The sequence below is a fragment of the Chromobacterium sp. ATCC 53434 genome (genome assembly GCF_002848345.1).
Taxonomy (GTDB): Bacteria; Pseudomonadota; Gammaproteobacteria; order Burkholderiales; family Chromobacteriaceae; genus Chromobacterium.
Window position 1 is genome coordinate 2638403 of sequence record NZ_CP025429.1, and the last position, 114042, is coordinate 2752444.

106 protein-coding genes and 1 pseudogene (1 of these 107 running past the window's edge) are annotated in these 114042 nt (G+C 65.5%); 35 read left to right on the plus strand and 72 right to left on the minus strand.

The features are described from left to right. Positions 1–751: 751 nt before the first annotated feature. The 28 genes from CXB49_RS11920 to CXB49_RS12055 form a co-directional block, all read right to left on the minus strand. A complete protein-coding gene (locus tag CXB49_RS11920; protein ID WP_101708602.1) occupies positions 752–1624 on the minus strand; it encodes a hypothetical protein in 873 nt (290 codons plus the stop codon). Then, on the minus strand, positions 1624–2571 hold the full coding sequence (locus CXB49_RS11925) for an ATPase, T2SS/T4P/T4SS family (protein WP_158300805.1): 948 nt from the start codon (positions 2569–2571) through the stop codon (positions 1624–1626). The genes CXB49_RS11920 and CXB49_RS11925 overlap by 1 nt, the downstream gene beginning before the upstream one ends. Before the next feature lie 46 nt (positions 2572–2617). After that, entirely contained in the window at positions 2618–3196 is a 579-nt protein-coding gene (locus CXB49_RS11930) for a type 4 pilus major pilin (RefSeq protein ID WP_101708604.1), read from the minus strand. A gap of 79 nt (positions 3197–3275) precedes the next feature. Next, complete coding sequence (locus tag CXB49_RS11935) at positions 3276–4379, minus strand: type II secretion system F family protein (RefSeq protein ID WP_101708605.1); 1104 nt, start codon at positions 4377–4379, stop codon at positions 3276–3278. Beyond that, positions 4379–6250 (minus strand): hypothetical protein, encoded by a 1872-nt coding sequence (locus CXB49_RS11940; RefSeq protein WP_101708606.1) that lies wholly within the window; start codon positions 6248–6250, stop codon positions 4379–4381. Before CXB49_RS11940 ends, CXB49_RS11935 begins: the two co-directional genes overlap by 1 nt. 18 nt (positions 6251–6268) lie before the next feature. Continuing rightward, entirely contained in the window at positions 6269–8005 is a 1737-nt protein-coding gene (locus CXB49_RS11945; RefSeq protein WP_101708607.1) for a GspE/PulE family protein, read from the minus strand. Positions 8006–8032: 27 nt separating this feature from the next. Next, positions 8033–8449 carry a hypothetical protein gene (locus tag CXB49_RS11950; protein WP_101708608.1) on the minus strand — a complete coding sequence of 139 codons (417 nt, stop codon included), beginning with the start codon at positions 8447–8449 and terminating at the stop codon, positions 8033–8035. After that, positions 8439–9725: a type 4b pilus protein PilO2 gene (gene pilO2 / locus CXB49_RS11955; protein ID WP_101708609.1), complete on the minus strand. Its 1287-nt coding sequence runs from the start codon at positions 9723–9725 to the stop codon at positions 8439–8441. Before pilO2 ends, CXB49_RS11950 begins: the two co-directional genes overlap by 11 nt. Position 9726: 1 nt before the next feature. Next, positions 9727–11385 carry a PilN family type IVB pilus formation outer membrane protein gene (locus tag CXB49_RS11960; protein WP_101708610.1) on the minus strand — a complete coding sequence of 553 codons (1659 nt, stop codon included), beginning with the start codon at positions 11383–11385 and terminating at the stop codon, positions 9727–9729. A 10-nt stretch (positions 11386–11395) separates the two neighbouring features. Beyond that, positions 11396–11791, minus strand: a complete 396-nt coding sequence (locus tag CXB49_RS11965) for a toxin co-regulated pilus biosynthesis Q family protein (RefSeq protein ID WP_158300806.1) — start codon at positions 11789–11791, stop codon at positions 11396–11398. Between the two features lie 76 nt (positions 11792–11867). Then, on the minus strand, positions 11868–12803 hold the full coding sequence (locus CXB49_RS11970; RefSeq protein WP_101708612.1) for a hypothetical protein: 936 nt from the start codon (positions 12801–12803) through the stop codon (positions 11868–11870). Continuing rightward, positions 12803–13060, minus strand: coding sequence for a hypothetical protein (locus tag CXB49_RS11975; protein WP_101708613.1), 258 nt, complete (start codon positions 13058–13060; stop codon positions 12803–12805). The genes CXB49_RS11970 and CXB49_RS11975 overlap by 1 nt, the downstream gene beginning before the upstream one ends. A gap of 8 nt (positions 13061–13068) precedes the next feature. Then, the gene (locus CXB49_RS11980; protein WP_101708614.1) at positions 13069–13323 is read right to left on the minus strand and encodes a hypothetical protein; all 255 of its coding nucleotides are present in this window, start codon (positions 13321–13323) and stop codon (positions 13069–13071) included. Positions 13324–13330: 7 nt separating this feature from the next. Next, positions 13331–14449 carry a type IV pilus twitching motility protein PilT gene (locus CXB49_RS11985; RefSeq protein ID WP_158300807.1) on the minus strand — a complete coding sequence of 373 codons (1119 nt, stop codon included), beginning with the start codon at positions 14447–14449 and terminating at the stop codon, positions 13331–13333. Continuing rightward, entirely contained in the window at positions 14449–15270 is an 822-nt protein-coding gene (locus CXB49_RS11990) for a type IV secretory system conjugative DNA transfer family protein (RefSeq protein ID WP_101708616.1), read from the minus strand. Before CXB49_RS11990 ends, CXB49_RS11985 begins: the two co-directional genes overlap by 1 nt. A 7-nt stretch (positions 15271–15277) precedes the next feature. Next, positions 15278–16000 carry a DotD/TraH family lipoprotein gene (locus tag CXB49_RS11995; protein ID WP_158300808.1) on the minus strand — a complete coding sequence of 241 codons (723 nt, stop codon included), beginning with the start codon at positions 15998–16000 and terminating at the stop codon, positions 15278–15280. A gap of 77 nt (positions 16001–16077) precedes the next feature. Then, positions 16078–16479: a hypothetical protein gene (locus CXB49_RS12000; RefSeq protein WP_101708618.1), complete on the minus strand. Its 402-nt coding sequence runs from the start codon at positions 16477–16479 to the stop codon at positions 16078–16080. Continuing rightward, positions 16479–19427: a hypothetical protein gene (locus CXB49_RS12005; RefSeq protein WP_101708619.1), complete on the minus strand. Its 2949-nt coding sequence runs from the start codon at positions 19425–19427 to the stop codon at positions 16479–16481. Before CXB49_RS12005 ends, CXB49_RS12000 begins: the two co-directional genes overlap by 1 nt. 39 nt (positions 19428–19466) lie before the next feature. Continuing rightward, on the minus strand, positions 19467–20069 hold the full coding sequence (locus tag CXB49_RS12010) for a hypothetical protein (protein ID WP_101708620.1): 603 nt from the start codon (positions 20067–20069) through the stop codon (positions 19467–19469). Between the two features lie 107 nt (positions 20070–20176). Further along, positions 20177–20551 (minus strand): hypothetical protein, encoded by a 375-nt coding sequence (locus CXB49_RS12015; RefSeq protein ID WP_101708621.1) that lies wholly within the window; start codon positions 20549–20551, stop codon positions 20177–20179. A 37-nt stretch (positions 20552–20588) separates the two neighbouring features. Next, positions 20589–20849 carry a hypothetical protein gene (locus CXB49_RS12020; RefSeq protein ID WP_101708622.1) on the minus strand — a complete coding sequence of 87 codons (261 nt, stop codon included), beginning with the start codon at positions 20847–20849 and terminating at the stop codon, positions 20589–20591. After that, a complete protein-coding gene (locus CXB49_RS12025) occupies positions 20849–22045 on the minus strand; it encodes a hypothetical protein (RefSeq protein WP_158300809.1) in 1197 nt (398 codons plus the stop codon). Before CXB49_RS12025 ends, CXB49_RS12020 begins: the two co-directional genes overlap by 1 nt. Further along, positions 22035–23081, minus strand: coding sequence for a DotH/IcmK family type IV secretion protein (locus CXB49_RS12030; protein ID WP_233493087.1), 1047 nt, complete (start codon positions 23079–23081; stop codon positions 22035–22037). Before CXB49_RS12030 ends, CXB49_RS12025 begins: the two co-directional genes overlap by 11 nt. A gap of 5 nt (positions 23082–23086) precedes the next feature. Further along, positions 23087–23746 (minus strand): DotI/IcmL family type IV secretion protein, encoded by a 660-nt coding sequence (locus CXB49_RS12035; RefSeq protein ID WP_101708625.1) that lies wholly within the window; start codon positions 23744–23746, stop codon positions 23087–23089. Positions 23747–23880: 134 nt separating this feature from the next. Next, positions 23881–24972, minus strand: coding sequence for a sulfotransferase (locus tag CXB49_RS12040; RefSeq protein ID WP_101708626.1), 1092 nt, complete (start codon positions 24970–24972; stop codon positions 23881–23883). Next, on the minus strand, positions 24956–25615 hold the full coding sequence (gene cysC, locus CXB49_RS12045; RefSeq protein ID WP_101708627.1) for an adenylyl-sulfate kinase: 660 nt from the start codon (positions 25613–25615) through the stop codon (positions 24956–24958). The genes CXB49_RS12040 and cysC overlap by 17 nt, the downstream gene beginning before the upstream one ends. A 206-nt stretch (positions 25616–25821) precedes the next feature. Further along, positions 25822–27639: a DUF1302 domain-containing protein gene (locus tag CXB49_RS12050; RefSeq protein ID WP_101708628.1), complete on the minus strand. Its 1818-nt coding sequence runs from the start codon at positions 27637–27639 to the stop codon at positions 25822–25824. 74 nt (positions 27640–27713) lie between these two features. Next, positions 27714–28892, minus strand: coding sequence for a M20 aminoacylase family protein (locus tag CXB49_RS12055; protein WP_101708629.1), 1179 nt, complete (start codon positions 28890–28892; stop codon positions 27714–27716). 283 nt (positions 28893–29175) lie between these two features. Here CXB49_RS12055 and CXB49_RS12060 point away from each other — a divergent pair, with 283 nt between their 5' ends. Further along, the gene (locus CXB49_RS12060) at positions 29176–30213 is read left to right on the plus strand and encodes a GlxA family transcriptional regulator (RefSeq protein ID WP_101708630.1); all 1038 of its coding nucleotides are present in this window, start codon (positions 29176–29178) and stop codon (positions 30211–30213) included. Positions 30214–30222: 9 nt separating this feature from the next. Here the strand turns inward: CXB49_RS12060 and CXB49_RS12065 are convergent, their stop codons facing one another. From CXB49_RS12065 to CXB49_RS12085, 4 genes are all read right to left on the minus strand, one after another. After that, the gene (locus CXB49_RS12065; RefSeq protein WP_101708631.1) at positions 30223–30732 is read right to left on the minus strand and encodes a hypothetical protein; all 510 of its coding nucleotides are present in this window, start codon (positions 30730–30732) and stop codon (positions 30223–30225) included. Positions 30733–31411: 679 nt separating this feature from the next. After that, positions 31412–32854, minus strand: a complete 1443-nt coding sequence (gene tldD / locus CXB49_RS12075; RefSeq protein WP_101708632.1) for a metalloprotease TldD — start codon at positions 32852–32854, stop codon at positions 31412–31414. Positions 32855–32864: 10 nt separating this feature from the next. Beyond that, positions 32865–33674 carry a carbon-nitrogen hydrolase family protein gene (locus tag CXB49_RS12080; RefSeq protein WP_101708633.1) on the minus strand — a complete coding sequence of 270 codons (810 nt, stop codon included), beginning with the start codon at positions 33672–33674 and terminating at the stop codon, positions 32865–32867. After that, positions 33671–37510, minus strand: a complete 3840-nt coding sequence (locus CXB49_RS12085) for a YhdP family protein (protein ID WP_101708634.1) — start codon at positions 37508–37510, stop codon at positions 33671–33673. The genes CXB49_RS12080 and CXB49_RS12085 overlap by 4 nt, the downstream gene beginning before the upstream one ends. 71 nt (positions 37511–37581) lie before the next feature. Between CXB49_RS12085 and glnE the strand changes: the two genes are divergently transcribed. The 6 genes from glnE to CXB49_RS12115 all read left to right on the plus strand — a co-directional run bounded on the left by glnE (position 37582) and on the right by CXB49_RS12115 (position 44173). Then, positions 37582–40296 (plus strand): bifunctional [glutamate--ammonia ligase]-adenylyl-L-tyrosine phosphorylase/[glutamate--ammonia-ligase] adenylyltransferase, encoded by a 2715-nt coding sequence (gene glnE, locus CXB49_RS12090; protein ID WP_101710692.1) that lies wholly within the window; start codon positions 37582–37584, stop codon positions 40294–40296. 121 nt (positions 40297–40417) lie between these two features. Continuing rightward, a complete protein-coding gene (locus CXB49_RS12095) occupies positions 40418–41341 on the plus strand; it encodes a branched-chain amino acid transaminase (RefSeq protein WP_101708635.1) in 924 nt (307 codons plus the stop codon). A gap of 99 nt (positions 41342–41440) precedes the next feature. After that, a complete protein-coding gene (locus tag CXB49_RS12100) occupies positions 41441–41641 on the plus strand; it encodes a zinc-finger domain-containing protein (protein ID WP_101708636.1) in 201 nt (66 codons plus the stop codon). A gap of 119 nt (positions 41642–41760) precedes the next feature. Next, the gene (gene waaF, locus CXB49_RS12105) at positions 41761–42798 is read left to right on the plus strand and encodes a lipopolysaccharide heptosyltransferase II (RefSeq protein WP_101708637.1); all 1038 of its coding nucleotides are present in this window, start codon (positions 41761–41763) and stop codon (positions 42796–42798) included. A gap of 1 nt (position 42799) precedes the next feature. Continuing rightward, the gene (locus CXB49_RS12110) at positions 42800–43429 is read left to right on the plus strand and encodes a TetR/AcrR family transcriptional regulator (RefSeq protein ID WP_101708638.1); all 630 of its coding nucleotides are present in this window, start codon (positions 42800–42802) and stop codon (positions 43427–43429) included. Between the two features lie 33 nt (positions 43430–43462). Then, positions 43463–44173, plus strand: coding sequence for a hypothetical protein (locus tag CXB49_RS12115; RefSeq protein ID WP_101708639.1), 711 nt, complete (start codon positions 43463–43465; stop codon positions 44171–44173). An 83-nt stretch (positions 44174–44256) separates the two neighbouring features. On the opposite strand, the gene CXB49_RS12120 is transcribed toward CXB49_RS12115, so the two are convergent. From CXB49_RS12120 to CXB49_RS12130, 3 genes are all read right to left on the minus strand, one after another. Then, on the minus strand, positions 44257–46206 hold the full coding sequence (locus CXB49_RS12120; RefSeq protein ID WP_101708640.1) for a helicase-related protein: 1950 nt from the start codon (positions 46204–46206) through the stop codon (positions 44257–44259). 168 nt (positions 46207–46374) lie between these two features. Further along, the gene (locus CXB49_RS12125; protein ID WP_101708641.1) at positions 46375–47553 is read right to left on the minus strand and encodes an acetyl-CoA C-acyltransferase; all 1179 of its coding nucleotides are present in this window, start codon (positions 47551–47553) and stop codon (positions 46375–46377) included. After that, entirely contained in the window at positions 47553–47960 is a 408-nt protein-coding gene (locus tag CXB49_RS12130; protein WP_101708642.1) for a MerR family DNA-binding transcriptional regulator, read from the minus strand. Before CXB49_RS12130 ends, CXB49_RS12125 begins: the two co-directional genes overlap by 1 nt. 135 nt (positions 47961–48095) lie before the next feature. On the opposite strand from CXB49_RS12130, the gene CXB49_RS12135 reads away from it, so the two are divergent. The 7 genes from CXB49_RS12135 (at position 48096) to CXB49_RS12165 (ending at position 57630) form a co-directional block, all read left to right on the plus strand. Then, positions 48096–48944 carry a 3-hydroxybutyryl-CoA dehydrogenase gene (locus CXB49_RS12135; RefSeq protein ID WP_101708643.1) on the plus strand — a complete coding sequence of 283 codons (849 nt, stop codon included), beginning with the start codon at positions 48096–48098 and terminating at the stop codon, positions 48942–48944. A 41-nt stretch (positions 48945–48985) separates the two neighbouring features. Then, the gene (locus CXB49_RS12140; RefSeq protein WP_101708644.1) at positions 48986–50488 is read left to right on the plus strand and encodes a CoA-acylating methylmalonate-semialdehyde dehydrogenase; all 1503 of its coding nucleotides are present in this window, start codon (positions 48986–48988) and stop codon (positions 50486–50488) included. A 55-nt stretch (positions 50489–50543) separates the two neighbouring features. Then, complete coding sequence (locus tag CXB49_RS12145; RefSeq protein ID WP_101708645.1) at positions 50544–51704, plus strand: acyl-CoA dehydrogenase family protein; 1161 nt, start codon at positions 50544–50546, stop codon at positions 51702–51704. Between the two features lie 147 nt (positions 51705–51851). After that, entirely contained in the window at positions 51852–52634 is a 783-nt protein-coding gene (locus CXB49_RS12150) for an enoyl-CoA hydratase (protein WP_101708646.1), read from the plus strand. Positions 52635–52687: 53 nt separating this feature from the next. Then, positions 52688–53806, plus strand: a complete 1119-nt coding sequence (locus CXB49_RS12155) for an enoyl-CoA hydratase/isomerase family protein (RefSeq protein ID WP_101708647.1) — start codon at positions 52688–52690, stop codon at positions 53804–53806. 244 nt (positions 53807–54050) lie between these two features. After that, positions 54051–54941 carry a 3-hydroxyisobutyrate dehydrogenase gene (mmsB, locus tag CXB49_RS12160; protein WP_101708648.1) on the plus strand — a complete coding sequence of 297 codons (891 nt, stop codon included), beginning with the start codon at positions 54051–54053 and terminating at the stop codon, positions 54939–54941. A gap of 166 nt (positions 54942–55107) precedes the next feature. Next, positions 55108–57630, plus strand: coding sequence for a S9 family peptidase (locus tag CXB49_RS12165; RefSeq protein ID WP_101708649.1), 2523 nt, complete (start codon positions 55108–55110; stop codon positions 57628–57630). A 52-nt stretch (positions 57631–57682) separates the two neighbouring features. Here CXB49_RS12165 and CXB49_RS12170 read toward each other — a convergent pair whose 3' ends face one another. Together CXB49_RS12170 and rsgA are read right to left on the minus strand one after the other, a co-directional pair. Continuing rightward, a complete protein-coding gene (locus CXB49_RS12170) occupies positions 57683–58495 on the minus strand; it encodes a DUF817 domain-containing protein (protein ID WP_101710693.1) in 813 nt (270 codons plus the stop codon). A 131-nt stretch (positions 58496–58626) separates the two neighbouring features. Beyond that, positions 58627–59652, minus strand: coding sequence for a ribosome small subunit-dependent GTPase A (gene rsgA, locus CXB49_RS12175; RefSeq protein WP_101708650.1), 1026 nt, complete (start codon positions 59650–59652; stop codon positions 58627–58629). Between the two features lie 431 nt (positions 59653–60083). Here rsgA and CXB49_RS12180 point away from each other — a divergent pair, with 431 nt between their 5' ends. Beyond that, the gene (locus CXB49_RS12180; protein WP_101708651.1) at positions 60084–60449 is read left to right on the plus strand and encodes a hypothetical protein; all 366 of its coding nucleotides are present in this window, start codon (positions 60084–60086) and stop codon (positions 60447–60449) included. Positions 60450–60492: 43 nt separating this feature from the next. On the opposite strand, the gene CXB49_RS12185 is transcribed toward CXB49_RS12180, so the two are convergent. From CXB49_RS12185 to rpoE, 20 genes are all read right to left on the minus strand, one after another. Beyond that, positions 60493–61347, minus strand: coding sequence for a carcinine hydrolase/isopenicillin-N N-acyltransferase family protein (locus CXB49_RS12185; RefSeq protein WP_101708652.1), 855 nt, complete (start codon positions 61345–61347; stop codon positions 60493–60495). Positions 61348–61452: 105 nt separating this feature from the next. Further along, positions 61453–61920, minus strand: coding sequence for a GNAT family N-acetyltransferase (locus CXB49_RS12190; RefSeq protein WP_101708653.1), 468 nt, complete (start codon positions 61918–61920; stop codon positions 61453–61455). 185 nt (positions 61921–62105) lie between these two features. Beyond that, positions 62106–62873: a molybdopterin-binding protein gene (locus CXB49_RS12195; protein WP_101708654.1), complete on the minus strand. Its 768-nt coding sequence runs from the start codon at positions 62871–62873 to the stop codon at positions 62106–62108. 4 nt (positions 62874–62877) lie between these two features. Further along, entirely contained in the window at positions 62878–63351 is a 474-nt protein-coding gene (locus CXB49_RS12200; RefSeq protein ID WP_101708655.1) for a hypothetical protein, read from the minus strand. Position 63352: 1 nt separating this feature from the next. After that, positions 63353–64441, minus strand: a complete 1089-nt coding sequence (gene nagZ / locus CXB49_RS12205; RefSeq protein ID WP_199406679.1) for a beta-N-acetylhexosaminidase — start codon at positions 64439–64441, stop codon at positions 63353–63355. 111 nt (positions 64442–64552) lie between these two features. After that, on the minus strand, positions 64553–64930 hold the full coding sequence (acpS, locus tag CXB49_RS12210) for a holo-ACP synthase (RefSeq protein WP_101708656.1): 378 nt from the start codon (positions 64928–64930) through the stop codon (positions 64553–64555). Further along, on the minus strand, positions 64927–65478 hold the full coding sequence (locus CXB49_RS12215) for a metal-dependent hydrolase (RefSeq protein ID WP_101708657.1): 552 nt from the start codon (positions 65476–65478) through the stop codon (positions 64927–64929). Before CXB49_RS12215 ends, acpS begins: the two co-directional genes overlap by 4 nt. Beyond that, on the minus strand, positions 65478–66206 hold the full coding sequence (pdxJ, locus tag CXB49_RS12220) for a pyridoxine 5'-phosphate synthase (protein WP_101710695.1): 729 nt from the start codon (positions 66204–66206) through the stop codon (positions 65478–65480). Before pdxJ ends, CXB49_RS12215 begins: the two co-directional genes overlap by 1 nt. A gap of 16 nt (positions 66207–66222) precedes the next feature. Further along, positions 66223–66960, minus strand: a complete 738-nt coding sequence (recO, locus tag CXB49_RS12225; protein WP_101708658.1) for a DNA repair protein RecO — start codon at positions 66958–66960, stop codon at positions 66223–66225. Further along, entirely contained in the window at positions 66957–67244 is a 288-nt protein-coding gene (locus tag CXB49_RS12230; protein ID WP_101708659.1) for an antibiotic biosynthesis monooxygenase, read from the minus strand. Before CXB49_RS12230 ends, recO begins: the two co-directional genes overlap by 4 nt. Beyond that, positions 67244–68134, minus strand: a complete 891-nt coding sequence (gene era, locus CXB49_RS12235) for a GTPase Era (RefSeq protein WP_101708660.1) — start codon at positions 68132–68134, stop codon at positions 67244–67246. The genes CXB49_RS12230 and era overlap by 1 nt, the downstream gene beginning before the upstream one ends. After that, positions 68131–68841 carry a ribonuclease III gene (gene rnc / locus CXB49_RS12240; RefSeq protein ID WP_101708661.1) on the minus strand — a complete coding sequence of 237 codons (711 nt, stop codon included), beginning with the start codon at positions 68839–68841 and terminating at the stop codon, positions 68131–68133. The genes era and rnc overlap by 4 nt, the downstream gene beginning before the upstream one ends. 7 nt (positions 68842–68848) lie before the next feature. Continuing rightward, positions 68849–69208: a DUF4845 domain-containing protein gene (locus CXB49_RS12245; protein ID WP_101710696.1), complete on the minus strand. Its 360-nt coding sequence runs from the start codon at positions 69206–69208 to the stop codon at positions 68849–68851. Positions 69209–69254: 46 nt separating this feature from the next. Beyond that, positions 69255–70232: a signal peptidase I gene (gene lepB / locus CXB49_RS12250; RefSeq protein WP_101708662.1), complete on the minus strand. Its 978-nt coding sequence runs from the start codon at positions 70230–70232 to the stop codon at positions 69255–69257. Then, on the minus strand, positions 70233–72026 hold the full coding sequence (lepA, locus tag CXB49_RS12255; RefSeq protein ID WP_101708663.1) for a translation elongation factor 4: 1794 nt from the start codon (positions 72024–72026) through the stop codon (positions 70233–70235). A 156-nt stretch (positions 72027–72182) separates the two neighbouring features. Continuing rightward, a complete protein-coding gene (locus CXB49_RS12260) occupies positions 72183–72422 on the minus strand; it encodes a glutaredoxin family protein (RefSeq protein ID WP_101708664.1) in 240 nt (79 codons plus the stop codon). Next, positions 72419–73831 carry a DegQ family serine endoprotease gene (locus CXB49_RS12265; protein ID WP_101708665.1) on the minus strand — a complete coding sequence of 471 codons (1413 nt, stop codon included), beginning with the start codon at positions 73829–73831 and terminating at the stop codon, positions 72419–72421. Before CXB49_RS12265 ends, CXB49_RS12260 begins: the two co-directional genes overlap by 4 nt. Before the next feature lie 223 nt (positions 73832–74054). Then, positions 74055–74951, minus strand: a complete 897-nt coding sequence (locus tag CXB49_RS12270) for a MucB/RseB C-terminal domain-containing protein (protein WP_233492792.1) — start codon at positions 74949–74951, stop codon at positions 74055–74057. A gap of 68 nt (positions 74952–75019) precedes the next feature. Then, on the minus strand, positions 75020–75499 hold the full coding sequence (locus tag CXB49_RS12275; RefSeq protein WP_101708667.1) for a sigma-E factor negative regulatory protein: 480 nt from the start codon (positions 75497–75499) through the stop codon (positions 75020–75022). Positions 75500–75502: 3 nt separating this feature from the next. Continuing rightward, positions 75503–76102 (minus strand): RNA polymerase sigma factor RpoE, encoded by a 600-nt coding sequence (gene rpoE / locus CXB49_RS12280; RefSeq protein WP_101708668.1) that lies wholly within the window; start codon positions 76100–76102, stop codon positions 75503–75505. Between the two features lie 243 nt (positions 76103–76345). Here rpoE and prpB point away from each other — a divergent pair, with 243 nt between their 5' ends. From prpB to CXB49_RS12320, 8 genes are all read left to right on the plus strand, one after another. Next, positions 76346–77221, plus strand: coding sequence for a methylisocitrate lyase (prpB, locus tag CXB49_RS12285; protein ID WP_101708669.1), 876 nt, complete (start codon positions 76346–76348; stop codon positions 77219–77221). A gap of 1 nt (position 77222) precedes the next feature. Next, the gene (locus tag CXB49_RS12290; RefSeq protein WP_101708670.1) at positions 77223–77549 is read left to right on the plus strand and encodes a cupin domain-containing protein; all 327 of its coding nucleotides are present in this window, start codon (positions 77223–77225) and stop codon (positions 77547–77549) included. 33 nt (positions 77550–77582) lie between these two features. After that, positions 77583–78731, plus strand: coding sequence for a 2-methylcitrate synthase (prpC, locus tag CXB49_RS12295; protein WP_101708671.1), 1149 nt, complete (start codon positions 77583–77585; stop codon positions 78729–78731). A 48-nt stretch (positions 78732–78779) separates the two neighbouring features. Continuing rightward, positions 78780–79355 carry a putative glycolipid-binding domain-containing protein gene (locus tag CXB49_RS12300; RefSeq protein WP_101708672.1) on the plus strand — a complete coding sequence of 192 codons (576 nt, stop codon included), beginning with the start codon at positions 78780–78782 and terminating at the stop codon, positions 79353–79355. Positions 79356–79357: 2 nt separating this feature from the next. After that, positions 79358–81964, plus strand: a complete 2607-nt coding sequence (gene acnD, locus CXB49_RS12305) for a Fe/S-dependent 2-methylisocitrate dehydratase AcnD (protein WP_101708673.1) — start codon at positions 79358–79360, stop codon at positions 81962–81964. Between the two features lie 412 nt (positions 81965–82376). Next, positions 82377–82715: an endonuclease domain-containing protein gene (locus CXB49_RS12310; RefSeq protein WP_101708674.1), complete on the plus strand. Its 339-nt coding sequence runs from the start codon at positions 82377–82379 to the stop codon at positions 82713–82715. 49 nt (positions 82716–82764) lie between these two features. Next, positions 82765–83955: a 2-methylaconitate cis-trans isomerase PrpF gene (gene prpF, locus CXB49_RS12315; protein WP_101708675.1), complete on the plus strand. Its 1191-nt coding sequence runs from the start codon at positions 82765–82767 to the stop codon at positions 83953–83955. Between the two features lie 199 nt (positions 83956–84154). Next, positions 84155–84505 (plus strand): cupin domain-containing protein, encoded by a 351-nt coding sequence (locus tag CXB49_RS12320; protein WP_158300810.1) that lies wholly within the window; start codon positions 84155–84157, stop codon positions 84503–84505. Between the two features lie 21 nt (positions 84506–84526). Here the strand turns inward: CXB49_RS12320 and CXB49_RS12325 are convergent, their stop codons facing one another. Beyond that, positions 84527–85603: an NAD(P)-dependent alcohol dehydrogenase gene (locus tag CXB49_RS12325; RefSeq protein ID WP_101708677.1), complete on the minus strand. Its 1077-nt coding sequence runs from the start codon at positions 85601–85603 to the stop codon at positions 84527–84529. 269 nt (positions 85604–85872) lie between these two features. Between CXB49_RS12325 and CXB49_RS12330 the strand changes: the two genes are divergently transcribed. After that, a complete protein-coding gene (locus tag CXB49_RS12330) occupies positions 85873–86709 on the plus strand; it encodes a DMT family transporter (protein WP_101708678.1) in 837 nt (278 codons plus the stop codon). Here the strand turns inward: CXB49_RS12330 and CXB49_RS12335 are convergent. Beyond that, positions 86697–87743: an IS630 family transposase gene (locus tag CXB49_RS12335; RefSeq protein ID WP_101706528.1), complete on the minus strand. Its 1047-nt coding sequence runs from the start codon at positions 87741–87743 to the stop codon at positions 86697–86699. The two genes, CXB49_RS12330 and CXB49_RS12335, sit on opposite strands and share 13 nt — an antisense overlap. Before the next feature lie 169 nt (positions 87744–87912). On the opposite strand from CXB49_RS12335, the gene CXB49_RS12340 reads away from it, so the two are divergent. Continuing rightward, on the plus strand, positions 87913–88302 hold the full coding sequence (locus CXB49_RS12340; protein ID WP_101708679.1) for a lysozyme inhibitor LprI family protein: 390 nt from the start codon (positions 87913–87915) through the stop codon (positions 88300–88302). 79 nt (positions 88303–88381) lie between these two features. Then, positions 88382–89284: a 4-hydroxy-tetrahydrodipicolinate synthase gene (gene dapA / locus CXB49_RS12345; RefSeq protein WP_101708680.1), complete on the plus strand. Its 903-nt coding sequence runs from the start codon at positions 88382–88384 to the stop codon at positions 89282–89284. Positions 89285–89364: 80 nt separating this feature from the next. Here the strand turns inward: dapA and CXB49_RS12350 are convergent, their stop codons facing one another. Then, a complete protein-coding gene (locus tag CXB49_RS12350; RefSeq protein WP_101708681.1) occupies positions 89365–89865 on the minus strand; it encodes a YajQ family cyclic di-GMP-binding protein in 501 nt (166 codons plus the stop codon). 129 nt (positions 89866–89994) lie between these two features. Between CXB49_RS12350 and CXB49_RS12355 the strand changes: the two genes are divergently transcribed. Both CXB49_RS12355 and CXB49_RS12360 read left to right on the plus strand, forming a co-directional pair. Then, the gene (locus CXB49_RS12355) at positions 89995–90630 is read left to right on the plus strand and encodes a LysE family translocator (protein WP_101708682.1); all 636 of its coding nucleotides are present in this window, start codon (positions 89995–89997) and stop codon (positions 90628–90630) included. 75 nt (positions 90631–90705) lie between these two features. After that, positions 90706–91224 (plus strand): DUF1993 family protein, encoded by a 519-nt coding sequence (locus tag CXB49_RS12360; RefSeq protein ID WP_101708683.1) that lies wholly within the window; start codon positions 90706–90708, stop codon positions 91222–91224. Between the two features lie 114 nt (positions 91225–91338). Here the strand turns inward: CXB49_RS12360 and CXB49_RS12365 are convergent, their stop codons facing one another. The 5 genes from CXB49_RS12365 to CXB49_RS12385 all read right to left on the minus strand — a co-directional run bounded on the left by CXB49_RS12365 (position 91339) and on the right by CXB49_RS12385 (position 96871). Further along, positions 91339–91542: a DUF2788 domain-containing protein gene (locus tag CXB49_RS12365; protein WP_101708684.1), complete on the minus strand. Its 204-nt coding sequence runs from the start codon at positions 91540–91542 to the stop codon at positions 91339–91341. A gap of 45 nt (positions 91543–91587) precedes the next feature. Further along, a complete protein-coding gene (locus CXB49_RS12370; RefSeq protein ID WP_199406680.1) occupies positions 91588–92457 on the minus strand; it encodes a DMT family transporter in 870 nt (289 codons plus the stop codon). A 64-nt stretch (positions 92458–92521) separates the two neighbouring features. Beyond that, positions 92522–93748, minus strand: a complete 1227-nt coding sequence (locus CXB49_RS12375; RefSeq protein ID WP_101708685.1) for an argininosuccinate synthase — start codon at positions 93746–93748, stop codon at positions 92522–92524. Between the two features lie 50 nt (positions 93749–93798). Beyond that, positions 93799–94722 carry an ornithine carbamoyltransferase gene (gene argF / locus CXB49_RS12380; protein WP_101708686.1) on the minus strand — a complete coding sequence of 308 codons (924 nt, stop codon included), beginning with the start codon at positions 94720–94722 and terminating at the stop codon, positions 93799–93801. 190 nt (positions 94723–94912) lie between these two features. Next, positions 94913–96871: an aminotransferase class I/II-fold pyridoxal phosphate-dependent enzyme gene (locus CXB49_RS12385; protein WP_101708687.1), complete on the minus strand. Its 1959-nt coding sequence runs from the start codon at positions 96869–96871 to the stop codon at positions 94913–94915. Positions 96872–97024: 153 nt separating this feature from the next. On the opposite strand from CXB49_RS12385, the gene dinG reads away from it, so the two are divergent. The 3 genes and pseudogenes from dinG to CXB49_RS12400 all read left to right on the plus strand — a co-directional run bounded on the left by dinG (position 97025) and on the right by CXB49_RS12400 (position 100927). After that, positions 97025–99145: an ATP-dependent DNA helicase DinG gene (gene dinG, locus CXB49_RS12390; protein ID WP_101708688.1), complete on the plus strand. Its 2121-nt coding sequence runs from the start codon at positions 97025–97027 to the stop codon at positions 99143–99145. Positions 99146–99262: 117 nt separating this feature from the next. Continuing rightward, positions 99263–99550, plus strand: a pseudogene (locus CXB49_RS12395) (DUF3579 domain-containing protein); the annotation flags it as partial. Positions 99551–99748: 198 nt separating this feature from the next. Further along, positions 99749–100927 carry a porin gene (locus CXB49_RS12400; protein ID WP_101708690.1) on the plus strand — a complete coding sequence of 393 codons (1179 nt, stop codon included), beginning with the start codon at positions 99749–99751 and terminating at the stop codon, positions 100925–100927. A gap of 71 nt (positions 100928–100998) precedes the next feature. Here CXB49_RS12400 and CXB49_RS12405 read toward each other — a convergent pair whose 3' ends face one another. The 7 genes from CXB49_RS12405 to CXB49_RS12435 form a co-directional block, all read right to left on the minus strand. After that, positions 100999–101769: an endonuclease gene (locus CXB49_RS12405; protein WP_233492796.1), complete on the minus strand. Its 771-nt coding sequence runs from the start codon at positions 101767–101769 to the stop codon at positions 100999–101001. 464 nt (positions 101770–102233) lie between these two features. Further along, the gene (locus CXB49_RS12410; RefSeq protein WP_101710699.1) at positions 102234–104231 is read right to left on the minus strand and encodes a M13 family metallopeptidase; all 1998 of its coding nucleotides are present in this window, start codon (positions 104229–104231) and stop codon (positions 102234–102236) included. A gap of 79 nt (positions 104232–104310) precedes the next feature. Then, positions 104311–104733: a biopolymer transporter ExbD gene (locus CXB49_RS12415; RefSeq protein ID WP_101708691.1), complete on the minus strand. Its 423-nt coding sequence runs from the start codon at positions 104731–104733 to the stop codon at positions 104311–104313. 10 nt (positions 104734–104743) lie between these two features. Continuing rightward, complete coding sequence (locus CXB49_RS12420; protein WP_101708692.1) at positions 104744–105190, minus strand: biopolymer transporter ExbD; 447 nt, start codon at positions 105188–105190, stop codon at positions 104744–104746. 6 nt (positions 105191–105196) lie between these two features. Beyond that, entirely contained in the window at positions 105197–105943 is a 747-nt protein-coding gene (locus tag CXB49_RS12425; RefSeq protein ID WP_101708693.1) for a MotA/TolQ/ExbB proton channel family protein, read from the minus strand. A 35-nt stretch (positions 105944–105978) separates the two neighbouring features. After that, complete coding sequence (locus tag CXB49_RS12430) at positions 105979–106566, minus strand: hypothetical protein (RefSeq protein ID WP_233492797.1); 588 nt, start codon at positions 106564–106566, stop codon at positions 105979–105981. Between the two features lie 258 nt (positions 106567–106824). Continuing rightward, complete coding sequence (locus CXB49_RS12435; RefSeq protein ID WP_101708695.1) at positions 106825–109422, minus strand: TonB-dependent siderophore receptor; 2598 nt, start codon at positions 109420–109422, stop codon at positions 106825–106827. A 1110-nt stretch (positions 109423–110532) separates the two neighbouring features. Here CXB49_RS12435 and CXB49_RS12440 point away from each other — a divergent pair. The 4 genes in view from CXB49_RS12440 to CXB49_RS12455 are tightly spaced (at most 29 nt apart) and all read left to right on the plus strand, a layout consistent with a single transcriptional unit that may run on beyond the window. Next, positions 110533–112353, plus strand: coding sequence for a carbamoyltransferase N-terminal domain-containing protein (locus CXB49_RS12440; protein WP_101708696.1), 1821 nt, complete (start codon positions 110533–110535; stop codon positions 112351–112353). Further along, on the plus strand, positions 112350–112532 hold the full coding sequence (locus CXB49_RS12445) for a hypothetical protein (protein WP_101708697.1): 183 nt from the start codon (positions 112350–112352) through the stop codon (positions 112530–112532). Before CXB49_RS12440 ends, CXB49_RS12445 begins: the two co-directional genes overlap by 4 nt. 29 nt (positions 112533–112561) lie before the next feature. Continuing rightward, the gene (locus CXB49_RS12450) at positions 112562–113665 is read left to right on the plus strand and encodes a hypothetical protein (RefSeq protein WP_158300811.1); all 1104 of its coding nucleotides are present in this window, start codon (positions 112562–112564) and stop codon (positions 113663–113665) included. Beyond that, positions 113652–114042, plus strand: the start of a protein-coding gene (locus tag CXB49_RS12455) for a hypothetical protein (RefSeq protein WP_101708699.1). It continues 647 nt past the right edge of the window; 391 of the gene's 1038 nt are visible here — the first part of the coding sequence; its start codon is at positions 113652–113654; the stop codon falls past the right edge of the window. The genes CXB49_RS12450 and CXB49_RS12455 overlap by 14 nt, the downstream gene beginning before the upstream one ends.

A 114042-nucleotide genomic window follows, 5' to 3' on the forward strand; every position in this document is an offset into this window, starting at 1 on the left:
TTATCTAGATAGCCGATGGATTCTCATATTATCAGTCCAAATAACTAAGCATAATGGTTTTGATACATTAGATAATTTATATATCCATCTATGAATTCCATGGCGGATTGTAGGTCTGCAAAAATGGACTTGATTGAAGTCACTGAAACCATTTAAAATATGAGGCGACTGTAGATATTCACGCTTTAGTTGATGCGTATTCGCTGGAATCTATTGAATTGCGAGAATATTCTCGAATAATCTTTGATATCCACAGGAATGCGTCATGGTAAAATAATGAAACTTGATAGCTTGTAAATAAATACGACAAATCGTTGAAAATATTTGTAAGAATTAAATAATCCATACTGCCAATATTGAATGTTGCCGCGGCAACAGCATGAGTCATTCAATAAACTTGGGCATTAGGTTTGCGATTTCCACAGGTGCCCAGGAACTAATTGTTGCAGCCAATCATTTGTTTCTATTGTAGCATCCGTAATTGATTGGCTACCCAAGGAGATTGAGCGGCCAATCCCAGCAGCAGCTTCCCAAGTTTGGGTGATACCAGCGACCGATTGGCAAGAAAGTATTAATCACTGGCATCTCTGCAATCGTTCCGTCAGGACCACAACCGTTTCCCTCCACGACCTGCTGCATCGGATACAGATACTGTCCCTTCACGAACCCATTATTCGAAGTAACATCGCCGTTTGCCGTCATACCCCACCTGCGGTCACGCTACCGCCGGCACCCACGCTGCCCGCTGCGCTTACATTTCCATTCGCAGCCCACCGTTGTTACTGTAATCCCCCCGAGTGTGCTTCGTGATGCTGCCCCCGCTGGTGATGCTGCCGCCAGACGTCATCGTCCCGCCCATCGTCAAGCTTCCGCCACCTGCGATGTTGGCCGCCGCCGTGATATCTTTTCCGCCCATATTGAGCGTGCCCTGCATCTTCTTGCTGCCATCCAGCCGCAGGAATACATTCATGTCCGAACGGTTGTAGCCGCCTCGTACCGCGACGATGCCGCCAGGCGTGCCGCCGACCGGGTTGGCGATAGGCAACGCGGTGTTGTTGCCGTTCTGGAAAGTGAATAGCGCGGTGTTCGGCGGCATCGACGCGCCGCCGTCGGTGCCGATCTGCTGCACCGCGGCCCCCGCCGCCACATAGTCGACGGCGTTCGCCGCACCTGGGAACGGCGTGCGCAGCGGCGTATCGACATAGGTCAGCGAGATGACGTTGCAGGTGCCGGGCGTGCTGGCGCTGCATTGCCGGCCGGCCTGGGTCGGATCGTCGCCGCTGATCTCTATGCGGTAGCTGGCTCCAGCCAGCGGCGGGACCGTGCCCAGTCCGCGCATGCCGATCGAGGCGGCGATCTCGGCCGCGGTGGGACGCAATGGATTGACGACGTTGGCGATGGTGCTGCCCTGGCCCAGGATGACATTGACCAGTTGGTCATGGTTTTGCACCACATAGCTCTGCACGCCCTTGCCCAGGTCGGACAGCGCATTGCCCAGGATTTGCCCGCGGTTGACCCGCCATTCGTTGACCTGCCGGATACCCAGATAGGCCAGGCCCATGCCTATCATGGCCACCGCGATGGCCAGGCCGATCAACATTTCGCCCGCTTGCTTCCTGCGCATCACGCCCCCCTGCCTTGTATGTTCTTGCGTCGCTGAATATCGATCTCCCCCTCCAGCCGGGCGTATTCGCCCTTGTTCAGGAATTGGGACAGATCCTTGCGGTCGCGCAGGTCCAGCGAGGTCACCTGCGGAATGCCGTTGTCGAGGCGCTGGTGGAACACCATGCGCAGCGAGTCGGCGATGAATTCGTCCGCCTGCGCCTCGCCGCCGGCGCGAGCCAGCGAGGCCAGGCGGCGCAGCGCGGACGGGATGTCTCGCGAATGGATGGTGGACAACACCAGATGACCGTCCACCGCGATGCGCAGCAGTTCGGCGGCGCTGTGCGCGTCGCGCACCTCGCCTATCATCAGCATCGAGCGGTCGCGTGCAGGAAAGGAACGCAACGCGGTGGTGATGGCCTCGGCGTAGCGGCGGTCGAAATTGAATTCCTGTCCCGATGGCGAGTCGGCCACGTCTATCTGCGTGCAGTAGCCGTCGCCATGCCAGCCCTCGATCACGATTTCGACCGGGTCTTCCACCGTCTGCGCGAAACCGCCGAACTTCTCCAGTCGCGACACCACCATCGCGTTCATCGTGGTGGTCTTGCCGGAGCCGGTCAGCCCGGAGAACAACACCAGGCCGCCGCTCTTCTTCAGTTCGTCGGACAGCATCATCGAGGTGTGGAAGTCCAGCAGACGCAGATCGCCGAGCCGCGGCGCCTTATTCATCACCAGACGGCAGGCGTAGCGATACTGCTGCATGCGCTGCACGCGCCAGCGCAAGCCGCCTATGGTGATGGTGAAGCCGGTGCGGCGGCCTACTTCCTGCTGCTCGGTGAGCACCACCTCGGTCAGCTTCATCAGGAAATTCTTGTACTCCTCGCCGGGCTTGACCTGCCCGGGGAAAAGCACGCTGGATTTCCAGTCGCGCACATGCAGCTGGACATCGGTAATGATCTGTTGCGCCATGGACTTTCCACTGCTCCCTTGCATGCCCGTCAAAACCCTGCCCTGCTTAACGGGCGAAAGTGAACTCCAGCTTGGCCGGCGTTGTCGCGGTGGCCGCCGCGCAATTCGTCGCCAGCGCCACCATATTGATGTTGGTCCCGGCAGGCAGGTCTTTCACCGCTACTGTCCCCACTTTGATGCGTCCAAACAGGGCCTGAACGTTCGGCACCAACTTGGCGCAGGCCTCTGCCGTATAACCAGTCGACGTGATCACAATCCCGTCGTTATTGCCGAACAGCGTGCCAGCGGTCCAATCCACCTGCCCGCCGAAGCGGTTCAAGATGGTGGTGCCGTTGATGCGGTCCGGCGGCGACAGCCGCAAATTGATGGCGGTGGCGGTATTCAAGCCCGTCGAGTCCATTCCGGTGCCGAATACGCGCAAGGCGTTGGAAACCGATTGTTGGACATCCGAAGTCTCGGAGTTGACCTTGATATTGGTCATCACTGTCGGCACCACCAAGAAGCCCACCGACAGGATGAAGGCGATGATGCCCACCGCCACCGACAGCTGGATCAGGTCAATACCCGCCTGGCGCTTCAGCGAGCTGCTTCTGCCAGTAGCTACGCGCCGTTTCAAAGCATGCATGGAATCTCCAATGTGCTCATTAATTGTTAAATAGAATAGATACTATATCAAACTTTAAAAAAGCATGGCAAACGATAAATCAAACACCGCCGCCGGTCATCTGCTGGATCTGGTTGCCGGCCTCCAGCGCCGTCATCATCATGCCGGCTATCGTCAGCAGGATGAACAGGCCCACCACCACGATCAGGATGTTCCGCATCACCGCCGATCGCTCGCTGATCTTCTCCGAGATTTCCTCAATCGTCGTCAGGCCGATCTTGCGGATGCCGCTCTCGAAGTTGCTGCGCTCGGCGTATTCGGAAATCCGGTCGAAAATCTCTTCGGAGAACAGGCCGGTGTCTATCGCGTTCAGGATGCTGCGATTGCTGGTCAGCGCCAGACGGATGCGCGCCAGATGCCAGCGCATCCACGGCGTAGCACCCTGTTCCAACAGCACCACGGAGTCATAGATGGCGGTATTGGCCTGCGACAGCGCGGCCAGCGACACCAGAAACTCGCTGGCCTTCAGATCGCGGTACACCGAGTACGGCAGATGCCGGTCCAGACGGTTGCGCAACGGGCTGGCCCAGCGCGGCAAAGACCAGAAATACACCACGGACAGCAAGATGGGAACGCCGTAGATCAGGTACCAGAAGTGGCGTATCGCCTGCGACAGGTAGTACAGCACCTTGCCGATCAGCGGAAACTTATCGGCCGGCATGATCTGCTCCATGATGGGCATCATGCCCAGCGCAACGCCCAGCTGCACGCCGGTCATCAGCAACAGCAGGAAGATGGGCAGCGCGATGGCCATCTTGATCGCCTTGGCGTTGCCCTCGCGGATTTTCACCACCTTGGCCAGGAAGCGCAGCGCCTCCGGCAGGTCGCCGCGCTCGCCGGAGCCGATCACCATCAAGTCGTCGGCCGGCACCGTCCCTTCCCAGGCGCCGCGCAGATTCATCGACGCCGCCCGGTCCCGCCAGTAGGCGAACAGCGGCGCCATCGGATTGCCGCGCTCCCGCGCCAGCATGTATTTGTGCGAGAACAGCTCGTACGGGTTGGCGCCGTCCTCGATGGAGTCGGCCAGGTCGCCATAAAACTTGGTGCGCAATGCCAAAAACTTGCGCCGCGCGCGCGGCAGGCCGGCGTATTTCTGCTGCCCCGCCGACCCAAGGCCGAGAAAACGTTTGAGCAGGTCCAACATCACACGCCCTCCGCGCTGCGGTAATCCACCCGGCCGGCCTGGATTTCCAGCAACAGCCGGGAGCTGATCCGCTGATCCGGCCGCAGGCCCTTGTCCACCAGATCGGCCGGCATCGCCGCGCCGAAGTCGCGCTGGCACAGCTTGCCGTCCCATACCTCGCTGAGCCAGACCTCGCCGGCATAGCCGCTGCCGCAACATGGCTGGCGGACGTTGCGGGTCCGGATGTGGCCGAAGTCGACGTTGCGGAAGTCGCTGACCACCTCGGTCAGCTCGCGGGCCGCCTGATCGGCGTCCACCGGCACGGCGCACAAGGGACACAACCCCGGCACCCGCATCGTGTTGACGCCCATCGTCACCCGCCCCTTGGCCCAGTCCGGCCGGTCACCCAGCATGGCCAGCAGGGCCGATTGGGCCGAGGCGTTCCGTCCCGGATACACCGCCAGCACCGGCGCCAGGCTGGCTTGCAACTGCCGCGCATCGGGCTCCAACAGCCGCCTGGGCAAGCCGGCATCGCCTCCGCCCAGCGCCAGGCCCTGGCTCCAGGCTTCGGCCGCCAGCGCTGCGGCCAGCGGTTCGGCCATTTCGCCGGCGACGAAGACGATGCCCCCCGGCCGAGACAATTCCTTCACCAGCCGGTTGATCGCCACGTGGTCGTCCAGACCGAAGGCGGGCAAGCCGGCCGGCTTGTCTAGCGCCTGGCCGCCGAGGCTGAGCGCGGCGCTCCAGATGCCGGCGTCGTCCGTCGCATCCGGCCGCGCCAACCACTGCGCGGCGGCGTCCGACGGCAGCGGCGCCACCGCCTCCATGCCGAATGCGGTCTCCAGCAGCAGCAGACGCTTGCCGTCCGGCAGCGGCGCCGCGTGCGCGCGGCTGGCGCCGGCGACGTCCAGCGCCCGCTCGACGTCGCCATCGGCGATAATCTCCGCCCACAGGAATCGCCGCAGCGCCCAGCGATAGGCGTAAGCGGGCAGCAAGGCCACCCGGCAAGCCTGGCCGCGGCTTTCCAGTTCGCGATGGCAGGCGACGACGTCGTCCACCGCGCGCGGATCGCTGCCGTCGACAACGATCAGCGCGCGCGCGCCCACGCTGTCGCCCTTCAGGTAGAAATAGCCGCCACGGCCCAGCTCGTCGCGTTCGCGCGTGGCCGGCGGCAGGTCGGCGCGCGCGGCCACCGGCACCCTCGCCAGCTCGTCGAAAGCCATGGCCGCCGCCGCCACCGGCCAATGCGCGGCGGCCTGCGCCACATAGCGATCGTCGTTGACCAGTCCCAATGCGTCCAGGCTGGCCAGCACCTGCTCGGCGCTGTGCCCCAGCATGCCCTGCTCCGCGGCGACCCTGGCCCAGGCCGGCACCGGCAGCGCGTCGTCGACTTCGCGCTCGTGCACCTCGACCGCCGGCTGCCGCACCGACTCCACCAGCGGCGCGTGATAACCCATGTCGAAATCTTCGCCACCTTGCGCGCTCTCGCCGCGCGCTTCCTGCGCCAGGCGTTGCAACAGCGCCAGGCGCTCCTCGCTGAGCCCCTCGCCGCGCCGCGCCGGCGGCGGGCTGGGCGGCAGCGGCGCCAGGATTTCCTCCACTGACGGCTGTGCGAAAAAATCGCGCGGCTCGGCTGCAGCCTCCGGCGCATCGTCCTCGCGCGCCAACGTCCCAGCCTCAGCCGGTTCGGCCACCGCCTGCAGCGGCAAGCCGAAGCCGCCGTCGCGGAACACCGGTTCCGGATGATCCGGCAGCAGGTCCGGGTCCACCGCCAGCGGCAGCACCTCTTCATCGTCGTCCGCCGGCATCGCGGCTGCGCTCTTGTCCCCGCCATGCTTGCCATAGCCGAATCTGCCCAGCAGACTCTTGAAGGCGTCGTCGCCATTGGCCATCTGTTTTCCTCGCATCAATCAACTGGCCAGGTTCAAAGGCCGGTATTTCTTCAGTTTGCGGAACGCCGACTCCACATCGCGCGGATCGAGCAGTCCCAGCGACATCTTGTAGATCGCATGCTCCATCGCGGTCTTTCCCAGCATCCGCGGATCGTGCAGCCTGCCATTGCTCTTGGCGCGCCAGTATTTCTCCGCCTCCCAGAAGCGGCCATCCCGGATGATCGGCAGCATTTCCTCGGTCACCTCGCACACCTCGGCCACCACCGTCTGGCCCTTGGTGCCCAGGTGACGGCACTGCGGGCAGCCCGGCCCCTCCACCTTGATCGCGCCGACGTCCAGGCCCAGCGAGGCGATGGTCATCAGATAGTCGTCGTCCAGCACCTCGGCCGCCGGCAGGCAGCAGGCCGGACACAGCACTGGCACCAGCTTCTGGTAGACCAGCGCGGTCAGAAAATCCGGCGCCGCCAGCGCGTCTATCGGTATGCCAATCTCCTCGTCGGTCAGCCGCGGGATGATGCCGAAGCCGCTGGACGCGTGAACGGTGGACAGCACCTGGTGGCCGGTCTGGGTCATCGCCTTGGCGAAGGAGCCGGTTTCGGCGTCGCGGATCTCGCCGCCCATCACCTTGTCCGGATCGCCGCGCAGCAAGACCTTGGCCGCCGCGCCGAACGGCGTCTCGCCGCCGTCCTTCTTGCCGTCCTCGGCCTTGCGCTGGATGGGCACCTGAGTGACGTGTGGCTGGATGTACTCGACCGGGTCCTCGATCGAATAGAATTTCTTGCCGGATTCCCGCTCGTAGGTCATCAGCGTGCGCAAGGTGGTGGTCTTGCCGGAACCGGTTTCGCCGGCGATGATGGTCAACCCCGGCGAACGGTAGACGGCGTCCTCCAGCACTTCCACCTGGTCGTCGGAATAGCCCAGCTGCGTCAGCGTCAGGATGTCCTTCTCCACCGCCTCGTTCAGCAGCACCCGCAGCACGATGTCGACGCCGCGGTTCTCCTTGACGCTCTGGAAGCGCAACTGGTAGCTGCGGCCGCGGATCGCGAGATTGATCGAGCAGCTCTGATGCTTGTTCTCGTCGAAGTGGTTGTGGCTGCGGCTGCTGGAGTCGGCTCGCGAGTTGTAGGCGGTGGACACCGCGTCCATCATCGCGTTGAAATCGCGCAGCAGACGGTCTTTCGGGTCGCTGTCGCGCAGCTTGCCGTGAATGCGGTAGCGCACCAGCACCTGGCTGCCGTCGCGGAATTCGAAGTGGATGTCGGTGGCCTTCAGATCCACCGCCTTGTCGACCACCAGGTCGAAATTGCGCTGGCCGCCGGTCTTGGCGTCGCCGTCGCGCTGGGCCGATTCCGCGCCGTGCTGCTGCAGTTGCGAGTGCACCAGCAGAATTTCTTCCATGGTGCCGACATAGATGCCGAAGCAACTCCACTTGGTGCGCGAGCGCACGCCGACGTCGAAACGCTGCAGCAGATCGGTGCCGTGCAGTTGGCGATAGGCGACGTCCTCCAGCAGCAGGATGTACTGCCTGGCCTTGGCCGAACCCAGCAACATGGCGCTGTTCTCGTAGCCGGGCAGCGCCAGATCGCCCTCCTGGCGCCAGCCATGGTGGCGTATGGTTTCGGATTTCAGCCCGCCTATCCGTCGCACCGGCAAGCCCTGCGCCGCCGAGCGCGCGCGCGCGTCGGGCCGGACGGCCGCCTGCGCGCCGCCCTTGGCGTCGCCGCGCCCCATCACCTCAGAAAGCCAATTCCGCATGGCTCAACCTGCCTCTCGACTTCGCCTTCAACGCGGTTCCGGAACCGAGGGGACGCCGGCGTCCATCAGCAGGCGCTTGCGCTTGCCGCCGTGGGCGATGTCGACATAGTCGTCGCCGATCGCCAACACCTTCCACGATTGCACCGTATCGCCATTGCGCACCATCTTGCCGTATTTGTTGTCCACCACCAGGTAGGCCTTGCGCAGCTTGCCGTTGCTCTGGATGAACACCACGTCGAACAGTTGCGACGAGCCGTCCTTGCCGGCTATCGGCGTGCCGCTTTGCAATAACGGCGGCGTCGCCGCCTGCGACGGCAGCGGCGGCAGGCCGCCGGCCGGCATGACCGGAGCCGGCGTCAGCGCGTTCTTGGCGAAGCTGTCTATGTTTTCCGCCGAGGCGCACAAAGGCAGCAGCAGCAACAGCGCGATCCACTTATTGGACATAGAAATTACCCTTCGCGGTGAATTCAGGTTTTTTGTCATTGATCGTCACCGCCATTTCGTCGATCGTCATATTGCCCACCCGCCTCATCAGCCCCGGCACCGAGTCGACAAAAGCCAGATGGCCCTGCATCGCCCAACTGCCCTTGATGATCTGCCGCGCCGCGGCGGCCCGGTTTTTCAACGCCGGTGGCAGCGGCACCAGCGGTTCCATCTTGCCCAGCGCCACCGCCATCAGCTTCTCCGCCTTGTCGCCGAGCTGCACCGTTCCCAGATCCTCCAACTCCTGCATCCGCACGCCGGCGGCCAGGTAGAAGTCGCGGGACGGTATCGGCTTCACCTCGCGCGGCGACTTGCCGTTCAGGAAGGACACCCGCTCGATGGCGCTGCCCATGTCCTGGAATTCGATGCGCGGCCGCGCCTCCATCAGCGACTTGAAAGTGCCGCCGTCATGCCGCTTCCAGCTCAACTCGCAGACGCCGTCCTTGCACATCGCCCTGTCCAGCTGCCAACTTCCCGCTTCGCGCGGCAGCTGCGCTATCGTTTGCTGCATCTCCTGCGCGTAGGCCGCGCCATGATCCATCGCGGCGCTTTGCATAGCCTGCTCCTGCCGGCCGCGGAACTCCTGCAGCGGATCCGGCTGGGCCGCCGCCATCTGCGCCAGTTCCTGAGCCTGCCGCTCCTGATCGGCCATCCACCACCAGACGCCTCCGCCCATCGCGCCCATGATCGCCAATATCACCACCGCGCCCAGCAACTGCTTGCCCGGCAGCGGCAGCAAGCGGCAGCCCGCCTTCTCCTCGTCGGTCAGCGAGGTGACGATGTCTTCCAGATTGACGTGGCGGGTTACCGCCAGCAGTTCGTCGTCGATGTCGCCGAGGATGGTGACGCCGGTGCCCACCTCCTGAATGAACTGGCGCGCCGCGTCCAGCGCCGCCTCTCGGGCGATGGCGCGGTCCTGCGCCGGCTTGCCGTCGTGTATCGCGATGAACAGCACGCGGTCGGGATCGTCCGGATCGCTGTGCAGGAACAGCAGATTGGGATCGTCCGACACCACCCGCAGCAGGCCGGCCAGCGCGAACACCTGGCTCTTGCGCGCGTTGGCGGCCAGACTGGCCAGGCCGGCCACCCTGACGCCCAACGCGTTCTGCAGCACCAGATATTGTTTGGCGCCGCGCCTGCCGGCCAGCTCGCGGACCTCGTCGGCCTCCTTGCTCAGCCCCAGCAGCGGTTCCCACTGCAGTTCTACCGCCAGGTTGCCGAACAGCAATCTGGCCATGTCACACTCCCTCGGTCAGTTGCGGCGAGATCACCACGATGATTTCCTCGTCGTCCTGCGACGACGACTTGGTGCCGCCCTCGTAAGCCACCACCCCCTTGCGCGCGGTATTGCTCTTGGCGCGGCGGAAGCCGCTGAGAATCAGCGTCTGTCCGGATTTCAGCGAGGCGCGCTGCATGGTCTGCACCGACGAGGTGTTCGGCGTCTGGATGGTGTTGTCGCCGGAGGTGACCTTGGTGATGTCTATCAGCTCCGACAAGTCGATCTGCACCTGCAGCATCACGCTGCGGTTGTCCAGCAGCGTCGGCATCAGATTCATCACGAAGCCGGTGGTGATCAGGCCCGGCGTCAGGCCGGTGCTCGGCGCCGAGCCGTTGGTGCCGGCCGTCGACGTGATGCTGGCCAGATAACCCTGGTTATTGGTCACCGCCACCGGCGCCGGCTGATTGTTCAGCGTCACCACATTGGTGTTCACCACGGTGCTGACCCGCCCTTGCTGGCTCAAAGCCTGCAACAGGATCTTGCTGCCGCTGAACTGGCCGGAATTCATCGTGATACCGAACACGCCGGCGCCGTCCCCCGCGCCGGCCGGCATCGTGAAGGTGCTGCCCCAGCCGCTGGACGCGGAACGATAGACCAGGCTCCAGTCGACGCCGGAAGCACTGTTTTCATTCAGCTTGATCGAGAACACCTGCACCGACAGATTGACTTGGCGGCCCAATACCGCGTTTTCGCCGTCGATGTAGCGCCGCACCCGGTCCACCACGTCGGCGGAGTCGGTCACGGTGATCGAGCTGGTCATTTCCGACGGCATCGCCTTGCCCAGCGGCGACAGCATGCTGTTGACGGTATCGGCCAGCTTGTCCCAGTAACGCAGCTCCGAGGTCATGCTGACCGAGGAATCGGAACCGAAGCTGAGCGTGGCGCCGCCGCTCGAACCGCCGCCGCTGCCTCCGCCGCTGCCGCCCGAGGTGCTCTGCGAGCTTTTGCCCACCTTGGCCGTGTAGCTGGACACGCCCGGCATGGTCTTGATCTGAAAGGTGCGCGTCATCAGCCGCGAAAACTCCACCACGCCGTTGCGATAGCTCCAGTTGGTGCCGGTGCGGTTGGCCACCGCGTCCAACAGGCCGCGCAGCGTGCCGGAGTAGTTGATCTGGGTGCGAGGCTCGGTCTCCATCGCCGCCGAGGCCAGCGGCGAGTTCATGCCCGGCATCGCGCCGCCCATGCCGCCAGGCAGCGGCGGCATGCCCGTCGGCGGCATCGGCATGCCGCCCGGGCTGGCGTTGCCGCCGGCGCCCTGTTGCTTGGACGGGCTGATGCCGAAGATATCGCGCGCCAGGCGAATGGTGACGCCCTGCTCCTTGGAAACCTGCTCGGCGATCAGCGACAACGGCAAGGCCCGGCCCGAGGAGAAGCCGGCCGGCTGACCAAAGCGCGCCGGCAGCGAGTCGATCTCGTCCATCACCACCGAGCGCTGGGCGAACCAGGCGCCGCTGTCGTGCTCCATCAGTTGCGGCTGGCGATAAGACAGATTCTCCTGCGCGCTGCGCAGCACGGTCTGCGCCGCCGACACCCTGTCGTCGGTCTTCTGCAACATGCCGGGCGTGCCGCAAGCGGACAGCACCGAGACGCCGCACACCGCGGCTACGATCTTCTTCATGCGTCTTTCCTTAGCGCGTCGCGTTGATCACGCGAATGACCTTGTTGGCGTCGTACACCTTGATGCGAACCGGGGTGTCGGAGTTCTGCAGCGATTTGGCCACTTGCTCCATCACCTCCAGAAAAGTGCCGTTGAACGTCGCCGGATAATCGATGGGAAAGTCCCGCTCCAGCTCCCAGGCCAGCTCCCAGCCGTTGGCCTTGGCGTAGTCGCGCAAGGCGGCGGAGATTCGCCCCTGTCCGGGCGTCAGCCGCAGCGGCGCCCGGGACTGGCCGAATTCGATCTGCCGGCCGTCGGCTCCGCCGCCGCCCGCTCCGCCAGCGGCGGCATCCTGCGCGGCCGGGTTGTCCAGGTAGAGGAAACCGGCCTGGGCGTGCAGCGCGCACGCCAGCAAGGCTGCCGCCATCAATGTCTTCTGCTTCATAGCCGAACCTTATAGATTCACTTTAATAGGTATGATATCAAACTTTTTTAAACGCAGGTCAAATAAAACCGCCGCGTCCGCCTTCGGGCAGCGGCATGCCCTTCTGCTGCATGATCTGTTGAATGGTCAGGTTCAGATAGCGGCGCATGATCACCAGGCAGCCATAAAGCCGGATGTCGCGCAGCGGCTTGCGCTCCGCCAGTTCCATATAATAATGGGCCATCACGCCGGCGCCCTCCATGAACACCGTCTTGCGGCCTACGCTGGCCAGCGCCGCCCACAACTCCGGATGCCCGTGGCGGAACAGGATGGGCCGGGCCCAATCGCAACGCACCACGCCGTTCTTCTCGCGGTGATGGTGCAAAAGCCTGACCATCGCGGTGGAACGGTAGGCGTGCTTGTCGCAGGCCAGTTTGACCAGCTTGGCGCTGACGCCGAGCTTGCGGGCGAAGCCGACCAGCAGCGGATCGTCCGGATTGGACGGCACGCCGACCTGCTTCTCCAGCTGGGTCAGGAATTTCTCGTCGAAATCGGCCGCCTCGTGGTCCAGGCCGTTCAGCCTCATCCACTCCGACACCTGATACAGCTGCCTCTCCTTGGGTTCCAACCCGCGCGCCCGTATCACCCGATCGAACATCTTGCGATTGGCCGGCCGGTTCGACCACACCCTGCGCACCGCGCGCTCCCTGCGGATGTGGCGCAGCAGCAAGGGCGCCGCCGGCAAGGCCGCCAGCCAGCCCAGCGCATAATCGAGCGCGATGGTTCTGGCCATCGTCGGCTGCTCGCGCAGCCACTCGGCCCCATGCGCGAACGGCACGCCCAGCAACGGAATCTTCGCCAGCCACAGATAGCGGCCATAGGTGCTCTGCATCCACTTCTGCCATAGATGAGGCGCGAAATATACCGCGGCCGCCGCCAAGGCCAGCGCGCCGACAACCAGAAACAACCTGTCGTCGCCGCCGCCGCTGCCGCCGCCGCCATTGCGCGCCGCCATCAGACCGGTCTCCTATAGCGCGGTCGCGCATGATAGAAGCGGCCGGACAGCTTGGCCCTGCCGTAGCGGAAAGCCTGCTCTATCGGCACGCCCTTGTATTCAAACAGGATCAACACGCCGAAGATCAGCAGCATCGCCAGCACCGTATACCATTTGAACTTGAGGATCAGCACCGGCAGGATGTAAAAGGCCCGCGAATCCAGCCAGGGCGTGAAGCGCGGCGACTGCGCGGCGAATACCCATAATTGACCGTCCATGCCTCACCTCACCACAGCGAATCTTTATTGACGACATAATGCGGGCGGCCGCGCTCGTCCTTGCCCTGGTACATCACCGCGGCGTCGCCGGCCGCCGCCGGAGCGGCGCAGGAGGAAGCCGCCGAGCCGGCGCCCGTGCCGGAGCCGACGGTGACGCCGGCCAGGAAAATCAATATGCCCAGGCCGGCCAGCAGCGCCTCGTACGGCAGGCGCTCGAAGGCGGCTCGCAGCAGCCCCGCCGCCCTGTTGTCTTGTTTGCTCATCGTCGCCTCATCCGGTCATCAGATAGGTAATCACGTCTTCCTGCCGCACCCGCCCCCGCTCGATCAGCTCCAGCGCGCTCTGCCGCATCGGCCGGCCATACAGGTTCACCTTTTCCCGCATCAGCTGGAACACCCGCTCCGAGTTGGAGGCGATCTCCTGCGCCACCGAGCCGGCGCTGCCCAAGCGGGTGAAGTCCAGGCACTCCCGCACCGCGACGCGCTTGCCGTCCACCGTCGGCACCAGATGCTGGCACACCACGTATTTCAGCGTGGTGGCGAGGTTGTAGATCATCACCGCCCGCATCGCCTGCGGGAAAAACTTGGACCAGTAGTCGAACAGCTCCGGAATGGTGTTCGGGTGCATGGTGGCGTACACCAGGTGGCCGGACTGCGCCGCCCAGATCGCCGCCTGCGCCGTCTCGGCGTCGCGGACCTCGCCGACCAGCATATGGGTCGGCGCCATCCGCAGATGGGCGCGGATGCCATCGGAGAAGCTCTCGACCGAGCTGCCCACCTGCATCTGGTCGATGACCGCGGTCGGCGCCGCCACCCTGCCGTAGACGAACTCCACCGGATCCTCGATGGTGCGCAGGATGCAGGACGAGTCCGGCCGCTCGACATGGTCGCGCAACAGCGAGGACAAGGTGGCCGACTTGCCGGAGCCGGTTGGACCGGTCACCAGGATCAGGCCGGACCGCTGGGTGCGGCTGACGTAGACCAGATCCTCCGGCGCGTCGGCCTCGGCCAGCGTCCACGGCTCCGGCTTGATGCGGCGGAAGGTGGCCGACGGCCCGGCGGTCTCGCTCTGCATGTCCCGCGCCACCGCGACCCGGAAGCGCTGGCCGTCCAGGCCCTCGTAGACGAAGTCCAGCGAGCGGGCCTTGCCCATCACCATGTCGTAGCCGTTGACGTTGTCCTTATACGCCGCGGTCAGCAGCTGGCGCATCTCGTTCTGCTGCAGCCGCCGGTTCATCACCAGCCGGTTGCGGCCGAAGACCTTGGCCACCGGATAGGTGTCCTGTTTCAGGAAAATGTCGCTGGCGTCCGCAAAGCGGTTCAACAGGCTTTCCAGATCGCCGCGGCTGACTTTGGAGCCGGCGTCGAAATCATCGTCGCGCGCGGACATCATTTGCCTCCATCGAAAAACTCGGCGGCGCCCAGCTCGTCTATCGCCTTCCAGCGCGGCAGATCCTTGACGAACACCACCGGCTGCGACACCACCTTGCGCACCACCTTGACGTCGATGCCGCCGTCGGCGTCCACCACCCGCAGCTCCTGCCTCACCACCTTGGGCGGGTCCACCATTTTCTTCAGCCACAGCATCTTGTAGAGCAGCATGCCGTTGAAGCTTTCCTTCAGCTGCGCCAGCTTGCTGCCGTAAGCCACCTTGGCCGCCTGCACGCCGGCGACCCAGCCCTGGCGCACGCCGTCGTCCCAGGCCGCCTTCTCCTCCGGCGTCAGCGGCTTCAGCGCGGCGTCCGGCTCGCGCACCTCGGGCACCGGCTGCTGCATGTAATCCCACCAGCTGGGCGGCGCGGTGACGAAGCGCGCGTCCTCGCGCACCCGGTACGAGGCCTCGACCGACACCATGCTGGTCGGGCTTTCCAGCCTGACCGTGTTGCGGGACGAGCTGAGCACCGGCGGCAGCAGCGAATCTGGCAGCAGCAGCCGCGAAAAGTCGAACACCTGCGACAAGGTGGCGTCCTGCGCCTGCAGCATCGCGTTCAGCCGCTCGCACTCGCGCGCCTGGCCCAGCTGGGCGCCATAGGACAGGCCGGCGTTGAACACCGCCTTGACCTTCAACGCCGCCTGCTCGGACAGATAGCTCTTAGGCTGCCAGTTCAGGGCATCCCACAGCGCGGCGCCGTCCTCGCCCGGAATCGGCGCCGCCGCCGCCGCGCCGCCGGCCAGGCCTAGCGACAACACCCACCACCACAAGCGCCTCATCTATGCCTCACTCCACCCGCTGGTGCAGTCCCAGCGTCTCGCGCACCCGGCGCTCGCCGGCGCCGTCGTCGACGAAGGGACCGACCTCGATCTGGAATTTGCGGCCCACCGGCCGGACTTGGGACTCGAAGCCCTTGCTCTTGTAATCGCCGGCCACCCGCACCGCCAGCTTGCGATCGGCGAACAGGCCGCCATTCATCGCGTATTTCTGGATCAGCGGCTTGGACGCCGAGGCCTGGAACGCGGTCTTGGGATCGCGCGCGTCGCCGATGGCACGCGTGTAGTCCAGCACGATGGTCCGCGACTTCTCGTCCACCGCCAGCACATAGGGGAACTGGTCGCCGATGGAGCGCAAGACCGCGATCGCCGGCTGCGACACGCTCTTGATCCGCACGATGCTGTCGACGTCGGCCGAGCCGCGCTCTTCGAAACGCCAGCCTATGGCGTCGGCGATGTTCTTGACGATGCCGTGCGGCACGCCGACGTATTCGGTGGAATACAGCCGGTTCAGGTCGTTGCTGGGCGTGGCGGCCAGGCTGGCCTTCAGCTCCTGCATCGCCTTGTCGCCGCTGTTGACCACCGTCATCCGCGCCAGCAGCTGCTGGCTGCGGGCCGCGTCCTCGGCGGCCTTAGCCAGCATCGCCAGTTCGGGACTGGCCGCCGGATCCCTGGCTGCCGGCACGGCGCAGCCGGCCAGCGCCAGCACGGCGCCGGCCATCACTAAGGACATTGCGGATCTCATCGCTCGATGCTCCATTTGTATATTTTGATAGTAATCATATCAAACTTTTTTATTGCGCAGTTGAATTATTTCCGCTGCGCCGGCGGCAGCAGTTGTTCGACCAACTCCTCATCGCCGAGCGACTCCGCCAACGTTTCGCGGCGGCGGTCGAAATCGGCCTGCCAGCGCGCCACGCCTTGCGGCAGCCGCTCCAGCTTGCGGAACAGCATGCTGCGCGGATTGCGCCGCGCCCATTCGCCCAAGGCCAGCAGGCTGGCGTGCGGCATCGCCGTCAGTCGCTCCATCAGCACCGGAGACGGCAGCAAACCGTGCAAGCGGTACCAGATGCCGTCCGCGGCGTCGTCCGACGGCGCGGCGTAGCCTATTTCGTCGCCATGGGCCAGCGCCCACTCCTCCGGCGCCGACACGTCGCCGTCCTCGTCGGCAAACCAGCGCGCCAGCGCGGCGCGGTCCATTCCGTCTTCCATCAGCGTCCTCCCGCGACTTCCGCCACGATTTCCTTGATGATGTCCGCCTCGCGCTTGGCACCGCCCCAGGCGTCGATGCGCTTGTCCACCTCGGACACCGCGTCGCCGCCCGGAAAGCGGCGCGCCAGCCGGCTCAGCGCCTCGCGATAGCCGACGAATTTCGCCACCTGGCCGCGGATTTCCACATTGGCCGGCGTGGTGGCGTAGGCCCACAACTCGACGCCGCCCGGCTTGAAATACAGCACCCGCTCGACGATGGCGCCCTTGATCTTGCTGTACAGCAGCATCGGCGCGCCCAGCGGCGTCAGGCCCTGGATGCGGTTGGCCAGCGCCTCTTCGGCGTATTCGCTCAGATCCATGCTCTTCTTCAAATCCTCGCGCACCTCCTTGGAGTCGGCGCGCAGCACCCAGATATTGGTGGCCAGGTTCATGATGGACTTGGGGAAATCGGTGTGCTCTTGCGAGGCCAGCGCGATGTGCACCTTGTACTTCCGCCCCACCCGCACCAGGGTCTCGATCAGGCCGAGCACCATCGGCGAACTGATGTTGTGCAGCTCGTCGTAGACAATGCGCTTGACCTCGTTGCGGTTCTTACGCAGCTCGCGGCGGTGGTACTCCATGTACTGGCCGGGGCAATCCATCGTCGGCACCACGTCGTCGTCCATGTAGTAGCCGCGCGCCAGAAAGGCGCTGGTGGCCAGGTACATCACCTCGCCCTGCTTCTGCGAGGCGGCGCCCTGGCCGCCGGTGACGTCGGCCAGGTCCACCGCCACGATCTTGGCGTTGGCGAAGTCCAGCGCGGTCTCGTAGGCCAGCAACGGGAAGCGGCTGCTGATCGAACCCAGCATCCGGTTGCAGAAGTCCAGCATCGACGAACCACCCGGAATCACCGCGTCGGTGTAGTTGTCCTTGATGCTGGGCGTGGCCTGCATCACCTGGCTGAGGTCGGGAATGATGGGGACCGCGTAGCGCTGCGCCACGGTGGCGCAGCGGATCTCGCCGCGCTCGAACAGCATGTCGACGATGCTCCACCAGCTCGCACCCTCGTCCGGATGCAGGTTGTTGCGCTGCAACGCCTCGTCGACTTCCTGGTTGCGCCGCGGCTGGTATTTCTTCGGTTTCTCGATCGAGAAGTAGCGGTAGGCCGCGGCGACCAGCGTGTCCACCAGCTCGGCAATCTCCGGCACCGGCCTGTCCTGGCCGACCGGCGTCAGCAACAGGGTGACGAAGTCGACCAGGAAGGCCTTCTCGTCCGGCACCGCCGCGCGGCAACCCAGCATGGTGTCGAACGGATTCATCGCGTTGCGCTTGTCTATCGACAGCCGGTAGTGCTGGGCCAGGTATTCCCGGTCCGGCGGCAGCGAGGCCTTGACGGTGTCGATCAGGCCCTTGGACGAGTAGCCGACGTCCAGGATGGCCATCCGCGGAATGTCGTCCTTGCCCGGCTGCAGGATGGAGCCCAGGTTCAGCGCCTGCAGCAGCACCGACTTGCCCGAGCCCATGGTGGCGAACATCACGTCGACCCAGGCCTGCTGCAACTGCGAGCCGACTTGATAGACGAAGAGCTTGCCGTCCTCGGTCAGCATCATCATATTGCCGTAGTTCCACGGCGAGGCCGGCCGCTCGATGGGCAGGATGGCCGCCAGCATCTGCGCCGGCAGGATCAGCTCCGGCGCCAGATTGCGAAAGCCCGGCAAGGTGCCTATCGCCACCTCGCAGGGATTGCCGAACTCCTGTATCACCTGGCCGCCGCCCCAGCCGTTCAGGGCCGCCGCCAGCTCGGTGAAGCGGTCGGTGGCCTCCTGCTTGCTGGCGCCCCAGGTCGCCACCGAGATCCGGACGCCGACGAAGGTGGTCACGCCGCTTTTTTCCAGCTCCTTCACCTCGTTGATCGCGTCGACGATTTTGGAGTTCTGCCCGCCGAAAGTGGAGAATTTCAGGAACTGCGCCACCGACTTCTTGGTGGAGAAACGGCCGGACGCGCTGCCGGACAGCAGCTGGAACGCCATCCGGAACGGAATCTCGGCATGGATGCGCGCCGTCGGCAAAATGCGCAGCAGATTGTTGAACCCCTCCGGCTGCGAGATCGGAAATTCGAAATAGCCGCTGGAGTAGTACCGGTTGCCTGTCCGCGCGACGCCCTCTTCCGGCATGTTTTCCGCCTGGCGGCGGAAAATCTGCAAGCCCGGCAGCGGCGGCACGATGTCGTCGCGCTGGCCGGCGATGGCCGGCTCGGCGCGCGCCGGCGGCGCGCCGTTCTGCTTGACCGAGTCCGGTGTGATGGGCCTCAGGCCCTCGCCGCCGCCGTCCCACAGATTGGCGTCCATCACGATGGCCTCTTCCAGCGTCAACGCCCGCGCCTTCAGGCTGAAGATGCTGACCAGTCCCTCGACGTATTCCTTGCACACCCCCTGGTGGCGGTTGCGCATCGCCGGAATGAAGGTTTCGCTTTGCGCCATCTCGCCGCCGGACCAATTAGCGGCCACCTTGCGCATTTCCTTGGGCAGGATGGACGGCGAGGTGGTGACCACGATCAGCGCGATCTCCGACGCCACGGTGCGCGACAGAATGTCCTCGCGCTCGTCCAGGATGAAGTTGACGTCCATGCCGATGCGCGCGGTGGCCGAGCGTATGCTGTTGGCCTGCTTCTTCACTTCCTTGCGCGAGGTTTCCTTATCTCGCTGGAAGACGATGTCCACCACGATGCCGTTGCGGCGCGGCAGGCTGGCCAGCATCGCCGCCAGCTTGGCCAGCCGCTCCCGATAAGCCTCGCCGTCGAAAGACTGCAGCGCGCCGTCGAGCTTGTAGACCGTCATCAGGCCGCCGCCGCGCAGCGTGATCACCGGGCCGGAACCGGTGGTCCAGGCGCACTTGTCCCACAACGCCGCCCCGCGAATCTTGGGCAGCCGCTTCATGAAGTTGTCAAACGCGTCAAATATCGTCGTCACTGCGCATCTCCGAACGCCTCACATCGCCGCCTGGCGCCGTCATTGTTCCGCCTCCGCCCTGTCGTGCCGGCGCAATTCGTCTATGCCGAGCGGCCGGTACGACGGCGGGAAAATCAGCCGCAGGCCGTTGCGGGTCAGCAGCCTGACGGTATCCTCATACGAGTCCTCGCGGCTTTTCGCCAGCACCCTGAGGAAGGTGGCCAGATTGTCCACCGTGCCGCGGCCGCCCATATAGCTCTCCATCAAGCGCGCAGACTGCTGGAAATGCTGCTCGAGGTGACAGTCCGGCCCGCCCGATCCCAGCCAGGGCCAGGCGCGGCACAAGCGGTTCAAGGCTTCTTGCGAACGGCCCTTCTCCACACCCCAGAACGCGCCGGCGCGCAACGCGGCGCCGACATGCTGGGTGGCGCGGCAGTAGTGGCACAACACCAGCCAGTTGTCCGGCGCCTCGTTGCCGTAGTCGTCGTCCAACGGCTCGGCCTCCATGAACTCGCGGCTCCGGTAGCCGCAAAACTTGCAGCAATAGCGGTTGTACTCGAACAGCGAGCTGAGGAAGCCATGCGGCGGATGGCGGCTGACGGCATGCACTCCGTTCACGCCGTCCGGGTAGTCGCGGTTGCGGTAGATCTGCGGCTGTAGCATTTAAATGTTTTATAAAATATATACTATAACAAACATTATACACGGAAGGCCGATGGTGAAAACATAAAAAAACCCGCCGCCGGCGGGTTGGATCCGTGCCGACGGCATCACATCAGGGTCTTGCCGCCCATGCCGATCCAGTCCGGGGCGAAATAGGCGATCACGCCGCCCAGTCCGGCGAACAGCGCGGTCTTCATATGGCCGCGGTCTTCGCGCCCCGGCTTGCCGGACACATAGATGTTCCAGCCGGAGAAGCCCATGCACATCACACCCACCAGTTGCAGGCCCATCGCCAGCACGTCCTTGAAGGTGGTGATCAGGTCCTTTGCCTGGTTGGCGGTGTCGGTCAGGCTCTTGCCCGAGCTGTTGATGGCGGCGGTCGCCGAGCCGCCGGCGCCGCTGGCCGCCAGGGCCGCCTCGGCGGCGAACAGCGCCAGCATGCCCACCATCAGCATCATTCCGCGATTCTTGCTTTTGAACATCGTTCCACTCCCTGATTTTTTTTAAAGACAGACAGATTCAGGACATGCCCGGAAAGGTATTTCTGACCAGATCCCAGACATCTTCCATGTAATAAAGAAATATCCCCGACAGAAACAGCACGAAGATCTTCCAGCCGTCGCCGGCCTGGGTGAAGCGGGCGTCGCCGCTCTTGTACATCGTCCACCCCGCCCGCCCCATCGCCGCCAGGCCGAGCAACTGGCTGAGCGCGTACACCGCTTGCCGTATCGCATTGCCGGCGGTCATCGCATCGCCGGACAACAAAGTCTGGTCAAACATCACGACCCTCCCGCAAACGCATCGTCCAGAAACAGCACGCCCACCAGTTCGCTCCTGTTCAGAATCACCTCCGATTTGTTGAACCGCGCGGCGCCGGCCGCCGCCACCTGGGAAACCGCCTCCACCGTCTTGCCCAGCGCGAACTTGGCCGGCTGGTCTATCCTGGGCACCGTGGTGACGGCGCCGCCGTTGACCACCGTGGTCTCGCCGCCGCTGGTCAGCGCGGTGGCGTAGCTGCCGAGGAAGGCGCCGGCCGCTATCATGCCGAAGCGGTCCAGATAGTGGCCCTTGACCGCGCTGGCCACCGCCTGCGAATTGGTCTGTTTGTCCACCAGCACCGCGTCGACCGGCACCACCCGGCCATCGGCCAGCCGCATCTTGCTCAGTTTCACCACCAGCGCGTCGTAGCCCTCGCTATAGGTGCCGAACAGCTGGGCATCGCGCTTGCCGCCGTCCTCGACGATGCGGACCATCACCGTCGTGCCCTGTTGGTAGGACGAGGTTTCGTTCAGCGTCACCGCCGCGACCCGCTCGCCCATGAAGGCGATCCGGCTGCCCTTGTACTGGCCGCGCCCGCCGTCACCGCCGCCCCCGTCCGAGCCGCGCAAGGCCACCGGCGGGGCCGCGCCGGCGCCATACCAGTTGATCAGCTTTCGATCCTGCGCCGGCGCGTCGCCGCGGCCGTCCAGCCGCTGGAATTTCTGCAGCCAGGCGCCCTGTTTCTGCACCGAGGCGGCGTCCAGCGCCGACGCCAGCGCGCCGCCCTGCGGCACCGGCGGCAGGCCGCCGCCCGAACCCTGCTGCGGCGATGCCGGATCGGGGCCGCGCTCGCTCAAGGCGCCGACCTCGGCGACATAGGCGCCGCCGCTGGCGATGGCGCTCTTCTCGCGCCCGGCCTGCTGCGTGTTCAGCAACGCGTCGGCGGTGCCGTACAACGCCGGCTGATTGTGATTGTCGGCCTGGGCCAGCGTACCGGCGTCCACCGTGCCGGTGTCCTTCATCTTCTCCGGCGTGCTGGCCAGCGCCATCTGATCCTGCGGCGCCTCCTTGGGCGCGGTGACCTTCTTGTAGATCAGCATCGCCGCGAAAAAGGCGATGGCCGCGACGCCGAACACCGCCAGCCGCTTCTTGCTGGCGTCGACGCCGGCGCCCTTGGGCTGCTTGCCGAAATCGACCATATCGGGTTTATTGCTCATAGTTGCCCCAACGGATCACGATCGCGCGGGCGCCGCCGCCCATGCCCGCCACCATCGACGACGGACGGTAGTCGAACTCGTAGGCGGAGCCGCCGTCGTCGTCCCGGGTGCTGGTCCGGAAATTACGCGGCGACAGCAAGGTCACGCCGGGCCTGACCTTGACGAAGACCCGGCTGTCCGACAGCCGGCGCCACACCTTGATCGCGTCGCCGCCGTTGTGCGACACCGTCTGCATCTCCTCGCCGACCGTCTCCTTCAGCACCGCCATCAGCGGGCCGGACAACGGCGACTGGTATTCGTCGCCGCGGTTCAGCGCGTCGCCGCCCATCCAGCTCAGCCTGAGGTCGGCGGCGAAGTCGGCCTTCTCGCCGCCCTTCGGATAGATGGACTTCACCCGCACGACAATGGGACGGAAGGAGCCGGCGGCGAACACCGTCAGCGAGGTGGTGCCGGAGCCGGAGGAATCGATGACGATCGCGTCCTTGCCCTCGCCGACCGAAGGGGTCGCCGCCGGCGCGCCGCCTCCGGCCAAGGCGGCGGCCTGCGGAATCGCGCCGCCGCCGTCGCCGGGGATCGGATGCACCGTCAGGAAAGACATGCCGGGCACGCTGCCCGATATTTTCAACGGCTGGCCGGCGACATCGGTCAGGCGCACCGTCAGCGGATAACCGACCGCCACCGTCAGATCGACGGTACGGCCCGGCCGCACCGGTATCGTCCGCTGCTCGCCGGACACCGACGGCGAATCCTTCAGCCGCTCCACCTTGTCCACCTGGCGGCGGTACATGCGGATCTGGCCCGGATCGAACGGCACCGCCTCCTTCATCACCGAGCCGAACACCGGATCGGCTTCCATCGCCCGCTGCAAGGGATCGCGGGCAGGCGCCCGGATGGCCGCCTGCGGCGCCGCCGACTGCATCGCCAGCCGCGGATCGCCGGCGCTCTCGGTATAGAACTGGCCGCCGGCCTGCCCGGCCGCCGCCGCCGTAAGCCATGCGCCGGCCAGCAGCAAGCCGGCCGCCATGCCTGTCTTCATCGCGTTCACACCCTATCCTTCGACATGTAAAGGGCCAAGATGCGGAAATCCCGGCTACCGCCCGCCTGCACCAGGCCCACGACCACGCGGAACTTCATCTGGTTGTCCGAGCGCTGGGTGCGGTTCAGATAGCTCAAAGTGCCCTTGGCCTCGAACTCCCACGCGTCGACGCCGGCCTGCTGGCCTTTGTGGACCAGGATCGGAGAGCTGGTCAGCTTCATATTGCTGATCAGCTCATTGTTCTGCACCGACTGGAAGGTTCCGGCCTCGTTCAGCTCATTCTTGAAATTGAGCCAGGAGTCCTCGGTGAAATACTTGCTGGCGGCATCGGCGAAATGCGGGTCGAGCTCGGTCCAGTTGTAATTGAGGATCTGCGACAGCGCGTAGCTGAGCCACTGCCCGGCCTGCTGTTCGTTCATCACCGGCGTGCCGCTCGATATCAGCTGGTATTGCCGGCCATCCGGCGTCACCGCGAAGAAGTGCGGCGGCGGCGCCTCCTTGCGCGCCAGCGCCGCCAATGCCACCGCTTCCAGCAGGCAGGCCGCCGCCAGACCAAGAATGATCAGCGTCTTGCGGCGCGAGTCGTAGCGCAAATTGCCCGACTCACCCATGGTGTCGCGCAGCGCGCGGTCCACTTCGTGATCGTTCAGCTTCATCAGTGACATTGGCGAATCTCTGGTTTAATTTAGTTTGATACGATATAAATCTTATCAAACATTTTAACCATGATCTCGCCAGCTTGCCAACAAAAAAAACAGCCACCCCCTCAGGGACGGCTCGGGACGCGGTCAGGCGCAGATCAGCGCCGTTCGCCCGCCAGCGCCGCGCTCGGCTCCTCGGCGCGGACCGGCGCCGCGTCGCGCTGCAGCCGTTGCCGCAGTCCGGCCAGGTAGTCGGCTCGATGCCGGCGCAGGATGTGATCGCGGTAGTTGCGTTGCCGCAGCTCGTCCCACGCCTGCGCCCGCGCCCGTTCCGAGTGCTTCTCGGCCAGCGCCGTCAACTCGTCGCTCAGCGGCAGCTGGGCCGGCGTCAGCAGCGTGTAGCCATAGCGTTGCATATAGTCGCGGCAGGCGGTTTCTATGATCTCGATCTCGCGCAGCGACAGCTGCTGCTTGAATTTGTCGGCATTGGCGACGATGGGCGGAAAGTGGTTGGACGACCACAGCGCCGACAACTGCGAAATCTGCGCCGCCTCCGGCGAGCTGCGGATGTCCAGCATCTGCGGCAGGAAGTCTATGCCGAAGAAATCGCAGATCTGTCGCAGCACGGACTGTTGATCGGCCAGGAAATCCTCGTAGCGTATCGTCAGCACCCTGTCCGGATGATTCGCCAGCAGCCGGTCGGCCGCCTGATAGGCCGCCAGCCAGGTGCGCACATTGAGCACGGTGTCGAAGTCGTGGATGATGGCGCGGTTGATCGACGACACTTGGGCGCGCGGGTCCCGCACCACGTTGAGAAAGCGCATCCGCGGCAACAAGCCCAGCAGCTCTTCGGCGTAGTGGACGCAATCCAGCGACTTGTCCATCGCCACCGCGGCGCCCTGCCGTTCGGCGCCGCGCAACAGCATTTCCCACACCACCCGGTGCGGGCTGCGCGGCTGATCGGCCAGGACCTCGAACAACTCCACCGGATCGAAGGCGAGATCCGGCCACTTCACCATGCTGGCCGCCTGCAAGCCCACCAGGTCCACCACCAGCTGGAAATAATTGCGGTCGTCGGCCAGATCGCCGTACAGCGGCAACAGCGGCATGAAATCGACGATGTGCAGCGGATACGGCGAATAGAACTGCTGGCTGAAATTCAGCCTCAGCCTCAGCGCGTGGCTACCACAGCGGCGCAGCGGAATCATCAGCACCGGCAGCGGCCGGTCGGCGTCAGATGTGATACTCATAATCGTCCCTTTCCGCTGTCGCCGCCGGGCTGCAACAGTGCAACACCATGTGGAACAGCCTGTCGACGGATTCGTCCAGCCGCAGCGCGCCGGTATCCAGCGCCAGCGCCGGATGCTGCGGCGCCTCGTACGGCGCGGAGACGCCGGTGAAATGATTGATCTCGCCGGCCCTGGCCTTGGCGTACAGCCCCTTGCAATCGCGCTGTTCGCACACCGCCAGCGAAGTGCTGACGTAGACTTCGGCGAAACGACGTTCGCCGACGATGTCCCGCGCCATCTCGCGATCGCCGCGCAGCGGCGAAATGCAGGCGCAGACCACGATCAGGCCGGCTTCGTTCATCAGCCGCGCCACTTCGGCGACGCGGCGGATGTTTTCCTGGCGCTCGGCGGCGGAAAAGCCCAGATTGCGGTTCAGGCCGTGGCGCAGATTGTCGCCATCGAGCACCACGGCGGAGAAGCCGCCGCCCACCAGCCGGGACTCCAGCTCATAAGCGATGGTGGACTTGCCGGCTCCGCTCAAACCGGTCAGCCAGACGGTCAGCGCGCCGTGGCCGAACAAGCGTTCGCGGTCTATCAACCGTATCCGGCCGCCGGTCTTGAAGATATTGGCGGGAAGCCCCCCCTGGCCTGGCTCGGTACTCATCGCGGCGCTCCTCCGGTGATTGGATGCCGCCGACCGGAAGGGACAAGCGATTTGCAGCAATCACGCACTAGATATCTTGGTCATAGCGCGTAATGCCGGGTCGATGCCGACCAAAATGGCCAGCCTAGTATTTGTACGGACTATTTGGCGCATATTTAAGATGGAAACGCCATTCCATCGGGCTATCTTGCATATGCCGCCGCCACTCAGAATTTCACTCCGGCGCTGATCATCGCCAGGCTGCGGTCGGCCAGCGTGTTGTAGGCGCCGCCGCGGGTATCCAGATACAGCAACTCGAACACATAGCGCTTGCGGTACTCGCCCTGCAGCCGCCACAACAGGCTGCGCCTGCCCTCCATGAACTGGCCGTCGTGGGAATAGCCCTTGATGTCGTAGCCGAAGGCCAGCGACGGCATCAGGTCCAGCCCCTGCAGCGCCGCCGCGTAGCGCGTCTCCAGCTTGGCCCGCGCGCCCCAGGACAGCGGCGTGATGAAGCCGTCCAGCGCGCAGCTCGGACCGGCGCTGCTACAGGTAGGCGTGGCCTGGCTGGGCGCCGGCCCGTAGCCGACCCGGCCATAGCGCATCTGGTATGGGTCCGGCAGCCCGGCCAGATACTTGGCGCCGACCTCGCCCGACAGCTTGGCGTCGCCGCCTAACAGCCGGCCCAGCTGCCGGGAAGCCCCCAGCGTCAGCTGGCTGCTGTGGAAGGTGTCGTAGCCGCGCGCCAAATAACCGGCCGGCGTATGCGCCAGATAACCCAGCGGCCCGATGCCGGTCAGCACGCCATACAGAAAATCGGCGCCGTTCCAGGCCACCGGCTGATTGGGCCGGTAGCTGAATTCGCTGTAGATGCCGGTGCCGTTCGACAGCCGGGTCCGGAAGTTGACGCCGAACATGTGGATATTGTCCGGATAGCTGCGCCGGAACTGGCCGGCGATGCCGGTAGGCTGCGCCAGGCCCAGATTGGCGGCGGCCGGCAGCAGCACGCCGGGACCGGTGCGCAGCATCTGATTGAAACTCAGCTGGCTGGCCTGATTGGAATAGAAGAAGCCGAACTGGCCGATGTCGTCGAACAGATAGCTGGCGCTGAAACCGAATTCGCCGCCGTGCGGCTTGTCGTCCGGCGCGCGCTGGATGTAGTCGAGCGGGTTGGCGATGGACTGCCCGTCGCCGGTGACGATGTTGTGCCGGGCCAGGATGCTCAGCAGGCTGCCGTTCAGCGTCAGCTTGTCGCAGCCGGGCTGCGCGTAGTCGCTGCCGGAATAGAAGGTGCCGCAGGACGGATAGGCGTTGGGCTCGAACTGGAATTGGTAATAGCCGTCCAGCATCAGCTTCGGCGTGGCCTCCAGCCTGGCGTAGAAGGCCGGCGCCGGCACGCTGGCCATGTCCGGTATCGCGCCGGCGCGGCCCAGCACGTTGAAGTCCATCGCGTTGACCTGCTGGATGCCGCCGAGAATCGTGGTCGGCGTCACCCACGGTATCACCTGCTGCCCCAGCCTCAGCAGCAGCGACGATTGCCCCAGCCGGTAACGGCCGTACAGATAGGCGTCGTCCACCACCGCGCCGCTGAAGCGGTCCAGCCGGGTGAAGCGCGCGTCGTTCAGCGGCGCGCCCGGCGCGTAGCCGTTCGGGGAATGGCCGTGCTCCACCGCGCCGTGGATCAGACCATAGTCGTACCAGGCCTTGGCGCTGACGAAGACGCCGGCGTCGCGGTAGCGGAAATCGCCCTGCAGATAACCCTGCCACGCCTCCGACACCAACGCGCCCCGCCGGTAGTTCAGATCGCCGTCGTTCAGCGTGTCCATCTGATTGGCGTGGCTGGTCAGCGCCGGATCGGGATTGCCGGCCCGGTAGACGCCGCCGACCGCCATCGCCCCCTTGGCGTCCAGCCGCACCGCGCCCAGATCGAACTGGCTGCCCTCGCCCAGACCGGACGGCAGCGTGCCGACCGTGATCTCGCTGGCCTGGCCTTGGCCGGCCAACAATAGCAGCAGCAGCGGCCCGCATGATGGTATCCGCTTCATCGGCATGTCTCCATTGTTCATTGTTTTGGTCGCGGCGCCGCGAACCGCCGCCGTGCGCGCCGTCGATGGGGCGGCTACTTCAGATAGGTCTCGGCCAGTCGCGTCCAGTAGCTGGCGCCGACGCTGAGGATCTCGTCGTTAAAGTCGTAGCCGGGGTTGTGGATCATGCAGCCGCCCTGGCTGCCGACGCCGTTGCCCAGCACCAGATAGCAGCCCGGCACCTTCTCCAGCATCCAGGAGAAATCGTCGCCGCCCATCGCGCCCGCCGGCAGCGACACCATGCCCTGCGGCCCGACCATGGCCTCGGCCACCTCGCGCGCGATCCGCGTCTCCTCCGGCGTGTTGACCAGCACCCGCGACACCGCCTGCCAGTCGATCTCGGCCGTCACGCCGTAGCTTTGCGCCTGCAGGCTCACCAGCTCGCGCAGCCGCCCCTCTATCTGCCGCTGCACCGCCGGACTGTAGGCGCGCACCGTCAACTCCAGCCGCGCGCTGTCCGGGATCACATTGCAGACCTCGCCGGCATGCGCCGCCCCCACCGTCACCACCGCCGGCTGGTCCGGCGACAGATTGCGCGAAACGATGGTCTGCAGCGCCATGATGATGGAAGCCATCGCCACCACCGGGTCGACGCAGGTGTGCGGCATGCCGCCGTGGCCGCCCTTGCCGGTCAGCGTGACGGAAACGGTGTCTACCGAGGCCGCCAGCACGCCGGGCTGCACGACGAAGCTGCCCGCCGGCAGCGTCGGACCGTTGTGCAGCGCGAACACCGCGTCGCAGGGAAAACGCTCGAACAAGCCGTCGGCCATCATGCCCACGGCGCCGCCCTGGCCCTCCTCGGCCGGTTGGAAAATCAGGTTCAGCGTGCCGTCGAACCGTCGGGTCTCGGCCAGGTGGCGCGCCGCCGCCAGCAGGATGGCGGTATGGCCGTCGTGGCCGCAGGCGTGCATCTTGCCCGGCAGGCGGCTGGCGTAAGACAGCCCGGTCTCCTCCTGGATCGGCAGCGCGTCCATGTCGGCGCGTATGCCCAAGCGGCGCGCGCCGTTGCCGCAACGCAGCTGTCCGACCACGCCGGTGCCGCCGATGCCGGTGGCGACGCGATATCCCCAGCCGCCGAGCGATTCGGCCACCAGCCGGCTAGTGGCCTCTTCCTCGAAACCGAGCTCGGGGTGGCTGTGGATGGCGCGGCGGATCGCGATGAACTCCGCCTCGTGCCGTTCGATAGCGGGAATGATGCCTGGCAGCTGGGCCATGTCTGGTCTCCGTTTCCATTTGGATGTTATGGGTGCCGGGATTGGACCGACGGAGTCGGCCCCGCCCTAATCCCAGTCTAGGAACGGACAGTCGCTGCGCAGAGGGGGGAAGATGGCCATTCGGCGGGCCGTTTTCGCCAACGGAATTCCGCCGCGGCCAGACAGCAGTCAAGACAGTCGAATCACTATTGTCATGATATTGAAATACATAAAATGCCATTGAACTTGCTTTTGCCGGCGAATTTCGCCAAGGTTAAAGCGGATATCGCCAAGGCAGACCCCGATGAACGCCTGCATAGACCTGCTTTACCTGCCCGACTGCCTCGGCGGCACGCTGTTTTCCGCCATGGACGTGCTGCGCGCCGCCAACAAACTGTGGCATCTGCGCCACCCCCGGCAAAAAACGCCGCTGTTCGGCTGGCGCCTGCTCGACGCCGACGGCGCGACGCTGCCGCAGCCCCCCTGGCTGCCGCAGCCCGACGGCCGCGACATGCCGGCCGGCCGCTCGGCGCTGCTGGTGCCCGGCCTGGACATGCACAGCGTGCCCCACCTGAAACAGCAGCTGGACCGGCATGCCCAGGCGCAGCGGTTGATCGCCCGCCGCCATGCCGCCGGCGATCTGATCGCCACCAATTACAACGGCGCCGCGCTCTTGGCGCGCGCCGGCGTGCTGGATGGCCGCAACGCCACCATCACCTGGCTGATCGCCGGCTGGTTCTCGCAGAATCATCCGAAGACGCGGTTGCTGATGGACAGGCCGGTGACGGTGGACGGCAATGTGCTCTGCAGCGGGGCGCCGGCCTCGGCCGCCGAGCTGACGCTGGAACTGGTGCGCCATTTCGCCGGAGACGAACTGGCCGACAGCTGCACCAATGGCCTGCTGTATCGGCCGGCGCGCTTCGAGCAGTCGGCCCAGACGCTGGAATTGCTGAGCACGCCGACCCGCGACAGCGCGGTGTTCAAGGCCCGCCGCTGGCTGGAAGGACATGTGACCGAACCGTACAGCCTGGAAAAGGTGGCCGAGGCCGCGGCCGTCAGCACCCGCACGCTGCTGCGCCATTTCCGCGAGGTGACGGAAATGACGCCGCTGGACTACCTGCATCAGTTGCGCATAGAGCGCGCCAAGCTGCTGCTGGAGATCACCACCATGGACCTGCCCGGCATCGTCGAGCAATGCGGCTACGAGGATGCCGGATCGTTCCGCAGGCTGTTCCGCCGCCGGACCGGCCTGACGCCCACCGCCTACCGGCACGCCTATACGCTGCGCGCGTCCCGGCGCTGGTGGCGGGCCGAGGACGAGATCCCGCCCGGCGCCGGCTGACGGCTGCGCTCAGGGCGTCACATGCATATACGGCGTGGTCGTCAGATTGGCCGAGATCGAGCAGCCCCCGGCCAACGGCGCGCCGGCCAGGCCGATGACGGTGGTGTCGACGCCGTTGTCACTGATCGTCCCCGCCACCTGGCTGGCGCCGCACTGTCCGCCGAGAATCGGCGTGTTGACGTTGACGGTCACGCCGGCTATCGCCAGTTGATTCAAAGCGGTCACGCGTCCCACCCACGGCGCCGCCACGGTGGCGCTGGCCTTGATCATCCGGCAAACAGGTATCCCCTTGAACGAGGCGCTGGTGATCCGGATATTGCCGGCGCCGTCGACGGTGCCGCTGAACACCGCGTTGCAGTCGACGTCCACGCCGCCCTTGCTGACCGTGGCCGGCCCCACCGCGGAAAACGGGATGGGCGCGCCGCCGGCGCCCGGCGGCGTGATGGTGGCCGCGCCGGCAAACGAGGTCCAGGCCAGTGCCAGCACGCTGGCGATGCGGATTTTGCTGATCTTGTTCATTTTCAAATTCCAGTCTGTTGTTTTGATGTGTACAGCCCCGGTCCGCCTGCTGCCGGACCAGCGATAAAAGTAAAATGACGCGATCATGCCGGAATTGATCAGGATCAGACTCGGCGGGTGTCTACCCGTCCGGCCTGACTTTAAGAACAGCCGCGGCAACCGGCTTGACAAGCCGGTCGCGCCGAAAATGATGAATGTATGAAAAATATCTTCTTCCATCACCGCCACCATCACGCGCGGCCCAAGGGCGCGGCGTCGGCGCGCGCGGATCGGGGGAAAGGCGATAGCTGACCCGCCCAATGCCGTCAGCCATCACCAAACAGGCGCCGCAAAGCGCCTTTTTTTATTCCCACCCCGCTTGAAATCGTCTTTAAGGAAAACATCATGACCATGGTCAGAGGAGGCGCATCGTCAGTGGCCGGACCCGGCTGCGGCCCTGGAAAAGAGCCTGGCGCTATGCCGCGGATTCGTCGACAGCCTGGGCCTGCGCTCCGAGACGCGCGTGCCGGAACTGGGCGCGCAGAAACAACTGGTAGGCGGCGGCGCCTGCCGCGAGGGCGCGGGCTCCGGCATTGGCCTGGAGCGGCTGGCCCTGGCGCGGGAAGCTCAGGGCATCCCGCGATGACGGCATGAAAAAGGCCGGGTGCATGCCCGGCCTTGGACGAGTGACAGGCTCCGGTCAGCCGCCGGTGCCGCCGACGGTCAGGCCGCCGTCTATCCGCAGCGTGGGCTGGCCGACGCCGACCGGCACGCTCTGCCCTTCCTTGCCACAGACGCCAACGCCCTGATCCAGCGCCAGGTCGTTACCGACCATGGACACATAGTTCAGCACTTCCGGGCCGCTGCCTATCAGCGTGGCGCCCTTGACCGGATAGCTGAGCTTGCCGTTCTCGATGCGCCACGCCTCGGAGGCCGAGAACACGAACTTGCCGCTGGTGATGTCGACCTGGCCGCCGCCGAAATTGACCGCGTACAGGCCGTCCTTGACCGAGGCGATGATTTCCTGCGGATCGCGCTCGCCGGCCAGCATATAGGTGTTGGTCATCCGCGGCATCGGAATGCTGGCGTACGACTCGCGCCGGCCGTTGCCGGTCGGCGCGACACCCATCAGCCGCGAATTCATCGCGTCCTGCATATAGCCCTTGAGAATGCCGTCCTCGATCAGCACCGTGCGCTGCGTCGCATTGCCCTCGTCGTCTATCGCCAGCGCGCCGCGACGGCCGCCCATCACGCCGTCGTCGACGACGGTGACGCCGCTGGCCGCCACCCGCTCGCCGACGCGGCCGGAGAAGGCCGAGGTGCCCTTGCGGTTGAAATCGCCCTCGAGACCGTGGCCTATCGCCTCGTGCAGCAACACGCCGGGCCAGCCCGGCGCCAGCACCACCGTCATCTGACCGGCCGGCGCCGGGCGCGCTTCCAGATTCACCAGCGCCTGCTTCACCGCCTCGCGCACATAGCGCTCCACCACCGCCTCGTCGAAATAGGCGAGGTCGAAGCGGCCGCCGCCGCCGGACGATCCCTGCTCGCGCCGGCCGTTCTGTTCGGCGATCACCATCACCGACATCCGCACCAGCGGCCGCACGTCGGCGGCGCGCACGCCGTCATGGCGCGCCACGTAGACCACGTCGTATTCGGAGGCGAGGCCGGCCATCACCTGGATCACGCGCGGATCCATCGCCTTGGCCAGCTTTTCCACCTTTTCCAGCAGCGCCACCTTGGCGGCCGCCTCCAGGCTGTGGCAAGGGTCTATCGCCGGATACAGCGAATGCGCCTTGCGCCGCTCTACCGCGCCGACGGAGCCGTCTCCGCCCGTCTGGCCTATCGCGCGCACCGCCTCGGCGGCGCGGGTCAGCGCCTCCTGGTTGATGGCGTCGGAATAGGCGAAGGCGGTCTTCTCGCCGGAGACGGCGCGCACGCCGACGCCCTGGTCGATGCTGAAGCTGCCGGACTTGACTATGCCCTCCTCCAGATGCCAGCCCTCGTTGCGGGTGTACTGGAAGTAGAGGTCGGCATAATCGACGGCGTGGCTGCGCATGTGCGCCAGCGTGCGCTCAAGCGCAGCCTCGTCGAGTCCGTAGGGTTTCAGCAACAAATCCTGCGCGGTGGTGAAGGCATCTTGCATCGTGGCTCTTTCAGCGTATGACCCGGTGCGCCAGCGCCGGCAGGCGGTCGCGCACCGAGTGTATCAAGTCGTAATCGATCTCGGCGGTGATCACGCCCTCGCCTTCCGGCAGCTCGGCGAGGATGCGCCCCCACGGGTCAATGATCATCGTGTGGCCGTGGGTGCGGCGGCCATTTTCGTGGGTGCCGCCCTGGGCCGGCGCGATCAGATAACACTGGTTCTCTATCGCCCTTGCCCTCAGCAAGGTCTCCCAGTGCGCCTCGCCGGTGGTGGCGGTGAACGCCGCCGGCAGCACCAGCAGGTCGAACGGCTCCAGCAGCCGGAACAGCTCCGGGAAGCGCAGGTCGTAGCAGATGCCGAAGGCGATGTCGGCCAGCGGCGTCTCGGCCTTCACCGGCGCCTGTCCGGGACGGATGGTGTTGGACTCGCAATAGCTCTCGCCCTGGCCGGTGAAGCCGAACAGGTGGATCTTGTCGTAGCGCGCCGCCACCTCTCCCTGCGGATTGTAGAGCAGGCTGGTGTTCAGCACCTTCTCGGCGTCGCCGCAGGCCAGCGGCACCGTGCCGCCCAGCAGCCACAGGCCGTGGCGGCGCGCCATGTCGGACAGCGCCTGCTGGATGGGGCCGGCGCCGAAGGCCTCCCGCAGCGCCACCTTGTCGGTCTCGTGTCTGCCCATCAGGCAGAAATACTCCGGCAGCGCGGCGAATTGCGCGCCGCGTTCCGCGGCTTCGGCCAGCAGCCGGTCGGCACGGGCCAGGTTGGACTCCCAATCGCAGCCGGACACCATCTGCACCGCTGCGGCGACGAACTTTTGCTTCATGGTTGTTTCCTTTTGAGCTTGACCGGATCGCCGACATTGACCCGCACCACCTGCGGATCCTTCAACGAGCCGCTTACCGAGTAATCGAGAGATAGTATTTTACCTACAGGATCCTGCAACACTTTTTGCGCAGCCAGCGTGGCGATGCCGACCACCGGATTCAGCAGCGCCGCGCCGGCGGCCAGCGCCACGCTCTCCGCCACGTGCGGCACCACGTGCACCTTCAGCGCCTGGGTTTCGCGCGGCAGATCGACGCTGCCGGAAATGCTCACCTCGGCGGCCGGGCTCTTCATTTCCACCCGGTCGGAGCGGAACACGCCGTTGCGCACGCTGGCGTCGCCGCGCAGCGAATCGAAGGCGAAGCCCTCGCTGAACACATCGGTGAAGTCGAGCCGGATGCGGCGCGGCAGCGATTGCAGGCTGAGCACGCCCAGCAGCCTGGCCACGCCCGGGTCCACCTTGGCGAAGCGGCCGTTCTTGAAATCGAGGGCGATGCTGCCGGACAGTTTAGCCGCTTCCAGATCGCCGAGGCCGCCGGGCCAGCTGAGTTGGCCGGAAAGCCGGCCCTCGCCGTTGCGGAACACGTCTCCCTGGCCGAAGCGGGCCAACAGCTTGCCGGCATTGGCGACGTCCAGCGTGAAGCGGCTGTTGACGCTGCCCACCCCTTCGTCGTCGACCTTCATGCTGCCGGTCAGCACCCCGTCCGGCGTCTCCAGGCGCAACGGCTCCATCTGCCAGACGCCGCCGGCGCGCCGCGCCGTCATGTCCAGCTGGCCGAGGCCGCGCCCCTGCAGCGACAAGTCGCCGATATGCACTTTCATCGCCGGCAACTGCCGCTTCAACGCCGACGACTGGGCGCCGGCCGAGTCGGCGCGCAGCGGCCAGTTCAGCGCCAGCCGCTGCAGATTGGCCTGCAACAGCGGCCCGCCGTCCGCCTGCTGGTAGCTGAGTTCGCCGCCGGCTTCGCGCGAGCGCAGCTGGGCCGACCACAGGCCGGACTGGCTGCGATTGGACAGTTTGGCGTTGACCTGGTGCAAGGTGAAGCCGGCGGCAGTCAGCTCCGGCGTGTCCAGCTCCAGCGTCAACGGCGGCGCGGCGGCCGACGCGCCGGCATCCAGCCTGGACAGCTGCGGCCACCAATCATCCAGATTGACGCGCGGCTGCTGCGCCCGCAGCGCCAGGCCGGAGGCCGGCCACTCGCCGGCATTGCGGCCCAGGCCGATCGCGCCGGCCTGCAACTCGCCGCCCTCTCCCAGTCTCAGCTTGCCGTTCAGCGCGTCGCCAAGCCCGAATTCCAGCCGCTGCGACGGACCGAAGCGCGGCGGCGCCGGCTGCAATTGCAACTGCAACGGCATCGTCGCGCCGGCGGCCTTGCCCAGCGGCGCCGGCGCGTCCAGCGCGACGCCTTTCAGATTGGAATCGAGTTGCAGGCTCTCCAGGCCGTCGCGGATGGCGAACTGGCCGTCGAAACGGCCGCGCCCGGACACCAGCGGCGCCAACACCGGCAGATACTGCCGGACCACGGTCTGGGCGTCGGCCTCGCCGCCGAGTTCGAAGCGCATGCGCTTGTCGGCGCCGGTGTGGGCCGCCAGACGGAACGGCCCGCCGAAGGCCTGCAACGCGATGCCGCGGCTGTCCACGCCGCGCTCGGTGAAGGTCAGACGCCCCTGCACCGCGTCCAGGCGGGGCAGCGGCAAGGCGCCCAGCGTCAGCGCGTTGCGCTTGAAATCGAGGTCGCCGCGCACCCGGGTGGCGGCGTCGCCGGCCAGCGGCACTTCCAGGTGCAGCTTCAGCGCGGCCGGCCCGACGGCCCGTATCCGGCCGGTGAAGCCGCCCAGCCAGCCGTCGACCGGACTCTTGGTGGTGAAGGCCAGCATGCGGTCCAGCTTGTCGTCTACGTCGCCGTCTATCTTCAGCCACGGCGTATCGGCTCCCAACTGGTCTATCCCCACCCGGACGTTGCGCAAGGGCACGCCCACGGTGCCGGCGCGCCTGGCCTCGACCAACATCGCCTCGTTGCGGAAGCTCAGCCTGGCGTCGATATCGTCTATCGTCGGCCAGCCGGGCTGATACAACAGCTTCGCTTTTTCGACGTCGGCCTGGACCAGGAACTCGCCGCCCTGGCCGCCGGCGAAGGGGAAGCGGTCCAGATCGCCCTTCAGCCACAACGTGACATTGCGCAGCATGCCGTCCAGCAGCGACTTGCGCAGCCAGGCGGCGGTGCGCTCGCCGACCTGGTGCGGCAGATAGGCCGCGACGCGCGCCGCCTTCACCTGGTCGATCGCGCCGGTCAGATCGATCTTGCCGGCGCCGGTCCCGGCGTAATGGTAGCTGCCGTTCAGCCGGCCGCTCAGATCGGCGTTGGCGAAAGCCAGTTGCTTGAAATCGATATCCAGCTGCGGCCCATGCTGCCGCCACGACACGTCGGCGGCCAGCCGGTCGAACGGCAGGCTCAGCGCGAACAGCGCCGGATAACTGACCTCGGCCTTGCCGGTGTCCAGTTGCAGCCGGCCGCCCTTCTCATCGAATTCGATGCGGCCGGTCACGCCGGACACGCCGGGCAAGTCGGCGAACGATTGCCAGCCCAGCGCCAGGAAACGGGTCTTCACCTTGAAGCTGCGCGGCGCCTCCACCGGCCCCTTCCAGCCCACGGTCAGATCGCGCAGCGCGCCGCTGGGCGAAAAGCGGGCGAACAGCGGATTGGCGTCCACCCCGAGCGCGTGGATGAACGGCCCCAGGTTGCCGACGTCGACATTGTCCAGCGTCAGCTCGCCGCCGCCCTGGTCGCTGGGGCGCCATTCACCCTTGATCGACGACTTGTCGAAGGCCAGGCCGTTGACGCTGGCCAAGGTCAGATCGCTGGCCAGTATCCGGTAGCTGCCGTCGGACTGGCGGTCAAGCTGCAGCTTGCCCTGCAGTTGCGGCAAGACCAGCTCGCGCGCGCTCGGCGGCGTATAGGCCGCGTCGCGCACGCTGACGTCGGCGCGCAAACTGCCGACGCTGCCGTCGGAAAACGACATCTCCAGCGTGCCGTCGCCCTCGCCGCTGCGCAGCACGCCCAGCTCCCGCATATAGCGCGACCAGATGTCGGCGCGCGCGCCGTTCAGCGCCACCCGCACCGAGCCGGACCACTGCTGCCAACGGTCGATGTCGTCTCCGCGCCAGCCGGCGTTCAATTCGAACCCCTTGCCCAGTGTGGCGGCCGGCAGGCCGGACAACTGCAGCCGGTGGCCAAGCAGGCTGCGCTCCAGCAGCAGCCGGCCCTGCTTCAGATCCAGCCGCGGCAGCCCCAACCGCTCGTCCTGCCAGCTGAGGCGGGCATCGCGGATGTCCAGCGACGGCTGGCGCAGCAGCCAGTTGCCCAGCGCGTTGTCGGCGCTCGGGCCGCCGGTCAGATCGAAGCCGTTCAGATAGATGGCGCCGTCGGCGGCGCGGCGCAGCTCCACCGCCGGCCCGCTGATCTGCACCGCCAGCCGCGGCTCCCAGGCCAGCAGCGAAGTCCAGGACGGCTGCACCGTCACCATGCTCAGCGTCAGCGCCTGGCCGGACACCGGATTGGCGATGGAGACGCCGCTGAGCTCGAACTGCGGCGCCAGCCCCTCCCAGCGGCCGGACAGCCGGGCGATGGTCGCGTGATGGCCGAGCGCGGCCGACAGGCTGGCCTCCAGCCGCGGGCGGTATTGATCGAGATTGGGCAGGACCCAGAAAGTGAAGGCCGCGAACGCGCCCGCCACCAACGCACAGGACAGCAGCAGCGAGGCGGCCAGCACCAGCAGGCTGCGCTTCAGCGTGCGCAGCACGCGGATATGGGAAAGCGGCGACGAGGGGTTTTTCAACTATGGCAAACCGTTACAATGGCGTTGTAGAAAAGCGCGGCGCGAAATCGGCCGCAGCCGCCCCCGGCGCGATGAGCCGCGCCAAGCCGTCCGGAGTCATTATGCCAGCAAACACGAGCGCTGCCATTGCCCGCAGTTGCCAGTTTTCCCATTATCTGAGCCGGCTGCTCGCCGCGCGCCCCGAGGAGGGACAGCGGCTGGAGGCGCGGCTGGATTCGCCGTTCGGCCCGGAAGAGATGCGGGACTTCGCCGACTGGCCCGCCCTCGCCGCGCCCGAACAGCTGGCGCCGGCGCTGCGCCGGCTGCGCCAGGCGACGATGGCCCGCCTGATCTGCCGCGACCTGGCCGGCCTGGCGACGCTGGACGAGGTGGTGTCCACCATCAGCGCGCTGGCCGAATTCGCCGTGCGCCAGGCGCTGGCCAGCGCTTGCGCGTCGCTGCCGCAATACGGCCGGCCGCTAGGCGAGGACAGCGGCGAGGCCCAGCAGCTGATCGTCATCGGCATGGGCAAGCTCGGCGGCGGCGAGCTGAACGTCAGCTCCGACATCGACCTGATCTTCATCTACCCGGAAGGCGGAGAAACCGACGGCGCGCGCAAGATCAGCAACCACGAGTATTTCACCCAGGTCGGCAAGCGGCTGATCGCGCTGCTGAACGACATCACCGCCGACGGCCAGGTGTTCCGCGTCGACATGCGGCTGCGCCCCTACGGCGATTCCGGTCCGTTGGTGATGAGTTTCGCCGCGCTGGAGAACTATCTGTTGTCCCAGGGCCGCGAATGGGAACGCTACGCCTGGATCAAGGCCAAGGCCATCACCGGCGACGCCGACGGCCTGGAGCAGCTGGTGCGCCCCTTCGTCTATCGCAAGTATCTGGACTACAACGCCTACGGCGCGATGCGCGAACTGCACGCGCAGATCCGCCGCGAGGTGGCGCGGCGCGACATGGCCGACAATATCAAGCTGGGCCCCGGCGGCATACGCGAAGCCGAATTCATCGCCCAGGTCTTCCAACTGATACGCGGCGGCCGCGACCGCACGCTGCAGCTGCGCGGCACCCGCGCCACGCTGGACAGGCTGGAGGCGCTGCGGCTGCTGGAGCCGGACGCGGTGCGCGAGTTGCAGGACGGCTACGCCTTCCTGCGCAATCTCGAACACCGGCTGCAATACCAGGACGATCAGCAGACGCAGACGCTGCCGGCCTCGCCCGAGGCCCGCGAGCAGATCGCCGCCAGCATGGGCTTCGCCGACTGGGCGGCGTTCGACGAGGCGCTGTCCTCGGTGCGGGCCAGGATCAGCCGCCACTTCGAGCAGGTCTTCCTGCTGCCCAGCGAGGACGGCCCCGGCCATCCGCTGGCCGAGTTGTGGCGCGACGTGGCCGAACAGAGCCCCGAAGAGAAGCTGACCGAGCTCGGCTACGCCGATCCGGCGGCCACCGCGCGCCAGCTGAAGGGCCTGGCGCAAGGCCAGCGCTATCTGCAAATGCCGCTGACCGGCCGCAAGAAGCTGGACGCGCTGATGCCGGCGCTGATCGAAGTGGCCGCCCGCTTCCCCAACGCCGGCGACACGCTGTCCCGCATCATAGGCCTGATGGAGGCCATCAGCCGCCGCGCCGCCTACCTGGCGCTGCTGACCGAATACCCGCAGACCTTGCAGCGGCTGGCCTCGCTGTACTCGTCCAGCGCCTGGGTGTCGGCCTATCTGAGCCGCCACCCGATACTGCTCGACGAATTGCTGGACGCGCGCGTGCTGTACGCCTCCCCGGACTGGCCGCAGCTGGCCGCCCAGCTGGAGGCCGAACTGAAGCAGGCCGGCGGCGACGTCGAGGCTCAGATGGACGCGCTGCGCCACTTCCAGCATGCCCAAACCTTCCGCCTGGTGGCGCAGGACCTGGCCGGCATGTGGACGCTGGAGGCGCTGTCCGACGAATTGTCCCGGCTCGCCGACCTGGTGCTGGACGCGGTGGTCCGCCACGCCTGGCGCGACATCCCGGCGCGCCACCTCGACATCCCGCGCTTCGCCGTCATCGGCTACGGCAAGCTCGGCGGCAAGGAGCTGGGCTACGCCTCCGACCTCGACATCATCTTCCTCTACGACGACGACCATCCGGACGCGCCGGAACTGTACTCGCGGCTGGCGCGCAAGCTGTCCACCTGGCTGACCAGCGCCACCGCCGCCGGCGTGCTGTACGACGTCGACCTCAGGCTGAGGCCGAACGGCGCCAGCGGCCTGTTGGTCAGCTCGATCGCCGCCTTCCGCCAGTACCAGGAGAAGCAGGCCTGGGCCTGGGAGCACCAGGCGCTGACCCGCGCCCGCTTCGTCGCCGGCGACGAGGCCGTCGGCGCCCAGTTCGAGGCGGAACGCCGCGACATCCTGACGCTGGCGCGCGACCCGGCCGCGCTGCGCGGCGACGTGCTGGCGATGCGGCAGCGGATGCTGGACAGCCACCCGGCCCGAGACGACGACGTCAAGAACGCCCGCGGCGGCATCATAGACATCGAGTTCATCGTCCAGTACCTGATCCTCGCCCACGCCAGGGCGCTGCCGGCGCTGACCGGCAACACCGGCAATATCGCGCTGCTGGCGGTGGCCGCCGACGCCGGCCTGATAGACCGCCAGCTGGCCGACGACGCCCGCGCCGCCTACCGGCAATATCGCCGGCTGCAGCACGCCGCCCGCCTGAACGAGCGCGTGGCGGTTGAGGTGGACGAGGCGCTGCGGGCCGCCTATCGCCGCGGCCGGCAGCTCTGGCAACAGGTTTTCGAGCAAGCGCTCGATTTTTCCTGATGCCGGGTTCACAAGCCCGCTCGCGGCGGTATACACTGGCCCATCAACAGCGGCGGCGCACACGCCGCCGCTAGAAGCGGGCACAAGTCCGAACAAGGCAAATAAACAGGAGAAGACCGAGATGTCGATGGCTGATCGTGACGGATATATCTGGTTTGACGGCAAGCTGGTGGAATGGCGCGACGCCACCACCCACGTCCTCACCCACACCCTGCACTACGGCATGGGCGTGTTCGAGGGCGTGCGTGCCTACGAAACCGCCCGGGGTCCGGCCATTTTCCGCCTGCAGGACCATACCGAGCGCCTGTTCCGCTCCGCCAAGATCCTGGGCATGGCGCTCCCGTTCACGCCGGAACAGATCAGCCAGGCCCACCTCGACGTAGTCAAGGCCAACGGCCTGAAGTCCTGCTATTTCCGCCCGATGGCCTTCTACGGCTCCGGCAAGCTGGGCGTGGCCCCCAAGCGGGACGACGTGCAGGTGATCGTCGCCGCCTGGCCGTGGGGCGCCTATCTCGGCGACGAAGGCCTGGAAAAGGGCATCCGCGTCAAGACCAGCTCCTTCACCCGCCACCACGTCAACATCACGATGTGCAAGGCGAAGGCCAACGGCAACTACATGAACTCCATCCTGGCCAATAACGAGGCCACCGCCGACGGCTACGACGAGGCGCTGCTGCTGGACGTCGACGGCTTCGTCGCCGAAGGCTCCGGCGAAAACATCTTCATCGTTCGCAAGGGCAAGCTATATACTCCGGACCTGACCAGCGCGCTGGAAGGCATCACCCGCGACACCGTGGTGCAGATCGCCAAGGAAATGGGGCTGGAACTGATCGAGAAGCGCATCACCCGCGACGAGGTATACAGCGCCGACGAGGCTTTCTTCACCGGCACCGCGGCCGAAGTGACTCCGATCCGCGAACTGGACCGCCGCCCGATAGGCGCCGGCGGCCGCGGCCCGATCACGGCCGAGATCCAGCAGCGTTACTTCAGCATCGTCAAAGGCCAGGACGCCGAACACCAGCACTGGCTCACTTACGTAAAATAAGCGGTAGAATCCGCGACTCGCGCCAGCAGCGCACGGCCCACCGCCGTCCTGCTGGCGGCGTCTTTGTCGGAGACCCGCTTGCCGCAACAAGGAACGACCATGGCAGAACTGAAAGAAAACACCGAACGCTATATCGAAGTCACCCAGCACGACTTGCCGCTGCACTGCCCGATGCCGGACATGAAGGCGTGGAACTCCCACCCGCGCGTCTTCCTGCCGGTGCACAAGACCGGCGAGGCGCTCTGTCCGTACTGCGGCACCCAGTACAAGCTGGTCGGTCCGGTCGGCCATCACCACTGAGGCTTTCAGTTCGCGCCGTCGGCAAAGGGTGTGGCGCGAGCCGCACCTTTTTTGCTTGCCGCCGCCAAGCGCAAGCCGGTTGCCCCAGCCGGCTTGCGCTTGACACCGGAAACACCCGAATGAAGAAGAAGATCCTGGTCATCGGCCCATCCTGGGTCGGTGACAGCGTAATGGCCCAGCCGCTGTATCGCCGCCTGCACCAACTCCACCCCGAGCTGGAGTTGCACGTGTTCGCGCCGGCCTGGACCCTGCCGCTGTTGGCGCGGATGCCGGAAGTGGCCCGATCGCACCTGAATCCGTTCGGCCACGGCGCGCTGCGTCTGGTCGAGCGCTGGAAAGTGGCGCGCCAGCTGGCGAAGGAAGGTTTCGACCAGGTGGTCGTGCTGCCCAACTCGCTGAAATCGGCGCTGATCCCGCTGTTCGCCGGCATACCGCTGCGCACCGGCTTTCTCGGCGAATCCCGTTACGGCCTGCTGAACGACGCCCGCGAACTGGACGAACAGGAATTGCCGATGATGGTGGAGCGTTTCTGCGCGCTGGCCGAACCGCGCAAGGACCCGCTGCCGCGCCCCATCCCCAATCCGCGCCTCAGCGCCGACCCCGCCGCCCAGCGCCAGACCGCCGGCCGGCTGGGGCTGGATCTGTCGCGCCCCGTCGTCGCCTTCTGTCCCGGCGCCGAATACGGTCCGGCCAAGCGCTGGCCGGCCCGCCATTTCGCCGAGCTGGCGCGCCGCTTCGACGCCGCCGGCTACGCGGTCTGGCTGTTCGGCTCCGGCAAGGACAAGGAAATCGGCGACGAGATCGCCCGGCTGGCCGACGGCAGCGCCGTCAATCTGTGCGGCGCCACCGGCCTGGACGAGGCGATAGACCTGATCGGGCTGTGCGCGCTGGCCGTATGCAACGACTCCGGCCTGATGCACGTGGCCGCCGCGCTGGACAAGCCGCTGGTAGCGCTGTACGGCTCGTCCAGCCCGGACTTCACGCCGCCGCTGTCGGAGCGCGCGGCCATCGTGTCGCTGAACCTGGACTGCAGTCCCTGTTTCGAGCGCCTCTGCCCCTACGGCCACACCGACTGCCTGGAAAAAATGCAGCCGGACATGGCATGGCAGGCGGCGCAAAACCTGCTTCCCCCGTCACCCGACCTCAGCCAGGATTGAAATGAGCGCAGCGGAAACCACCCGGCCCCCCGAAGAAAACAGCCGCCGCATGGAATTGGTGCGCGCCGCCGCCGTGCTGTTCCGCGACCAGGGCTACGAGCGCACGACCGTGCGCGATCTGGGCAGCGCCGTCGGCATGCAGTCGGGCAGCCTGTTCTACCATTTCCGCACCAAGGAGGAGATTCTGGTGGCGGTGATGGCGCTGGGCATCACCAGCACCACCGAGCAGCTGGCCGCCGCGCTGGCCGCGGCCGATGGCCTGGCCGACAAGCTGGCCGCGCTGTTCCGCGTCCACCTGCATTCGCTGCTAGGCGACAATCAGGCGGCGCTGGAAGTGATGCTGTACGAATGGCGCAGCGTGTCGGAAGACGCCAAGCCGGGGCTGGTGGTGCTGCGCGACCGCTACGAGGCGTTGTGGCAGCAGGTGCTGGACCAGGCCGCCGCCGCCGGACTGGTCAAGCGCGACACCCGCCTGCTGCGCCGCACGCTGCTGGGCAGCCTGCACTGGACCGTGCAATGGTACCGCCGCGACGGCGAGCTCGACGTTGATGCACTGGCGCAACACATGCTGCAGCTGGTCCTGCTCGAACAGCCAGGAAAAACTTGGACAGAAAACGAAAAAATAGTCTAATATCAGCGATATAGGAACATTGGGACTGTAGCAATGGCAAACATCGCCAGCGTAGGCAACGCTACGACGCAACCGCTCTATGCCGCGCTCAACACGCGGCAGGTGCAGTCGTCGCTGGACAATGCCCAGCCCGCCGTCCAGCAAGCCACCTCACAGCCGCAAACGCAGGCCGCGGTCCGGCAGAATCCGGATTCCGCCCGTGTCGAGCAGCAGCTGCAACAGCAATTGACCAGCAGCCAGAGCCAGCAGGCTCAGCAGCAGCAGGCCGTCGCCGCCCAGCAGCAGCAGACGCAACAGACACAGGCGGCCGCCCCGCAGCAAGCGCCGGCCATCGTCAACAATTCCGCCGCGGTGCTAGCAACCGGTCCGCAACCGTCGGCAGCCGCGGCCGTGGCGCCGGCCGTCAACGGCAACGCCGCGCCGGCTCAGACCGGCAATGGCAATGCCGGCAACGCCGCCAACAATGTGACGGCCCAGGCCGCGAACGCGCCGCAAGCGGCGCAGACGACGGCCAACCAGGCTTCCCAGTCGTCGAATAACGGCAGCCAGCAGCAGCTGAATACGCCGTCGCAGCCGGCCACGCCGGCCCAGAGCGCCACCGCGCCGGCCACCCAGGCGACGCAGGGCGTAGAGCAGGCGCAGCGCCGCAACCGCGGCGGCCAATTGGCGGTATCGCAATACCAGGCCAACCAGTCGCTGCTGCAACCGAGCGTGTCCAGCACCAATCTGTCCACCACCGCCTGAGACGCGGCCGCGACGCCATCATCGAACCCCGCCCGAGGCGGGGTTTCGCTTTTCTAACGACCGCCTCGCGGCGGCCGGCTCCGTCAGCGCCGCCGGCCAGCCGGCGGCTTGCCCCGCCCTCCCCGGTCCGGACGCCCGCTCTTGCGCTTCTGCGCGTTCTGCACCTGCAGCAGCCCGTCTATCCGTTCCGACGTCGACAGCATCAGCATCTGGGCCATTTCACCGTCGGGGAAGGTTTCCGGCATCCGGTAACCCAGCCAGGCGTAGGCGGCGTACAGCTTGCAGCTGTCCTCGAGGTATTGCAGCTCGTTACGGCCGCCGGTGCCCATCATCCTGAGCAGCGGCGCGGTCTTGCCGCGCGCGCGCTGCTCGGCCCAGTCGTGCAGCGCGCTGTCCAGCATCGCGATCTTGGTCGATACCGGGCACAGGCTGAAGGTGAAGCGGTCGGCCAGACTCAGCTGCAGGCTGTCCAGCCATTCGGCCTTCTCCATCTGGTCGGACAGATTGGCCGGCAGGAAGAATTCGTCGTGCACATTGATGTGCTTGGCGAACAGTCCCAGCAACGGCTTCAACTTGCCCTCGCCGGTGGCCTCGGCGATGGCTTCCAGATACTTCAGGCTGGGCGCGACGAAGAAGCCGTTGTTGGGCAGCGGCTCCGCCTTCTGCCTGAGCAGCGCGCCTATGGTCTTGTGGGTGACGCCGTCGAAACCGGCGACATAGCCGGTCTCGTGCTTGCCGAAGCGGCCGGCGCGGCCGGCGATCTGCTTGGCCAGCGGCGCGGCGATGATGCCCTCGGCGTAGCCGTCCCACTTGCTGGCGGTGGTGAAGATGATGCGCCGCGCCGGCGTGTTCAAGCCCATGCCGATGGCGTCGGTCGCCACCACCACCTGGGTCTCGCCGGCGACGAAGCGCTCGGCCTGCGCCTGCCTCACCTCCGGCGACAGATTGCCGTAGATGGCCGACACGCTCAGCCCCTGCTCTATCGCCTTGTCGCGCCAGTTCAGCACCTCGCGCCGCGAGAAGGCGATCAGCACATCGCCCGGCTGCAGATTCTTCAGCGACAGCAGCGGCGCCTTGTCCATCTGCAGCGCGGTCTTGCGTTCCAGCGTGCGCACTTCCAGCGTGCCGCCGACGCGCGCCACCAGCGACTCTATCGCCTCGCGCGCTTCGGGCGCGCCGACCAGGTAGATGGTCTGGGCCGGCACGCCGCAAACGGCGGCGGTCCAGGCCGCGCCGCGGTCAGGATCGTCCAGCAGCTGGATCTCGTCTATCACCGCCACCTCCACCTGCCGCTCCGGGTTCAGCATTTCGACGGTGCTGGCGACGTGGGTGGCGTCCGGGTGCAGCTTGCGCTGCTCGCCGGTGATCAGGCTGACGGCGACGCCGGCCTGTTGCAAACGGGTGTAGTTCTCCAGCGCCAACAGGCGCAACGGCGCCAGATAGACGCCGTTCTTCGCCTTCTGCAGATGCTCCATCGCCGCGTGGGTCTTGCCGGAATTGGTCGGCCCCAGCACCGCGATGAAGTGGCGCTGCATCGCGTAGGCGGTGGCGAACGACTCAGGATAGCGCGACAGATTGACCGCGTCGCGGGTCTTGGCGGCGGCCTTGTCGGCGCTCTGCCGGCTGCGCGCGGCGGCCACCCGGTCCAGCGCGATGGTGCAGCGGACCTTGGCGCGCTCGTACTTGGCCATGAAGGCGCTGAGCGCTCGCAGCGGATCGATGCCGCCGACGGCGAACACCTCGCGCGCGCAGGCGGCCAGCTGGCCCTCCAGCTTCAGCCGCGCGGCCTCGTTCCAGCGCTCCCTGACCAGCGCCAGCTTGGCTTCGGCGTCCAGCTTGCGCCACTTGCCGCTCTTGCCGAGAAAACCTTCGTCCGGCACCAGGTGGTACGGTATCCGGTGGCCGTCCAGCTCCAGCTCTCCATGCACCGACACCGCATGGCTGCCCTCGGTGGTGACGATGGTGGCGTGGTGTTCGGCCAGGTAATCGTCCATCTGGATCTCGGGCGGCAAGGCATCAATGGCGTCGGTCATGGCGGCTTTCGTTTGCGGGGCTAAAGGCGGGCGATGATAAAGCAGCGGGCGGCGATGCGCCAGCGGCGCGCGTCTCTATCAAAATCCGTCATCGCCGCCGACAAGGCAAGCGACAAAAACAAACAGGCCGCCGGACATGCCGGCGGCCCGCGATGCGGTGAAAGACGCTTAGACCAGCTCGACCGCCAGCGCGGTGGCTTCGCCGCCGCCTATGCACAGGCTGGCCACGCCGCGCTTGCCGCCGCGCTGCTTCAGCGCCGACAGCAGCGAGATCACGATGCGGGCGCCCGACGCGCCTATCGGGTGGCCCAGCGCGCAGGCGCCGCCATGGACGTTCACCTTGTCGTGCGGCAGCTTCAAATCGTGCATCGCCGCCATCGTCACCACGGCGAAAGCCTCGTTGATCTCGAACAGATCGACGTCCTCGGTCTTCCAGCCGGTCTTGGCCAGCAGCTTCTGCATCGCGCCGACCGGCGCGGTGGTGAACCAGCCCGGCTCATGGGCGTGGCTGCTGTGGCCGACGATGCGGGCGATAGGCGTCAGGCCGCGGCGGGCCGCCTCGGCCGCCGTCATCAGCACCAGCGCGGCGCCGCCGTCGGAGATCGAGCTGGAGTTGGCCGGCGTGACGGTGCCGTCCTTCTTGAACGCCGGCTTCAAAGTCGGAATCTTGTCCAGATTGGCCTTCAGCGGCTGCTCGTCGATGTCGACCACGGTGTCGCCGCCGCGGCCCGGCACCGTCACCGCGGTGATCTCGTCCTTGAAGCGGCCGCCATGGATGGCCTGCTGGGCGCGGGTCAGCGAGGCGATGGCGAACTCGTCCTGGTCCTGGCGGCTGAAGCCGTATTTCTCGGCGCACTGCTCGGCGAACACGCCCATCAGCGTGCCCTTCTGGTAGGCGTCCTCCAGGCCGTCCAGGAACATGTGGTCCTTGATCTCGCCATGGCCCAGGCGCAGGCCGCCGCGCGCCTTCGGCATCAGATACGGCGCGTTGCTCATGCTCTCCATGCCGCCGGCCACCACCACGCCGCCGTTGCCGGCCAACAGCTGGTCGTGGGCCATCATCAGCGCCTTCATGCCGGAGCCGCACATCTTGTTGATGGTGGTGCACGGCGTGGCCAGCGGCAGGCCGCCGCCGATCGCCGCCTGGCGCGCCGGCGCCTGGCCCTGGCCGGCAGGCAGCACGCAGCCCATGATCACCTCGTCGATGTCGCCGGCGGCGACGCCTGCGCGTTCCACTGCGCCGCGGATGGCCGCCGCGCCCAGCTGGCTGGCGGTCAGACCGGACAGCGCGCCCTGGAAACCGCCCATGGCGGTGCGCGCCATGCCCACAATCACGATATCTTGCATCACAGCTCCTTTGCTTGGTTGTGGCCGTTGGCGCGCCGATCCAGCGATTTCTCGCACTGGCCGCGCAACTGGCCGATTTCGGTCAGCACCACCTTGATGTCCTCCATCTGCGCCAGGAGTTGCAGCTCCTTGCGCGCCAGGATGCGGATGAATTCCTGCAACTGCGGCGCGTCGTCGTGCGTCGCGTCGTACAGCGCGAACAGCTCGCGTATCTCCTGCAAGGACAGGCCGATGCGCTTGCCGCGCAGGATCAGCATCAGCCGCACGCGGTCGCGCCGGCTGTAGATGCGCCGCTGCCCGGCCCGCTCCGGTTCCAGCAATCCCTGGTCTTCATAGAAGCGGATCGCCCGGGTGGTGATGTCGAACTCCTGCGCGAGTTCGGTGATATTGAAAACCTGCTCGCCCATGCGTTTGTCCCTTTATCTGCCGACAGCGGCCACGCGCGCCACAGTCGGATGCTTTTGTGACCATTGTCTGTTGACGTTGACGTAAACGTCAAGTTATCGTGGCCACAATAGAGCAAATAATCCAGGAGAAACGGTATGAGCCAGAAAATCGGCGTGGTCGGCGCGGGCACGATGGGCAACGGCATCGCCCAGGTATTCGCGATGAAGGGCTTCGAGGTGGTGCTGGCCGACGTCAGCGACGCGGCGCTGGTGAAGGGCATGGCCAATATCCAGACCAGCCTGCAGCGGATGGCCAAGAAGGAGCTGATCGCCGAGGGCAATATCGACGGCATCGTCGCCCATATCCGCACGACGACCGCGCTGTCCGACCTGGCCGGCTGCGACGTGGTGATAGAGGCGGCGACCGAAAACGCCGAGATCAAGGAAAAGATCTTCCGCGAGCTGGACGCCGCCGTCGGCGAGCAATGCGTGCTGACCTCCAACACCTCGTCCATTTCTCTCACCCGCATCGCCAGCTGGGTCAGCCATCCTGAGCGCGTCGTCGGCATGCACTTCATGAACCCGGTGCCGGTGATGCAGCTGGTGGAGATCATTCGCGCGCTGCAGACCGGCGACGAGGCCTACAACACCGTGTTCCACCTGTCCGAGGCGCTGGGCAAGACGCCGGTGACGGTGAAGGACAGCGCCGGCTTCGTCTCCAACCGCGTGCTGATGCCGATGATCAACGAGGCCGCCTTCGCGCTGTACGAGAACCTCGCCACGGCAGAAGACATCGACACCGTGATGAAGCTGGGCATGAACCACCCTATCGGTCCGCTGGCGCTGGCCGACCTGATCGGCCTGGACACCTGCCTGTCCGTCATGGACATCCTGTACCGCGAATTCCGCGACAGCAAATATCGCGCCTGCCCGCTGCTGGTCCAGCTGGTGCAGGCCGGCCATCTGGGCCGCAAGAGCGGCAACGGTTTCTACAGCTACAACTGAGCAGCGCCATCAGCCCGCAGACAAATAGAGGAGGCAGTGCCATGAGCCAGGCGGTAAGCAAGATCAAGCTGTTGATAGGCGGCGAATTCGTCGAGTCCAAGACCACGGAATGGCGCGACATCGTCAATCCGGCCACCGGCGAGGTGCTGGCGCGCGTGCCGCTGGCCACCGCCGACGAGGTCGACGCCGCCGTCGCCGCCGCCAAGGAGGCGTTCAAGACCTGGAAGAAGACGCCGATCGGCGCCCGCGCCCGCGTCTTCCTGAAATACCAGCAACTGATCCGCGAGAACATGAAGGAGCTGGCCGCCATCCTGACCGCCGAGCAGGGCAAGACCCTGGCCGACGCCGAGGGCGACATCTTCCGCGGCCTGGAAGTGGTCGAGCACGCCGCCAATATCGGCACGCTGCAGATGGGCGAATACGCCGAGAACGTCGCCGGCGGCGTCGACACCTACACCGTGCAGCAGCCGCTGGGCGTGTGCGCCGGCATCACCCCGTTCAATTTCCCGGCGATGATCCCGCTGTGGATGTTCCCGATGGCCATCGCCACCGGCAACACCTTCGTGCTGAAACCGTCCGAGCAGGACCCGATGGTGACGATGCGCCTGGTGGAGCTGGCGCTGCAGGCCGGCCTGCCGAAAGGCGTGCTCAACGTGGTGCACGGCGCCGCCGACGTGGTCAACGCCATCTGCGACCACGCCGACATCAAGGCGGTGTCCTTCGTCGGCTCCACCCGCGTCGGCACCCACGTCTACCAGCGCGCCACCCTCAGCGGCAAGCGCGCCCAGTGCATGATGGGCGCGAAGAACCACGCCATCGTGCTGGCCGACGCCAACAAGGAACAGGCGCTGAACCAGCTGACCGGCGCGGCCTTCGGCGCCGCCGGCCAGCGCTGCATGGCGCTGTCGGTCGCCGTGCTGGTCGGCGAGGCGCAACAATGGATTCCGGACCTGGTGGCCAAGGCCCGCGGCCTGACCGTCGGCGCCGGCCACAACAATCCGGACCTTGGTCCGCTGATCTCCTGCGCCGCGCGCGAGCGGGTCGAGAGCCTGATCGCCTCCGGCGTCGAGCAAGGCGCGAAGCTGGAGCTGGACGGTCGCGGCGTCAAGGTGCCGGGCCACGAGGCCGGCCACTTCGTCGGCCCGACGATCTTCTCCGGCGTCCAGCCGTCGATGGCGATCTACCAGCAGGAAGTGTTCGGCCCGGTGCTGTGCCTGATGGCCGCCGACACGCTGGACGAAGCCATCGCCATCATCAATGCCAATCCGAACGGCAACGGCACCGCGGTGTTCACGCAAAGCGGCGCGGCGGCGCGCAAGTTCCAGGAGGAGATCGACGTCGGCCAGGTCGGCATCAACGTGCCCATCCCGGTGCCGGTGCCGCTGTTCAGCTTCACCGGCAGCCGCGCGTCCAAGCTCGGCGACCTGGGCCCGTACGGCAAGCAGGTGGTGGCCTTCTACACGCAGACCAAGACCGTCACCAGCCGCTGGTTCGACGACGAGGCCAGCAGCGGCAAGGTGCACACCACGATCTCGCTGCGCTGACTCTCCTCGGGCGGGCGGCGCCGCTGCCCGCTCCGACACCGATTGGGAATGGAATATGAATTTCGAACTGACCGAAGACCAGATCGCCTTCCAGCAGAGCGCGCGCGATTTCGCCGAGCACGCGCTGGCGCCGCATGCCGCCGAATGGGACGCCGAATCCGTCTTCCCGCTGGACGTGATCCGCAACAGCGGCGACATGGGCTTCCTCGGCCTGTACACGCCGGAAGCCTACGGCGGCCTGGGCCTGTCGCGGCTGGACTCCGCCATCGTCTTTGAGGAACTGGCCGCCGGCTGCACCTCCACCGCCGCCTACCTGACGATACACAATATGGTCAGCTGGATGATAGCCAGCTTCGGCAGCCGGGAACTGGCCGAGCAGTGGGTGCCCAAGATGGTCAGCGGCGAAGTGCTGGGCAGCTACTGTCTGACCGAGCCGGGCGCCGGCTCCGACGCCGCCTCGCTGAAGACCCGCGCCGACAAGAAGGGCGAGGTCTACGTGCTCAACGGCGGCAAGATGTTCATCTCCGGCGCCGGCAGCACCGAGGTGCTGGTGGTGATGGCCCGCACCGGCGGCCCCGGCCCGAAAGGCATTTCCGCCTTCGTCGTGCCGGCCGACGCCGCCGGCGTCAGCTACGGCAAGAAGGAGAAGAAGATGGGCTGGAACAGCCAGCCCACCCGCGCGATCACCTTCGACAACGTCGAGATTCCGCTGGCCAACCGCCTCGGCGACGAAGGCCAGGGCTTCGCCTTCGCGATGAAGGGCCTGGACGGCGGCCGCATCAATATCGCCACCTGCGCCGTCGGCACCGCCCAGGCGGCGCTGAACGCCGCGCAGCGCTATGTGCAGGAACGCCAGCAGTTCGGCCAGCCGCTGGCCGAGCTGCAGACCGTGCAGTTCCGCCTGGCCGACATGCTGACCGAGCTGGTCGCCGCGCGCCAGATGGTGCGCCTGGCCGCCTGGAAGCTGGACCAGGGCAGCCCCGACGCCTCCGCCTATTGCGCGATGGCAAAGCGCCTGGCCACCGATCTGAGCTTCAATATCGCCAACAACGCGCTGCAGCTGTTCGGCGGCTACGGCTATCTGCAGGACTTCCCGCTGGAGCGCCATGTGCGCGACCTGCGCGTGCACCAGATACTGGAAGGCACCAACGAGGTGATGCGGATGATCGTGGCGCGCAAGATGCTGCAAGACGGCGCGCTGGAAACGCTGCGCTGAGCAAGGCCGGAAAAATCCCTGAGGCTGCGTTACGCCGGCTTGCCGTACTTATATGTACTGCCTGCGCCGGCGCGCCTTGCCTCAGTCGCTTCGCTGGATTTTTCCAGCCTGGCTAGGTTCGAAATAGAATTCATAAAGGCATCCAATATGAACAGCTACGCCCACCTGAACGTGGAAAAACGCGGCCACACCGCCGTGGTGACGATAGACAACCCGCCGGCCAACACCTGGAACCGCGCCAGCCTGTCCGCGCTGAGACAGCTGGTGGCCGACCTCAACGCCGACCGCGACATCTACGCGCTGGTGATCACCGGCCAGGGCGGCAAGTTCTTCTCCGCCGGCGCCGACCTGAACATGTTCGCCGACGGCGACAAGAAGGTGGCCACCGAGATGAGCATGCTGTTCGGCGAAGCCTTCGAGGCGCTGTCCGGCTTTCGCGGCGTCAGCATCGCCGCCATCAACGGCTACGCGATGGGCGGCGGCCTGGAATGCGCGCTGGCCTGCGACATCCGCATCGCCGAGGAACAGGCGCAGATGGCGCTGCCGGAGGCCGGCGTCGGCCTCTTGCCGTGCGCCGGCGGCACGCAGAACCTGCCGTGGCTGGTCGGCGAAGGCTGGGCCAAGCGGATGATACTGTGCGGCGAGCGCGTCAACGCCGCCACCGCCGAACGCATCGGCCTGGTCGAGCAGGTGGTGGCCGCCGGCCAGGCGCTGGACGCCGCGCTGAAGCTGGCCGAGGGCGCGGCCAAGCAGTCGCCGTCGTCGGTCGGCGTGTGCAAGCAGCTGGTCCAGGCCGCCCGCCTGCAGCCGCCGGCCTGGAATCTGATCAAGGAACGCGAGGCCTTCATCAAGCTGTTCGACACCCGGGACCAGGCCGAAGGCACCCGCGCCTTCCTGGAAAAGCGCGCGCCGAACTGGAAGAACGCCTGATCCCGACCACTCCGGCCGGACCGCGTCCGGCCATCGCCCGCTAGAGGTCCGCCATGCAAGACGTGGTACTGTTTGACGAACTGCCCACCGGCGACGGCCGCCGCATCGCCATCGCCACCCTGAACGCCGAAAAATCGCTGAACGCGCTGACGCTGGACATGATACAGCGGCTGGACGCCCGCCTGACCATCTGGGAACGCGACGCCGGCATCGTCGCCGTGGTGCTGCGCGGCGCCGGCGAACGGGCCTTCTGCGCCGGCGGCGACGTGCGCAGCCTGCGCGAAAAGCTGGTCGGCGAGCCGCACTACCCCCACCCGCACGCGGTGGCCTTCTTCGCCGAGGAATACACGCTGGACTACCGGATACACCGCTATCCGAAACCGCTGATCGTCTGGGGCGGCGGCATCGTCATGGGCGGCGGCCTGGGCCTGATGGCCGGTGCCGGCCACCGCGTGGTGACGCCAGCCACGCGCATCGCGATGCCGGAAATCACCATAGGCCTGTATCCGGACGTCGGCGGCAGCTGGTTCCTGCAACGGATGCCAGCGCACCTGGGCCTCTTCCTCGCGCTGACCGGCGCGCCGCTGAACGCCCACGACGCGCTGATCGCCAACCTGGCCGACCACGTGCTGGCCGCCGACGCCTATCCGACGCTGCTGGAGGCGCTGCAGCAAGCCGACTGGAGCGGCGACGCGCGCCGGCACCCGGCCCAGGTCAGCGCGCTGCTGAACCAGTTGGAAGGCCAGTTGGGCGACGCGCTGCCGGCGTCCAACGTAGAACGCAATCTGCTCGCCGTGCACCGGCTGATGAACCGCGGCGACCTCGCCGCCGTCGCCGCCGCGCTGAACGAAACCGCCTTCGAGGACCCGTGGCTGGCCGATGCCGCCAAGAACTTCCGCCACGGCTGCCCGACCTCGGCCGCCGTCAGCTGGGAAATCCTCAATCGTTCCAAACACATGTCGCTGGCCGAGGCGCTGCGGATGGAACTGGTGCTGTCGGTCAACTTCTGCGCCCGCTCCGACTTCCCGGAAGGCGTGCGCGCGCTCTTGGTCGACAAGGACCGCAATCCGCGCTGGAGCCGGCAGCTGGCTGACATCGACCAGGCCTGGGTGGACGGCCATTTCGATTCGCCGTGGCGCGGCGGCGATCATCCGCTGGCGGGATTGAAATAGCCCCCTCTCCCCGCCCCTCTCCCGCGAAGGGAGAGGGAGGGCACGTCGACAATTTACTAGTTTCTCGCACCCGCGCGGCACCGGCAGCATAAAGACCAACGCCACCACCGTCGCGGGAAATCGTCGATACAACTCGACGCATGGCCGAACGTCAACCACGCCATGGCCCCTCTCCCCTCGCGGGAGAGGGGTTGGGGAGAGGGGGCGAATCCAGCCGCCCCATCAAATGAGAAAAGGAAGAGACATGGAAAACATCGCCTTCATCGGCCTTGGCAATATGGGCGGGCCGATGGCCGTCAATCTGCTGAACAAGGGCTTCAAACTCAGCGCCTTCGACCTGTCGGCCGACGCGCTGGCCAAGGTGGCCGCCGCCGGCGGCCGGGCGGCGGCCAGCGCCGCCGACGCGATAGACAACGCCGGCGTGGTGATCTCGATGCTGCCGGCCGGCAAGCACGTGGCCGGCCTCTACCTCGGCGACGACGGCCTGTTCGCCAAGCTGCCCAAGGGCGCGCTGATCATAGACTGCAGCACGATAGACGCCGGCACCGCCCGCCAAGTGGCCGAAGCCGCGCAAGCGAAGGGCCTGGCCATGCTGGACGCGCCGGTGTCCGGCGGCACCGCCGGCGCCACCGCCGGCACGCTGACCTTCATCGTCGGCGGCGCCGCCGACGCGCTGGCCCGCGCCCGCCCGGTGCTGGAGGCGATGGGCAAGAACATCTTCCACGCCGGCGGCGCCGGCGCCGGCCAGACCGCCAAGATCTGCAACAATATGCTGCTGGGCATCCTGATGGTCGGCACCGCGGAGGCGCTGGCGCTGGGCGTCAAGAACGGCCTGGACCCGAAAGTGCTGTCCGAGATCATCGCCAAGAGCTCGGGCCGCAACTGGGCGACCGAGCTGTACAATCCGTGGCCCGGCGTCATGGACGCCGCGCCGGCCAGCCGCGGCTACGCCGGCGGCTTCATGTCCGAATTGATGCTGAAGGACCTGGGCCTGGCCGAGGAAACCGCGCTGCAAAGCCATGCCGCCAATCCGCTGGGCGCGCTGGCGCGCAATCTGTACGAGGAACATGTGCACCAGGGCAACGGCAAGCTGGACTTCTCCAGCATCGTCAAACACTTCCACCAGCTGGACTGAGCCGGCGCCGGCCAGGCCGACACAGGCGATATGACATGTGCTACATTAATCGTCCATGTCATTGACTTTTCGTGTCACTTCGACGGGAGCCGGCAGCCGCCGGCTCCCGTCGCGCATGCGATGAACGCCGGGCCACGCCCGGAAGAAAAACAGAAACAGGAACACCATGTCTACATCCCGTATTCTGGCCGGCCAGGTGCTGGCCGCGCTGGCGGCCTGCGCGCTGCCGGTCTCGCCGGCGCAGGCCGCCGGCTATCAGCAGCCGCCGGCCAACATCCTGAAGGCGATGCGCGCGCCGGCGCTGCCCGGCCCCAGCGTCAGCCCCACCCGCGACCGCATGCTGCTGGTGGCGTGGCAGGAATACCCGTCCATCGCGCGCGTGGCCGCGCCCTTCCTGCGCCTGGCCGGCACCCGCGTCGAGCCGGCCAACCGCAGCAAGCACGACACGCCGGGCGGCTACGGCATCGCCCCGTGCGCCGAGAGCTTCAAGCTGGTGAGCATTCCCGACGGCCGGGAAACGGCGATCGCGCTGCCGGCCGGCGCCTGCCCGGACGCGCCTATCTGGTCGGCCGACGGCAAGCGCTTCGCCTTCGCCAACACCACCGCCGACGCGGTGGAACTGTGGGTCGGCGACGCCGCCAGCGGCAAGATACGCAAGGTCCCCGGCATCCGGCTGAACCCGATGCTGAACGACGAGCTGCAATGGATGCCGGATCAGAAGACGCTGCTGGTCAAGGCGGTGCCGGCCAAGCTCGGTCCGCCGCCGGCCAAGCAGGGCGGCCCCGACGGCCCGAACGTGCAGGAAGCCGACGGCGAGAAAGGCCAGAGCAGCACCTATGAAACCCGCGACACGCTGTCCAGCCCGCACGACGAGGCGCTGTTCGACTACTACGCCGCCTCGCAGCTGACCCTGGTCGACGCGGCCAGCGGCAAGACGACGCCGCTGGGCCAGCCGGCGCTGTACGACGGCGTCGGCCCGGCGCCGGACGGCAAGCACATCCTGGTTTCCAGCGTGCGCAAACCCTATTCCTACGTCACGACCTACGAGCGCTTCCCGCACCAGGTCGAAGTATGGGATGTCGCGCGGCCTGGCCGCGTCGGCGTCCACACCGTCGCCTCGCTGCCGCTGGCCGACCGCGTGCCGGTGCACGGCGAGCCGCTGGGCCCGCGCGACTTCTTCTGGCGCGCCACCGAGCCGGCCACGCTGCTCTGGGCCGAGGCGCTGGACGGCGGCGACTGGCAGAACACCGTGCCGGCTCGCGACAAGGTGATGATGCAGAAGGCCCCGTTCACCGCGGCGCCGGTCGAGATCCTGCGCACCGCGCAGCGCTTCGCCGGCCTGGACTGGAGCGAGCGCGCCGATACCGCGCTGCTCAGCGAGGTCGATCTGAACAAGCACTGGCGCCAGACCCGCATCGTCAACATCGACGATGCCAAGCAACCGGCCAAGCTGCTGTGGGACCTGTCCTTCGACAATAAATACGCCGATCCGGGCAGCCCGGTGCACCGCACGCTGGCCAGCGGCGAACGAGTGATCCAGCTGGACGGCGACGCCATCTACCTGGCCGGCGGCGGCGCCTCGCCGCAAGGCAACCGTCCCTTCCTCGACAAGCTGGACCTGAAGACGCTGCAAAGCCAGCGGCTGTTCCGCAGCGACAAATCGGCCTACGAGCGCTTCATCGGCCTGTCCGGCGGCAACGGCGGCTTCCTGACCTGGCGCCAGACGCCGACCGAAGCGCCGAACGCCTTCCTGCGCACGCTGGGCCAGCCGGTCGCCGCCGGCCAGGGCGAGGCGGCGTTCTCGTCGACGCAGACGGCCGTCACCCGCATCGTCGATCCGACGCCGGAGCTGCGCCAGATCAAGAAGCGGCTGGTGAAATACAAGCGCGCCGACGGCCTGGACCTGTCGTTCACGCTGTACACGCCGCCGGGCTACCAGGAGGGCACGCGCGTGCCGGCCATCCTCAACGCCTATCCGCTGGACTACGCCGACGCCGCCAGCGCCGGCCAGGTCAGCGGCTCGCAGCAGACCTTCACCCGCCTCTACCAGTACAAATACCTGCTGCTGGCCGGCTACGCCGTCATCGACCAGGCGTCGTTCCCGGTGGTCGGCGACCCGAAGGCCGCCTACGACACCTATCTGGACCAGCTGAAGATGGACGCCGAGGCGGCCGTCGGCGAGGCGGTGAAGCTGGGCGTCGTCGATCCGGACCGCGTCGCCGTCACCGGCCACAGCCACGGCGCGCTGATGACGGCCAATCTGCTGGCCCACACCGACCTGTTCCGCGCCGGCGCGGCCACCAGCGGCTCGTACAACAAGACGCTGACGCCGTTCGGCTTCCAGAGCGAGCGCCGCTCGGTGTGGGAAGCGCCCGACGTCTACCGCAAGGTGTCCACCTTCTTCTACGCCGACAAGCTGAAGACGCCGATTTTGATCGTGCACGGCAGCGACGACGCCAATCCCGGCACCACGCCGCTGCAGGCCAGCAAGTTCTACGAGGCGATACGCGGCAACGGCGGCACCGCCCGCCTGGTGATGCTGCCGCACGAGCCGCACTGGTACGCCGCGCGCGAATCGAACGAGCAGCTGGTCTACGAAATGCTGAGCTGGTTCGACAAATACGTGAAGAACGCGCCGCCGCGCGCGGTGAAGACCGCGCAAAGCCAGCCGGCGCCGGCCCAGCCCTGATCGCCGCTTCCGCCCGATCGAACGCCCCGCCTCGCGGGGCGTTTTCTTGAACTCAGGCCGGCACGCTGATGCCGCGCCGGACATGCTGCAGATGGGCGACGATGGTGAAGCTCATCAGCGCCAGCAGCGACCAGGAGCTCCACTTGCCGACATGCACGGCCGACCAGGCGCCCAGCTGGTTCGGATAGCGCCACACGCCGTACAGGGTGCCGAGGTTTTCCGCCAGCCAGATGAAGAAGCCTATCAGCACGAAGCCCAGCAGCAGCGGCATCCGGCGCTCGCGGTCCAGAGGCTGGAAGATCACGGTGGCGCGCGCGTACAGGCCCAGCGCGCAGGCGGCGAGATACCAGCGGTAGTCGCCGATGTAATGGTGGGTGAAGAAATTGGCGTAGATCAGCGCGGCCATCGCCGCCGCCATCCAGTAAGGCGGGTGGTGCTCCACCCTCAGCCTCAGCAGCCGCCAGGCCTGGACGATGTAGCTGCCGACCGCCGCGTACATGAAACCGGAAAACAGCGGCACGCCGAACAGCTTGCTGTAGGCGAAATCCGGATAGGACCAGGACTGGATGCCGCCGGAGGTCTTGAACGCCTCCAGCGCGAATCCAAGCAGATGGAACAAGGTGATCGCCTTCAGTTCGTCCAGATTCTCCAGCCCGGTCCACAGCATCCAGCCCTGGATGGCCAGCGCGATCAGCAGCAACAGGTCGTAGCGCGGCACGCCGAACAGCCCGCCGCGCGGCGTCAGGAACACCGCGGCGAAGAACAGGCCGGCGAACAGGCAGGCGCGCGCTTCCTTCAGGCCGAAAAACCAGAACTCGCGGACGAAACGCCGCCAGCCGCTCCGTCCGCCGTCGCCGCGCGACATCAAATACGCGTCCAGGTCCCGCAAACGGCGGCGCCCCGCCTCTCCGACAAGCATGAAAACCACCTCTCATTGAACGGCCGGCGGCCGTGCCGCCATTCTCGGGACTCCTCCGGGCCTTGGCAACATCGACGCTAGCGCTGCCTCGCCGCCTTGTTGCGCGCCTTCCATTCCCGCCGTTGCTGCTGCCGCTGCAACGGCGTCCGCTCATGTCGCTCCATCTCGCGCCGCAGCTTGTGGTAGTTGCGCAGCCGGTCGCCATCGACGCCGGCCCTGACCGCGCAACCCGGCTCCTCGCGATGGCCGCAGTCGCGGAACTGGTAATGGCCTGCCAGCGCTTCGATATCGGCGAAGCTGCCGGCCAGCGCGCCGGCGTCCGGCGGCGCCTGCAGCGTGCGCACGCCCGGCGTGTCTATGATGCAGGCGCCGTCCGGGCATGGCAGCAGCGTGCGCGCCGTCGTGGTGTGGCGGCCGCGGCTGTCGTCGCCCCTGACCGCGCCGACCGCCTGCGCGTCGACGCCCAACAGCGTGTTGCTCAGCGTGGACTTGCCGGCGCCGGACGAGCCGAGCAGCACCAGCGTCTGCCCCGCGCCCAACCAGGGCCTCAACGCGTCGCGGCAGGCCGGATCGGTGCCGTTCAGCAACAGTATCGGCGGCAGCGGCCGCAGACGTTGTTCCAGCTCGGCCAGCCTGGCCTCGGCGTCCGGGCACAGATCGGCCTTGCTCAGCACCACCACCGGCGCGACGCCGGCCGCCGCGGCCAGGCCCAGGTAGCGCTCCAGCCGCCGCGGGCTGTAATCGCCGTCCAGCCCCATCACCAGCAAGGCGGTGTCGACATTGCTGGCGTAGGTCTGGCGCGCCCCCTCGTCGTTGACGCGGACCAGCTGGTTGAACGGCTCCAGGCGTTCAAGCAGACGCCATGGCTCATGCTCCCGCGACTGGCACAGCGCCCAGTCGCCCACCGCCAGTTCGGCATGGACATCGGGCAAGGCGCTGGCCTGCTGCTCATGCTCGCCGTCATGCACCCACGCGCGGTCGCGCTGCACGCGGCACACGCGCGCTAGCCGCAGATCGTCTTCGCCGGCCAGCGCCAGCGCCTGTTGCAGCAATACCGGCGTCAGGCCGATGGCGGCCAGACGAGGAAAATCGAAATTCAGCATCAAAGCTCCCGCGAACGCTCGCAAGCCGACGCCGCCGGGCGAAGCCGGACAGGACAAGCATTCGGAAATGAATAGGGGAAACGCGCCTGATGGACAGGCTCAGTCACCGCGCGGATGCGGTGGGAGGGACATGCCGGGGAACGGTCGCCGAGCGGCGCCGCTTATTGCACGAAAACTGTCAGAAAATAATACGACCGGGGCAACGGTTCAGCCGGCACGCCCTTCGAATGAAATATCTCGGCTCATTGGATTCTCCTTTGCGCTGACGGGAAGATTTTCAGATTATGCTGATTGAAAATCTCGCGCGCAAGCGGAATCATCTCGATGCGCCGTCCGGGCTTGGGAAAAAAATCTGTCGGTTCTATAGATAGTAAACACGCTCGGAGAAGCGCGCATGCCGGCGCCCCGCCGTCCACCTGGAGAGTGAAACGATGAAAACCCTGCCGCTATTGATCGCCGCCGCCATCGGCGCCGCCGCCCTGACCGCCTGCGCCAGTCCGGAGGAGATCCGCGCGATGGATCAACGGACCTGCACCGGCTACGGCTTCCAGCCGGGCACCGACAACTACGCCAACTGCATGATGAAGCAGTCCGACAAGCGCGACCAGGAAAGCCGCGACGCGCGCGCGCGGATGGCGCAACCGGCTCAGCCGGCGCCTAACGCGCCGTCCACCACCGTCATCGTCATCCCCACCGACGGCAAGCCCAAGCTGCCGGACTGCCGGATGCAGGATCCCGGCGTGACGCTGAATATGGACGGCATGTGGGCGGGACCGAACTGTACTCCGGCCCACTGACGCCTCCCCCCTTCGCGACAGGCCGGCGCGATGCCGGCCTGTTTCATGGCAGCAGCCTGCCCGCCGGCCGCGCCCAGAACGCCGCGTCCAGCGCGTAGTCTCCTTCCCGCGGCGGCTGTCCCGGATTGGCCAGCAGCAAATGCAGCCTGGGCGCCGCCCCCGCCGGCAGCGCCATCTGCCAGCCGGCCAGCGTGTGCTCGCGGCCGTCGCGCCACAGGCTGTCGTCCGGGCCGTCGTGGCGGTCCCGGCTCAGTTGCTGGAATTCGGCAAGCGTGTGCGCCGGATGCTGATCAAGCAGCCAGCCGATGCGGGCGAGCCGCGCCCGGCTGCTGGCGCCGATTTTCTGCTCGCCGTCCAGCAGCGAGGTGTCGGCGTAATGATTGGTATGCGCCAAGACGCCGTTTTGCTGGCGCGTCAGCCGATAGCGCCCGTGCTGGCCGACCTCCACCTGCATCAGGCCGCCGGCGTCGGCCAGCAGCAGAAACACCGGACGCGCCTGCGGGAACAGCTGGTCGGCGGCGGCGGCCACCTGGTCCAGCGAGCCGTAATCGCGCAACAGCCGCGTCATCACGCCGTGGCGATCGCCATCGGCCTGCCGCAACGCGCGCGGCAGGCTGCTGGCCTCGGCGCTGACCACCGCCAGCTCCTTCTCGTTGACGCCGGCCTTGATGCCCGGCTCGCGGCCATTGTCGGCGTACAGGCCCAGATAGGCGTAGCCGCGCGCCGGGCGGCGCAGGCTCAGCGACTGGACGTGGTCGGGCTTCCAGTCGCGATTCTTGGCCAGCAGCGTGCCGTCCGAACTGGCTGCCCCGGCCGCGCCCCACAGCGTGCAGGCATGGGCCGGAGAAAAAGCCAGCGCGCCGGCGACGCCGGCCACAGCCAACCATGAATAGCGCACGGTCTTCCCCTACTGAGTCGAGAGATGAAACAAATTCTCTCATGCCGCCGGAAACGACGAGCATCCCGCTTGCAAACAAATGTGGGGACGACGCGCTCGGCGGCGTCAGGCCGATAGCGACGAAAACCGGTACTCCAGCACTTCGTCGCCATAGCCGTCCACTTCGCCGGTGGAGGTCCAGCCCAAATGGCGATAGAAGCCGTGGGAGCGCACCGCCGGATCGCTGTTGCAGCCGAGGAACAGACGCGTGTGACCTTGGTCTTGCAGAAGCTGCATGACCCGCGCCAGCAAGGTCTTTCCGACGCCGGCCCCTTCGAACGCCGGCAACAGCGCCAGCACCACGATCTCGCCGCTTTGCGCGTCGCCGAAGCAATAGCCGGCGATGCGGCCGTCGGCCTCCGCCACCACGCCGGGCAGCGCGCCGTCGGCCACGCCCTGCGCCCAGCTCTCCCGCGTGATGCCCAACGCGTTCAGCGTGGCCTCGGCGATGGCGTTCTCGCGGGTCTGGCCGCGGATGACGATGCAGGTCGCCACGTCGTCGGGACGGGCGTGGCGATAGCGGATGATGCGCATGTGTTTTTCTCTTTAAAGAACGATGGATGTCCAAATCGGACCCGGCAAGGCTTGAAATGGTTCGCGCCCAGGCAATCCGGCCGCGCAAAGAAAAACCCGCGGGAACCGGCAGGTTCGCGCGGGCGGTTTCCGGCCGAGGCGGCCAGTATAAGGGCATTGAAATTCAAAATGGATTTCCGCGCCCGCTATCCCGCCGCCGCCGCCGCTTTGTCCCTCACCTCGTACCCCCGCTCCCCCAAGGCCTTCACCCACTCGACGATGGCGATCTCCACCAGGGCCGGCTGGCCGGCGAAGCCGAACTCGATGTGCATCTCCGGAATCGCCTCATTGCCGAAATTGGGCAGGCTGGACAGCCTCAGGGCCGGGTAACGGGCTGTGAAGTCCTGCATCAGGCCGATCAGATCGCCTTCGCGGGCCCGGATCGCGATGCAGGCTTTCTCGATGTCGGGACTGTCGTTGAACAGTTGCCGGTAACACGTGTCCAGCACCCACTCCGCCATCGGCCAAGCCATGCTGGGAAAACCAGGCAGGAAATGGACGTGGCCGTGGAAAAAGCCGGCGATCTGGTTGACCGGATTCGGGATGATGGCGGCGCCTTGCGGGAAGTGGCCCATCTGAATCCGGTGCGGGTAGGCGTCGGCGCCGAAGCGCGCCTCTATCAGCGCGCAGGCGTCCGGGTGCGGCGCCAGCGGCAGGCCCAGCGCGGCGGCGGCGCAGGCGCGGGTGTGGTCGTCCGGCGTCGCGCCTATGCCGCCGAAGCTGAACACCAGATCGTCGCCGGCGAAGGCGCGGCGCAAGGCGGCCTCGATGCGGGCCGGATCGTCGCCGAGATACTCGGCCCAGGCCAGCTTCATCCCGCGCGCGGCCAGGATGCGGATCAGCGTCTGCATATGCTTGTCCTGGCGTTTGCCGGACAACAACTCGTCGCCGATGATCAGCGCGCCTACCTGCATGGTCCTACTCCCTGTCCTCGTCCAGCATGCGCCGGCAGACGGCATAACAATCGTCGATATGGCTGTTGCCGACATAGCGCATCGCGGCGAAGCCCATCGCGGCGTTGACCGCCCAGCCCAGAACCGGCACCAGCTTCAAAGCCTGCTTGCCGGCCCAGCGTCCGGCGGTGCGCCGGACCAGGGTGGTCAGCAGCGCGCGGGTGATCTCCATCCCCAGCAGCGCGCTGCCGGCGCGGCGGATCAGCTGATACAGCATCTGCTTGCGCGCCGCGTCGTAGCGGTCCATCTGTTCCGGCGCCACGCCGAAACGCTGGTTGATCGCCGGAATCAGCTGCAGCAGGATGGCCACGTCGGCGGCGACGTCGACGCCGGGCGCCGGCAAGGCCGACGCGCCGGCCGACAGCGCCGCCCGGCCATTGACCATGGCCCGGCACTGGTCGCGGACGGCGTCGAGCTCGGCCAGGCTGGCGGGCAGCATCTCAGTGCGCCTCGCCCACTTGCGGGCCGGTCAGCGCGTCCTTCGGCATCGCCAGCTGCCGCACCACCGCCTGGGCGGCGGCGAAGTCCGGCGTGGCGATCTGCCGCTGCCAATCGGCGGCGGCGCTCTTGGCGGCCATCCGCTCCAGCCGCTCGGCCAGTTTGGGCTGAGCCGGCGGGACCAGCGCCGCCAGCATCGTGTCGGCCTCCTCCGGCTGGTTGCAGACCAGCACCATGTCGCAGCCGGCGGCCAAGGCCGCGTCGGCTCGCTGCACATAAGTGCCGGCGCCGGCCGCGCCGGCCATGTCCAGCGCGTCGGAGAAGATCACGCCGTCGAAATCCAGCTTGCCGCGCAGAATGTCGGTCAGCCAGACCTTGGAGAAACCGGCCGGCTGGCCATCCACCGCCGGGTACAACACGTGGGCCGGCATCACCGCGCCCATGCCGGCCTCGGCCAGGCGGGCGAACGGCACCAGATCGTCGCGCTCGATCTGGGCCAGGCTGCGGTCGTCCTGCGGCATCAGGTGGTGGCTATCGCCCTCCACGTAGCCGTGGCCGGGGTAGTGCTTGCCGCAGCTCATCATGCCGCCGCGTCCCAGGCCTTGTTGCAAGGCTTCGGCCAGTTCCGCCACCGCTTCCGGATCGCGGTGGAAGGCGCGGTTGCCGATGACGGCGCAACGCTCCCAATCCAGATCCAACACCGGGGTGAACGACAAATCGATGCCGCAGGCGGACAACTCGGCCGCCAGCACATAGCCTACGGTCTCCGCCAGCGTCAACGCCTGATCGCGGTCGGCGTCCCAGGCCTCGCCCAGCACATTCATCGGCGGCAGGCGGGTGAAGCCGTCGAGGAAGCGCTGCACGCGGCCGCCCTCGTGATCGACGGCGATCAACAGATGCGGCGCACGCAAGGCGCGTATCTCGGCGGTCAGCGCGCGCAGCTGTTCGATATTCTGGAAGTTGCGGCGGAACAGAATGATGCCGCCGACCAGCGGATGCGACAGCCTGGCGCGTTCCTGCTCGCTGAGCGTCAGGCCGGCGATGTCGACCATCACCGGACCGCGCGGGAGGTTCAAAGTCGTTTGAGTCATGGTTTCGTCCTCGACCATGGCGGGGCGGGCGTAGCCGACCCGGATATTGCACAGACAATGGCGGAGCGCCGACCGTTCCCGCGCCTGTCGCGCGGACGGGGGCGGCCCGCCCTACGATTCAAGCACGACGAAGGCCAGCGCGTGGCCGCGCTCGTCGCTGATGGACAGATGCATGCGCGTGACGCCGCGCGCGGCGGCGAAGGCGGCCAGCTCGTCGGACAGGACCAGCAGCGGCTTGCCGAGCGCGTCGTGGGCCACGCCTATCGCCGTCAGCAAGGCCGGCGCCACCACGCCGGTGCCCAAGGCCTTGGCGAAGGCCTCCTTGACGGCGAAGCGCTTGGCGAGGAAGCGCGCCGGCTCGCCATGGGCCTCGAATTCGACCAGCTCCGACGGCGTCAGGATGCGGCGGCCGGCCTTGGCGCCCCAGCGCTGGACCAGCTCGTCCATTCGGGCGATCTCGACCAGATCGGTGCCTATGCCGTGGATCATGCAGCCCTCCTCAGCCACCATCCCCTGCCCAGCCACAATGCCGCGCAGGGCAGCCAGACATAGAGAAACTCGGTATCGACCACGCGCCAGCCCTTGGGACCGAACCAGCGTTTCAGACCGAGCGGCGCGCCTTCTATCGGCTTCCAATCGCTCAGATAGCGATGATCCGACCAGGGCATGAACAAGGCCGGACCGAAGCTGGCGTCGCAGATCATGTCCAGCGCCGCGTGCGAGGCCACAGACAGGAACAGCAGCACGGTCGCCATCGCGGCGCTCAGACCCGCTCTTCGCCAGATGGGGCGAGCGAGCCAGGCCAGCAGCGCCGCCAACAGGGCTGCGGCGGCCAGCGAATGGGAAAAGCCCCGGTGTCCCCACGGGCTGGCATAGGGAATGCCCAGCTTGAAGGTGACCACGTCCAGGTCCGGCAGCATCGCCGCCGCGCCGCACAACGCCAGCCACGGCAGCACGCCGGGTTCGGACAATGGTTTGCGGCAGGCGAGGCCGACCAGCGTCGCGCCGGCCAGCGCGTGGGTGACGATGGTGGGCATCAGCGGGCGCGCGCGCTTTCCATCAAGGCCTTCATCTCGCGCACCGCCTGCGGGAAGCCGACGAACAGCGCGTGGGCGACGATGGCGTGGCCGATGTTCAATTCGGCGATCTGCGGGATCGCGGCGATCGGCTTGACGTTGTGGTAGTTCAGGCCGTGGCCGGCGTTGACCACCATGCCCAGGCCGGCGCCGAACTCGGCGGCCTCGCGGATGCGGGCGAGCTCGGCCTCGCGCTCACTGGCGTGCGGCGCGTCGGCATAGGCGCCGGTATGCAGCTCGATCACGCGCGCGCCGGCGTCGAAGGCCCTCTGGATCTGCTCGCGGTCCGGGTCGATGAAGATGGACACGCGAATGCCGGCTTCGGCCAGCTTGCCGGTGTAGTGCTTGACGTCGGCGTAGTGTCCGCGCACGTCCAGACCGCCCTCGGTGGTGACCTCCTCGCGCTTCTCCGGCACCAGGCAGACGTCTTCCGGCGCCACTTCCAGCGCGTGCGCCAGCATTTCCGGCGTCATCGCCATTTCCAGATTCATCCGGGTCTTCAACACCGGGCGCATCGCCTTGACGTCGGCGTCCTGGATGTGGCGGCGGTCTTCGCGCAGATGCAGCGTGATCAGGTCGGCGCCGCTGGATTCGGCCACCAGCGCGGCCTCGACCGGGCTGGGGTAGCGGGTGCCGCGCGCCTGGCGCAGCGTGGCGACGTGATCGATGTTTACGCCCAACAGAATCATTTTCTTCTCCATTGTTTTAATCCGACAACGATTGGATGGCCTGCAACAGTTCGCGCGAAGCCAGCGGCGTGTCGCCCAGCAGCGCGGCCAGCCACACCCGGCTCAGCTGGCGGGCCTGGCCGCGCACCGCCGGATCGCTGTAATCGTCGGCGTCCAGCGCCAGCAAGGCCGCGCCGGACAGCCGCGCCGCGCCGCCGGACGGCGCCAGCTCCGGATATTCGTCCCGCTCCGGCAGCGCCGCGTTGCGGCACAGATAATGCCGCTCGGCGACCACGGCCTCGCCATGGTTGTCGCGCGCCAGCGACGGCGCGTAGCCCAGCACCTGCGCCAGCCGGATCTCGTAGCGGCGCAATACCGGCGCCAGCGGCGGCCGTCTGGCCAGGTCGCGCACCGCCGCGTCGTAAACGGCAAAAGCCCGCGGTTCGGGATCGTCCCGCGCCGTGAGCTTCAGCATCAATTCATTCAGATAAAAACCGCATACCAGCGGCAAGCCAAACAGCGGCCTGACCCCGCCTTCCCAGTCGGCGCCGTGCAGCGTGCGCAACTCGTTCTTGCCGAACCACGACAACGTCAGCGGCTGAAACGGCAACAGCACGCCGCGCAGGTCCGAACGCGGCCGCCGCGCGCCGCGCGCCACCAGGCTGAAACGGCCGTGGTCGCGGGTCAGCACCTCCAGCAGCAGGCTGGTCTCGCGGTAGGGCTGGGTATGCAGAATGTAGGCCGGCTGCTTGTCCACCCGTCCCGGCTGGCTCATGCGCCGACGCTCCCGGGCAGGCTGCGGCGGACTTCGAAGCCGAACTCGCCGGCGCCGCGCCCCAGCCGTTGCTGCACCAGCTGCTCGACGCGACCACGCCAGGCGGCGATGGCGTCCACGCTATCCCAGTAGGTCAGCTGCGCCACCGCGTCGCCGCCCAGACAGCCCGGCTGCGCGGAGGCGAGACGCAGCGCGCAGATGGCCAGGCCGCCCAGCGCCGGCGTCTCGGCCGATAGCCGCACCGCCCAGCACGGCTGGGCCGGCGCCGTCTCCAGCGGCCTCATCAATCCAGACCGAACTCGCGCAGGAAGCGGACGTCGTCGGCCCAGCCGGACTTCACTTTCACCCACACCTGAAGGAAGACCTTGCCGTCGAACAGTTTTTCCATGTCCAGGCGCGCCTCGGTGGAAATTTTCTTCAGCTTCTCGCCGGCCTTGCCGATGACGATGGGCTTCTGATGTTCCTTGTCCACCAGCACCGCGATGTGGATGCGGCGCAGCGCGCCGTCCATCTCGAACATCTCCACTTCGACGTTCATCTCGTACGGCAGCTCTTCGCCCAGGTAGCGGAACAGCTTTTCGCGGACGATTTCGGCGGACAGGAAGCGCTCGTTCTTGTCGGTGATCATGTCCTCGGGGTACAAGGGCATGGACTCCGGCAGATGCGGGCGGACCTGATCCAACAGCTCGGCCAGGCGCTGGCCGTGCTTGGCGCTGACCACCTCTACGCCGGCGAACGCGAACTCGGCCGTCACCTCGTCGATGAAAGCCTGCAAGGTCAGCTTGTCCTTGGCCTTGTCCAACTTGTTCACCACCAGGATGACCGGGGTCTTCTTCGGCAGCAGCGCCATCACCTCGCGGTCGGCGGCGGTGAAGCGCATCGCCTCCAGCAGGAACAGCACGCAATCGACACTGCCCAGCGAGTCCTTGACGCTCTTGTTCAGCGCCTCGTTCAGCGCGCCCTTGTGGTAAGTCTGGAAACCCGGCGTGTCGACGAAGACGAACTGCGCCGCATCCTCGGTATGAATGCCGGTGACGCGGTGGCGGGTAGTCTGCGATTTCTTCGAGGTGATGCTGATCTTCTGGCCGATCAGGTGGTTCATCAACGTGGACTTGCCCACATTGGGACGGCCGACGATGGCGACGAAGCCGCAATGGAATAGAGTATCGGTCATGATTTTTTCTTGATTGCTGCGAGTTTCTGTTCCAGCAGGACGATGGCCGCTTCGGCGGCCTGCTGTTCGGCGGCGCGACGGCTGCCGCCGTCGCCGGTGGCGATCAGGGCCATCTCGCCCAGATCGCACTCCACCTTGAACCACTGTTCGTGGGCTTCGCCGCTCTGCGACAGGATGCGATACCTCGGCAGCGCCAGCTTGCGCGCCTGCAGCGCCTCCTGCAGGCGGGTTTTGGCGTCCTTGGCCTGGCGGGTGGTGTCTATCGTGGCCACGCGCTGGGCGTACAGCTTGCGCACCACCTGCTCGGCGGCGGCGAAGTCGGCGTCGAAACTGACGGCGGCGAACGTCGCCTCCAGCGCGTCGGCCAGAATGGACGGCCGGTTGAAGCCGCCGCTCTTCAGCTCGCCCTCGCCCAGATACAGATAGTCGCCCAGCGTCAGCTCGTGGGCGATCTCGGCCAGCGTGTTCTGGTTGACCAGATTGGCGCGCAAGCGCGACAGCTCGCCCTCGGTCAGTTGCGGGAAGCGGTCGAACAGCATCCGCGCCACGGTGTAATTGAGGATGCTGTCGCCGACGAATTCGAAGCGCTCGTTGTTGGCGCTGCTATGGCTGCGGTGCGTCAGCGCCTGGCGCAGCAATTCCGGTTTCTGAAATGCATAATCCAGCGCCTGGGACAGGCGCCGGAATCGGTTGTCGATTTGAGTCACGATGTGATTATTGGGCGGGCGGCTGGCCCGCCTGGGTGTCGAAATGGAAAAGCAGGCCGATGTTGCCGAACAGCGGCACTTCGCGCTGGTACTGCGCGCGCAGGTAATTGCTGCTGTTGCCGGCCACCACCGTCAGCTGGCCGCCCTTGATGGAAACGATGCCGGCCACCGACGCCTTCTGGTCGAACTCCTGCCGCAGCGTTTGCTCGCCGACATTGGTTTCGCCGGCCAGGGTGCCCAGCGCGGTCTTCACGTCGCCGTATTCGGAGTACACCGGCACCACCTTGAATACCAGCAGCAGGGCGGAGCCTACCAGCAGCAACACCACCAAAACCGCAATTACCGACATGCCTCTCTGCTGTTTCATGCGTTTCTCCCGGTCATGGCCGCCCATGGCCTGACAATGATTTTTTTTACTGCACCTTGGTGCCGATGCGCGACAGGTCGCCGAAGTTCATCCAGATCATGAAGGCCTTGCCGACCATCAGATCGTCTTTGACGAAGCCCCAGTAGCGGCCGTCGGAACTGTTGTCGCGGTTGTCGCCCATCATGAAGTAATGGCCCTGCGGCACCTTGCACGCGAAGCCGTCGTCATCATAACGGCAATTGTCGCGGTACTGGAAATCCTGCACCTGGCTCAGCGCCACCACCGGCGTGCCCGGATTGTTCAGCACCTTGTAGTCCTTGCCGCCCTGACTCTCGCGGAACCGGTTGGCGCTGATCTGCTGCAGGCCCAACTCCTTTTCCAGATAGTCGTAGTTGCCGTCGGCGGCGTCCGGCAACGGCTTGCCGTTGATCGTCAGGCGCTTGTTGCGGTACTCCACCATGTCGCCGGGCAGGCCTATCACCCGCTTGATGTAGTTGATCTTCGGATTCGGCGGATAGTTGAACACCACCACGTCGCCATGCTGCACCTGGCCGACCGGGATCAATACATTATTGAGCACCGGCACGCGAATGCCATAGGCGAACTTGTTGACCAGGATGAAGTCGCCGACCACCAGGCCCGGCCGCATCGAGCTGGACGGAATCTGGAACGGCTCGACCAGGAAGGAGCGCAGCAGGAAAACGACGAAGATCACCGGGAAGAAACCGCGCGAGTAATCGACGAAGTGGCCGGCCTGGGCATCGGCGGCGGCGCGCTTCCTCGCCAGCAGCCACTTGTCCAGCGCCCACACCGCGCCGGTGATCACGACGAATACCAGCATCACCGCGGTGAAGCTCATGTAGTTGGACAGGAAGCCGAAACCGCCTATCACCACCGCCAGGTAGCCCCACTGCACCGACTGAGGCCAATCGCTCGCGCCTTCCTTCTTGGCGCCGCCCAGCAGGATCAGCAGCACGCCGACGACGGCGAGCGCCACGAACACCCAGTACAAGTTTGCACCCACTTATTTGTCCCCTACTTGAAGAATGGCGAGGAAAGCCTCTTGCGGGATTTCCACGTTGCCGACCTGCTTCATCCGCTTCTTGCCGGCCTTTTGCTTTTCCAGCAGCTTTTTCTTCCGAGTGATGTCGCCGCCGTAGCACTTGGCCAACACGTTCTTGCGCAGCGCCTTCACCGTCTCGCGCGCGATGATGTGGCCGCCGATGGCCGCCTGCACCGCGATGTCGAACATCTGGCGCGGAATCAGCTCGCGCATCTTGGACACCAGCTCGCGGCCGCGGTACACGCTGGAAGCGCGGTGCACGATCAGGCTCAGGGCGTCGACCTTCTCGCCGTTGACCAGCACGTCCAGCTTGACCAGGTCGGCGCTCTGGAATTCCTTGAACTCGTAGTCCAGCGAGGCGTAGCCGCGGCTGGTGGACTTCAGCTTGTCGAAGAAGTCCATCACCACCTCGTTCATCGGCAGATCGTAGGTCAGCATCACCTGCCGGCCCAGATACTGCATATTGCGCTGCACGCCGCGCTTCTGGTTGCACAGCGTCATCACCGCGCCGACATAGTCCTGCGGCACCAGGATGGTGGAGGTGATGATGGGCTCGCGCAAATCTTCGTATTTGCCGGCGTCCGGCATCCGCGACGGATTGGACACCACTTCCACCACGCCGTCCCGCATCACCACTTCGTAGTTCACCGTCGGCGCGGTGGTGATCAGATCCATGTCGAACTCGCGCTCCAGCCGCTCCTGGACGATCTCCAGGTGCAAGAGGCCGAGGAAGCCGCAGCGGAAGCCGAAGCCCAGCGCCTGCGACACCTCCGGCTCGTACTTTAGCGAGGCGTCGTTCAGCTGCAGCTTTTCCAGCGCGTCGCGCAGCGCTTCGTAATCGTGGCTCTCCACCGGATACAGGCCGGCGAACACCTGGGACTGCACGTCCTTGAAGCCCGGCAGCGCCTCGGCGGCCGGCTTGGACACCAGCGTGATGGTGTCGCCGACCTTGGCCGACTTCAATTCCTTGATGCCGGCAATGACGAAACCCACCTCGCCGGCGTTCAGGCTTTGACGCTGGACCGACTTCGGCGTGAACACGCCGACCTGTTCGCACAGATGCTCGGCGCCGGTGGCCATGAACTTGATCTTGTCCTTGGGCTTCAAGGAACCGTCGATCACGCGCACCAGCATCACCACGCCGACGTAGTTGTCGAACCAGGAGTCGACGATCAACGCCTTCAGCGGGCCGTCCGGGTTGCCCTTGGGCGCCGGAATCTTGTTGACCACCTCTTCCAGGATGTCCTCGATGCCGATGCCGGACTTGGCCGACGCGCGCACCGCCTCGACGGCTTCGATGCCGATGATGTCCTCGATTTCCTGCGAAATGCGCTCCGGATCGGCGGCCGGCAGGTCGATCTTGTTCAGCACCGGCACCACTTCGACGCCCAGCTCGATGGCGGTGTAGCAGTTGGCGACGGTCTGAGCTTCCACGCCCTGCGACGCGTCCACCACCAACAGCGCGCCTTCGCAGGCGGACAGCGAACGCGACACTTCATAGCTGAAGTCCACATGTCCCGGCGTGTCGATCAGGTTCAGCTTGTATATCTGGCCGTCGCGGGCCTTGTACTCCAAGGCGGCGGTCTGCGCCTTGATGGTGATGCCGCGTTCCTTCTCGATATCCATCGAGTCGAGCACCTGAGCGCTCATTTCGCGTAACTCCAGGCCCCCGCAGAATTGAATGAAGCGGTCGGCCAAGGTGGATTTGCCATGGTCGATATGGGCAATGATCGAAAAATTTCGGATGTTCTTCATCGGTTTCCAGCAAAAGATAAGGGCACGCTAGCGTGCCCGGGGCTGCTGACGGACGGCCCTGCCGGGGCCCATCGGGGTCCGGCGGCTGCCGGAAGCCGGTCAGCAAGCGGGGGCGCGGTACGCGCGCCCCCGGTTTGACTCACACTGGCGCGGATTTTAGCCGATTTCGCCCAAGTGTGCAGCCAATCTCGCGGCATCCAGATGCCAGTGGCAGATTTCCGCCTCGCCGTCCATCAGCACCGGCACCCATTCGTTGAAACGCGCCTCCAGCGCCGGATCGGCGTCGACGTCGACAACCACCAGCTCGAAGCCGTGACGCTGGCGCCAGGGCTGCAGCTCGGCCAGCATCTGGTGGCACAGGCTGCAGTATTCGCGAAAATACAGCGTCAGCGTCATTGGGCGTCGCCCACGGTCAGCGGCACGAACTGCACCTGGCCCTGGCGCATCACCTGCAGCGCCACGGTTCCGCCCTTCTTCACCTGGTCCAACGCCTTCTTCAACTGGGCGAAGCTCTGCAGCGGATCGCCGCCTATGCCGACGATGATGTCGCCCGGCTGGATGCCGGCCCGCATCGCCACGCCGTTGGTCGCGCGCACCAACAGGCCGTAGCCTATGCCGGCGCGCTGCAATTGCGCCGGGCTCAGCTCCTGCAGGCGCAGGCCGATCTGAGCCAGGCTCTGCTCTTTCTCGGCACCGGGCTTGCGGTATTCGCGCTGCGCCACCCGGGCATCCTCCTCCTTCAGTTCCTCCGGCACCACGCGGACGGTGGCCTGGGCCCGGTTGCGCCAGACATCTAGCGTGATCGGCTTGCCCGGCGACATGTCGCTGATCAGGCGCTGCAGATCGCCGCTGGAGCCGACCTCCTGACCGTCGATCTTCAAGATGATGTCGCCCGCCTTCAGACCGGCCTTCTGCGCCGGCCCCTTGGGGTCGAGCGCGTTGACCAGCGCGCCGCTGGGCTTGGCCAGACCGAACGAGGCCGCCAACTCCCGGCTCAACTCCTGGATCACCACGCCGATGCGGCTGCGGGTCACCTTGCCCTTGGTCTTCAGCTGGTCGGCCACATTCATCGCGGTGTCGATCGGAATCGCGAAGGAGATGCCCATGAAGCCGCCGGAACGGCTGTAGATCTGCGAATTGATGCCGACCACCTCGCCGTTCAGATTGAACAGCGGACCGCCGGAGTTGCCGGGATTGACCGCGGCGTCGGTCTGGATGAACTGCACGGCGCTCTCGTCCGGCAGCATGCGGTTCTTGCCGGACACGATGCCGGAGGTGGCGGTGTTCTCGAAGCCGAACGGCGAGCCTATGGCCAGCACCCACTGCCCCACTTTCAGGCTTTTCGGGTCCCCCATTCTCACCACCGGCAGATTGCCGGCGTCTATCTTCAGCAGCGCCACGTCGGAGCGCGCGTCGGAGCCTATCACCCTGGCCTGGAACTCCCGCTTGTCGTTCAGCTTGACGGTGATCTTGTCTGCGCGCGCGACCACGTGGGCATTGGTCAGCACATAGCCGTCCTGCGAAATGATGAATCCCGAACCCAGCGAACTCTCCTGATGTTCGCGCTGCTGCGGCGGCGCGAAGCGGCGGAAGAACTCGAAGAACGGATCCCCCTCCATGCCCTCGGGCAAGCCGGAAGTCGACTCTTTGACCGTCGACGTGGTGCTGACATTGACCACCGCCTTGCCCTCGGCCTCGACGATCCGGGCGAAGTCAGGCAGATCCGCGGCCATGGCGGCAGGAAGCTCGGCGGCGAACACGGATGCTGCCAGCATTGCGGAAACGATCAGTTTTTTGACCGACATGTGCGCTCCATCTTTGAAATATTGTGGATTGATGCCCCGGAGATCACCGGTGATTATCATTACGGGATGGCCACGCCGTCAGGCGTCCCCTCCGTCTCCCTTGCGACGCGCCCGGCGGCGCATCATGTGAAACTGGCCGTCTTCCTACGGAAAACGGCCAGTCCTGACACTGCAGGCGGGCGCGCCGCCGCACGGCGGCCGCTCCCGCGCCATCATCGCTGGCTCAATCGCCCTTGCCGTTGACGTGCATGGCCTTCAGCAAGGCCATCATCGCGGTCTGCGGCATATCGCCGACCGCCGTCAGCTGCATGTCGTTCTGATAGCTGGTGGCCATGTTGATCGCGCCGTGCAGATTGCCAATCCGCTCCAGCCTGGCGTTTTCCGGCGGCGGCGGCTCGACGAAGACCGACAGCATCACCAGCCCGTCCGACAAGACCAGATGACGCACCGGCTTGCCGCCCTGCCCCGGCAGGACCCGCTGCACCGAGCGCAGCAGGCGGAAGCCCTGCGGCAAGCCGCTGACTTCGTTCTGCGACACCGACGGATCGGCGCCGGTCGGCGCTTTCGCGGGCCGCAGCAGGAACTTCTGCGGCAACTTGGCCCGGTAGGCCTTCTTGTCCCGCGCGCCGGCCAGCTCCACATCGGTGAAGGTGAACTGCTCGACGCTGTCGCCGCGCGGCGACAGCGTGATCATCTTCAACGGCAGATAGGTGGTCGGATCGACGCACATCCGCATCGAGTAGCGTTGCGGGTCCCGCGGCTGCAAATCCAGCCACTGGCAATCGCGCTTGGCCACCCGGTCGAAGCCGGTGCGTTTGAGGACGTAGGAACGGGTGATGTCTTCCAGATCGTCCGGCAGCAAAGCCGGGAACAATCGCATCGCGCTGATCTTGCACGCCATCAGCGCGCGCTTGTCGGACGCGTAGCAGGTCAGTTCGCCGCCGTTGCGCACGACTTCCCGCGACGGGCCGTCGAGCGAGGTGCGCTTCTCGCGCACCCCGTCTCCCTGGCCCTGGCGGACGATACGGAAGGTTTCCAGCATGCCGTTCATCTGATGCAGATAGGTGCCATCCAGCGCTTGCTGCCTGCCGGCGTTGCCGACATTGCGCAACAGCTGCATGTCATCTTCCGCGTGGGCCGCGCAGGCGGCCCCGAACATCAAAACACCAATCAGTGGAACGACACGCATCAGTGGCGAGCTCCGTTCCCGTAGGAAACCCGCATCACGCCCTGATCCGCCGTCACCTCCTGGTGCGCCAGCACATAAGGATCATCCTGCTCGGCTCCGGCCGGCTGGGCGATCTGGACCGGCACGCCGCGGTCGGCGATCGCCGACGGCGCGGACGCGCGGTGCCCCAGCTGCTGCCAGCCCACCACCGCCGCGAAGCTAACGCTGGCGGCAAGCGCCACCGCGCTGGCGGCGCGGGCGCGGCGCGGGCGCATCCAGCGACGCGGCGCCAGCACCGTAGGCTCCTCCGCCAAGCGCTCGGCCACCCTGGCGCGCACGTCCAGCCCAGCCATGCGGCCGGAACGCATCGCGTCTCCGATCAGGTGATATTGTTCCCAGGCCGCATCCAGGTCCTTATCACCGGCGATGGCGGAGATGGCCTTGCCGGCCGCTGTTCCGTCCAGTTCGCCATCCACCAACGCGGATATCGTTTCTTTCATAACTTACCACCTTCTGTTCTTGGCCGTGTCCAGCAGAGGCCTGAGCTCAGCAGCAATCGCCTCGCGAGCGCGGAAAATCCGCGAACGCACCGTACCTATCGGACAATCCATCACCCTGGCAATTTCATCGTAGGACAGCCCCTCCATCTCCCTGAGGGATATGGCGGTGCGCAACTCCTCCGGCAAAGCGTCCACGGCGGCATTGACCGTCGCAAGAATCTCCTTGTTCATCAGCTCGGTTTCGGGCGTGTTCATGTCCGGGATCTGCGACGCCATGTCGAAGCTCTCGCCGTCCTCGTCCTCGATCTCGCTGTTGACCACCGGACGACGTCCGCTGGCGCTGAGGAAATTCTTGGCCGTGTTGATGCCTATCCTGTACAGCCATGTGTAAAACGCGCTCTCGCCCCGAAAGGACGGCAAGGCACGATACGCTTTGATAAACGCCTCCTGCGTCACATCTTCGATGTCCGAACCGTCGCGTATGAAACGCGACAACAACCTAGCGAGACGTCGCTGATACTTGGCAACAAGCAGATCGAAAGCTCTTTTTTCACCTCGCTGGGCACGCTCCACCAACTGTTGATCGATATCCCGATCACTCATGTCGTTGTTATGCTCCCTGGTTTGCCCACTGTTTTATGTGGTCGTTACGTGGACTGTGATCTAGACCACAGCCTTTGCCTTGAGTTCCCACTGGCGAGGACGATGCGAAACATATCATTCCCACGGCAAAACTTGAACATCCTAATGACAACTATTGCCAGCATTTTGTAGAGCCTTTACACTCCAACCAAGCACTTGCTTGAATGACATGCAATTAACCCAACCTACCATCAGGAGCACCAGATGAGCACTCCCGGGCAACGCTTCCGCCAGGCCGTGGCCGCCGAAAAACCGTTGCAAGTGGTAGGGGCGATCAACGCCTATGCTGCACGTTTGGCCGAACACTCCGGTTTCAAGGCCCTCTACCTGTCCGGCGGCGGCGTCGCCGCCGCCTCCTGCGGCATTCCCGACCTCGGCATCACCACGCTTGAAGACGTGCTGATCGACGCCCGCCGCATCACCGACGTCACCGATCTGCCGCTGCTGGTGGACATCGACACCGGCTGGGGCGGCGCCTTCAACATCGCCCGCGCGGTGCGCAGCCTGGAAAAGGCCGGCGTCGCCGCCGTGCATATCGAGGACCAGGTGCAGCAAAAGCGCTGCGGCCACCGGCCGAACAAGGCCATCGTGCCCCAGGACGAGATGGTGGACCGGATCAAGTCCGCCGTCGACGCCCGCCGCGACGACAGCTTCGTCATCATGGCGCGCACCGACGCGCTGGCGGTGGAAGGCCTGGACGCCGCCATCGAGCGCGCGGTCGCCTGCGTCGAAGCCGGCGCCGACATGATCTTCCCGGAGGCGATGACCGATCTCGCGATGTACCAGCGCTTCGCCGACGCGGTGAAGGTGCCGGTACTGGCCAATATTACAGAGTTCGGCGCCACGCCGCTGTACGGCGCGGAACAATTGGCCGCGCACGGCGTCGGCCTGGTGTTGTACCCCCTGTCCGCCTTCCGCGCGATGAGCAAGGCCGCGCTGGCAGTATACGGCGCGATCCGCCGCGACGGCGGCCAGCAGGCGGTGCTGGACCAGATGCAGACCCGGATGGATCTGTACGAGCACCTGGACTACCACGCCTACGAGCAGAAGCTGGACGCGCTGTTTCAGCAGACGCGCTGACATGCCGGACAATCTGTTCGACGGCATCCCGGCCGACTTGCCGCAGGAATGGCTGCAAACGCTGTTCAGCGGCGACCGGGGTTTTCGCGTCGAACGCATCGTGTCGCGCGGCCACGCTTCGCCGGAAGGCTTCTGGTATCAGCAGGACGAAGAGGAATGGGTGTTGCTGCTGTCCGGCTCGGCCGAGCTGGAATACCAGTCCCCGCCCCGCCGCGTCGCGCTGAAGCCCGGCGACGCCATCGCCATCCCCGCCGGCTGCCGCCACCGCGTGTCGCGGACCGCGCCGGACCAGGACAGCGTGTGGCTGGCCATTTTCTACAAGAAATAATCCCGTCCGCGGGACTGCAATCAGGAGAAAGCAATGAGCGAAACCGTATTGACGAGCAAGCCCAAGAAATCCGTGGCGCTGTCCGGCGTGGCCGCCGGCAACACCGCGCTGTGCACCGTCGGCCGCAGCGGCAACGACCTGCACTACCGCGGCTACGACATCCTGGACCTGGCCGACAAGGCGGAATTCGAGGAGGTGGCCTATCTGCTGGTGCACGGCAAGCTGCCGAACCGGGCGGAACTGGCCGGCTACAAGAAGAAGCTGAAATCGCTGCGCGGCCTGCCCGCCTCGGTCAAGGCGGCGCTGGAAGCGCTGCCGGCCGGCGCCCACCCGATGGACGTGATGCGCAGCGGCGCCTCGGCCCTCGGTTGCGCGCTGCCGGAGAAGGATGACCACAATCTGGCCGGCGCCCGCGACATCGCCGACAGGCTGATGGCCTCCTTCGGCTCGATGTTGCTGTACTGGTACCACTACAGCCACAACGGCAAGCGCATCGACGTCGAGACCGACGACGACAGCATCGGCGGCCATTTCCTGCATCTGCTGCATGGCGTCAAGCCGCCGGCGGAGTGGGTGCGCGCGATGCACACCTCGCTGAACCTGTACGCCGAACACGAGTTCAACGCCTCCACCTTCACCGCCCGCGTCATCGCCGGCACCGGCTCCGACATGCACAGCGCCATCACCGGCGCCATCGGCGCCTTGCGCGGCCCGAAACACGGCGGCGCCAACGAGGTGGCCTTCGAAATCCAGCAGCGCTACGAGAGCCCGGACGAGGCCGAGGCCGACATCCGCGCCCGCGTGGAACGCAAGGAAGTGGTGATCGGCTTCGGCCACCCGGTGTACACCCTCTCCGACCCGCGCAACAAGGTGATCAAGGAAGTGGCGCGTGAACTGTCGAAGCGCAATCAGGACATGAAGATGTTCGACATCGCCGAACGCCTGGAAACCGTGATGTGGGACGTCAAGAAGATGTTCCCCAATCTCGACTGGTTCTCGGCCGTCAGCTACCACGCGATGGGCGTGCCGACCGCGATGTTCACGCCGCTGTTCGTGATCTCGCGCACCAGCGGCTGGAGCGCCCACGTGATCGAGCAGCGCCAGGACGGCAAGATCATCCGCCCGTCGGCCAACTATATCGGGCCGGAAGACCAGGCCTACGTGCCGCTGGAAAAACGCTGATGCAAGCGGCGCGGCCATCCGGCCGCGCCGGCAATACTGGAGCAGTAGATGAAGCAAGCCTTGTTCTGGCAGCGCCTGGACAGCCCGGGACTGGAGCAGGTGGAAATCGAAACCGGCGTCGGCCTGTCGCTGACCGCCAGCGGCAGCCTGCTGCACGCCGACACCGGAACCAGCCTGCGCTACCGGATGCAGCTGGACCACAAGGGCAGACTGAGCCATGCCCACATCGACGTCGCCGCGCCCGAGCCGCGCCAGTTGACGCTGCAGCACACCGAAAACGGCCGCTGGCTGCTCAACGGCCAAGCGGACCCGGCCTGGGACGGCTGCCAGGAGCTGGACCTGCAGGCCTGCGGCTTGACCAACGCCTTTCCGATCCGCCGGCTGCAATTGGCGGAAGGCGACAGCGTGGAGCTCTCGATGCTGTTCGTCCGGTTGCCGGCCCTGACGCCGACGATCTGCCCGCAGCGCTACACCCGCTTGCCGGACCGCGACGGCCTGGCCCGCTACCGCTACGAATCCCCGGGCTTCGCCGCCGACATCCTGGTCGACGCGCAAGGCCTCACCGTCCATTACAGCGATTTTCTGCAACGGCTGCCCGACGGCGCCGCGACCGAGCGAAAATAGACATGAACCGCCAATACCGCACCGCCCTGCCCGGCACCGGGCTCGACTACTATGACACCCGCGCCGCCATCGAGGCGATCCAGCCGGGCGCCTGGGACAAGCTGTCCTACACCGCCCGCGTCCACGCCGAAAACCTGGTCCGCCGCTGCGAGCCGGCCGTCCTGGGCGAATGCCTGGAGCAGATCGTCTACCGCAAGCGCGAGCGCGACTTCCCGTGGTTCCCGGCGCGCGTGGTCTGCCACGACATCCTGGGCCAGACCGCGCTGGTGGATCTGGCCGGCCTGCGCGACGCCATCGCCGACCAGGGCGGCGACCCGGCCCAGGTCAATCCGGTGGTGCCGGTGCAGCTGATCGTCGACCACTCGCTGGCGGTGGAGTGCGGCGGCTTCGACCCGCGGGCTTTCGAGAAAAACCGCGCGATCGAGGACAGGCGCAACGAAGACCGCTTCCACTTCATCGAGTGGACCAAGACCGCCTTCGACAATGTCGACGTGATCCCGGCCGGCAACGGCATCATGCATCAGATCAATCTGGAGCGGATGAGCCCGGTGATCCACGCCGACAACGGCGTCGCCTATCCCGATACCTGCGTCGGCACCGACAGCCACACGCCGCACGTCGACGCGCTGGGCGTGATCGCCGTCGGCGTCGGCGGCCTGGAGGCCGAGAACGTGATGCTGGGCCGCGCCTCATGGATGCGGTTGCCGGACATCGTCGGCGTCGAGCTGTCCGGCAAGCCGGCCGCCGGCATCACCGCCACCGACCTGGTGCTGGCGCTGACCGAGTTCCTGCGCCAGCAAAAGGTCGTCGGCGCCTATCTGGAATTCTACGGCGAAGGCGCCGCGGCGCTGACGCTGGGCGACCGCGCCACCATCTCGAACATGGCCCCGGAATACGGCGCCACCGCCGCGCTGTTCTTCATCGACGCGCAGACCCTCTCCTATCTACAGCTGACCGGCCGCAGCGACGAGCAGGTCCGGCTGGTGGAGACCTACGCGAAGACCGCCGGCCTGTGGGCGGACAGCCTGAAGACCGCCGAATACGAACGGGTGCTGCGCTTCGATCTGGCCAGCGTCACCCGCAATCTGGCCGGCCCGTCCAACCCGCACAAGCGGCTGCCGGTGTCGGCGCTGGCGGAACGCGGCATCGCCGCCAACCTGGACCAGGCGCGCCAGCAGGAAGCGCAAGGCCTGATGCCGGACGGCGCGGTGATCATCGCCGCCATCACCAGCTGCACCAACACCTCGAACCCGCGCAACGTGATCGCCGCCGGCCTGTTGGCGCGCAACGCCAACCGGCTGGGCCTCGCGCGCAAGCCGTGGGTGAAATCGTCGCTGGCGCCGGGCTCCAAAGCCGTCGAGCTGTACCTGAAGGAAGCCGGCCTGCTGGCCGAACTGGAACAGCTGGGCTTCGGCATCGTCGCCTTCGCCTGCACGACCTGCAACGGCATGTCCGGCGCGCTCGATCCGAAAATCCAGCGGGAAATCGTCGACCGCGACCTGTACGCGACGGCGGTGCTGTCCGGCAACCGCAACTTCGACGGCCGCATCCATCCGTACGCCAAGCAAGCCTTCCTGGCCTCGCCGCCGCTGGTGATCGCCTACGCCATCGCCGGCACCATGCGCTTCGACATCGAGAAGGACGTGCTGGGCGTCGCCGACGGCAAGGAAATCCGCCTGCGGGACATCTGGCCGTCCGACGAGGAGATCGACGCGGTGCTGAAGCGGGCGGTGAAACCCGAGCACTTCCGCCAAGTGTACGAGCCGATGTTCGCGATCCGTCAGCGCAGCGACGAGAAAGTCAGCCCGCTGTACGCCTGGCGGCCGCAGTCCACCTATATCCGCCGCCCGCCGTACTGGGAAGGCGCGCTGGCCGGCGAACGCACCTTGCGCGGCATGCGGCCGCTCGCCATCCTGCCGGACAACATCACCACCGACCATCTGTCGCCGTCCAACGCCATCCTGCTCGATTCCGCCGCCGGCGAGTACCTGGCCAAGATGGGCCTGCCGGAGGAGGACTTCAACTCCTACGCCACCCACCGCGGCGACCACCTGACCGCGCAGCGCGCGACCTTCGCCAATCCCAAGCTGTTCAACGAGATGGTGCGCGACGGCGACGGCTCGGTGCGGCAGGGCTCGCTGGCCCGCGTCGAGCCGGAAGGCAAGGTAATGCGGATGTGGGAGGCGATAGAAAGCTATATGGACCGCAAGCAGCCGCTGATCATCGTCGCCGGCGCCGACTACGGCCAGGGCAGCTCGCGCGACTGGGCGGCCAAGGGCGTGCGCCTGGCCGGCGTCGAGGCCATCGTCGCCGAGGGCTTCGAACGCATCCACCGGACCAACCTGATCGGGATGGGCGTGCTGCCGCTGGAGTTCCAGCCCGGCGTCAACCGCATCACGCTGCGACTGGACGGCACCGAGACCTACGACGTGATAGGCAAGCGCGAACCGCGCGCCGAGCTGGCGTTGGCGATCCACCGCCGCGACGGCGAAACGGTGCGGGTGCCGGTGACCTGTAGGCTGGACACCGCCGAGGAAGTGTCGATCTACGAGGCCGGCGGCGTATTGCAGCGCTTCGCGCAGGACTTTTTGGCGGGGGTGAGGGGCTGAACCCCTCTCCCCCGGCCCCTCTCCCGCAAGGGGAGAGGGGTGACCCGTTGATTTTGTTGTATTGCCGACAGTGGCCGGCGATTCCGACACGGGAATAAGTGATAGGCAATGACAGATTCAGAGCTTGAATGCCAGCGACTCGACAAGTCTCCCTCCCCTAGAGAGAGGGATTAAGGTAGGGAGAAAGCCGTTTGACTTTGTTTTACTGCTGACAGAAGCAAGGTGAAGATACAGAGGCCAAGCGTCAGCGACTCGACAAGCCTCCCTCCCCTAGAGAGAGAGATTAAGGTGGGGAGAAAGCCGTTTGACTTTGTTTTACTGCTGACAAAAGCAAGGTGAAGATACGGAGGCCAAGTGTCAGCGACTCGACAAGCCCCTCTCCCCTCGCGGGAGAGGGGTTGGGGAGAGGGGGATGCGCCAGCTGGACTTCGCCAAGACACTGCGCCGGGACATGACCGATGCGGAACGACTGCTGTGGAAATATTTACGCGCTCACCGCCTGAACGGCGAGAAATTCCGCCGCCAGCAACCGATAGGCCCCTACATCGTCGACTTCGTCCACTTCGGCGCGCGGCTGATCATCGAGGCGGACGGCGGCCAACACAATGAAAGCGGCAGCGATGCCGTGCGCGACGCCTGGCTGCACGCACAAGGTTTCAGAATCATGCGCTTCTGGAACAACGACATTCTACAAAACCGGGACGCCGTCTTTGAAACGATATGGCAAGCGCTGAGCATCCCGATGGAATGAACTTCGCGGCGGTCCGATGCCGGACCGGCGACAAGCACAGGAAAAAAACATGACTCACCCGGCCCAAATCCGCATTCCCGCCACCTATATGCGCGGCGGCACCAGCAAGGGCGTATTCTTCCGACTGCAGGACTTGCCGGAGGCCGCCAGGCAGCCCGGCGCGGCGCGCGACGCGCTGCTGCTGCGCGTCATCGGCAGCCCGGATCCGTACGGCAAGCAGATAGACGGCATGGGCGGCGCGACGTCCAGCACCAGCAAGACGGTGATCGTGTCCAGGTCGGCGCGGCCCGACCACGACGTCGACTACTTGTTCGGCCAGGTCGCGATAGACAAGGCCTTTGTCGACTGGAGCGGCAACTGCGGCAACCTGTCCGCCGCCGTCGGCCCCTTCGCCATCGCCGGCGGCCTGCTGGACCCGGCGCGCATCCCGGTCGACGGCGTCTGCACCGTGCGCATCTGGCAGGCCAATATCGCCAAGACCATCATCGCCCACGTGCCGATCCGCGGCGGCCAGGTGCAGGAAACCGGCGACTTCGAGCTGGACGGCGTCACCTTCCCCGCCGCCGAGGTCCAGCTGGAGTTCCTCGACCCGGCCGACGACGGCGAAGGCGACGGCGGCGCGATGTTTCCCACCGGCAATCTGGTCGACACGCTGGAGGTGCCCGGCGTCGGCGCCTTCCCGGCCACGCTGATCAATGCCGGCATCCCCACCATCTTCGTCAACGCGGCCGACATCGGCTATACCGGCGCCGAGCTGCAGGACGCGATCAACGGCGACCCGGCGGCGCTGGCGCGCTTCGAGACGATACGCGCGCACGGCGCGCTGAAAATGGGGCTGATCAAGAACCTGGACGAGATCGCCACCCGCCAGCACACGCCGAAGATCGCCTTCGTCGCGCCGCCGGCCGACTATCTCGCCTCCAGCGGCAAGCCGGTGCACGCCGCCGATATCGATCTGCTGGCGCGGGCGATGTCGATGGGCAAGCTGCACCACGCGATGATGGGCACGGCGGCGGTGGCGATCGGCACCGCGGCGGCGGTGCCGGGCACGCTGGTCAATCTGGCCGCCGGCGGCGAGGCTCGCCAGGCAGTACGCTTCGGCCATCCGTCCGGCACGCTGCGCGTCGGCGCCGAGGCGCGGCTGGTCGATGGCGAGTGGACGGTGGCCAAGGCCATCATGAGCCGCAGCGCCCGCGTGCTGATGGAAGGCTGGGTCAGAGTGCCCGGCGACGCGTTCTGACATTCCGCCTTGCGAGCGAAAAGGATGCCTCGGCATCCTTTTTTCATTGCCCGCCCGCCTTTTTCGCCCCCACGCCGGCCACTTCCACACCGACTGTGGGATAATGACGACAGGCATTCACGCAGGCCGCGCGCATCCCGGAATCATTCGGCCCGAGCGCCGCGTCATGTCGCCCGTCCATCCCCGGAAAACCCAAGCCATGAACAGCTCCACCCCCATCCTGACCGCCTCCGACGACTGGCACTGGAGCCCGACGCCCTATCCCGGCGTGGACTTCACCTGGCTGCGCCGCAATCCGGACGGCGGCGGCTCGGCGCTGCTGAAACTGGCCAAGGGCGCCAAGCTGCCGCTGCATCGCCACCCCGGCGCCGAACAGGTATTCGTCACCGCCGGCCGCCTGAAGATAGGCGAGCACGTGCTGGGCAAGGGCGACCACCTGTTCATCGACGCCGATGTGCCGCACGCGGTGGAGGCGCTGCAATCGGCCGTCTACCTGACGCTGTCGGAAAATGACGGCGTCGAACTGCTGGAGCCGGATCAGGCTGGCTGAACCGGCTCAGGCAAGCGATGGTCAGAACGGCTTGATCGCCACCTTCAGCACGCCGTCGCGCTGGTGCGAGAACAGCTCATAGGCCTCGACGATCTGCTCCAGCTTGTAGCGGTGCGTGACCAGCGGCGACAGGTCCAGCCGGTCGCTCTCCAGTACATTCATCAAGCGCCGCATCCTTTCCTTGCCGCCCGGACACAGCGAGGACACGATTTTCTTGTCGCCCAGGCCGGCATTGAACGCGTCCAGCGGAATTCTCAGGTCGCTCGAATACACGCCCAGGCTGGACAAGGTGCCGCCGGGCTTCAGTATCCGCAACCCGGACTCGAACGTGCCCTGGGTGCCCAGCGCCTCGATGGCGGAATCGACGCCGCGGCCGCCGGTCAATTTCAGAATTTCAGCAACGACGTCCACCTGACGGAAATTCAGCGTCACATCGGCGCCCAGCCTCCGCGAAATGGCCAGCCGGTCGTCGATACCGTCGACCGCGATGATGCACGAGGCGCCGCGCAAGCGCGCTCCGGCCACCGCGCACAAGCCTATCGGCCCCTGCGCGAACACCGCCACCACGTCGCCTATCTTGATATTGGCCGCCTCGGCGCCGGAAAAGCCGGTGGACATGATGTCCGGACACATCAGCACCTGCTCGTCGCTGAGGCCGTCCGGAATCGGCGCCAGATTGGCCTGGGCGTCCGGCACCAGCACGTACTCGGCCTGGGTGCCGTCTATGGTGTTGCCGAAGCGCCAGCCGCCCATTGGCTTGTAGCCGTGGCACTCGCAGCCGCCATCCTGCGACGGATAGCCGTCCTGGCAGCCGTAGGAGGTGAAGCTGGGACAGATCGCGCCGGCGATCACCCGCTGGCCCTCGTGGTATCCGTTGACCCCGGCGCCCAGCTTCTCGATCACGCCGACCGGCTCATGGCCTATGGTCAGGCCGGAGGCCACCGGATACTCGCCCTTGAGAATGTGCACGTCGGTGCCGCAGATGGTCGTGGTGGTGATCCTCACCAGCGCGTCGCCCGGTCCCACCGCCGGAATCGGCTTTTCCCTGAGCTCTATCCTGCCCGGTGCGACGAATACCGCTGCCTGCATGCTGTTCATGGCTGCCTCCTGTCGTGACGGAACCCACCGGGCCAACGCCGACGGCCGGCTCCGGGATGAAAACCGAACCCGTCTTCCACTAGGCCGCAATATCGCGGCGCGGGCAACTGCCCGGTCGGTCCATCGCGGCGGCGCATGACCTGGATCAAACAACATGTGGCCGGGCGGCGCCGCGCGGACGGCCAAAACCGCGCCGTTGATGTAACAACTGGTTTACAATCAGCCGCTACACATAAAATATCTCCATATAAAACAAAAGAGAGACATCGATGAATCAAGCGATGCTTTACGCGCTCGCCGCGATCGCCATGTGGGCCTCCGTCGCCACCCTCAGCGCCCTCACCCACACGCTGCCGCCGTTCTTCGTCGCCGGCGTCGGCCTGCTGCTGGGCAGCCTGCTGACCGTGCGTCGCATGGCCGACTGGAAGGTGCCGCCGAAAAACTTCGCCAACGGGGTTTACGGCATCTTCGGCTTCTACTTCTTCCTGTTCAACGCCTACCGGCTGGCGCCGGTGATGGACGCCACCGTGCTCAGCTACGTCTGGCCGCTGTTGATGGTGCTGCTGTCGCCGCTGCTGGTGCCGGGCACGCGCTTAGGCGCCAACCACATCCTGGGCAGCCTGATCGGTTTCGCCGGGGCCGCGCTGATCGTCACCGGCGGCAAGCTGTCGCTGTCGATGTCCGCGCTGCCCGGCTATCTGATGGCGCTGGGCGCCGCCGTGGTATGGGCCACCTACAGCCTGTTCACCCGCCGCCTGCCCGCCACGTCGGACAACGCCGTCGGCGGCTACTGCTTCGTCTCCGGCCTGCTGGCGCTGGGCCTGCATTTCGCCACCGAACCCGCCGCCCATCCGTCGGCCATCCAATGGCTGATGATCGCCGTGCTGGGCCTGCTGCCGATGGGCGCGGCCTTTCTGTGCTGGAACCGCGCGATGCAGCTGGGCGATCCGCGCCAGACCGGCGCGCTGGGCAACGCCACCCCGCTGCTGTCGACGCTGATGCTGGTCGCTTCCGGCCAGGCCGCGCTGAACGGCGCGGCCGCGCTGGCCATCGCGATGATATTAATCCGGCAGTCAAATACCGTACAGAAAGCTCATGCCGCGTAGCGGATTTTTTCATGCCGGAAGTACGACCGGATTCTGGCCGGCTGCTTCTGCAATGAGCGTAAATGGGACAGCACTTTCCCTTGAAGTTGACCGTCTGATCGAACCGGCTCACCTGCGCTCATTCTGGCCTTCAGGTCGCCGTTCAAGTATTCATCCGGGTTCAGTTCCGGTGAGTAGCTGGGCAGGAAGAACAACTCAATCGCCTTCTTGTTCTCTTCCTCCTCCAACCATGCTTGCACCAGCTTGCTGTGATGCACGCGCAAGTTGTCGAGGATCAAGAACACCTTCTTGCCGCCAGCATCACGGATCAGCCGCATCAGAAACTTGATCAGCACCCGGGCCGTCAAGGTCTCCCGGTACAGCATGAAGCGCATCTTGCCTTGGTTGGTAATGGCCGAAATCAAGTTGATGCGCGCTCTTTTCGATTGGGATAACACCAGAACTGGGGTTTGGCCTTTTGGGGCGTAGCCACGCGGAAAGTGCTCAACACTCGACACCGCCGATTCGTCGCCCCAGCTGATTTCAGCCATTTCCGCTTTGGCACGCGCGACGATAGCCGGGTATTCCTCCTTGAGCCATTTCTCGACTGCTGCCGGTCGCTGCTCATAAGCGCGTTTGAGCGGGCGCTGCGGCGTAAAGCCCCAGCGGGCCAAGTACAGACGGACAGTACGGATCGGCAGATCGATCAGAAACATCTGCTTGATTACAGCCTTGACCGCCTGAGCACTCCACAGGGCAAACCTCAGCTTCATCTGGTCTGGCGTGCGATCCACGATGTCCTGCTTGATCCGGGCTTCCTGCGCCTCGGTCAGCCGACGGCCGGTGCCTTCGGCGCGACCGCGCTTCTGTTCTTTGAATCCCTGCGCACCTAGTGCTGCCTCACGCACCACCCAGGCGGAAATGGTGGGGCGGCGCAGCCCGAGTTCTTCGGCAATACTGGCTTGAGACCGGCCTCGCTTGTACATCCGGATAGCGGTACGCCTCAGCTGCTCACGGGCGGCCAGTTCAAGCTTGCGCACATCGATTTTTTCCATGCCGGAAGTATACAATCTGTACGGATTATTACTGCCGGATTAATAGTCGGCGGCGCCGCGCTCGGCACCGTTCCGCCGGAGCGCTTGCGGCCGTTTCTGCGTCCGCTGCGCCGCGCCTGAACGGAATCGTCGGGTTATAATCGCCGCATCCCCAACCGGAGATCACGCGATGAAGACCCGCTTTGCCGTTCTGCTGGCGCTGCTTGCGGCCAGCCATGCCGCGCTGGCCGAGGACGATCCCTGCAAGGACGCGAAAAACACCCTGGAAACCAATGAGTGCATGCAGCGGCAGTTCGACGGCCAGGACAAGCTGCTGAATCAGCGCTACCAGTCGCTGCTGCAGAAATTGCGCGACGGCGAGGAGGCCGCCGCCGGCAAGGACAAGCCGTCGACGATGCTGATCCAGGCGCAGCGCAAATGGATCGCCTACCGCGACGCCGACTGCGACACCAAGTACCGCATCTACATCGGCGGGACGATACGCAACGCCGTCTATCTTGGCTGCAAGATCGAGCGCACCGAACAACGCATCAAGGAGCTGGACCCGCAGAACTGGTGAGCGGATCGGTTTCCACCCCCGACGCCGGGGAGTATCATGGCCCCCTAATCTTTAAATAGAACTAAAAAAAGGGGCCGACATGGCAAAACACTGGGGCAAGGTGCTGACCGCGATGGTCACGCCGTTCGACGACGACGGCCGGCTGAACCTGGACATGGCCTGCGCGCTGGCGCGCCGCCTGGCGGACGACGGCAGCGACGGCCTGGTGCTGGCAGCCACCACCGGCGAGGCGCCGGCCCTGAGCGACGACGAGCGCTTTGAACTGATCCGCGCCGTCAGCGAGGCGGTTTCCGTTCCGGTGCTGGCCGGCACCGGCAGCAACGACACCCGCCACGCGCTGGCGATGACCGCCAGGGCCGAGGCGGCCGGCGCCGCCGGCGTGCTCCTGGTCTCCCCGTATTACAACCGCCCGCCGCAGGCCGGCATCGAGGCCCATTTCCGCGCGCTGGCCGCCGCCACCCGGCTGCCGGTGATGCTGTACGACGTGCCCGGCCGCACCGGACGCCGCGTCGCCCACGATGTCTTGTTGCGGCTGTTCCGCGAGGTGGACAACATCGTCGCCTTCAAGGACGCCACCGGCGATCCCGCCGCCGCCGCCCGGCTGGTGGCCGAGGCCGGCGACCGTTTCGAGCTGTATTCCGGCGACGACGCGCTGACGCTGCCGCTGCTGGCCGTCGGCGCGGTCGGCGTGGTCGGCACCTCCACCCACTGGACCGGCCCGGAGTTCGCCGCGATGATCGCCGCCTTCGAGCGCGGCGACGTCGCCGGCCCCCGCGCGATCAACGCCGCGCTGCTGCCGTCCTTCGCCTTCTCCAATACCGACGACTCGGTATATTCGATGTCGGTGAAGGCGATGTTGCGCAGCCAGGGCCTGGCCGTCGGCGAATGCCGGCTGCCACTGCCGGCCGCGCCGGAAGGCGTGGAGGCGCAGGCCGCCGAAGTCTGGCGCAAACTGAAAGCCTGGCGCGCCGGCCAGCGCTGAGAGCCCGTCCTGCCGCCGGCGATGAAAAAAGGAGACCCGAAGGTCTCCTTTTTTGTGACTGACGCGCCGCGCGGCGGGAATCAGTCGCGGAAGTTGTTGAACTGCAGCGGCGAGCCGTTTTCCAGATCGCTGGCGATGTCCTTCTTCAGCAGCGCGATCGCCTCCTGCAGCACATCGCGCTTCGCGCCGGACACCCGCACCGCCTCGCCCTGTATGCTGGCCTGCACCTTCATCTTGGAGTCCTTCAGCAGCTTGACGATCTTCTTCGCCAGATCGCTGTCCAGGCCTTCCTTGATCTTCAGCACCTTCTTCACCTTGTTGCCGGACACTTTCTCCAGCTTGCCGTAATCCATGCTGCGCACGTCGACGCTGCGCTTGGACAGCTTGTTCACCAGAATGTCGTTGACCTGGTCCAGCTGGAATTCGGTGTCGGCGAACAAGGTCACTTCCTTGTCGTTGAATTCGATCCGGGCGTCGCTGCCCTTGAAATCGTAACGGGTGCCGACCTCTTTGTTGGCCTGATCCAGCGCATTGCGCACTTCCACCTTATCCACTTCGGAAACGACATCAAAAGACGGCATAAAACGATCCTCGAAAATAAACAGCCGAATTCTAGTAGCGCCTTCGCCGCTTGTCACCCGCAAGCCATTGCCAAAACCGCCGCGGCTATGGTGTGATCGGGGACAATCGCACGCCCAAGGACCTTTTCGATGCTTGTCACCCTGCCGCAAATGGCCGCCTTCCTGGCCGCCGCCATGCTGATCACCGTGTCCCCGGGACCGGACAACCTGATGGTGCTGAGCCAGGGCATCTCGCGCGGCCGCCGCCAGGGCATGGCCTTCGGTCTGGGCTGCGCGCTGGGCTGCCTGAACCACACGCTGCTGGCGGCCATCGGCGTCAGCGCGCTGATCGCCGCCTCGCCGCTGGCCTTCGCCGCGCTGAAGCTGGCCGGCGGCGCCTACCTGGTTTATCTGGGCTGGGGCGCGATCCGCAGCCCGGGCGCCAGTTTCCGCGCCGACGGCGCCGACGCCGGCCCCCAGGGCTCGCTGGCCGCCACCTTCCGCCGCGGCCTGATCGCCAACGCGATCAATCCCAAGGTGGTGCTGTTCTTCCTGGCCTTCCTGCCTCAATTCGTCAATCCGGCCCAGGGACCGGTCGGACTGCAGACCGCCATCCTCGGCACGCTGTTCACGCTGCAGGGCGCGGCGATCTTCGGCGCGCTCGGCTACTTCTCCGGCCATGTCGGCCAGTGGCTGGCCAGAAGCCGCAAGGCCAGCCAGTGGCTGGACCGCGCCGCCGGCGCCATCTTCATCGCGCTGGGCCTGCGACTGATCCTGGCGCGCTGAGCCGTCGCCCGGATGACAGGACGGTCAATCGGCGCTATAAGTGACGAATCGATTCCAATCGCACAGGAGCCGTCGATGAGCGCATCCCTCTACCCATTGTCGCTGCCGGCGCTGGAGCGCGGCCTGAACAACCTGGCCGCCATCCTGCGCAAGGCCGAGGCCGACGCCGAGGCGCGCAAGATCGCGCCGGAAGTGCTGCTGAACGCCAGGCTGGCGCCGGACATGTTCCCGCTGCTGCGCCAGGTGCAGATCGTCAGCGACACCGCCAAGGGCTGTGCCGCCCGACTGGCCGGCGTCGAGGTGCCGAGTTTCGCCGACGACGAGCAAAGCTTCGACGAGCTGCAGCGGCGCATTGCCAGGACGCTGGACTTCATCGGCGCGATCCGCCCGGAGCAATTGGCCGACGCGGCGAGCCGCGAGGTGGTGCTGAAGCTGCGCGGCCAGGAAGTCCGCTTCGACGGCCAGAGCTATCTGAGCCAGTTCGTGTTGCCCAATTTCTATTTCCACCTGACGGCCGCCTACGGCATTCTGCGCCACAACGGCGTGCCGCTGGGCAAGACCGACTACCTCGGCAGCCTGCCTCAGAACCCCTGACAAAACCGGCTATCCTGGGTTGCGCCTCCTTGCCGTGCCAGATGCGCTGTCTGCGTCGGCGCGCCGCCCCAAAGACAAAGCCCCGCTTCCGCGGGGCTTGGATCGTCCGGCCGGCTATTTGCGCAGCAGGAATTCGGCCAGGATGTTCTTGAACACGAAGCCGCTGACGCCGAAACCCAGCACCAGGAACAGCACGATCATGCCGGTCTTGCCGGCTTTGGACTTCTTGCCCAGATCCCAGATGATGAAACCCATGAACAGGATCAGGCCGGTCAGACAGACGACCAGCGACACATCGGTGAATTGCTCTTCGGACACGCTATCAACCCCCGCCGCCCCGCTCCCGGCGCGAGGCTTGTTTGATCAACGGGAACGGCCGCCGCGCAATACCAGCGCGACGCCCGCCGCAGCCAGTACGATACCCCCCATCGCCAGCGGGCTCAAGCGCTCGTCGAACAGCCACCAGGCCTGCAGCGCGGTCAGGCCGGGCACCAGGTACAGATAGGCCGCCACCCGCCCGACCTCGCCGTCGCGCAGCATCCGCAGCAGCAGCAGGATGGCCAGCACCGACAGCATCAGCACGCTCCAGCCCAGCGCGAAGACGAAGGGCCCGCTCCACACCACCGACTGATCCCGCTCGAAGACCAGCGCCAGCGCGCCGGTGATGGCGAAAGCCGACAGATATTGATGGAAGGCGCCGGTCAGCGGATGCAAGCCCTGGCCGCGGCGCTTCTGATACAGCGTGCCGATGGTGATCATCAACAAGGCGGCGACGACGAAGGCGACGCCGGCGCCGCCGGCCAGCGCCAGCCCCTTGCCGCCGGCGATCACCAGCGTGGTGCCGGCCAGGCCCAGCAGCAGGCCCAGCCATTGCGGCGGCGCGAAGCGCTGCTCGCCCATCCGCCAAGCCAGCAAGGCGGTCAACAACGGCTGCAGACCGACGATCAACGCCGCCAGTCCGGCCGGCACGCCCAGCTTGATCGCGGCGAACAGGCCGCCCAGATAACCGGCGTGCAGCATGCCGCCACTGACCCACTGCCGCCGGGCCTGCGCCAGCGTCGGCCAGGCGGGCCGCAGCGCGGCGATCAAGCCGGCGAAGCACGCCAGCGTCAGCGCCATGCGGATGGCGAGAAAGGTGAACGGCCCGCAATACGGCAGGCCCAGCTTGGCGCCGATGAAACCAGTGCTCCATAGCAGCACAAACACCCAGGGAATCCACAGACTGACGCGCACGCTAGCCTCCACATCATGAAAAATGGCGGCCAACGGCCGCCATCTAGGCTAAAGATCGATCGGGTCAGCCGCGCTTGGCCCGCGCATTGGCGGCGATGCGCATCCGGAGCGCGTTCAGGCGGATAAAGCCGGCCGCGTCGGCGTGGTTGTACGCGCCGCCGTCCTCGTCGAAGGTCGCGATGGTCGGATCGAACAAGGAATCGGTCTTCGATTCGCGGCCGACGACGATCACATTGCCCTTGTACAGCTTCAGCCGCACCCAGCCGTTCACCGTTTCCTGCGACGCGTCTATCGTCTGCTGCAGCAGCTTGCGCTCCGGGCTCCACCAGTAGCCGGTGTAGATCAGCTGAGCGTATTTCGGCATCAGCTCGTCCTTCAGGTGGGCCACCTCGCGGTCCAGCGTGATCGATTCAATCGCGCGGTGCGCCTTCAGCATGATGGTGCCGCCCGGCGTTTCATAGCAGCCGCGCGACTTCATGCCGACATAGCGGTTCTCGACGATGTCCAGCCGGCCGATGCCGTGCTTGTTGCCCAGGCGGTTCAGCTCGGTCAGCACGCCGGCCGGGCTCAAGGTCTGGCCGTTGATGGCGACGATGTCGCCCTTGCGGTATTCCAGCTCGACGTATTCGGCCTGGTCCGGGGCGTTCTCCGGGCTGACGCTCCACAACCACATGTCCTCTTCCGGCTCCCGCGCCGGATCTTCCAGCACCGTGCCCTCATAGGAGATGTGCAGCAGGTTGGCGTCCATCGAGTACGGGCTGCCGCCGTTCTTCTTCTTGCTGATGTCGATGCCGTGGGCCTCAGCGTAGGCCAGCAGCTTCTCGCGCGACAACAGGTCCCACTCGCGCCACGGCGCGATCACCTTGACGTCGGGCTTCAGCGCGTAATAGCCGAGTTCGAAACGGACCTGGTCGTTGCCCTTGCCGGTGGCGCCGTGCGACACCGCGTCGGCGCCGACGCAGTTGGCGATCTCGATCTGGCGCTTGGCGATCAGCGGCCGGGCGATCGAGGTGCCGAGCAGGTATTCGCCCTCGTAGATGGTGTTGGCGCGGAACATCGGGAACACGTAGTCGCGGACGAACTCCTCGCGCAGGTCCTCGATGAAGATGTTTTCCGGCTTGATGCCGAGCGACACCGCCTTCTGACGCGCGGGCTCGACTTCCTCGCCCTGGCCGATGTCGGCGGTGAAGGTCACCACTTCGCATTGGTACTCGTCCTGCAGCCATTTCAGGATCACCGAGGTGTCCAGCCCGCCGGAATACGCCAAAACCACTTTATTGATGTCAGACATTGCTTCTCTTCCCACTGAATTAGTTTGCCAATCGCCTGCCGGGCGGGACCTCAGTCCTCGCGGTGCCCCAGCAGCAGATATTCGATCAGGGCCTTCTGCACGTGCATGCGGTTCTCGGCCTCGTCCCAGACCACGCTTTGCGGGCCGTCCATCACCTCGGCCGAGACTTCCTCGCCGCGGTGCGCCGGCAGGCAGTGCATGAACAGCGCTTCAGGCTTGGCGTGGCGCATCAGCTCGGCCGTCACCTGGTAGCCGTCGAAGGCCTCCAGCCGCGCCTTCTGCTCGGCCTCGTAGCCCATGCTGGTGAAGACGTCGGTGACGACGATGTCGGCGCCGTGCGCCGCCCGCGCCGGATCCTGGGTCAGCTCCAGCACATCCGAGCCATAATGGTGGCCGTCCAGCGCCTTGAGCTCATAGCCTATCGGCGAGGCCACCCTCAGCTTGAAGCCAAGCACGGCGGCCGCCTGCAGCCAGGTGCGGCAGACATTGTTGCCGTCGCCTATCCAGGCCACCGTCCGGCCCTTGATCGAACCGTGCCGCTCGACATAGGTGAAGATGTCGGCCAGCACCTGGCACGGGTGGTATTCGTTGGTCAGACCGTTGATCACCGGCACCCGGGAATGCGCGGCCAATCGATCGACCTGGCGCTGCTCGAAGGTGCGGATCATGATGATGTCGCTCATCCGGGACAGCACGCGCGCGGTGTCCTCTATCGGTTCGCCGCGGCCGATCTGCGAGCTCTTGGTGTCCAGGAACATCGCGTGGCCGCCCAGCTGCGCCATGCCGGCCTCGAAGGAGGCGCGGGTGCGGGTGGAGTTCTTTTCGAACACCATCGACATCACCTTGCCGACCAGCGGCCGGTGCAACTCGCCGGCGCCTTGTCGTCGCTTCAGGACCCGGCTTCGCTCGAAGAGATGGTGGTACTCGTCGGGAGTGAGGTCGCTGAACTGCAGGTAATGCCTAACGGACGTCATGATGCTCCAATCAAAAAAAGAAGCCGTTGCGCGTGTAACACCGGAAGGTGGTTTCATGCGCAACGGCACATTACTACACGCTGGTCTCAAGTCACTTTACAGATGTCGCACCTCATAAAAGACATGGGCATGATTTACAGAAATGCGACATTTGTTATATTTATCGGAAATCACCGGCGCTGACAAGCACTCAATTGCATAAAGCGCGACCAGGCAGTTCCGCCAGCTCCTGCGGCCTCAGGACGCGCAGGAAGAATTCGCCGCCATCCTCGGCCAAACCATGCATTTCTATGGTCTTCTGCGTTTTCTGCAGCCGGGCGAGATAAGCCAGGATGGTATCGTCCACCACCTGCCCCGGCACCAGCACCGGGATGCCCGGCGGGTACGGCACGATCTGGTCGCAGCTGATGCGCCCTGCCAGCGCGGCGTTCGGACGGCCGTCGTCGTCCAGCAGCGGCAGCCTCTCGCCGGCCTCGTAGAAGGCGTCGCGCGGCAGGCAGGCCAGCCGGCTGAAATGCGGAATTTCCGGCATCCGGCCCAGCGGCCGCGGCGGCCTCCCCTCCTTGGCCAGCCGCAGCATCGCGTCGTGCAGCCGCGACAGCTTGCTGCGGGTCGTGCCTATCGTCAGCAGCAGCGTAATGGTGTTGAACGTCGACTTCTCCACCTGGATGTTGTAACGCTCGAACAGCGCCTGCTGCAATTCGTCGGCGGTGAAGCCCGAGCCGCTGAAATCGACGGTCAGCTTGGTCGGATCGAGGCGAATGCCGTCCTCGCGAACCTCCTCCGGCAGCAGATCCTCCAGTTCCAGCACGCGGAAGGCGCCGGTGGAGTTGATCTTGTCGCGCAACTCCTGCGCCAGCTTCAGCGTGCGGTCCAGCAGGCGGTAGCCCTCGGTCACCGCCTGCTTGCGCGCCACATCCAGGCTGGCGATCAGGTTGTACTGCGGGCTGGTGGACGCGTGCATATTGAAGTTTTCGCGGAACAGATGCTCGTCGAAGCGCGGGTCGTTGACGTGGATCATGCTGGCCTGCGAGAACGCCGACAGCACCTTGTGCGTGCTTTGCGTCACGTAGTCGGCGCCGGACTCCAGCGCCGTCGGCCGGAAGGCCGGATGGAAGCGGGCGAAGCCGAACCAGGCCTCGTCGACGATCACCTTAATGCCCTTCGCGCGCGCCGCCTCGACGATGGGCTTCAGATCGTAGCGCAGGCCGTCGTAGGTACATGAGGTCAGGATCAACACCCTGGCGTCCGGATTGGCCTCGATCGCGTCGAAAATGGTGGCCTTGGGCACCGGGCCGAAAATGCCGTAGCGGCGATTGACCGACGAATCCAGATACACCGGCAGCGCGCCGGACAGGATGACGCCGTGATGGACCGATTTATGGCAGTTGCGGTCCAGCAGCAGCTTGTCGCCGGGCGCCAGCAGCGTCTGGAAGATCACCTTGTTCGACGTGGAGGTGCCGTTGGTGGCGAAATAGGTCTTGCGGGCGCCGAAAGCCTTGGCCGCCAGCATCTGCGCCTCGGCGATGACGCCGGTCGGATGCAGCAGCGAATCCAGCATCGGCACCGATACCGACAGGTCGGCGCGCAGCAGGTGCTCGCCGACGAAATCGTGGAAGTCGCCGACCCACGGACTACCCTTCAGCGAATCGCCGCCGGAATGGCCCGGCGTATGCCAGGAATCCTTGGCCATCCGCACATACTGCTTCAGCTTGTCGTAGAACGGCGTCGCCGACTTTTCCGCCAGCTCCGCCAGCAGAATGCGGAACCAGCCGTTGAAATCGGCCTCATCGCGGTAGAAGTAGCCGTCGACCGCGTGGCTGGCCAGCTGTTCGACCAAGGCCCGCTCGTCGTCGTCCTGCAAGAAGACGTAGAGCGAGATCTCCGGGCGGAAATCGCTGATGCGGTTCGCCAACTGGGCGGCGGCCTCTCCGTTGGCCGTGCCCTTCAGCTGCTTGTCGACCAGCACCACCTGCACTTCGCCGTCGCGGGCGATCAGGTCCATTGTTTCCGCCGTGGTGACCGCCGAAACAAAGGTCAAGCCAAACGGATTCTCCAGCCGCACGGCGGCGGCTCCCAGACCGGCCAGCACCTCGGCCTGCCATGTCACATCGTCGCTGACCACGACAACGCGGCTAACGGGTTTCATGACGGTTTCTCCTCTTGCTGTTTGCGGCGCACTTGTTTTTGGCGTCTGTCCAGACGTACGCGCTGTTTCTTGTTTGACGTCTATCCTATCCACATCCGGTGCCCGCCGTCATTATGCAGGCGCACATCGGTCGCATACGGTACAATCGCGCCCATGCTGACCGATGCCGAAAAAGACGCCATTCGCGACCATTACCGCGCCATTTCCGACCGATTGCCGGGGTTCCGCCCGCGCGCGCCGCAGCGCCGCATGCTGGCCGAAATCGCCAACGCGCTGTCGCGCGCGCAGGAAAAGGTCGGCGACGACTGGCCGGAACGCGACGGCGAAAGCATCGCCGTGATCGAGGGGCCGACCGGCGTCGGCAAGAGCCTGGCCTATCTGCTGGCCGGCGGCGTGATGGCGCGCGCGCGCGGCAAGAAGCTGGTGGTCACCAGCGCCACCGTCGCGCTGCAGGAGCAGCTGGTCAACCGCGACCTGCCCTTCGTCGTCGAAAACAGCGGCCTGCCGCTGAGCTTCGCGCTGGCCAAGGGCCGCGGACGCTACCTGTGCCCGTACCGCCTGTACGGCTTGACCGCCCAGCATTCGCAGCAAAGCCTGCTGCAGCCGGACCCGATGATGGCGCTATGGGATCACAAGCCGGAGCAAGCCGAGCTGGACGCGCTGAACGCGATGGCCGACGCCTTCCATCAGCGCAAGTGGAACGGCGACCGCGACAGCTGGGAGGCCGTGCTCGAGGACGGCCTGTGGTCCCGCGTCACCAACGACCGCCACGGCTGTCTGAAAACCGCCTGTCCGAACCGTGTCGAGTGCCCGTTCTACCTGGCCCGCGACACGCTGGAAAATGTCGACGTGGTGGTGGCCAACCACGACCTGATGCTGGCCGACGTGTCGATGGGCGGCGGCGTCATCCTGCCGTCGCCCGAGGAAAGCTTTTACTGCATAGACGAGGCGCACCACCTGGCGAAGAAGGCGATCAACCAGTTCGCCGCCGAGCATTCGCTGGCCCAGGCGCTGGGCTGGCTGGACAAGGTCGGCGCGGCGGTCGTCCACGCAGAGGCCCACACCGGCAAGGCCGAGCTGGCCAGCAACGCGATAGACTCGGCCGCCGCCTGCGTCGAGACGCTGACCGAGTGGCAGTGGCTGCTGGGCAGCGAGGACGCGCTGGCCGTCAGCAGCGACAATCTGGAGCCGTCCTGGCTGATAGAGGACGGCGTGCTGCCGGAAAGGCTGAAAACCTCGGCCGCCAATATGGCTATCTCCGCCCGCGCGCTGTCCAAGCAGCTGGACGATATGGGCAACGCGCTGGCCGAGGCCCGCAAGGACAAGAGCGACGGCGACCTGGACAAGACCGCAACCGAGCTGGGTTTTCTGATCGGCCGCGCCGAGCAGCTGAGCGCGGTATGGGATTTGTTCGATACCGAAACGCCGGAGAACGCGCCGCCGATCGCCAAATGGATCACCCGCCGCGCCGAGGGCAAGGGCGATTATCTGTTCTCGGCCTCACCGGTCAGCGCCGCCGCCAGCCTGGCCGCCACACTGTGGCGCCGCGCCGCCGGCGCCATCCTGACCTCGGCCACGCTGCGCTCGCTGGGCGACTTCGAACTCTTGCTGTCGCAAACCGGCCTGAAATGGCTGCCCAAGGTCAGCTGCCTGGCGCTGGAATCGCCGTTCAATTTCGACGAGCAGGGCGAGCTCTATCTGCCCCCGCTGCTGGCCAGCCCTAAAGATCCGGGCGGCCATACCCGCGAAATCATCGAATGGCTGCCCAAGCTGATCGACCTGTCGGAAGCGGTCGGCACGCTGGTGCTGTTCTCGTCGCGCAAGCAGATGCAGGAAGTGGCGGCCGGCCTGCCGGCGACGCTGAAGGAACGCCTGCTGATCCAGGGCGAAATCCCGAAACGGACGCTGCTGGACAGCCACCATCAACGATTGAAGGAACAGCAGGCCAGCGTGATTTTCGGCCTGGATTCGTTTTCGGAAGGGCTGGACCTGCCCGGCGAGAGCTGCGTCCACGTCATCATCGCCAAACTGCCGTTCGCGATGCCGGACGATCCGGTCGGCAAGACCTTGTCGCGCTGGATAGAAAAACGCGGCGGCAACCCCTTCATCGAGCTGACGGTGCCGGAAGCGTCGATCAAGCTGGTCCAGGCCGTCGGCCGGCTGATCCGCACCGAACGCGATTACGGCCGCGTCACCATACTGGACAATCGCCTGACGCGGCAGAGTTACGGCAAAAAGCTGCTGGCCTCGCTGCCGCCATTCAAGCGCATATGATTTTCAGGTATGATCACAAAACTTTCGCATTAGCAAAAAACGCCGGCCCAGAAAAAACGCCTTAGCAGCGACTACAAAACAGGCTACACCAAAAGCAAACACACTGGTTCCACCGCCATGATCTGCAATCCGTACGAAATCGTGATCCAGGGACTCACCTCCGAGGGTCGCACCTTCCGCCCCAGCGACTGGGCAGAACGCCTGGCCGGCATCCTGGCCTCCTTCGATACCAATCAACGTCTGTCCTACCACGCCTTCGTCCGCCCGATGCTGCTGGAAGGCGTGCGCTGCGTCGCCGTCGACAAGAAGCTGGAAAAGATTCACCCGCAGATCTTTCAGTTCCTGATGGCCTTCGCCAAGGACAATGACTTGCGCGTTGTCGATTGTCGGACACTAATAGACGAAATCTACCCGAACAAGTTTTCGGCATAATTGCAACAGGCGTCGCATTATCGCCACGCCCAACGGCCAGTTTGGAAACACTCCCGTCATATTCTGTGGTTAAACTAAGACAAGTTGTGAAGCAGCCGTGCGTAAGTTGTTAAAACCGACACGGAACTTCACTGCTTCGCCACAGAACCTAGACTTGACTGGAGTTCCATCATGCAAAAGAAGAATCTGGCAGCTATCGTTGCATCGCTGTTCATCGTCCCGGTCGCGGCCCACGCCGACGTCACCATCTATGGTTTCATCAGCGCCGGCATCGAATCCGCCAAGGCCACTGGCTCGACCACCAGCCAATACAACTCCCGCACCCGCGTGGTGGACGAAAACTCCCGCATCGGCTTCAAAGGCTGGGAAAGCCTCGGCGGCGGCACCAAGGCGATCTGGCAGGTTGAAAGCAGCCTGCGCAACTTCGAGCAGGGCGGCACCAACGACAAGGGTCAAACCGCGACCTTCGCGACCCGCAACACCTTCATCGGCATCGACAACACCGATGTCGGCCGCTTCCTGATCGGCCAGAACGATTCCGCCTACAAGGTCTTCACCGGCAGCAGCGCCAGCGCGCTGGGCACCGACGTCTTCGTCAACACCACCGCCGACAACTTCAGCGCCAGCTCGGTCAACAGCCGCGGCGAAGCGCGTCTGACCAACTCCATCCACTGGTTCTCGCCGAACTGGGCCGGCTTCACGCTGGGCGGTTCCTGGGGCGTCGACGAGGCTCGCGTAGCCGGCAACGACTCCAAGCGCATCTCGCTGGGCCTGGGCTACAACTGGGGCGGCCTGAATGTTGCGACCGCCTGGGACCGTCAGTATGACATGGCAGTCAAAGCCAACACCAACAGCTACAATACCTCCAGCACCAACGATCCGACCGTCCTCGGCCTGAACTCCGGCAAGAATGTCAGCTTCTACAGCATCGCCGCCAGCTATAAGTTTGACTTCGGCACCTTCATCGGTGGCAACTACGAATGGGGTACCTTCGACCAGGTCGGCGGCGGCCAGGTCAAGCAGGACGACTGGCTGATCGCGCTGGGCCAGGACTTCGGCCCCGCCTCGGTCAAGCTGTCCTACGGCCAGCTGGGCGCGCTGAAGAACGTCGGCGCCGGCGTCAACGGCGACGACTTCAAGGCCAAGCAATGGACGTTGGGCGGCTACTACAACCTGTCCAAGTCCACCCAGCTGCTGACCTACTACACGAAGATCACCAACAATCGTCTGGCCAAGGCTAACTTCGCCAACAACCCGGTCTACGATACCGGCCTGGGCACCAGCGCCGCCGCTCTGACCGCCGGCAACAGCCCGCAGGCCTTCGGCGTCGGCATGAAGGTATCGTTCTAAGCTGCTCCAAAGCCGCTCCAAGCAAAACGCCACGGCATGCCGTGGCGTTTTTTGTTTCCGATGCCGGCCGATCAACCGCACATGCGGCTCAATTCCTCCGGCCGCGACACCAGGAAGTTTCCCTCCCCCTGCCACTGCACGATGCGTTTGTCGCGCTGCCGCTCCCACTCGTCGACCGGATATTGCCGCGCCCAGGCGCACATCAGCTTGCGGTCCTGATCGCTGATGCGCAGGCCGTAGCGCTGGTGCATGTATAGTGTGATCCGCGCCGCGGCGCCGCGCACTTCCTCGCGCGGCTGGAAACGCTTCTGCTTGAAATCGACCAGCGAACGGCACTGGCCGTAAATCGGCCGGGGATGGGCTTCCCAGGCGCCATAGGCGAAATTGGCGCGATCGCCGTTGACCTCGCCGACCGCCGGCACCAGATTGTTCAGATCGCCTTCCGCCATCCGGAACAGCGCGTCGCGGTCGCCGCAGGCCTTGCGGCCGCCCTGCTGCCAGCACTGCCGCTGGTGGCCGAGCACCCAGGCCGGCACCACGTGCTCCCACTCGATCCGGCTGGCTCGGGTCTCCGACTTGCGCGGACGATAGCCGCAGGACTGCCAGTCCACCGCCTTGTCCCGGTAGCGGCAACCGCAGTAGAAGTCGACCTCCATGCCGGAATAAATCCGCGGCAGAATGCGCTTGGCCGCGGGGAAGTCGCGATGACCGACCTCCTTTCCGCCTCGAACCAGGGTCGCGGGCCTGACCGCCTTGGCCTCGGCCGGCTGCTGCCCGCCGCCGACGCCGGACAGCACCGCCTCGCCCCATTCCGCCAAGCGCCGCACCTCCGCGGATTTCACCAAAGTCTCGGCCTGCCTGGAATCGCAGGCCGACAACGCCATTATGCTAACAAGGGAAAATATCAATCTACGCATTAATCGGAGTCTAAAGAATTCACCCCGATACGGCAATATTGTTGCCGGACAAGCCAAAAGCCCGCGCCGGAAACCGGCGCGGGCTTTAAGAGCCTGTTTACGATCTTTTGACGAGCATCGCAGCCCAGCCAGCAGGTCAGATGCAAGGCGAAGGGCGTAGGCCTTGGTGATTCCAAGGTCCAGCCCGACAACGCCGCAGATGGCCTGCTGGCTGGGCTGCCCTCCGGGACGGTTTTCTGCCGGCGCATGGCTTTGTCAAACGTCCCTTGCAGTGAACGACACTGCGGCGGGCCGCTTTCCGCGCCCTGCATCCGGCAGAAAACCGCCGATGCCGCAAAAAGATCGTAAACAGGCTCTAAGAGCCTGCTGTCAGAATGACGGCTTGCCGCTTACCAGATGCGAATGCGCTTATCTTCCGGCTTGAACATCTTGTCGCCGGACTTGACGCCGAAAGCCTGCTGAAAAGCATCGCTATTGGACGTCGCGCCGATCGCGCGGAAAGCCTCCGGCGAGTGCGGATCCGATACCAACCGGGCCAGCAGGGCCTCGTCCCTGGCCTTGCCGCGCCAGATCTGCGCGAAGCCGTAGAAGAAACGCTGATCGCCGCTCATGCCGTCTATCACCGGCGCCGGCTTGCCGCCCAGCGACAGCTGGTAAGCCTTGTAGGCGATCTGCAGGCCGGCGTTGTCGGCGATGTTCTCGCCCAGCGTCAGCTCGCCGTTCACATGCTTGCCCGGCAGCGGTTCGTAAGCGTTGTACTGCGCCACCAGCTTGCTGGTCAATTCGTGGAAGCGCTCCTTGTCCTCGGCGGTCCACCAGTCGCGCAGATTGCCGTCGGCGTCGAACTGGCTGCCCTGGTCGTCGAAACCATGGCTGATTTCATGGCCGATCACCGCGCCGATGCCGCCGTAATTGGCCGCGTCGTCGGCCGCGACGCTGAAGAACGGCGGCTGTAGAATGGCGGCCGGGAAGACGATTTCGTTCTGGCTGGGGTTGTAATAGGCGTTGACGGTCTGCGGCGTCATGCCCCACTCGGTCCGGTCCACCGGCTTGCCCAGATGGGACAGCTGCCACTGATACTCGAAGTGGCTGGAGCGCTTGACGTTGCCGACGAGATCGTCCGCCTTCAACGCCAGGCCGTCGTAATCGCGCCAGTGGTCCGGATAACCGATCTTCAACATGTATTTGGACAGCTTGTACTGCGCCGCCTGCTTGGTGGCCGGCCCCATCCAGCTCAGGCCGTCTATGCTCTGGTGATAGGCCTGCATCAGGTTGGCCACCAGTTGCTGCATCTTCTGCTTGTTCTCCGGCGGGAAATACTTGGCCACGTACAACTGACCCAGCGCCTCGCCCAACGAACCTTCGACCAGTTGCACGCCGCGCTTCCAGCGCGGACGCTGCTCCTTGGCGCCGGACAGCGCCTTGCCGTAGAAATCGAAGCGGGCATCGCTCAAGGCCTTGTCCAGATACGGCGCATAGCCGTCCAGCGTATGCGCGATCAGGTAGTCCTGCCACACGAGCAGCGGCTCCTTCTGCAGCAGCAGGGCCAGGCCTTTGACATATTCCGGCTGATCGACATTGAACAAGCCCGGATCGGCGATGCCGGCCGCGGCGAAGAAGCCGTGCCAGTCAAGCTTGGGCGCCAGCTTGCCCAGCTGGGCCAGCGTCATCTTGTTGTAACGCTTCTGCGGATCGCGGTTGTCCACCCTGCTGCGCTGCAGCTGGGCCAGCTTGGTTTCCAGCGCCATCACTCGCTTGGCGCGTTTTTCCGGCTGCGCATAACCGGCCAGACGGAACAAACGCTCGAGATAGCCCTGATAGGCCGCCCTGGCCTTGGCGAAGCGCGCGTCCTTGCCCAGATAGTAATCGCGGTCCGGCATCGCCAGCCCGCTCTGCGACAGCTCCGGCAGGTAGGCGGTGGCGTCCTTGGCATCTATGCCCACTTCCAGCGCCAGCGGAAGCCTGACATTGCCCGACTGCCAGCCGCCCAGCAGGCGCAGCAATTCGCCGCGACCGGACAGCATGGTCACCGCCTGCAGGTCCGGCTCCAGCGGCTGCAAGCCCTTCTTGTCAGCCATGGCCTCGTCCATGAAGCTGGCGTACAAGGCGGCGATCCGCTGCTGATTGCCGCCGGCCTGGACCGAAGACCCTTCGATCAGGCCGCGACTGCGCGCCTCGCTCAGATCGCGCAATTCCTTGAACGCCCCTTCCCACGACTCGGTCGGCGGAATCTCGTGGGTATCCAGCCATTTGCCGTTGACCGCGAGATAGATGTCGTCCTGCGGACGGACACTGCGGTCGAAATTGCCGGTATCGATGCCGGACAGCCCGTGCCCCCAAGCCTGGCCGGCCAGCAGCAGGGCCAGCGCCAACGCCTTTATTTTCATCTCTTGTTTCTCCATGACACTTTGCGGTGAAAAGAAAGGCAGCCAGTGGCTGCCTTTCCGGTCCGGTCGAAAACCGCGTTTACTGCACGAACTGTTCCGATCCGACGATGCCCAGCTTCGTCAGGCCCAGACGCTGCGACTCCGCCAGCACCATCGCCACCGGCGCGTAACTCGCGTCCTTGTTCGGCTTGATGTGCAACTCCGGCTGCGGCTCCGCCTTGCCCGCCGCCGCCAGCTTGGTTTCCAGCGCCTCGCGACTCTGCAAACGCTCGCCGTTCCACATCACCGCGTTGTCCGGCGCGATGTCGATCTGCACCACCACCGGCTTCGTCAACGGCTTCGACGGCGTGTTCTGCGGCATGTCCAGCTTCACCGCGTGCGTCTGGATCGGTATCGTGATGATCAGCATGATCAGCATCACCAACATCACGTCGATCAACGGCGTGGTGTTGATTTCCATCATCAGGTCGTCTTCTCCCGACGACCCCACGTTCATCGCCATGATCCCTCTCCTACTCGCTCGCGCCGCCCGGACTCGGCGGCTCCGTGATAAACGCGATCTTGACGATCCCAGCCTGCTGCACCGCCAGCACGATGCGACCTATCGGCGCGTACTTCGCCGACGCGTCGCCCCGGATGTGCACTTCCGGCTGCGGATCCTTCTTCGCTTCCTTCACCAGACGCGTCAACAGTTCCGCCTGATCCTTCACCGGCGTCATGTTCCAGTAGATCCGGCTGTCCGGTCCCACGCCCAGCACCACATTCTCCGGCTTGGTCTGCGTCGGAATGTTCTGCTCTTTCGGCAGCGTCATCTTCACCGTCTGCGTCACCACCGGCACCGTGATCAGAAAGATGATCAGCAGCACCAGCATCACGTCCACCAACGGCGTGGTGTTGATCGCCGACAGCACCTGATCCTCTTCCGCCCGGCCGTGCCCTATTCGCTTGTATCGGGCCATCGCTGCTTACCGGTTCGGGTTGTTCAGCAGGCTGGCGTGCAGGCGGCCGGACACCACGCGCACATTGTCCAGCACCAGCTTGTTGCGACGCACCAGCCAGTTGTAACCCAGCACCGCCGGCACCGCCACCGCCAGACCGATCGCCGTCATGATCAGCGCCTCGCCCACCGGACCGGCCACCTTGTCGATCGACGCCTGACCCGACGTGCCGATCTTCACCAGCGCGTGGTAAATGCCCCAGACCGTGCCGAACAGACCAACGAACGGCGCCGTCGAACCCACCGTCGCGATCACCGACAGGCCGTTCTGCATGTGGTGGCTCGCCGAATCCACCGCGTCCGAAATCGCCATCGCCACCCAGGTGTTCAGATCCACGCGGTTAGCCAGCTCGCCCTTGTGCTCGCCCGCCGCCTCGATGCCGGCCTGCGCCACCGCGCTGTACATTCCTTCGTCCGCCAGCTCGCTGGCGGCCTTTTGCAGCTCCACGCCATGGTGGGCCAGCAACTCATGCCCCTGCTTGATCAGGCGGCGTTGTTCCAACAGCTTGACGATGCCCACATACCAGGTCGACGCGGACATGATCAGCAGAATAATCAGCGTACCGCGCGCCACGAAGTCGCCTTGCGACCACAGCGCGTCGATACCGTACGGATTCGAAGTGTTGACGGTCTCGGCCGCCAATGCCGGCAGCGCGCTCATCAGCGCGGCCGCGCCCAATACTTTGCCCAGAAGGGATCGGGTGATCTTGATCATGGTATTGCTCCTTTGTGTCTTGAGATGCCCTGGTCTTAGGAGCCAGAGTCGAGTTTGAAGCCGAATTCCTGTTTCAGCTGGGTATTGGCCTGGCAGGTATAGCCTTGCAATGCGTTCGCGATCGCCGACTTGAACGCGCTACGGTAGCGCGGCGGGATGTCGCCGCTGAAATTGTAGCTGGCGTTGCCACCGAACTTGCCGTCCGCGCCGACGCTGAACACCACGTTCACCACGCCTTGCACTTCGTCTTCCTGCGCCTTGCTCGGATATTCCGGTGCTTCCAGATGGCTGCAGTTCGCCTTGGCCGAAACCGGGCCTTTGGGCGCTTCCACCACCGGCGCCGGCGTCGGCGCAGGTTGCGGCTTCGGATCGGACGTCACCGACTGGATCGCGTTCGCCGATTGCGTGACCGGCGGCGGGTTCACCACCGGCGGCACATAGGCCTGCGGCTTAGGCGTCGCCGGCTGCTGCACCACCTTCTCGATTTTCGGCGGCGGCGGCGGCGGAGGCGGCGGCGGTTCGCTGATCACCGCGACTTCCACTTTCTGCTGGATCACCTTCACCACGCCCTGCGCCAATCCCGTCACCAGCGCGTAGATCAGCACGGCGTGAAAGATGATCACGCCGGCAAGGCCGGCGAATCGTCGCCGGGGCGGAGGCCCTCCCACTCCCTTGGCTGTGATACTAGTCATATGGGTTACCCACTCTATTCAAAACCGGCAAGCCGGGCCCGTCTGCCTTGTGGGCCGACAGGCCCGGACCCGCCAACGGATTACAACACCGGAGGGGCGCGAAGCTTCGCGCCCGCCCGGTACCTACTTCTCGGGTTCACAACCCATGACAGAATGCTATAGCTGTGGACTAAATACAATAGCCAGACACTACAGTTTGTATGACGCTTTCAAGAAGTAGGCGCGGCCGACCGGGTCGGCCAGAATCGGATCGAATCCTTTCTGGAAGAACTTGTTCTGGTTGCTGAACGGCGGCTCCTGGTCGAACAGGTTCTTCACCCCTGCGGTCACGCTCAACTTCTTCTGCCACAGATAGGTCGACGACAGGTTCCAGTTCGAATACGGCTTGACGTTGTTGGTCGCCTTGTAGTCGGTGTAGCCGGACACATAATTCTGCGTCAGCGACGCGCTCCAGTTCTCCAGGGACCAGTTGAAGCCCAGGCTGTGCTTCCAGCGCACAATGGGTTGCAAGCCATTGTTCCACTGGCTCAGACGCGAGTAGTACTGGCCGCCCGCCTCCACCTGCTGGGTGAATTTGGAGGTGTAGGTGCCGTCCAGATTGATGGCGACATTGCCGTAACGAGTCTTAGGCAAACGCCAGGAGAACGACGCGTCCAGGCCGGAGGCGCTCAGATTGCCGAGGTTCTCGGTCGGGGTGGACACATAGTCGAGCTTGGAGTACGGATTGCTCGGATCCACGCGAACGAACCGATCGGCATACTTGACCGGATCCTGGAAAATCAGATCGTTATCCAGCACGCCTATCACCTTGTGGATGGTGGTCCACCAGAAGTCGACGCTGGCAGTGATATCCTTTACCGGCTCGATCACCACGCCGAAGGTCAGGGAGCTGGCGCGTTCCGGTTCCAGCTTGCTATTCCCGCCCTGCTTGGCGAAGAACGTGGTGCCGCAATCGGTCTTGTCGCCGCCGTTTGCCGGCGTGCCGTTCGGGCAGCGCACCGGATCGTTCAGATCGTTGCCATTGGTATAGGTCTTGGCATCCGGCTGAAAGACATCGAACAGCGACGGCGCGCGGAATCCCCTGCTGGCGGAGCCGCGGAACAGGATCTGCGCCGTCGGCTGATACTTGAACGCCACCTTGGGATTGAAAGCCTTGCCGAAGTCGCTGTACTTGTCGTAGCGGGCGGCCAGCTGCACATCCAGACCCTTGATGACCGGCACTTCCGCCTCCAGGTACAGCGCCGAGATATTGCGGCTGCCCTTGGTCGATTTGGAGTCCGCGATGCCGGAGCCGATCGCGTACTGCGCCAGATCCTGGATCTGGCTGTCCAGCTTCTCGTGCCGCAATTCCCCGCCTATCGCCGCCGCGACATTGCCGGCCGGCAAGGCGAAAATCTCCTTGCTGGCCTTGAAGTCGGCCAGGGCGGTTTCATATTTCGAAATCCAGCCGTCCCCTTTCAGCTCGACGTTCTGCCAAGCGCTGGCCGGAGAGTCCCCGAACGGGTTGATCTGGTCCGACAACAGCGCCTGCTCTATCTTCTCGCTGTTCACATAGCCGCTCTTGTAATTGATCGTGGTCTTGTTCGATGAATAAGCGGCGCCGGTCCGATAGTCCCAGCCGCCAATCAAACCTTCCAGATTCAACGCCAGCCGCTGCGTGTCGGACGTGCTCTTGGTGCTCCTGGGGCCCAGCGGATCGCTGCGCAGGTTCAGCACCGCCGTGGCGCCCGGCGTGACCGGCGAGCCATCGGGCAACACGGTCGGGAAGTATTTGTTGACGCCCGCCGTCAGCGTGGCGACCGACTGCATAGGCGTCGGGCCGATACGGGTGATGCTGATGTTCCGCGAACCCAGATACTGCGCCGTCAGCAGGTGGTCGCCAAACTGTTTGCTCAGCTTGCCGTTGGCGGTGAATTGCTCCACCTCCGGCGTCAAGTCCATGAACATCCAGGTTTTTTCGCCACAGCTGGTCGCATCCTTCGGCGTCGAGTACGGCGGACGGCAGCCCGGCATCGAAGCGTTGTAGACATTGCCGTCCCCGGGATTGCCCTTGGACTGGTACAGGAAGTTTGCCGGATAGGTGATGGGGCTCAGCGACTGGTTCTTGGTGGCGAAGTCGCGATCGACAGTCTTGATCGCCCTGCTCTTCTGGTACGACAGCACCCCGTATGCGTTCCAGCCGTCCTTGGCGAGATCGCCGACACCGCCCAGCACGCTGACATTCGCGGAATCGCCGCCCTTGTGCTGGGTGGCCAGCGCCTCGCCGGAAATGGTCATGCCCTGGTAGCTCTTCTTGGTGATGAAATTCATCACCCCGCCGATCGCGTCGCTGCCATACAGCGCCGAAGCGCCATCCCGCAGTACCTCGATCCGGTCTATCGCCGACAGCGGAATGGCGTTCAGATCGGTTGCGATGCCGGAAATGGCCTGATTGGCCACCCGGCGGCCATCGAGCAGCACCAGCGTGTATTGCGGATCAAAACCGCGCAGGCCGGCGTACGAGGCGCCCCCGCTGACCGACTGCACCGACGACGCGCCGACCAGGTTGGATTGGTTGCTGGCCAGGGAGTTGACCACCTGCTCCACCGTGGTGAAGCCCTGCTTGGCCATGTCCTCGGTGCGGATGATGCTGACCGGCAGCGCTTTTTCCTGCTTGATGCTGCGTTTGATATTGGAGCCGGTCACTTCCACCCGGTCCAGCTCGGAGGCCTCGTCGGCCCAGGCCTGAGGCGCCTGAGCGCCAATGCCGATGACAGCCAGCGCCAGCGCCAGCTTGGTTCTTTTCATCACGGAACTCTCCTTCACTCTATTTCTCTTTTCCCGCCCGCCGGTTCTGTGCCGGCATCGCGGGGGGCGTACAACCTGACCCATGCGTCATGGCCGGTCATGTTTCGAGTGTGTTAAGAGAGCATCCGAGATGTCAATATTTGTAAATTTCAGTCACAATCGGTCATCAATGGAATTGATCTTGCCAGGGATATGTTTTTCACGGCGCTGCGCCCTAAATATATATACCATTGGCATTTTGGTCAGATAAGGCGGCGCAGTCTCTCTGCGCCGCCGTCCCGCAGCTGCGCCGCCACGCCTCGGCCGGCATGTCGCATGGCAAACTTCTTGTGTCGCATTTCCTCAATAAATGTTGTTTTTTTGCAAAAAATGACCTCTCCTCACTCCCCGCATAGATTTAACATCGGCTAATTAAATGCAAAATACTCATTGATGACATGCAAAACCACAGGTCCTCCCGGCAATGCCGCCCGGCCTGCGCTCGCCACGGCCAAGCCTCCTCCCCGACGCCTCGGCCTGATGCATGAAAGAAATCGGCCTCACAACCGGTTTCCATCGATCGCGGCGCCCCGCCGCCGCCCCCTTCCGCCCCGCTGGCCGAGCGCGGCCAGGCGCCCTTGTCACAGCCGGCGGCCATCGCGCCCGCCACCTGTCCTCAGAGCCTGCTCACCATCTTCTTCCGGCAACGGCCGCTTTCTGCCGGCTCACGGACGCGGAAACCGCCCATCGCAGCGTCATCCGCTGCCAGGCGCTTTTGACAAAGCCATGCGCCGGCGGCAAACGGCCCGAGACGATAGGAGAAGACCGTGAACAGGCTCCCGGTTCCTCCTCCCGCCATCGACAACCGATCCCGCCGGCCGCCGACAAGCCGGTAACGGCCGACCATCACCGTCGGCGCAGTCTGTTTAAGCAGCCATGTAACTCAATTCCTGTCACTTGTAACAGGTGCATTTACAATCCGCCGGTGGCATAAGTGTGGAAAGTCAATCTGGCTACCTTCGCGCTCGACTACTTGCTTCACCTCAATAGTCCATGCCCGCGCGCCGCCAGCCGAACACGCAAGCTTCCCGTTTTTACTAGCGCAGTCTTTTTCCAAAAGAGAGACGTATAGTGAATATCGTCGGTTTGTCGTTTGATTTTCATGATGGCAGCGCGGCCTTGGTCTCCGATGGCGAACTGCTGGGTGTCGCCGCCGAAGAGCGATTCACATTGCAAAAGCACGATAGCAATTATCCTGCCCAAGCATTGTCCGCTCTGATGCGGCAGCACAGCCTCGACCAATCTCAAATTGATCAGGTTGTTTATTACGAGCGCCCATCGACCAAGTACTCCCGCATCCTTTCAACCAGCCTGTCTCAATTCCCGAGCGGCATTCGCAATTTCATTTCGGCGAATAAAAGCTGGCTCAAGGAAAAACTGTGGGTGCGCTCCAGTCTGAGCGCCCGCTTCAATCTGCCTTTATCGAAGATTCACTTGATGGAGCATCACCACTCGCATATCGCGCAGGCGTTCTTCGCCTCGCCATTCGAGTCGGCCGCGGTCTTGATCGTCGATGGCATAGGGGAATGGGATTGCACCACGCTGGCGACGGCCAGCCGCAATGGTCCGGAAAAATACAAGGTAATAGAGCAGTTTCAATACCCGCACTCGATAGGCCTGGTTTATGCGGCGTTTACCGCCTACCTGGGATTCAAGCCCAATTCCGCGGAAGCCAGCACGATGGCGCTGGCCGCGTTCGGCAGACCCATTTACACCGAGCGCATCAAGGGGATTCTGAATCCGCGCCAGGACGGCAGTTATCATGTCGATGCCAGCTACTTCAACTTCGAGGGCAATGCGAACGAGATATTCACCAGCCGGCTGGTCGAGGTATTCGGCCCGCCGCGCGACATTCGCATCCCTTATCCATTCGACTCGCTCGCCGAACAGCAAGAAAACGTCTCCGCCGACGACCAGCGCTGCGCCGATATCGCGGCCAGCCTGCAGGAAGTGCTGGCCGAGGTGCTGCTTGGCCTGGCCCGCCTGCTCAGGGCCCAGACCGGACAGCAAAACCTGTGCTTCGCCGGCGGCGTCGCGCTGAACTGCCTGGCCAACTCCCGTCTCGCCAGAGAAAGCGGCTTCGACGGGCTGTTCATCCCGCCGGATCCGGGCGATGGCGGCGCGGCGTATGGAACCGCCTTCCTGTACGCCGCCGAACACGGGCCGGTCAGGCCGATCACCCACCCTTATCTCGGCTGTTCATGGGGCAGCGACGTGGTGCGGCCGCTGCTGGCGGCCGACGGCGCGATGGACTTTCTCGTCGGCAGGCAGAACCCGGGCGTGCGCGCCGCGGAATCGATACGCCGCAGCGAGTACCACGATGAAGACGCCCTCGCCGCCGATATCGCCGAGATGCTGTGCTCCGGCGCCATCGTCGCCTGGGTGCAGGGCCGCTTCGAGCTTGGTCCGCGCGCGCTGGGCAACCGCTCCTTGCTGGTGGACCCGTCCAACCTGGCCGCCGTGCGCCGGATGAGCCACCAGGTCAAAAGCCATGTCCACTTCCGTCCGTATGCGCTGTCGCTGGCCGCCGAGGACGCCGACAAGATATTCCAATTGCCCGGCAATTCGGTGCTGCCTATCAAGTGGATGCAAACGATATGGGAAGTCGATCAGCGATGTTATGACTCGCTGCGCGGCGCCATTCATGTGGACGGCACCACGCGGCCTCAGATCTGCGCCCGGGAAGACAATCCGCGCTATTGGAAGCTGTTGACGGCTATCGGCAGACATAGCGGCCTTGCCGCGATATTGAACACCTCGCTGAACGAGCGCTCGTTCCCCATGGTTGGCCATCCGCATCTGGCGCTCGCGATGTTCGCGCGCACCGGCATCGATGTTCTGGTTCTGGACAATATGGTATTCCGCAAAGCGTACTCGGGAGACAGGCAATGAAATATCTGTGGATCATCCAGGGGGTATTCAGTTCCATCGTCGAGATATTCAAGGATCTGAACAAGGGCGGCAGAAGAATGCTGCTGTTCATGCTGCCCACCCTGCTCGTCATTGCCCTGCTGCTGGCCATCATTTCGTCGTCCGGCATCCTGGCACCCTTCCTGTACCCGTTGTTCTAGCTCGCGGAGTCATGGCGATGACAGGCACGATGGCACCGTCCCGATTGAATTGGCTACCACGCAGAATGAAGGACTACGGCGTCAACCTGATCGCCATGGCGCTGATCTTGTCGGCGATGGCGCTGGCGCTGGAAGGCTTGAGCAGGCTGTTTCACCTGGGCAAGCGGCCCATGGTGCCCTTCATTACCGATCAGATCGGCAATCCGCGGATGCCGCCGCTGTTTCAAGCGACCGTCGTCTTCGCCAATGGCGCGCCGTTCCACATCTGCACCGACGGCGACGGGCTTCGCACCGCCCAGTGCGACGGCGCGGCCCGGCCGCCGCAGGTCCTGACCATCGGCGACTCCCAGGCTTTCGGCTGGGGCATGCCGTTTTCCGCCACCTTCACCTCGCGTCTGGCGAACCGCCTGCCCGGCACGCCGGTCGCCGGCCTGATGGCGGTCGCCGGCACCGAGCCGGAGTCGCTGAACAGCTGGGCCGCCGACTATCGCGCCAAGCATCCCGGCATCAAGCTGAAGCTGAAGATCATCTGTCTGAATCTCGGCAACGACCTCGACGAGATGTTTTTCACGCCGGCCAACATCACCTTGCCCCGCTTCAAGGCGATTCGGGAATGGTTGTCGGTGCACAGCGTCTTCATGCTGGACTTCACCATATTGAAATCGATACTGGCGGGGAACGAGATGGGCTATCTGCCGCCCGGCGCCAATCCCGTCCTGTTCACGCTGGATCAGGACGAGCGCCGCGCGCTGGCCGAAGCCAGCGTCGCCGCGATAAAACGATTGAACGCGTCGGCGCCCCCGGCCGAAAAAACCGTGGTGCTGATACTGCCGAACGATTACCAGGTAGCGCCGTCCGAATTCCTGAAATACCGCCGCTTCTATCCATCCGCCGAAGAGTTCGACTCATGGGAGAAACGCATCCCCGAATCCAGGCGCCGGCTCGATCAGATGCAACAATCGATCGCGACCGCATTGACGCAGAGCGGCCTGATCGTCGCGATGCCCGAGCCGGATTTGGCGCGCTTCGATCCCAAAACCATCCTGGACCGGGCCAGCCATCACTACAACGCGCTGGGAAACCAGATTATCGCCGACTCGATACTGAAAGCGATCAACCATGCCAAACAGTGAAAATCTGGCTACCGAGGCGGTAAAAGACAAGGCGAACGCTGAAAACATCGTCAAAGGCAGACGCCTCTGGTCCTGGAAGAAATTTTCACTCGCCATCCTGCTGCTGGCCTTGTTGGCCGAAGGCCTGATGCGCCTCGCTTTCGGCAATATCGACTTTTCTCCGCCCATCTTCCGTCTGGACGGCGACAGCTACCGGCTGTTGCCGGACCAAAAAACACAAGTGCGGCAATTCGGCCGGACGCTGAGCATCAGCACCGACGGCGATGGCCGCCGGATCACTCCGGGCGCGCCGGCGGCAGGCGCGCCGGTCCTGCATTTGGTGGGCGACTCCCAGGTATTCGGCTGGGGGCTGTCCGACCAGGAAACCATCGCCGCGC

Coding starts and splice junctions, on each gene's coding strand:
- CXB49_RS12050 (WP_101708628.1), bottom strand. CDS start 27,639: ATGAAGCGGATACCATCATGCGGGCCGCTGCTGCTGCTATTGTTGGCC.
- CXB49_RS12435 (WP_101708695.1), bottom strand. CDS start 109,422: ATGAAAAGAACCAAGCTGGCGCTGGCGCTGGCTGTCATCGGCATTGGC.
- nagZ (WP_199406679.1), bottom strand. CDS start 64,441: ATGACTCAAACGACTTTGAACCTCCCGCGCGGTCCGGTGATGGTCGAC.
- acpS (WP_101708656.1), bottom strand. CDS start 64,930: ATGATCCACGGCATAGGCACCGATCTGGTCGAGATCGCCCGAATGGAC.
- recO (WP_101708658.1), bottom strand. CDS start 66,960: ATGAGCCAGCCGGGACGGGTGGACAAGCAGCCGGCCTACATTCTGCAT.
- acnD (WP_101708673.1), top strand. CDS start 79,358: ATGAACCGCCAATACCGCACCGCCCTGCCCGGCACCGGGCTCGACTAC.
- CXB49_RS11970 (WP_101708612.1), bottom strand. CDS start 12,803: ATGGCGGCGCGCAATGGCGGCGGCGGCAGCGGCGGCGGCGACGACAGG.
- CXB49_RS12400 (WP_101708690.1), top strand. CDS start 99,749: ATGCAAAAGAAGAATCTGGCAGCTATCGTTGCATCGCTGTTCATCGTC.
- CXB49_RS12065 (WP_101708631.1), bottom strand. CDS start 30,732: ATGAACAAGATCAGCAAAATCCGCATCGCCAGCGTGCTGGCACTGGCC.
- CXB49_RS12135 (WP_101708643.1), top strand. CDS start 48,096: ATGAGCCAGAAAATCGGCGTGGTCGGCGCGGGCACGATGGGCAACGGC.
- CXB49_RS12270 (WP_233492792.1), bottom strand. CDS start 74,951: ATGCAGCTGTTGCGCAATGTCGGCAACGCCGGCAGGCAGCAAGCGCTG.
- CXB49_RS12245 (WP_101710696.1), bottom strand. CDS start 69,208: ATGAAACAGCAGAGAGGCATGTCGGTAATTGCGGTTTTGGTGGTGTTG.
- era (WP_101708660.1), bottom strand. CDS start 68,134: ATGACCGATACTCTATTCCATTGCGGCTTCGTCGCCATCGTCGGCCGT.
- CXB49_RS12025 (WP_158300809.1), bottom strand. CDS start 22,045: ATGAGCAATAAACCCGATATGGTCGATTTCGGCAAGCAGCCCAAGGGC.
- CXB49_RS12080 (WP_101708633.1), bottom strand. CDS start 33,674: ATGAAGCAAAAGTTCGTCGCCGCAGCGGTGCAGATGGTGTCCGGCTGC.
- CXB49_RS11990 (WP_101708616.1), bottom strand. CDS start 15,270: ATGAGGCGCTTGTGGTGGTGGGTGTTGTCGCTAGGCCTGGCCGGCGGC.
- prpF (WP_101708675.1), top strand. CDS start 82,765: ATGACTCACCCGGCCCAAATCCGCATTCCCGCCACCTATATGCGCGGC.
- CXB49_RS11995 (WP_158300808.1), bottom strand. CDS start 16,000: ATGTCCTTAGTGATGGCCGGCGCCGTGCTGGCGCTGGCCGGCTGCGCC.
- rpoE (WP_101708668.1), bottom strand. CDS start 76,102: ATGAGTGATCGGGATATCGATCAACAGTTGGTGGAGCGTGCCCAGCGA.
- CXB49_RS11975 (WP_101708613.1), bottom strand. CDS start 13,060: ATGGACGGTCAATTATGGGTATTCGCCGCGCAGTCGCCGCGCTTCACG.
- CXB49_RS12290 (WP_101708670.1), top strand. CDS start 77,223: ATGCCGGACAATCTGTTCGACGGCATCCCGGCCGACTTGCCGCAGGAA.
- CXB49_RS12130 (WP_101708642.1), bottom strand. CDS start 47,960: ATGGGCGAGCAGGTTTTCAATATCACCGAACTCGCGCAGGAGTTCGAC.
- CXB49_RS12450 (WP_158300811.1), top strand. CDS start 112,562: ATGGCACCGTCCCGATTGAATTGGCTACCACGCAGAATGAAGGACTAC.
- CXB49_RS12260 (WP_101708664.1), bottom strand. CDS start 72,422: ATGACGCTGACGCTGTATTTTCGCGAATACTGCAGCCTGTGCCACCAG.
- CXB49_RS12265 (WP_101708665.1), bottom strand. CDS start 73,831: ATGTCGGTCAAAAAACTGATCGTTTCCGCAATGCTGGCAGCATCCGTG.
- CXB49_RS11945 (WP_101708607.1), bottom strand. CDS start 8,005: ATGCGGAATTGGCTTTCTGAGGTGATGGGGCGCGGCGACGCCAAGGGC.
- CXB49_RS12320 (WP_158300810.1), top strand. CDS start 84,155: ATGAACAGCTCCACCCCCATCCTGACCGCCTCCGACGACTGGCACTGG.
- CXB49_RS11940 (WP_101708606.1), bottom strand. CDS start 6,250: ATGGCCAATGGCGACGACGCCTTCAAGAGTCTGCTGGGCAGATTCGGC.
- CXB49_RS12410 (WP_101710699.1), bottom strand. CDS start 104,231: ATGAAAATAAAGGCGTTGGCGCTGGCCCTGCTGCTGGCCGGCCAGGCT.
- CXB49_RS12275 (WP_101708667.1), bottom strand. CDS start 75,499: ATGAAAGAAACGATATCCGCGTTGGTGGATGGCGAACTGGACGGAACA.
- CXB49_RS11985 (WP_158300807.1), bottom strand. CDS start 14,449: ATGTCCGCGCGCGACGATGATTTCGACGCCGGCTCCAAAGTCAGCCGC.
- CXB49_RS11925 (WP_158300805.1), bottom strand. CDS start 2,571: ATGGCGCAACAGATCATTACCGATGTCCAGCTGCATGTGCGCGACTGG.
- CXB49_RS12325 (WP_101708677.1), bottom strand. CDS start 85,603: ATGAACAGCATGCAGGCAGCGGTATTCGTCGCACCGGGCAGGATAGAG.
- CXB49_RS11950 (WP_101708608.1), bottom strand. CDS start 8,449: ATGTCCAATAAGTGGATCGCGCTGTTGCTGCTGCTGCCTTTGTGCGCC.
- CXB49_RS12355 (WP_101708682.1), top strand. CDS start 89,995: ATGCTTGTCACCCTGCCGCAAATGGCCGCCTTCCTGGCCGCCGCCATG.
- CXB49_RS12200 (WP_101708655.1), bottom strand. CDS start 63,351: ATGCTGCCCGCCAGCCTGGCCGAGCTCGACGCCGTCCGCGACCAGTGC.
- dinG (WP_101708688.1), top strand. CDS start 97,025: ATGCTGACCGATGCCGAAAAAGACGCCATTCGCGACCATTACCGCGCC.
- CXB49_RS12095 (WP_101708635.1), top strand. CDS start 40,418: ATGTCGATGGCTGATCGTGACGGATATATCTGGTTTGACGGCAAGCTG.
- CXB49_RS12145 (WP_101708645.1), top strand. CDS start 50,544: ATGAATTTCGAACTGACCGAAGACCAGATCGCCTTCCAGCAGAGCGCG.
- CXB49_RS11920 (WP_101708602.1), bottom strand. CDS start 1,624: ATGCGCAGGAAGCAAGCGGGCGAAATGTTGATCGGCCTGGCCATCGCG.
- CXB49_RS12110 (WP_101708638.1), top strand. CDS start 42,800: ATGAGCGCAGCGGAAACCACCCGGCCCCCCGAAGAAAACAGCCGCCGC.
- CXB49_RS12190 (WP_101708653.1), bottom strand. CDS start 61,920: ATGCGCATCATCCGCTATCGCCACGCCCGTCCCGACGACGTGGCGACC.
- CXB49_RS12100 (WP_101708636.1), top strand. CDS start 41,441: ATGGCAGAACTGAAAGAAAACACCGAACGCTATATCGAAGTCACCCAG.
- CXB49_RS11930 (WP_101708604.1), bottom strand. CDS start 3,196: ATGCATGCTTTGAAACGGCGCGTAGCTACTGGCAGAAGCAGCTCGCTG.
- CXB49_RS12310 (WP_101708674.1), top strand. CDS start 82,377: ATGCGCCAGCTGGACTTCGCCAAGACACTGCGCCGGGACATGACCGAT.
- cysC (WP_101708627.1), bottom strand. CDS start 25,615: ATGAGTACCGAGCCAGGCCAGGGGGGGCTTCCCGCCAATATCTTCAAG.
- CXB49_RS12415 (WP_101708691.1), bottom strand. CDS start 104,733: ATGGCGATGAACGTGGGGTCGTCGGGAGAAGACGACCTGATGATGGAA.
- CXB49_RS12385 (WP_101708687.1), bottom strand. CDS start 96,871: ATGAAACCCGTTAGCCGCGTTGTCGTGGTCAGCGACGATGTGACATGG.
- CXB49_RS12150 (WP_101708646.1), top strand. CDS start 51,852: ATGAACAGCTACGCCCACCTGAACGTGGAAAAACGCGGCCACACCGCC.
- CXB49_RS12165 (WP_101708649.1), top strand. CDS start 55,108: ATGTCTACATCCCGTATTCTGGCCGGCCAGGTGCTGGCCGCGCTGGCG.
- CXB49_RS12000 (WP_101708618.1), bottom strand. CDS start 16,479: ATGGAAGACGGAATGGACCGCGCCGCGCTGGCGCGCTGGTTTGCCGAC.
- CXB49_RS12125 (WP_101708641.1), bottom strand. CDS start 47,553: ATGCAAGATATCGTGATTGTGGGCATGGCGCGCACCGCCATGGGCGGT.
- CXB49_RS12115 (WP_101708639.1), top strand. CDS start 43,463: ATGGCAAACATCGCCAGCGTAGGCAACGCTACGACGCAACCGCTCTAT.
- CXB49_RS12015 (WP_101708621.1), bottom strand. CDS start 20,551: ATGTTCAAAAGCAAGAATCGCGGAATGATGCTGATGGTGGGCATGCTG.
- lepA (WP_101708663.1), bottom strand. CDS start 72,026: ATGAAGAACATCCGAAATTTTTCGATCATTGCCCATATCGACCATGGC.
- CXB49_RS12055 (WP_101708629.1), bottom strand. CDS start 28,892: ATGGCCCAGCTGCCAGGCATCATTCCCGCTATCGAACGGCACGAGGCG.
- CXB49_RS12350 (WP_101708681.1), bottom strand. CDS start 89,865: ATGCCGTCTTTTGATGTCGTTTCCGAAGTGGATAAGGTGGAAGTGCGC.
- prpC (WP_101708671.1), top strand. CDS start 77,583: ATGAGCGAAACCGTATTGACGAGCAAGCCCAAGAAATCCGTGGCGCTG.
- CXB49_RS12420 (WP_101708692.1), bottom strand. CDS start 105,190: ATGGCCCGATACAAGCGAATAGGGCACGGCCGGGCGGAAGAGGATCAG.
- pdxJ (WP_101710695.1), bottom strand. CDS start 66,206: ATGATTCTGTTGGGCGTAAACATCGATCACGTCGCCACGCTGCGCCAG.
- CXB49_RS12035 (WP_101708625.1), bottom strand. CDS start 23,746: ATGTCACTGATGAAGCTGAACGATCACGAAGTGGACCGCGCGCTGCGC.
- argF (WP_101708686.1), bottom strand. CDS start 94,722: ATGACGTCCGTTAGGCATTACCTGCAGTTCAGCGACCTCACTCCCGAC.
- CXB49_RS12060 (WP_101708630.1), top strand. CDS start 29,176: ATGAACGCCTGCATAGACCTGCTTTACCTGCCCGACTGCCTCGGCGGC.
- CXB49_RS12215 (WP_101708657.1), bottom strand. CDS start 65,478: ATGCCCACCATCGTCACCCACGCGCTGGCCGGCGCGACGCTGGTCGGC.
- pilO2 (WP_101708609.1), bottom strand. CDS start 9,725: ATGGCCAGATTGCTGTTCGGCAACCTGGCGGTAGAACTGCAGTGGGAA.
- rsgA (WP_101708650.1), bottom strand. CDS start 59,652: ATGCTGAATTTCGATTTTCCTCGTCTGGCCGCCATCGGCCTGACGCCG.
- waaF (WP_101708637.1), top strand. CDS start 41,761: ATGAAGAAGAAGATCCTGGTCATCGGCCCATCCTGGGTCGGTGACAGC.
- CXB49_RS12340 (WP_101708679.1), top strand. CDS start 87,913: ATGAAGACCCGCTTTGCCGTTCTGCTGGCGCTGCTTGCGGCCAGCCAT.
- dapA (WP_101708680.1), top strand. CDS start 88,382: ATGGCAAAACACTGGGGCAAGGTGCTGACCGCGATGGTCACGCCGTTC.
- CXB49_RS12445 (WP_101708697.1), top strand. CDS start 112,350: ATGAAATATCTGTGGATCATCCAGGGGGTATTCAGTTCCATCGTCGAG.
- CXB49_RS12140 (WP_101708644.1), top strand. CDS start 48,986: ATGAGCCAGGCGGTAAGCAAGATCAAGCTGTTGATAGGCGGCGAATTC.
- CXB49_RS12300 (WP_101708672.1), top strand. CDS start 78,780: ATGAAGCAAGCCTTGTTCTGGCAGCGCCTGGACAGCCCGGGACTGGAG.
- CXB49_RS12195 (WP_101708654.1), bottom strand. CDS start 62,873: ATGCAGGTAGGCGCGCTGATCATCGGCGACGAGTTGTTGTCCGGCAAA.
- CXB49_RS11935 (WP_101708605.1), bottom strand. CDS start 4,379: ATGTTGGACCTGCTCAAACGTTTTCTCGGCCTTGGGTCGGCGGGGCAG.
- CXB49_RS12335 (WP_101706528.1), bottom strand. CDS start 87,743: ATGGAAAAAATCGATGTGCGCAAGCTTGAACTGGCCGCCCGTGAGCAG.
- CXB49_RS12230 (WP_101708659.1), bottom strand. CDS start 67,244: ATGAGGCCGCTGGAGACGGCGCCGGCCCAGCCGTGCTGGGCGGTGCGG.
- CXB49_RS11965 (WP_158300806.1), bottom strand. CDS start 11,791: ATGGCGGCAGCCTTGCTGGCGTGCGCGCTGCACGCCCAGGCCGGTTTC.
- CXB49_RS12170 (WP_101710693.1), bottom strand. CDS start 58,495: ATGTCGCGCGGCGACGGCGGACGGAGCGGCTGGCGGCGTTTCGTCCGC.
- CXB49_RS11980 (WP_101708614.1), bottom strand. CDS start 13,323: ATGAGCAAACAAGACAACAGGGCGGCGGGGCTGCTGCGAGCCGCCTTC.
- mmsB (WP_101708648.1), top strand. CDS start 54,051: ATGGAAAACATCGCCTTCATCGGCCTTGGCAATATGGGCGGGCCGATG.
- glnE (WP_101710692.1), top strand. CDS start 37,582: ATGAGCCGCGCCAAGCCGTCCGGAGTCATTATGCCAGCAAACACGAGC.
- CXB49_RS12020 (WP_101708622.1), bottom strand. CDS start 20,849: ATGTTTGACCAGACTTTGTTGTCCGGCGATGCGATGACCGCCGGCAAT.
- CXB49_RS12010 (WP_101708620.1), bottom strand. CDS start 20,069: ATGCTACAGCCGCAGATCTACCGCAACCGCGACTACCCGGACGGCGTG.
- CXB49_RS12040 (WP_101708626.1), bottom strand. CDS start 24,972: ATGAGTATCACATCTGACGCCGACCGGCCGCTGCCGGTGCTGATGATT.
- CXB49_RS12360 (WP_101708683.1), top strand. CDS start 90,706: ATGAGCGCATCCCTCTACCCATTGTCGCTGCCGGCGCTGGAGCGCGGC.
- CXB49_RS12180 (WP_101708651.1), top strand. CDS start 60,084: ATGAAAACCCTGCCGCTATTGATCGCCGCCGCCATCGGCGCCGCCGCC.
- CXB49_RS12120 (WP_101708640.1), bottom strand. CDS start 46,206: ATGACCGACGCCATTGATGCCTTGCCGCCCGAGATCCAGATGGACGAT.
- tldD (WP_101708632.1), bottom strand. CDS start 32,854: ATGCAAGATGCCTTCACCACCGCGCAGGATTTGTTGCTGAAACCCTAC.
- prpB (WP_101708669.1), top strand. CDS start 76,346: ATGAGCACTCCCGGGCAACGCTTCCGCCAGGCCGTGGCCGCCGAAAAA.
- CXB49_RS12425 (WP_101708693.1), bottom strand. CDS start 105,943: ATGATCAAGATCACCCGATCCCTTCTGGGCAAAGTATTGGGCGCGGCC.
- CXB49_RS12155 (WP_101708647.1), top strand. CDS start 52,688: ATGCAAGACGTGGTACTGTTTGACGAACTGCCCACCGGCGACGGCCGC.
- CXB49_RS12030 (WP_233493087.1), bottom strand. CDS start 23,081: ATGAAGACAGGCATGGCGGCCGGCTTGCTGCTGGCCGGCGCATGGCTT.
- CXB49_RS12375 (WP_101708685.1), bottom strand. CDS start 93,748: ATGTCTGACATCAATAAAGTGGTTTTGGCGTATTCCGGCGGGCTGGAC.
- CXB49_RS12330 (WP_101708678.1), top strand. CDS start 85,873: ATGAATCAAGCGATGCTTTACGCGCTCGCCGCGATCGCCATGTGGGCC.
- CXB49_RS11960 (WP_101708610.1), bottom strand. CDS start 11,385: ATGAAGAAGATCGTAGCCGCGGTGTGCGGCGTCTCGGTGCTGTCCGCT.